A 114856-nucleotide genomic window follows, 5' to 3' on the forward strand; every position below is an offset into this window, starting at 1 on the left:
CCCAACGGCGCTGCCAGGCGTGGATACCCATATCCTCGACCCGCGCAACACCTACGGTTCACCGGAGCAGTGGCAAGAGAAGGCCGAAACGCTGGCGAAGCTGTTTATTGAAAACTTTGAGAAGTATACCGATACGCCAGCGGGTGCGGCGTTGGTGAGTGCGGGACCAAGGTTGTAAGCACAATGTCGGGTGGCGCTTCGCTTACCCGACCTACGGGATGCTTTGTTCCCTACAAAAACGGCAACCGAGGGTTGCCGTTTTGCACTGACTTTGTAGGCCGGGTAAGGCGTAGCCGCCACCCGGCTTGTTTTTAACTCTCTTTCACCTGCCCACGCGTCACCGGAACCGGCAGCCACGCGCGAATACACAACCCGCCCCGCTCGCTGGTTCCGATCTCCAGCAGACCGTTATGGTTATCAACAATACGCTGCACAATCGCCAGCCCTAAACCGGTGCCGCTGGTGCTGCGAGCGCTGTCGCCGCGCACGAACGGCTGGAACAGATGCTTACGCTGCTCAGGCTTGATCCCCGGGCCGTCATCTTCTACCTGGAACCAGGCGCGATTGAGTTCGGAGCCGCTGCTGACCTTAATCCAGCCGTTGCCGTAGCGCGCAGCGTTGACCACCATATTGGCGACCGCGCGTTTGATAGAGAGCGGATGCATGCGGACTTGAATCTCACCCGCCTGCAGCGCCGTATCAATTTCACGTTCGTAGCCGCTTTCCGCTGCCACCACTTCGCCCAGCACGCCGTTCAGATCCGCCATCTCCATTGGCATCTCCTGACCGGTGCGCAGGTAGTCAATGAACTGCTCGATGATGGCGTTACACTCTTCGATGTCTTTGTTGATAGACTCCGCGAGATACCCGTCCTCTTCGCCCATCATCTCTGTCGCCAGACGAATACGCGTCAGCGGTGTACGCAGGTCGTGGCTCACGCCCGCCATCAGCAGCGTACGGTCGTCGGCCAGCTGCTTCACGCCCGCCGCCATATGGTTGAACGCCCGCGTCACCGAACGCACCTCGGACGCGCCATATTCGCGAAGTGGAGGCGGAATAATACCTTTCCCCACCTGTAGGGCCGCATGCTCAAGATCGACTAAGGGTCGGTTTTGTATTCGGATAAACAGCCACGCGCCGCCGATCGCCATCAGCATGATCGCCAGGGTGTAGCGGAATAACGGCGAGAAGTCGCCCTGATGGATTTCCGTCAGCGGAACGCGCACCCAGATGTTGGGTGACAGCCAGGTTTTCAGCCAGACGACCGGCGAGCTTTTGTTGACCTCAACGCGCACTTCCGTTGGGCCGCCGAGCTGCTGCGCCATCTGCTGGCTTAAGAATTCGTAGTGTTGCGCCCAGCGCAGACCGGCATCTTCCGCCGCCTCGTTGGAGTAGAGGGAAATGCCCAGCTCGCGGTAAATCTCACGCCGAAACGCAGGAGGCACCACCAGCTGCGTGCCGTCCTCCAGCTGCAGTTTGTCGGTCATCAGCATACGGACTTCGTAGGCTAAGACTTTATTGAACTGCTGGAGGCTTGGCAGAATCGCAAAGTTCAGCACCACCAGATACGTCGTCACCAGGCTGACGAACAGCAAGGTGACGATCAGTAACAGAGTGCGGGCAAACGAGCTGCGCGGTGAAAAGCGCATTCGCCTCATGCTTTAGAACCGTCCGGCACGAAGACGTAGCCCAGACCCCAGACGGTCTGAATATAGCGAGGATGCGCAGGATCTTCTTCGACCATGCGGCGCAAACGGGAGATCTGGACGTCGATGGAACGCTCCATGGCGGAGTATTCGCGACCACGCGCCAGGTTCATCAGCTTATCGCGCGACAGCGGCTCACGCGGGTGGCTCACCAGCGCTTTCAGAACCGCAAATTCACCGCTGGTCAGCGGCATCGGCTCATCTTCACGGAACATTTCGCGCGTACCCAGGTTCAGCTTGAACTTACCGAAAGCGATAACAGCCTCTTCCTGAGAGGGTGCGCCCGGCAGTTCATTGGCCTGACGGCGAAGGACTGCGCGAATACGCGCCAGCAGTTCACGAGGGTTGAATGGTTTTGGAATGTAGTCGTCGGCGCCAATTTCCAGGCCCACGATACGGTCAACTTCTTCCCCTTTCGCCGTCACCATAATGATCGGCATCGGGTTACTTTGACTGCGCAGACGGCGGCAGATGGAAAGACCGTCTTCGCCAGGAAGCATTAAATCGAGCACCATGAGGTGGAACGATTCACGGGTAAGCAGGCGATCCATTTGCTCGGCGTTCGCCACGCTTCGAACCTGGAAGCCCTGCTCGGTCAGATAACGCTCCAGCAGCGCACGCAGGCGCATGTCGTCATCCACGACCAGAATTTTATAGTTCTCTTGCATTGTATGTACTCCCAAAGGCCCGGATAGTATTTCAGTACGTATTCTAAAAAAGTACGCGTCTGCGACCAGCTAAATCTGGTATAAATTCTAGTCGAAATTGTTACAAAGCATATTTAACAGGAGCTTATCTGCACATTTCATCACATAACTCATTATTAATCCTGTCTGTTAAGCTATGTGGTACGTAATGTGCCTAATGCCAGTCATTGAGTAGAGTCTTAAAGGTCACACCATGAAAACGCCGCTGATCACCCGCGAAGGGTACGAAAAACTCAAAAAAGAGATGGATTACCTCTGGCGCGAAGAACGTCCGGAAGTGACCAAAAAAGTCACCTGGGCGGCCAGCCTCGGCGACCGCAGCGAAAACGCTGACTATCAGTATAATAAAAAACGCCTGCGTGAGATTGACAGGCGCGTCCGTTATCTCACTAAATGCCTTGAAAACCTACGAATCGTTGATTATTCCCCGCAGCAGGAAGGCAAAGTGTTCTTCGGCGCGTGGGTGGAAATCGAGAACGACGACGGCAATACCCGACGTTTTCGCATCGTCGGCTACGATGAAATTTTCGGTCGTAAGGATTACATCTCCATCGACTCGCCGATGGCCCGCGCGCTGCTGAAAAAGGAAGTCGGCGATTTAGCCATCGTCCAGACGCCCGCCGGAGAAGCCAGCTGGTACGTCAACGAAATTGAGTACGTTAAATAGTCCGAGAGCACCCTCCACGGCTGGCATTTTCGCGTGTCAGCCCGTATAACTATCCCCCTGTTTTTCGACAAACCAGATGACAAAGCCATGATGAAAGATTCGCTCTGCCGCATTATTGCGGGTGAACTTCAGGCCAGAGCCGAACAGGTAGAAGCTGCCGTTCGCCTGCTTGATGAAGGGAACACCGTGCCGTTTATTGCACGTTATCGTAAGGAAGTCACCGGCGGTCTGGATGACACGCAGCTGCGCAACCTGGAGACCCGTCTGGGCTACCTGCGCGAGCTGGAAGACCGTCGTCAGGCCATTCTCAAATCCATCGGCGAGCAGGGCAAACTGACCGATGCGCTGGCAGGTGCCATCAACGGTACGATGAGCAAAACCGAGCTCGAAGACCTCTATCTGCCATATAAACCGAAGCGCCGCACCCGCGGGCAGATTGCGATTGAAGCAGGCCTTGAGCCGCTGGCCGATCTGCTGTGGACCACGCCGTCGCACGATCCGGAAACGGAAGCCGCGAAATTTATCGACGCGGACAAAGGCATCGCCGACACCAAAGCGGCCCTCGACGGCGCGCGCTATATCCTGATGGAGCGTTTCGCCGAAGACGCCGCGCTGCTCTCCAAAGTGCGTGATTATCTGTGGAAAAATGCCCACATCGTCTCGACCGTGGTGAGCGGAAAAGAAGAGGAAGGCGCGAAATTCCGCGACTACTTCGACCATCACGAACCGATCTCCACCGCCCCGTCGCACCGCGCGCTGGCGATGTTCCGCGGCCGCAACGAAGGCGTGCTGCAGCTCTCCCTCAATGCCGACCCGCAGTTCGACGAGCCGCCGAAAGAGAGTTACTGCGAGCAGATTATTACCGACCATCTCGGTCTGCGCCTGAACAACGCCCCGGCAGACAGCTGGCGCAAAGGCGTGGTGAGCTGGACCTGGCGCATCAAGGTGCTGATGCACCTCGAAACTGAACTGATGGGCACCGTGCGCGAACGCGCGGAAGACGAAGCGATCAACGTTTTCGCCCGTAACCTGCACGATCTGCTGATGGCCGCCCCGGCGGGACTGCGCGCCACCATGGGTCTCGATCCGGGCCTGCGTACCGGCGTGAAAGTGGCCGTGGTCGACGGCACCGGCAAACTGGTCGCTACCGACACCATCTATCCACACACCGGCCAGGCCGCGAAAGCCGCGGTGGTGGTCGCCGCGTTGTGTGAAAAATACAACGTCGAGCTGGTGGCGATCGGTAACGGTACCGCATCGCGCGAAACCGAACGCTTCTTCCTCGACGTACAAGAGCAGTTCCCGAAAGTCACCGCTCAGAAAGTGATCGTCAGCGAAGCCGGTGCGTCGGTCTATTCCGCGTCCGAACTGGCGGCGCTGGAGTTCCCGGATCTCGACGTTTCCCTGCGCGGTGCGGTCTCTATCGCCCGTCGTCTGCAGGATCCGCTGGCAGAGCTGGTGAAAATCGATCCGAAATCCATCGGTGTGGGCCAGTACCAGCACGACGTCAGCCAGACTCAGCTGGCGCGCCGTCTGGATGCGGTGGTGGAAGACTGCGTAAACGCCGTCGGCGTGGACCTGAATACCGCTTCCGTTGCGCTTTTAACCCGCGTGGCGGGCTTAACCCGCATGATGGCGCAGAACATCGTCGCCTGGCGTGATGAGAACGGTCAGTTCCAGAACCGCCAGCAGCTGCTGAAAGTAAGCCGTCTGGGGCCGAAAGCCTTCGAACAGTGCGCAGGCTTCCTGCGTATCAACCACGGCGATAACCCGCTGGACGCCTCAACCGTCCACCCGGAAGCTTATCCGGTGGTGGAGCGCATTCTGGCCGCCACGCAGCAGGCGCTGAAAGATCTGATGGGCAACAGCACCAACCTACGCGACCTGCGCGCCGTTGACTTCACCGACGATAAATTCGGCGTACCGACCGTCACCGACATCATCAAAGAGCTGGAAAAACCAGGCCGCGACCCGCGCCCTGAGTTTAAAACCGCGAAATTCGCCGAAGGCGTGGAGACGATGAAGGATCTGCAGCCGGGCATGGTGCTGGAAGGCGCGGTCACTAACGTCACTAACTTTGGTGCCTTTGTCGACATCGGCGTGCATCAGGATGGTCTGGTGCATATCTCGTCGCTGGCCGATAAATTCGTGGAAGACCCGCACACGGTGGTCAAAGCGGGCGATATCGTGAAGGTGAAAGTGCTGGAAGTGGATATGCAGCGTAAGCGCATCGCCCTGACCATGCGCCTTGACGAACAGCCGGGCGAAACCAATGCTCGCCGCAGTAACAGCGGTGGTGCACGCGATCAGTCCCGTCCGGCAGCCAAAGCCGCGAAACCCCGCCCTCAGGCCCAGCCTGCCGGTAACAGCGCGATGATGGATGCGCTGGCCGCCGCAATGGGCAAGAAACGCTAATGTCCCGCGCGTTTGCCCGGCCAATTCATAGGCCGGGCAAACGCAGTGCCGCCCGGCAGCCAGACCGCACCCTTCAAAATAAATAAGAACGTACTCACTCATTTAATATGAATCAGGGAACCGATTTCATATCCATATTTAAACCATCGTTTATCACTTAGTTAACAAATTAATTTTTCAAACCTCATTCACCATCTCAATAAATATTGAGCAAGGTCAAACAGTCCTCGAATTAATGTCCATATGAACATCCCGTCACATTTTAAATATTGCTGATAGAAACCATTCTCATTATCATGAATCTGTCGATTATTTAACCTTCGGTCAAAGTGGTCTCTATGCAATTCACACCAGACAGTGCCTGGAAAATTACCGGTTTTGCCCGCGAAATTAGCCCGGCGTATCGTCAGAAGCTGCTGTCACTAGGCATGCTGCCAGGCTCCTCGTTTCAGGTTGTGCGCATCGCGCCGCTGGGCGATCCCATCCATATCGAAACCCGTCGCGTCAATCTGGTATTGCGTAAGAAAGACCTCGCGTTATTAGAAGTCGAAGCTTTAGTCCGATAAACCGCCAGCTGTTAGACCGAGTCTAAAACAATGAAAAAATTAACCATTGGCTTAATTGGTAATCCTAATTCAGGCAAGACAACCTTATTTAATCAGTTAACGGGCGCACGTCAGCGCGTCGGTAACTGGGCCGGTGTGACCGTTGAACGCAAAGAAGGTCAATTCTCCACGACCGACCATCAGGTCACCCTTGTAGATCTTCCCGGCACTTATTCGCTCACAACGATTTCGTCGCAGACCTCTCTCGATGAACAGATTGCCTGTCACTATATTCTGAGCGGCGACGCGGATTTACTGATTAACGTCGTCGACGCTTCCAATCTCGAGCGTAACCTGTACCTGACGCTGCAACTGCTGGAGCTGGGCATTCCGTGCATTGTGGCGCTGAACATGCTCGATATCGCCGAGAAGCAAAAAATCCGCATCGACATCGATGCGCTTTCCGCACGCCTTGGCTGCCCGGTGATCCCGCTGGTCTCCACCCGCGCGCGGGGCATTGATGCGCTGAAACTGGCCGTCGATCGCCATACGGGCAATACGGATCTCGAACTGGTGCATTATCCGCAGCCGTTGGTGCGCGAGGCCGGAATTCTGGCGCAGGAGATGGCCCACGCCATGCCACAGAAACAGCGCAACTGGCTCGGGCTGCAAATGCTGGAAGGCGATATCTACAGCCGCAGCTACGCGGGCGATGCGGCGCAGAAGCTGGATATGTCGCTGGCGCGCCTGAGCGAAGAGCTGGACGATCCGGCGCTGCACATCGCCGACGCGCGTTATCAAAGTATCGCCGCCATCTGTGAAGTGGTCAGTAACACCCTGACCGCTGAGCCGAGCCGTTTCACCGCCGCCGTTGATAAAATTATTCTCAACCGTTTCCTCGGCTTGCCGATCTTCCTGTTGGTGATGTACCTGATGTTCCTCCTCGCCATCAACATCGGTGGCGCGCTGCAGCCGCTGTTTGATGTCGGCTCGGTGGCGATCTTCATTCACGGTCTGCAATGGCTGGGCTACACCCTGCACTTCCCGGAATGGCTGACGATTTTCCTCGCCCAGGGGCTGGGTGGCGGTATCAACACCGTCCTGCCGCTGGTACCGCAGATCGGCATGATGTATCTGTTCCTCTCCTTCCTTGAGGATTCCGGCTATATGGCCCGCGCGGCCTTCGTGATGGACCGCCTGATGCAGGCCCTCGGTCTGCCGGGTAAATCCTTCGTGCCACTGATTGTCGGCTTTGGCTGTAACGTCCCATCGGTTATGGGCGCGCGAACACTCGATGCGCCGCGCGAACGTCTGATGACCATCATGATGGCGCCGTTTATGTCCTGCGGCGCGCGTCTGGCGATCTTCGCGGTCTTCGCAGCGGCGTTCTTCGGCCAGGAGGGCGCGCTGGCGGTCTTCTCCCTGTACCTGCTGGGTATCGTGATGGCGATTTTGACCGGCCTGATGCTCAAACACACCATCATGCGCGGCGAAGCGTCGCCGTTTGTGATGGAGCTGCCGGTCTACCACGTTCCGCACATCAAAAGCCTGCTGATCCAGACCTGGCAGCGCCTGAAAGGCTTCGTTCTGCGCGCCGGTAAGGTGATTGTGATTGTCAGCATTTTCCTGAGCGCTCTGAACAGCTTTACCCTCAGCGGCCAGGCGGCGGATAACATCAACGACTCGGCGCTGGCCTCCGTCAGCCGCGTCATCACCCCGCTGTTCAAGCCGATTGGCGTTCACGAAGATAACTGGCAGGCGACCGTCGGACTGTTCACCGGCGCGATGGCGAAAGAGGTGGTGGTCGGTACGCTGAATACGCTCTATACGGCGGAAAATATTCAGGAAGAGGAGTTTAATCCGGCGGAATTCCACCTCGGTGACGAACTGCTGAGCGCGGTGGATGACACCTGGCAGAGCCTGAAAGACACCATCAGCCTGAGCGTACTGGCCAACCCCATTGAAGCCAGCAAAGGCGATGGGGAAATGGCGACCGGTGCGATGGGCGTGATGAGCCAGAAATTTGGCAGCGCGTCTGCAGCCTATAGCTACCTGATCTTCGTCCTGCTCTACATTCCGTGCATTTCCGTGATGGGGGCGATTGCCCGCGAGTCCAGCCGCGGCTGGATGGGCTTCTCGGTCCTGTGGGGGCTGAACATCGCTTACTCACTGGCGACGGTGTTCTATCAGGCGACCAACTTCAGCGCTCACCCACGCTACAGCCTGGTGTGCATTCTGGCGGTGGTGTTGTTTAACGTTGTACTCATCGGCCTGTTGCGCCGGGCGCGTAGCCGCGTGGACGTTAATCTGCTGGCGACCAATAAAACCGCGGCAAGCTGCTGCAACAGCCCGGCTGGCGACTGCCACTAAGAGGTGAATGCGATGGCATCGATGATTCAGCTTCGTGATTTACTGGCACTGCAGGGACGAATGGAGGCCCGGCAGCTGAGCCAGTCCCTGCACACGCCGCAGCCGATGATCGATGCCATGCTCGAAAGAATGGAAGCCATGGGCAAAGCCGTGCGGATTCAGGAAGAAGCGGAGGGCTGTTTGTCAGGGAGCTGCAAAAGATGCCCGGAAGGGAAAGCGTGTCTGCGGGAGTGGTGGGCACTGCGCTGAGGGATGAGTACCGGGTGAACACAGCATCACCCGGTATTGCTCATTACTTGTATACGTCTGCAGTAGCGTGAACGTTTTTCTCGCCTTTGTTCGCGCTGGTCACTACAAAGTATGTTCCGCCTAACTCATCCGCTTTTTTCGACAATTCTTTGCGCGCATCCATTGGCGCCGTTGTATTTGAAGTGGTGATCTCACCCAGTTTCGTCAGATTCATCTCTTTAACTTTGTCTTTTTCCAGCTCTTTCGCTGCAAACACGCCAAATGACAGAGACCCAATAACCAGTGATGTAACAATTCCTGTAACAAGTTTCATAACCATTACTCTCCATAGGTTTGTTGTTTTGATTATCGTAGGCTCAACCGCCGCAACGACACTTGAAGTATTGTTGCGGCATGAAACTTTTGCCAGTGGATTAGAAAATAATCAGTTTAAACGTTGACTTAACGCAGTCAGCGCCGCGCAAAAGGCCGCCGGATGCGACACTAAAGGCGCGTGCGCGGCCTTCGCAATGACCAGCGATTCGCTCTGCGGCCACAGTTCATCCAGCATCGGCACCACTTTGCGCGGCACCAGCCCATCGAGATACCCGTAGATACGCAGATGCGGCACGGCAAGCGCAGCGAGGGGTTCGCGCAGGTCGATGGTTTTCAGGATCTCCAGCCCGCCGTTGAGCACCTCGACGTCAGGCATCGGAAGCGCCAGCACCGCACTTTTGAGCATCCGCGCATCCTGGCGTGCCGTTTCAGTGCCCATCGTTTGCAGCGCCAGAAAACGCTCGACCGTGCGTTTAAAATCTTCACTCAGCTGTTGCTGGAACCCGGCTAACACTTCCGGCTTGATGCCTGGCCACTCATCCCGCGCCGCAAAGCATGGGGATGACGCCACCGTCACCAGCGCCTGAACGCGCTCCGGGTGCGTGAGGGCAATCTGACTGGCCACCAGCCCGCCGAGACTCCAGCCGAGCCAAATCGCTTTTTGCGGCGCGCGTTCCAGAACCGCCTGCGCCATCTCGTCGAGCGGCATCGCGCCAAAGCCGTGGCTGCGGCCAAATCCAGGCAGATCAACCAGATGCAGCCTAAATTGCGAGGCCAGTTCCTCCTGAATGCAATGCCAGACTTCGGCGTTCAGCCCCCATCCGTGCAGCAGCACAAGATCAACATTTCCCGTGCCCGTGGTCTGCCACCAAAGATTGTTCATCGGTTAGGATTCTCTTTTTTCAACAAGGAAGTTGCCCATGCTATCAGTGCCTGGCTTGTGCTGGCTATGCCGAATGCCGCTCAGAATGAGCCACTGGGGGATCTGCTCCGTTTGCACGCGCGCGTTCGCGCGCCGTTCGCCCTGCTGCCCGCAGTGCGGTTTACCGGCGATAAGCGTCGACCTCCCCTGCGGTCGATGTCTGCAAAAACCGCCGCCATGGAGTGCCCTGGTGGCGGTCGATAATTACGTTCGACCTTTAAGTGGGTTGATTCATAAGTTGAAGTTTTCCCGCCAGTGCCAGCTGGCGGTGCCGCTTGCACGTCTGTTAGTGCTCGCGGTTTTGCAGGCCCGGCGCACGCGAGATTTACCGGCTGTGAATCTGCTGATCGGCGTGCCGCTGCACCGACGTCGACACTGGCGTCGCGGCTACAATCAGAGCGATCTGTTATGCCGTCCGCTGGCCCACTGGCTGCGCTGTAGCTGGCAGCCGGAAGCGCTGAAACGCATCCGAACCACGGCGGTGCAGCATCAGTTGAGCGCCCGATCGCGCAAAAGGAATCTTAAAAACGCCTTTCGCCTTGAATTAGCGGTCAAGGGCCGCCATATCGCGATTGTGGATGATGTCGTCACGACCGGCAGCACCGTGGCAGAGCTTTCCCGACTGCTTTTGCAAAGCGGCGCAGCGACGGTTCAGGTATGGTGTTTGTGTCGCACCTTGTAGCCCTTTTCCGATGGGCGTATTATTATACCCAGGTAATTTAGTCAACTATTAGGCCAAAGCTATGATCCGTATTTCCGATTCTGCACAATCACACTTTGCCAAACTGCTGGCAAATCAGGAAGAAGGGACGCAGATCCGCGTGTTTGTGATTAATCCAGGCACTCCGAATGCAGAATGCGGTGTCTCTTATTGTCCTCCGGACGCTGTGGAAGCATCTGACACTGCCCTGAAATTTGAGCAGCTCACCGCCTATGTCGATGAGTTAAGCGCGCCATATCTTGATGACGCAGAGATCGATTTTGTTACCGATCAGCTGGGTTCTCAGCTGACGCTGAAAGCACCGAACGCGAAAATGCGCAAAGTGTCCGACGATGCGCCGCTGATGGAGCGCGTGGAGTACCTGCTGCAGTCGCAGATCAACCCGCAGCTGGCTGGCCACGGCGGTAAAGTGACGCTGATGGAAATCACCGATGACGGTTTGGCGATCCTGCAGTTTGGCGGCGGCTGTAACGGCTGTTCCATGGTCGACGTAACCCTGAAAGAAGGGATCGAGAAGCAGATGCTGAACGAGTTCCCTGAGCTGAAAGGTGTGCGCGATCTGACCGAACACCAGCGCGGCGAGCACTCTTACTACTGAGTTCCCGTCTGTCTTTGCCGGGTGGCGGCTTCGCCTTACCCGGCCTAAAGTTCGAGGCTTTTGTAGGCCCGGTAAGCGTAGCGCCACCGGGCAAATGACCGCACACAACATCCAGGCCGGGTACGGCGTTACCGCCACCCGGCTTTTGTTTGCCCGCTCCTCCCCTCCCCATATGTTGACCTGCGTCTCATAATTCAAATTTTGCCCGCCCAGGTGATTCTCAATCCGTGTATGTTACCCGTATCATTCTCATGGGCACTAAGCATCCTCATAACAGCCGACTAAACTCAATAGTTTTGCAGGCAATCAGTATTAGTGCCGTTAATTCTCTGTTCCCAGTTGGGACAATCGGAAATTGTCGTCGAAACAATGACGTTACCCATAACAATTGAAAGGCCAGGTCAATCATGCCATTAGTTATCGTCGCTATCGGTGTTGTCTTATTACTGCTCTTGATGATCCGTTTCAAACTGAACGGCTTCATCGCTCTGGTTCTGGTGGCACTTGCAGTCGGTCTGATGCAAGGGATGCCGCTGGTGAAAGTCATCAGCTCCATCAAAGCAGGTGTGGGCGGAACGCTCGGCAGCCTGGCGCTGATTATGGGCTTCGGTGCCATGCTCGGCAAAATGCTGGCAGACTGCGGGGGCGCACAGCGCATCGCGACCACGCTGATTGCCAAATTTGGTAAACAACACATTCAGTGGGCAGTAGTGTTAACCGGTTTTACCGTCGGTTTCGCGCTGTTCTATGAAGTCGGCTTCGTGCTGATGCTGCCGCTGGTCTTCACCATCGCAGCTGCGGCGAATATTCCGTTGCTGTATGTGGGCGTGCCGATGGCCGCTGCGCTGTCCGTGACTCACGGCTTCCTGCCGCCGCACCCGGGCCCGACCGCTATCGCGACTATCTTCCACGCGGATATGGGTAAAACCCTGCTGTTCGGTACCATTCTGGCGATCCCAACGGTTATTCTGGCCGGCCCGGTGTTTGCGCGCTGCCTGAAAGGTATCGACAAGCCAATTCCGGAAGGTCTGTACAGCGCCAAAACCTTCAGCGAAGAGGAGATGCCAAGCTTTGGCGTCAGCGTCTGGACCTCTCTGGTGCCGGTCGTGCTGATGGCGATGCGCGCCGTGGCCGAAATGGTGCTGCCAAAAGGTCACGCGTTCCTGTCTGTCGCGGAGTTCCTCGGTGACCCGGTGATGGCGACGCTGATTGCCGTCCTGATTGCCCTCTTCACCTTCGGTCTGAACCGCGGTCGTAACATGGATCAGATCAACGAAACCCTCGGCTCTGCCATCAAAATTATCGCCATGATGCTGTTGATCATCGGCGGTGGCGGTGCGTTCAAGCAGGTTCTGGTGGACAGCGGCGTGGACAAATACATCGCTTCCATGATGCATGAAACCAACATCTCGCCAATTCTGATGGCCTGGTCGATTGCCGCCGTGCTGCGTATTGCGCTGGGTTCTGCGACCGTTGCGGCGATTACCGCGGGCGGGATCGTGGCACCGCTGATTGCGACCACCGGCGTGAGCCCGGAGCTGATGGTTATCGCGGTGGGTTCCGGTAGCGTGATTTTCTCCCACGTGAACGATCCAGGTTTCTGGCTGTTCAAGGAGTACTTCAACCTGACCATCGGTGAGACCATCAAGTCCTGGTCGATGCTGGAAACGATTATCTCCGTGTGCGGCCTGATTGGGTGTCTGCTGTTGGGGATGGTGGTTTAAGGTAAAAAAGCCGGGTGGCGGCTGCGCCTTACCCGGCCTACAAGGTAAATGCAAAACGGCAACCAAAGGTTGCCGTTTTTAATGTTTTCGCCCTCTCCCAAAGGGTGAGGGCATCAGACCGCACCCGCCGGGCTTGTTCTCACTTCTTCGCTTTTCTGCGCTTATCTAAATCCTTAATCAGCTTGTTCACGCCGTCGTCGGCAAACATCTTCTCAAGGGTGGTAGACAGTTTGCGCCGCCAGTTTTTATACTGATAGCTGGTGCCCGGAATGTTCACCGGCTCCGCCATCCCCAGCCAGTCTTCCGGCTGCAGGCCAAGCAGGGCGCTATTGCTGTCGGCAATATAGCGCTGCATCCCGCGATTCAGGGTCCCCGTCATCGCCATTAGCGAGGCTTTATGTCCGGTGCGTTTTGGCAAGCAGCCGTGCTTGTGCAGCGCGTCCAGCAGACCCTGTTTTGCCAGCTCGCGGTCCTGATACAGCCCGCGCAGCACCACTTCATCGGGATACAAACCTAGCGTTTTGCCAAGCGTGAGATCGCCACTTTCCCAATAGCCTCGCAGCGTAGGAAGATCATGCGTTGTCGCGACAGCCATTGATTGTTCAGGATACGCTTTCGGCGAACGGAACGTCTTCTCATGGTCACTTTCGAAATAGAGTACTTTGTATGAATAAACGCCACTCTCGCGTAATTTGCTGACGATTTCAACCGGCACGGTGCCGAGGTCTTCGCCAATCACCATGCAGCTGTGGCGCTGACTTTCCAGCGCAAGAATCGACAGCAGATCGTCCACCGGGTAATGCACGTAAGCCCCGTGATCCGCCGTTTCACCGTAAGGGATCCACCACAGGCGCAGCACGGACATCACGTGGTCGATACGCAGCGCCCCGCAGTTTTGCATATTGGCGCGCAGCAGATCGATAAAAGGTTCGTACCCACGCGCAGCCATCACGTGCGGGTCCATCGGCGGCAGACCCCAGTTCTGGCCCAGCGGGCCGAGGATATCCGGCGGTGCGCCCACAGAGGCTTTCAGGCAGTACAGCTCGCGGTCACACCAGGTTTCGGCTCCCCCTTCCGCCACGCCCACCGCCAGATCGCGATACAGACCGATCGGCATGTCGTAGCCCTGGCTCTCCTGCCAGCAGGCAGCAAACTGGCTGTAGGCCAGCCACTGCAGCCACAGGAAGAAATCCACTTCGTCGGCGTGTTTTTTGCAGAAGGCTTTCACCTCCGGAGAATCCACCGACTGATACGCTTCCGGCCACACCGGCCAGCCCCAGCGCATTTCGTCCTCTTTCACCTGATACGCATGCAGGGCGTCGAACGCCGCCTGCCAGTAAAGGCTGTCGCCTTCCTGGGCGACGAACTGACGAAACGCGTTCATCTGTTCGTCCGTGCGCTTAGCGAAGCGTTTCCAGGTCATGCGCAGGGCGGCCATTTTCAGGGCGGTAACCGTCGCGTAGTCGACCCAGTCGGCGTCGCGCGCCTGTTTCAGGGTGTGCTGAGTGGTGCTCATCTTCCACCACTCCTGCGCCTCTTTACTGTTTTTGAAATCGTCCAGCGCGTTGACGTCGATATAAATCACGTTCAGCCAGCGGCGGGACGACGGGCTGTACGGGCTGGCGCTTTCCGGGTTAGCCGGATAGAGGGCGTGGATCGGGTTGAGGCCGATAAACGCCCCGCCGCGTTTGCCCACGTCCGCCAGCATTTTTTTCAGATCGCCGAAGTCGCCGATCCCCCAGTTGTCGTCCGAACGCAGCGTATAGAGCTGCACGCAGGCGCCCCACAGCTTTTTGCCTTCGAGCAGCGCCTGCGGCTCGTAGCAGCGTTTCGGCGCGATGATCACCCGGCAATGAAAACGATGGTCGCCCTGATTCAGCGTCAGGGTGTGATAACCCTGCGGCAGTTTCGCAGGAAGGTTGAGCGCTTTCCCACCCGTGGCATGGCCTTTGTGCTGCTGGCCCTCTTCGGTGGTTAACAGCCAGCTGAACTCGCCGCTGCCGTCTACCGGCAGCGACATTTTCTTGCCCGCGGTGAACACTTTCACCCCAGGAACTGGCGCTCCCGCCGCTTTCGCGACGGGCGTGGCCTTGTGCATGGCATCCAGCAAACGTCTTTTGGTTTCAGCGCCAATTGACTGCGGTTTGCCGTGAGCATTGATGTAACTGGGGCTGATCCCCGCCGCCAGCGCGGCATTATCCAGACGTTTGCTCTCCATCGCGCTTCCTTAGCGTTTTGCCTGCCAGATACGGGCCTGATAATCACGAATTGAACGGTCAGAGCTGAACATCCCGCAGCGGGCGGTATTCAGAATGCACGCGCGCGTCCAGGCGTCCTGATCGCGGTAGAGCACGTCGACCTGCTTCTGCGCTTCCACGTAGGCGGTGAAGTCCGCCATCACCAGATACGGGTCGCCGCCCTGTTTGCCGATGCTGTGCAGCATCTGGTCGAAGGCGTGTTTGTCGCCATCGCTGTATTTGCCGCTTTCCAGCTCTTTGAGCACCGCATCGAGCACTTTGTCTTTCTTGCGCCATTTCACCGGGTCGTAGCCTTTGGCTTTCAGGGCTTTCACCTGCTCGACCGTGTGACCGAAGATAAAGATGTTCTCCTCGCCCACCTGCTCGGCGATTTCAACGTTCGCGCCGTCCAGGGTGCCGACGGTTAACGCGCCGTTCAGGGCCAGCTTCATGTTGCCGGTGCCGGACGCCTCTTTGCCCGCCGTCGAAATCTGCTCGGAGATATCCGCCGCCGGGATCAGCATTTCAGCCGCCGACACGCAATAATCCGGCAGGAACACCACTTTCAGCTTATCGCCGACCTTCGGATCGTTGTTCACCGCTTCGGCCACTTTGTTGATGGCGAGGATGATGTTCTTCGCCAGGTAGTAGCCAGGCGCCGCTTTAGCACCGAACAGGAACACGCGCGGCACGCGGTCGGCGTTCGGGTTCTCGCGGATCTCTTTGTACAGCGCCAGAATGTGCAGCAGGTTCAGGTGCTGACGCTTGTACTCGTGCAGGCGTTTGATCTGGATATCAAAAATCGCGTTCGGGCTGATTTCAATCCCGGTACGCACTTTCACGAACGCCGCGAGGCGCACTTTGTTCTCTTGTTTGATGGCCTGATATTTCTGACGGAACTTCGCGTCGTCAGCCTGTTTTTCCAGGTTGATCAGTTGGTCGAGATCGTTGGCCCACTCTTTCTTGAGGGTTTTATCCAGCAGCGCGGCCAGCGCCGGGTTGCACTGTTTGATCCATCGGCGCGGCGTGATGCCGTTGGTGACGTTATGGAACTTGTTCGGCCACAGCTGGTGATATTCCGGGAACAGATCTTTAACCACCAGATCCGAGTGCAGCGCCGCCACACCGTTCACCGCAAAGCCGCTGACCACGCACATGTTCGCCATGCGCACCTGTTTGTCGTGCACAACGGCCAGTTTCGCCCAGACCGCTTTGTCGCCCGGCCAGGTTTTGCTCACCAGCACTTTGAACTGGTCGTTGATCTGATTGATGATCTGCATGTGGCGCGGCAGGAGCGCTTTCACCAGCTTCTCGTCCCAGCACTCCAGCGCTTCAGGCATCAGTGTGTGGTTGGTGTACGCGAAGGTACGGCTGGTGATCGCCCAGGCCGCATCCCAGCTCAGCTGGTGCTCGTCGAGCAGCACGCGCAGCAGTTCCGGAATGGCGATGGTCGGGTGAGTGTCGTTCAGCTGAATCACTTCGTAATCCGCCAGCTCAGAGAGCTTACGGCCCGCCAGATGGTGGCGACGCAGGATATCCGCCACAGAACAGGCGCACTGGAAATACTGCTGCATCAGGCGCAGCTTTTTACCCGCCAGATGGTTGTCGTTCGGGTAGAGAACTTTAGTCAGCTTCTCGGCGTCGATGCCCTGCTGCTCGGCACGCAGGAAATCGCCGTCGTTAAATTTGGTCAGGTTGAACGGATGGGCGTGCTTCGCCTGCCACAGGCGCAGGGGCTGCGCGACGCCGTTACGATAGCCCAGCACCGGCAGATCCCAGGCTTCACCGGTGATGACAAAACCCGGCTCCCAGTGGCCTTGTTTAGACACTTTCCCGCCAATCCCGACGTGGACGTCGAGCTGCGCATTATGGCGGAACCACGGATAGCTGCCGCGATGCCAGTCGTCCGGGGCTTCAATCTGATGCCCGTCGTCAAAGGACTGGCGGAACAGGCCGTACTGATAGTTCAGGCCATAGCCGATGGCGGATTGCCCCACCGTCGCCATCGAATCGAGGAAACAGGCCGCCAGACGCCCCAGCCCGCCGTTGCCCAGGCCTGGGTCAGTCTCTTCCTCCAGCAGATCGGTCAGGTTCACGTTGTGCTCATTCAGCACGTCGCTCACCTCCTGATACCAGCCGAGGTTCAGCAGATTGTTGCCGGTCAGACGACCAATCAGGAATTCCATCGAGATGTAGTTCACATGACGCTGGTTTTTCACCGGCTTCGCCGCCGGCTGCGCGCTGAGCAGTTCGGCCAGCGCACCGCTCACGGCTTGCCACCACTGATGAGGAGTCATCTCCTCTGCGGCGTGCAAACCAAAACGCTGCCACTGACGCGTCAGGGCAGCCTGGAACTGAGCTTTGTTGAAGGTAGGCTGTGACATAGGGAATCGGCATCCTGTAGAGAAAGAAAAAAATATTGGCGCTAGTGTGCCAGGCTCATTCCCCCTCTTCCTCCTCCTGTCGGGGATTAGACAGGGAGGAGTAGCGGGGATGAGCGTAAAAGTGTGATCAAGGCCACTCTTGAGCATAGATCGAGTGTGCCTTTATGGCGCGAGGATAAACGGGAAGAGTGTCAAATAAATGAAATGCAGTTTCGGATGAAATTAACATCAGCAGAAATGATTGCTTACCAGGAATAATATTTCTCTGTTTTAGGCCTTTCTCAGAGGGTTATTTTCCCGGCACAACTATACCGGATATTTATTAACTTTGTGGTGAGAATCGCCTTATGAAACCAGTTTCAGGATAAGCGCACCAAATGCATACAAGCCAGCATCCATGCGGGATATAGGGCATCTCAGAAAGTTCCCGGTCAATGAGAAATAATTTTGTGACAGAGTGCAAATTAAGGGACACAAAAGTCGGACATAACTTGCAATAGTTCCTGTTCTGGCCGACCTTATATCTATTATTACGAAGCGCAAAAAAAATCGTCTTTCCTCGTTTCCCCACAGTGAAGTGAAAAAACTTATGTTGATTCCGTCCAAATTAAGTCGCCCGGTTCGTCTTGACCATACTGTGGTCCGCGAACGTCTGTTGGCGAAACTTTCCGGCGCGAATAATTTCCGACTGGCGCTGGTTACGAGTCCTGCAGGCTATGGCAAAACAACGCTCATCTCACAGTGGGCCGCAGGTAAAAGCGATTTAGGCTGGTACTCCCTCGACGAGGGCGATAACCAGCAGGAGCGCTTTGCCAGCTACCTTATCGCTGCCATTCAGCAGGCGACCAACGGGCATTGCGTCACCAGTGAAGTGATGGTGCAAAAGCGGCAGTACGCGAGCCTCTCCTCCCTGTTCGCCCAGCTGTTCATTGAGCTTGCCGAATGGCATCGCCCGCTGTTCCTGGTGATTGACGATTACCATCTGATTACCAACCCGGTGATCCACGAATCGATGCGCTTCTTCTTGCGCCATCAGCCGGAAAATCTCACCCTGGTGGTGCTCTCGCGTAATCTGCCGCAGCTGGGGATCGCCAATCTGCGCGTGCGCGATCAGCTTCTCGAAGTGGGCAGTCAGCAGCTGGCCTTTAACCATCAGGAGGCGAAACAGTTCTTTGACTGCCGCCTGAGCTCGCCGATTGAAGCCTCCGAAAGTAGCCGCCTGTGCGACGACGTGGCCGGCTGGGCAACTGCGCTACAGCTCATCGCCCTCTCCGCCCGACAAAATAACAGCCCGACGCACCAGTCCGCGCGCCGCCTGGCAGGCATCAACGCCAGCCATCTGTCCGATTATCTGGTCGATGAAGTGCTGGACAGCGTTGACCCGGCGACTCGTCAGTTCCTGCTGAAAAGCTCGCTGCTGCGCTCAATGAACGACGCACTGATTGTGCGCGTGACTGGCGAAGACAACGGCCAGATGCGCCTGGAAGAGATTGAACGCCAGGGATTGTTCCTGCAACGCATGGATGACTCCGGGGAATGGTTCAGCTTCCACCCGCTGTTTGGCAACTTCCTGCGCCAGCGCTGCCAGTGGGAAATGGCCACCGAATTACCCGACGTCCACCGCTCCGCCGCCGAAAGCTGGATGGCGCAAGGTTTCCCGAGCGAAGCGATCCACCACGCGCTGGCCGCCGGTGACGCCAATATGCTGCGCGACATCCTGCTTAACCACGCCTGGGGCCTGTTCAATCACAGTGAACTGACGCTGCTCGAAGAGTCGCTCCGCGCCCTGCCGTGGGAAAGCCTGCTGGAAAATCCGCGTCTGGTGCTGTTGCAGGCGTGGCTGATGCAGAGCCAGCACCGTTACAGTGAAGTGAATACCCTGCTGGCCCGTGCCGAACAAGAGATGAAAGGCGAGATGGACGGCACGCTGCACGGCGAGTTTAACGCCCTGCGCGCGCAGGTGGCGATCAACGACGGCGACCAGGAAGAGGCTGAACGTCTGGCGATGATCGCCCTCGACGAGCTGCCGCTGGCGAACTACTACAGCCGCATTGTGGCCACGTCGGTTCACGGCGAAGTGCTGCACTGCAAAGGCGATCTCACCCGCTCCCTGTCGCTGATGCAGCAGACGGAGCAGATGGCCCGCCGTCATGACGTCTGGCATTACGCCCTGTGGAGCATGATCCAGCAGAGCGAAATATTATTTGCTCAGGGGTTCCTGCAAGCGGCCTGGGAGACTCAGGAAAAAGCGTTCCAGCTGATTCAGGATCAGCACCTCGAACAGCTGCCGATGCACGAATTCCTGCTGCGCATCCGGGCACAGTTGCTGTGGGCCTGGGCGCGTCTGGATGAGGCCGAAGCCTCTGCCCGTCACGGCGTGGACGTGCTATCTACCTTCCAGCCGCAGCAGCAGCTGCAATGCCTGGCTCTGCTGGTGCAGTGCTCGCTGGCGCGCGGCGATCTGGATAACGCCCGGAATCACCTGAACCGCCTCGAAAACCTGCTCGGCAACGGTCAGTACCATAGCGACTGGGTTTCCAACGCCGATAAGGTGCGGGTGATTTACTGGCAAATGATCGGCGATAAAAAGTCCGCCGCCAACTGGCTGCGCCAGACGCCAAAACCGGAATTCGCCAATAACCACTTTCTGCAAAGCCAGTGGCGCAACATCGCCCGCGCGCAGATCCTGCTGGGTGAGTTCGAGCCTGCGGAAATTGTGCTGGAAGAGCTGAACGAGAACGCCCGCAGCCTGCGTCTGATGAGCGATCTGAACCGCAACCTGCTGCTGCTCAATCAGCTTTACTGGCAGGCCGGACGTAAAAACGACGCCCAGCGCGTGCTGCTGGAAGCACTCCAGCTGGCGAACCGCACCGGGTTTATCAGTCATTTTGTGATTGAAGGCGAGACGATGGCGCAGCAGCTGCGCCAGCTGATTCAGCTCAATACGTTACCGGAACTGGATCAGCACCGTGCCCAGCGCATTCTGCGCGAGATTAACCAGCATCATCGCCACAAGTTCGCGCACTTCGATGAGAACTTTGTCGAACGTCTGCTGAACCACCCGGAAGTGCCGGAACTTATTCGCACCAGCCCGCTCACCCAGCGTGAGTGGCAGGTTCTGGGGTTGATTTACTCGGGCTACAGCAACGATCAGATTGCGGGCGAGCTGGCGGTCGCAGCGACCACCATCAAAACGCACATTCGTAATTTGTATCAGAAACTCGGCGTGGCGCATCGTCAGGACGCGGTGCAGCATGCGCAGCAGCTGTTGAAGATGATGGGGTATGGTGTGTAATTCATTGCCCGGTGGCGCTACGCTTACCGGGCCTACGGTTATGTTCGGCCGCTCAACACAACTCTAACTGTAAATTGTTATCCTTAATCACCTGCAACACCCCCGTCGGTGGCATGACGTCGGTGTACACCGCATTCACCATGCTGATGCTGCCCATGTTTACCATCGCGTTACGGCCGAACTTCGAGTGATCCACCACCAGCATCACGTGGCGGGAGTTCTCGATAATCGCCCGCTTGGTGCGCACTTCATGGTAATCAAACTCCAGCAGCGAACCATCGCTGTCGATGCCACTGATCCCGAGGATGCCGAAATCGAGGCGGAACTGAGAGATAAAGTCGAGCGTCGCTTCGCCGATGATCCCCCCGTCACGACTGCGCAGTTCGCCGCCCGCCAGAATGATGCGAAAATCCTCTTTCTGCATCAGGGTATTTGCCACGTTGAGGTTGTTGGTCACCACGCGCAGGTTTTCATGGTTGAGCAACGCATGGGCTACCGCTTCCGGCGTGGTGCCGATATCAATAAACAGCGTCGCGCCGTTGGGGATTTGGCTCGCCACTTTCGCCGCGATACGCTCTTTCTCTGCGGTTTGCGTCGCCTTGCGATCGTGCCAGGAAGTGTTCACAGAGCTCGACGGCAACGCCGCGCCGCCGTGGTGGCGCAGAATGCGGTTCTGATCGGCCAGGTCGTTGAGATCGCGACGAATGGTCTGCGGGCTGACGGCGAACTGCTCGACCAGCTCTTCGGTGCTGACGTATCCCTGCTTTTTAACCAGTTCGATAATGGCGTCATGACGTTGCGTTTGTTTCATGAAATATCCCTGGGAATTATGTTCGTTTTCGCGCATTCAGCGTATCGGCAAACGCCATCGCCAGCCCTACGGCCAGCCCGGCAACGTGCGCGCCGTTGGCGATAGACATACCAAACAGATCAAACCATCCGGCAATTAGCCATATTAACGCAAAGGTTATTAAACCACGTTGCAGATAGATGCCGCTTTCGGGGTCACGTTCGCCACGCAGCCAGACGTAGCCCATTAATGCGTATACCACACCCGACAAACCACCGAACCACGGGCCGCTAAACTTGTGCTGTACATAGCCGCTTAACAGGGCGCTGATTACGGTGATGACAATGAGTTTCCCGGTGCCGAGACGCTTCTCCACCGCCCCGCCGAGATACCACCACCACAGCAGGTTAAAGAGAATATGCAGCACCGAAAAGTGCATCAGGGCGTGGCTGAAATAGCGCCAGACGTCAAACTGCACCGAGGCGTCATACGGCCAGGCGAGAGCGATCATCACCTGCTGGTCGCCGACCACGTTCATGATGATAAACACCAGAATACAGGCCGCCATCAGCAGCAGGGTAAAGGGCCCGGCGCGCTCGCGCACGGTGGCTAAGAAAGGGAAACGCTGATAATGCAGCCCGCTGTCCGTGTGGCCGGAGGTCCAGCTGGCCGCCAGATAGCGCGGGTCGGCAGGGTTTTCCAGAAAACGCGCCAGCTCGGTGTTGACGAAATTCGCCTGGCTCTCATCAGCCAGCCAGACGTCGGTCTGCGTATGCTGTTGAATCGTCAGGATCACACCCTGCGTCGCCATGTAATCGACAAACGCCTGAGCGACGCGCGGGTTGGTAAAAGAGGTAATCATCAGCATGGGCGGCAGTCGCTTATTTCCGTACAAAAGAAAACAGTATAACGATCTCAGCCGCCAAAGGCGTGTTCAACTTCCGCCGGGAAATGCCGATGCCAGGCGTCAAAGCCGCCGTCGACGCTGTAGACCGCGTCATAGCCCTGCTGGAGCAGATACTGCGCGGCACCTTTGCTGCTGTTGCCGTGATAGCACATCACCATCACCGGGGTTTCAAAGTCGTTATCGCGCATAAACGCGCCCAGGGTGTCGTTGGTCAGATGAAACGCGCCCGGCGTGTGGCCCATCGCATAGCTTTGCGGATCGCGAATATCCACCAGGACCGCCTTTCCCTGGTGCATCTTCTGGTGGGCTTCTTCTACATTAATGCATTCAAACTGTTCCATTTTGCTCTCTTTCTTTTCATTTATCTGGTGCGGTCTGGTGCCCTCACCCCGGCCCTCTCCCACAGGGAGAGGGAGCAAACACCAAAAACGGCAACCAGGTTGCCGTTTTGCTTTTACCTCGGCCTCACCCCGGCCCTCTCCCACGGGGAGAGGGGGAAAACTATTTTACCGCGTAGTGTACGTCGTCGCGGCGGCGAAACGCCATTATGTTATCTCTATCACTCAAAATTGTTTTTTTGATGTTACCAAAAGCGCGTTCGTTTGCTATTATGAGCGATATCGAACATTTCTGAGCTTTAACGAAAGTGCGTGAGGGTGACATGGAAACCAAAGATCTGATTGTGATAGGCGGGGGCATTAACGGTGCCGGTATTGCGGCAGATGCCGCAGGACGCGGATTATCTGTACTGATGCTGGAAGCCAACGATCTCGCCTGCGCGACCTCGTCCGCCAGCTCCAAACTGATCCACGGCGGCCTGCGCTACCTGGAACACTACGAATTCCGCCTGGTCAGCGAAGCACTGGCCGAGCGCGAAGTGCTGCTGAAAATGGCCCCTCATCTGGCGATCCCGATGCGTTTTCGTCTGCCTCATCGCCCGCATCTGCGTCCGGCGTGGATGATCCGCATTGGTCTGTTTATGTACGATCACCTGGGGAAACGGACCAGTCTGCCGAGCTCGACTGGTTTGCGTTTTGGCTCAGAATCGGTTCTGAAACCGGAAATCGTGCGCGGTTTCGAATATTCCGACTGCTGGGTGGACGATGCGCGCCTGGTGCTGGCGAATGCCCAGATGGTGGTGCAGAAGGATGGCGAGGTGAAAACCCGCACTCGCGCCACCGCCGCACGCCGTGAAAACGGGCTGTGGATCGTCGAAGCGGAAGATATCGATACCGGCGAGAAGTTTAGCTGGCAGGCGCGCGGTCTGGTCAACGCCACCGGCCCGTGGGTGAAACAGTTCTTTGACGATGGCATGAAACTGCCTTCGCCGTACGGTATCCGCCTGATCAAGGGCAGCCATATCGTGGTGCCGCGCGTGCATACGCAGAAGCAGGCGTACATTCTGCAAAACGAAGATAAGCGCATCGTGTTTGTGATCCCGTGGATGGATGAGTTTTCGATCATCGGCACCACCGACGTGGAGTACAAAGGCGATCCGAAGAACGTCGAAATCGACGAGAGCGAAATCGGCTATCTGCTGAAAGTCTATAACGCGCACTTTAAGAAACAGCTGGGGCGCGATGACGTGGTCTGGACTTATTCCGGCGTGCGTCCGCTGTGCGATGACGAATCCGATTCACCGCAGGCGATCACCCGCGACTATACGCTGGATATTCATGACGTTGACGGTCAGGCACCGCTGCTGTCGGTGTTTGGCGGCAAGCTGACGACCTATCGTAAGCTGGCGGAAAGTGCGATGGAAAAACTGACGCCGTACTACAAAGGCATCGGCCCGGCGTGGACCAAAGGCGCGACGCTGCCTGGCGGCGATATCGGTAGCGATCGCGATGACTTCGCGGCAAAACTGCGCCGTCGTTATCCGTTTATTACCGAATCCATGGCCCGCCATTACGCGCGCACTTACGGCAGCAATACGGACTTAATCCTGGGTGATGCCAAAACGCTGGCCGATCTCGGGGAACATTTTGGTCATGAGCTGTACGAAGCCGAGCTGCGTTACCTGGTGGAGCACGAGTGGGTGCGCCGTCTGGACGATGCGATCTGGCGTCGTACCAAAGAAGGGATGTGGCTGGATGCGGAACAGCAATCGCGCGTGGCGCAATGGCTGGTGCAAAATGCGGGAAAGCGTGAGTTGTCGTTAGCGTCGTGAGTTTAAGTGAGAACACCGAACGGTCCCCTCTCCCTTGAGGGAGAGGGTTAGGGTGAGGGGGAAAAGTGCGCGCTGGTGCCCTCACCCCGGCCCTTATGTCTTGATCTTCTCCGCTTCTGCGGAGAAGATCCCCGACTGATCATCGGGAGGTTACCGGTGAGCATCACCCGGCCCTGGTGCCACTGAGCCCGTGGGAGAGATTATGCCCCGGTAACCTGTTTCCCTGTCGCCTCAAGACCGAACGGTATCCTGTGCCCTGAGCACCCACATATAAGGATGGTCCGGCGATATTATTCATAAGGTTACGGAGTGCCATGATGGAGCTTATTCCTGTCGGCGTTGATATCGCCAAACTCAAATTTGATGTCGCCGTCCTGCTGCCTAATCAGAAATACAAAACCAAAAAATTCCCCAACACCTCTGCCGGATGCCGCGAGTTCCTCAGCTGGCTGGCACGTTTTGGCGACTGCCATGTCTGCATGGAAGCGACGGGCTGCTACAGCACTGAACTTGCCACCCTGCTGGCCGATAACGGCTGCTGTGTCAGCCTCGAAAATCCCGCCCGCATACACGCGTTTGGCAATACGGAGCTGACCCGCAACAAAACGGACAAAAGTGATGCGGCACTGATAGCCCGCTACTGCGCCCTGTATCAACCCGCCCCCTGGTATCCTGCGCCGCTGAGCGAGCGTCAGCTGACGGCGCTGGTACGCCACCTGCGTAATCTGGAAGAGATGCGGCAGATGGAGATGAACCGCCTTGAAGCAGCCGACGAGGTCATTGTTCCCTCACTGCATGAACACGTTGCCATGCTGGATGAACTGATTGACGAAACACGAAAAAAAATCAGCCAGCACATCGATGATAACCCTGACCTGAAGCGGGACAGGGAACTGCTGAAGAGCATCCCCGGGATCGGTGAAATGCTGAGCGTGAGCCTGCTGGCGTTCGCGGGTAATCTGAGACGGTTCAGTGACAGTAAGGCACTGGTGGCTTACGCCGGGCTGAATCCACGGCGCTGTGAGTCGGGGATGTGGAAAGGAAAGAGCAGGCTGTCAAAAGTAGGTCACGCAGAGCTGCGCAGTGCCCTGTATATGCCGGCAGTGGTGGCGGGTAGGTGCAATGAGGTGGTGAAGAATCTGATGGACAGGCTGGCAGCGAGAGGAAAAACAGGGAAGGAACGCGTATGTGCCGGGATGAGAAAACTGCTCCAGCTGGCTTATGGCGTGGTGAAATCCGGACGAGAATTTAATGCTGAAATACCGCTTGCCGGATAACCGACAAGACGGTATCTCTCCCACGGGGAGAGGGAGAAAACACTAAAAAGGCAACCTTACGGTTGCCTTTTGCTTTTACCTTGCAGCCGCCACCCGGCTTTTTTTTACAACCGCACCGGATCAATATGCCAAATCTTCTCGGCATACTCCTTGATGGTTCTGTCTGACGAGAAATAGCCCATGTTGGCGATGTTGTGCATCGCTTTGGCGGCCCACTCCTCCTGATGGCGATACAGCTCGTCCACCTTGTCCTGACAATCCACGTAGCTGCGATAATCCGCCAGCACCTGATAGTGGTCGCCAAAGTTAATCAGGGAATCCACCAGGTCGCGATAGCGGCCAGGCTCATCAGGGTTAAACAGACCGGTGGCGATCTGCGTCAGCACTTCGCGCAGCTCTTCATCCTGCTCGTAATACTCGCGCGGTTTGTAGCCCTGCTTGCGCAGCTCCTCCACCTCTTCCGCCGTATTGCCGAAGATAAAGATATTGTCCGCGCCGACGTGCTCCAGCATCTCGACGTTGGCCCCGTCCAGCGTGCCGATGGTCAGCGCGCCGTTCAAAGCAAACTTCATGTTACTGGTCCCGGACGCCTCGGTCCCCGCAAGCGAAATCTGCTCGGAGAGATCCGCCGCCGGAATGATCAGCTGCGCCAGGCTCACGCTATAGTTCGGAATAAAGACGATCTTCAGTTTGTCACCAATCTGCGGATCGTTGTTGATCACCTTCGCCACGTCGTTGATGAGATGAATGATGTGCTTCGCCATGTAGTACGCCGAGGCGGCCTTACCGGCAAAGATGTTCACGCGCGGCACCCACTCCGCCGTCGGATCGGCTTTGATGCGGTTGTAGCGGGTGATCACGTGCAGGACGTTCATCAGCTGACGTTTGTACTCGTGGATACGTTTGATCTGCACGTCGAACAACGCTTTCGGATTCGCCACCACGTTCAGATGCTGAGCCATATACACCGCGAGGCGTTTTTTGTTCAGCAATTTGGCATCACGCACCGCCTTGTTCACCAGCGGGAAATCGGCGTGCTGTTCCAGCTCGCTTAGCTGACTGAGATCGGTCCGCCAGGTGCGACCAATATTTTCATCCAGCACTTCCGACAGCGGCTGATTCGCCAGCGCCAGCCAGCGACGCGGCGTGACGCCGTTGGTCACGTTGCAGAAGCGCATCGGGAAGATTTTCGCGAAGTCGGCAAACAGGGATTGCACCATCAGGTTCGAGTGCAGCTCGGAAACGCCGTTGACCTTGTGGCTGATGACCACCGCCAGCCACGCCATACGCACGCGACGGCCGTTGGATTCATCGATAATCGAGGTGCGGCTCAGCAGCCCGGTATCGTTCGGATACTGCTCCTGCAGCGTTTTCAGGAAGTAGTCGTTAATTTCAAAGATGATCTGCAGATGGCGCGGCAGGATCTTGCCGAGCATGTCGACCGGCCAGGTCTCCAGCGCTTCGCTCATCAGCGTGTGGTTGGTGTACGAGAAGACCTGACAGGTGACTTCAAACGCCTCATCCCAGCTGAATTTGTGCTCGTCGATCAGCAGGCGCATCAGCTCCGGAATCGACAGCACAGGGTGGGTGTCGTTGAGGTGAATGGCGGTCTTTTCGGCCAGGTTGCTGTAGGTTTTGTGCAGCTGATAGTGGCGGCTCAGAATGTCCTGGATGGTCGAGGAGACGAGGAAGTACTCCTGACGCAGACGCAGTTCGCGCCCGGAGTAGGTTGAGTCATCCGGATAGAGCACGCGCGACACGTTCTCGGAGTGGTTTTTATCTTCCACCGCCGCGAAGTAATCGCCCTGGTTGAATTTCCCGAGGTTGATTTCGCTACTGGCCTGGGCATTCCACAGGCGCAGGGTGTTGGTGGCGTCGGTGTCATAGCCAGGGATAATCTGGTCGTAAGCCACCGCCAGGATCTCTTCGGTCTCCAGCCAGCGGCTTTTCTTGCCTTCGAGCTGCACGCGTCCGCCGAAACGCACTTTGTAGCGCGTATTGTGGCGTTTGAACTCCCACGGGTTACCGTACTCCAGCCAGTAGTCCGGGGACTCTTTCTGCCGTCCGTCGACGATGTTCTGCTTGAACATCCCGTAGTCGTAGCGAATGCCGTACCCGCGGCCCGGCAGAGCCAGCGTCGCCAGGGAATCGAGGAAGCACGCCGCCAGACGGCCCAGACCACCGTTGCCTAAGCCAGGGTCGTTCTCTTCATCGATCAGCTCTTCTAAATCTAACCCCATCTCTTCCAGTGCGTTTTTGACATCGTCGTAAATCCCGAGCGATAACAGCGCGTTGGAAAGGGTGCGGCCAATCAAAAACTCCATCGACAGGTAGTAAACCTGACGCGTTTCCTGCGACAGCTGGGCGCGGTTCGAGCGCAGCCAGCGTTCAACCAGACGGTCACGCACGGCAAACAGCGTGGCGTTCAGCCACTCGTGCTTGTTGGCGATCACCGGATCTTTCCCGATGGTAAACATCAGCTTATAGGCGATGGAGTGCTTTAGCGCCTCTACGCTGAGTGTCGGGGATGCATAACTAAAAGGTGCATTCATATCAGTGACTCCGCCTTATGACATCAAGCGTTGATAAAGATCGCGGTACGACTGCGCCGCAACGTGCCAACTAAAGTCCATCGCCATCGCCTGACGTTGCACGAAACGCCACAAAGAGGGACGCGACCACAGAACAAATGCCCGCCGAATCGCCCGCAGCAGCGACCAGGCATTGCTGTCTTCAAAGGCAAACCCGGTGGCGATACCGTCGGCCAGATTCTCCAGCGACGTATCCGACACCGTATCCGCCAGCCCGCCGGTGCGACGCACCAGCGGCAGCGTGCCGTATTTAAGTCCATACAGCTGGGTTAAGCCGCACGGCTCAAAGCGGCTCGGGACCAGGATGACGTCCGCGCCGCCCATAATTCGGTGCGAGAACGCTTCGTGATACCCAATCTGCACGCCAACCTGGCCTGGATGCTCAGCGGCGGCGGCAAGGAAACCTTCCTGCAACACCGGATCGCCCGCGCCCAACAGCGCCAGCTGGCCGCCCTGCTCGAGCAGGCCCGGCAGCGCTTCCAGCACCAGATCCAGCCCTTTCTGGCTGGTCAGGCGGCTGACCACGGCAAACAGCGGCACTTTGTCGTTCACCTTCAGCCCCATCGCAATCTGCAGCTGACGTTTGTTCTCGGCTTTGTCTTCCACCGAATCACGGCTGTAGCGCGAGGCCAGCAAAAGGTCCGTTTCCGGACTCCAGATTTTTTCGTCCACGCCGTTGAGAATGCCCGACAGGCGTCCTTCCCGATGGCGCTGGCGCAGCAGCCCTTCCATGCCGTAGCCAAACTCCGGCTCGGTGATTTCGCGCGCGTAAGTCGGGCTGACCGCCGTGATGTGATCGGCGTAGTACAGCCCCGCCTTCAGGAACGAAATCTGGCCGTTAAACTCCAGCCCGTGCATGTTATAGAACGACCATGGCAGATCGATGTCATTCATATGATGGGCGTAGTACATGCCCTGATACGCCAGGTTGTGCACCGTAAACACCGACTTTGCCGGGTGGCCGCGCGCCGCCAGATAGGCAGGTGCCAGCCCGGCGTGCCAGTCGTGCGCATGCACGATCTCCGGGCGCCAGAACGGGTCAAGCCCGACCGCCATCTCCGCCCCCACCCAGCCGAGCAGGGCAAAACGCAGCACGTTGTCGGTATAGGCGAATAAGTTCGTATCGTGGTACGGGCTCCCCGGACGATCGTACAGATGCGGGGCATCAATCAGATAGACGCCGACGCCGTTGTAATGGCCAAACAGCAGGGTGATGCGCCCGGCGAACGTGTCGCGACGGGTGACCACCTGCGCGTCAGGGATGCCGCGACGGAGATCGGGAAAAGCCGGCAGCAGCACGCGGGTGTCGATGCCTTCCGCAATTTGTGCCGCCGGTAATGCGCCCAGTACATCCGCCAGCCCGCCCGTTTTCAGCAGCGGGAACATCTCAGAACATACATGTAAAACCTGCATTATCGCTCCTGTTTGACCTGCAGTTTGCGCAGCATTTCACGCGTGACCAGCACGATGCCTTCTTCTGAGCGGTAGAAGCGGCGAGCGTCTTCCTCCGCATTCTCCCCGATGACCATCCCTTCCGGGATCACACAGGCGCGGTCGATAACACAGCGGCGCAGGCGACACGAGCGCCCGACCCACACGTCCGGCAGCAGTACCGACGAGTCGATATTGCAGAAGGAGTTCACCCGCACGCGCGGGAAGAGCACCGACTGCACCACCACCGAGCCCGAAATGATGCACCCGCCCGACACCAGCGAGTTCAGCGTCATGCCGTGGCTACCGGAACGGTCCTGCACGAATTTGGCCGGCGGCAGCGATTCCATGTGGGTGCGAATCGGCCAGTTCTGGTCGTACATATCCAGTTCAGGAGTGACGGAAGCCAAATCGAGGTTAGCCTTCCAGTACGCTTCAAGGGTTCCCACATCGCGCCAGTACGGCTCGGCATCCGGGTCAGACTGAACACAGGACAGCGGGAAAGGATGTGCATAAGCCATGCCAGCTTTGGTGATTTTCGGGATGATATCTTTGCCAAAATCGTGGCTCGAATTTTCGTCCTTGTCGTCCTCTTCCAGCAGCTCATAAAGATAATCAGCATCAAAGATATAGATGCCCATACTGGCGAGGGATTTGGTCGCGTCCGTCGGCATGGTCGGCGGGTTAGCCGGTTTTTCGACGAAATCGATAATCTTGTCGTTCTCGTCCACGTCCATCACGCCAAACGCCGTCGCTTCCGCAACGGGCACCGGCAGACACGCCACGGTGCAACGCGCCCCTTTTTCGACGTGGTCGATGAGCATGTGGGAGTAGTCTTGCTTATAGATATGGTCGCCCGCGAGGATCACGATGTATTCCGCGCCGTAGCGGCGGATGATGTCGAGGTTTTGCGTGACCGCATCGGCGGTGCCACGATACCAGTTTTCACCGTGCACGCGCTGCTGCGCCGGGAGCAGATCGACAAACTCGTTCATCTCTTCGCTGAAGAAGGACCAGCCGCGCTGGATATGCTGCACCAGGGTGTGCGACTGATACTGCGTAATCACGCCGATACGGCGGATACCGGAGTTCAGGCAGTTGGAGAGTGCAAAATCGATAATACGGAACTTACCACCAAAGTGAACGGCAGGCTTGGCGCGCTTGATGGTCAAATCTTTAAGACGGGTACCGCGCCCACCAGCAAGTATCAGCGCAACCGTTTTTAAGGGTAACTGGCGCGCCAACATCAAGGGATCGTTCTTCTCTAATCTCACCATGACTAACTCCTTTTTTATCATCTTTGGAATACGCACACTCCGTGTGCAGGCCCATGCCAGACAGCCATTACCACCGGATTATCCTCTCCGGCAAATGGGGAGATGGCGCGCCATTCTCCTTCAGGTAAAACAATCTCTGCGACGTCTTGCGTCGCGTTTAACGTGATAAGCCAGTTATCCGACAGTAAGATTTGCAGGCACGGGATCCCGTGCTGCCACTCTTGTGGACTGAGCGGTTGTGCCTCTTTATTCAGCCAGCGAACGTTGCCGTCTCCCTCTTCCCACCAGCTGTCCGCCGTGAGCGCCGGGATCTGTTTACGCAGATGGATGAGTGCAGCGGTAAAGTGAGTCAACCCGCTGTTCGCCTGTTCCCAGTCGAGCCAGGTCAGGGCGTTATCCTGGCAATACGCATTGTTATTGCCGTGCTGGCTGTGACCGAGTTCGTCACCCGCCAGCAGCATTGGCGTTCCCTGCGAAAGCAGCAGCGTGGTCAGCAGGGCATGCACGCTGGCGCGCCGCCGCTCGATGACATCCTGACTGCCGCCTAACCCTTCTATACCATGATTAAAGCTATGGTTATTGTTAGTCCCATCGCGGTTTTCTTCCCCGTTTGCCTCATTGTGTTTCTGATTGAAACAAACGCAGTCGCGCAGAGTAAATCCGTCGTGCGCCGTCACCAGATTAACGCTGGCTGACGGTTTTCTGCCGCTGTTCCTGAACACATCGCTGGACGCAGCAAATCGCCCGGCAAATTCGCCAAGTGACAAACCTCGCTCCAGCCAAAAACGACGCGCCCCGTCGCGATAGTGATCGTTCCACTCCGCAAACAGCGGCGGGAAATTCCCCACCTGATAGCCGCCGTCACCGATATCCCAGGGCTCGGCGATCAGCTTGACGCGTGACAGCACCGGACAGTTTTTGATTGCTTCGAACAGCGGAGCCTGCTGGCTGAACATCGGCGTTCGGCCCATCACAGATGCCAGATCGAAGCGGAAACCGTCGATATGGAAAGTCTCAACCCAGGATTTCAGGCACTGGTAGGCAAAGTCCGCCACCGCCGGATGACTGAGATTGAGCGTGTTACCGCAACCGGTCCAGTTGTGGTAATCACCATCCTCCCTGATCCAATAATAGCTACGGTTATCGATTCCGCGCATCGAGAGCGTCGGTCCGTCGAGATCCAGCTCCGCGCTGTGGTTCAGCACCACGTCGAGAATCACCTCGATTCCGGCCTGGTGCAGGGCTTTCACCGCATCGCGAAACTCGTCGCGGGCGCGCTCCGGATGCGAGGCATAGCGCGGATCGAGGGCAAACATCGCCAGCGGGTTATAGCCCCAGTAGTTGGTCAGCCCGAGGCGCATCAGGCGCGGCTCGGAGGCAAAATGGGCCACCGGCAGCAGCTCGAGCGCGGTGATACCCAGATGCTTGAGGTAAGCGATCATCACCGGGTGACCGAGCGCCTTGTAGGTGCCGCGGATCTCCTGTGGGATCGCCGGATGCAGATACGTCAGCCCTTTGACGTGGGCTTCGTAGATAACGGTGCTGCCCCACGGCGTGGCGGGCGGGGCGTCGTCTTCCCAGTCGTAGGTGTCGCTGACGACGATACTTTTCGGCGCAATCCCCGCGCTGTCGCGCGGCTCAGGGTCGTGGTCACCGTCAAAGTACAGCGGATCGTCTCTGACCTCGCCTTCCACGCGCAGGGCGCACGGGTCAACGAGCAGTTTCGCCGGGTTAAAGCGCAGCCCCTGCGACGGCTCCCACGGGCCATGCACGCGAAAACCGTAGCGCAAGCCGGGCCGCCCGTCGGCCAGGAAACCGTGCCAGATATCCCCGCTGCGCTCTGGAAGATCGTAGCGGTATTCATTCCCCTCGCCGTCAAACACACAGAGTTCCACCCGTTCCGCGTGGGCGGAAAAGAGAGTGAAGTTCACCCCTTTGCCGTCAAACGTTGCCCCCAGCGGAGCGGGTTTGCCTGCCGTGAGTTGCGTCATTTGCCCTCCCGAACCAGCCAGATAGTCGAGAGCGGTGGCAGCGTGATGCTCAGAGAGTTTGGACGACCGTGGCTTTCCCACTCGTCGCTATGAACGCTCCCGCCGTTACCCGCGTTGCTGCCGTGATAGTGGCTGGAGTCGGTATTGAGAATTTCGCGCCATCTGCCCGGCTGGTTGATACCGAAGCGATAGTGCTGGCGCGGCACCGGCGTGAAGTTGCTGGCGACGATGATTTCGTTCCCTTCCCGATCGCGGCGCACGAAGATCAGCACCGAGCGTTCGTGGTCATCGACCACCAGCCACTCGAAGCCGTAGGAGTCGAAGTCCAGCTCGTGCAGGGCTTTGTGGTGACGATAGGTCAGGTTGAGGTCGCGCACCAGACGCTGAACGCCGTGGTGCCAGTTATCACCGCCCTCCAGCAGATGCCAGTCGAGGCTCGAATCGTGGTTCCATTCGCGGCCCTGAGCGAATTCGTTGCCCATGAACAGCAGCTTTTTGCCAGGGAAGGCAAACATCCAGCCGTAATAGGCGCGCATGTTGGCAAAGCGCTGCCACGCGTCGCCCGGCATGCGGTCGAGAATCGATTTTTTGCCGTGGACCACTTCGTCGTGGGACAGCGGCAGGACAAAGTTTTCGGTGCTGTTGTAGAGCATCCCGAAGGTCAGTTTGTCGTGGTGATACTGACGATAGACCGGGTCGAGTTTGAAGTAGTCGAGAGTGTCGTGCATCCAGCCAAGGTTCCACTTGTACCAGAAGCCCAGCCCGCCCATCGCAGGCGGACGCGACACGCCGGGGAAGTCGGTCGACTCTTCGGCCATCGTCACCGCGCCTTCGACCTGCTCGCCGAGAATGCGGTTGGTGCTGCGCAGGAACTCAATGGCTTCGAGGTTTTCACGCCCGCCGTATTCGTTCGGGATCCACTCGCCCTCTTTGCGGCTGTAGTCGCGGTAGATCATCGACGCCACGGCATCCACGCGCAGGGCGTCGATACCGAAGCGTTCAATCCAGTACAGGGCGTTGCCCACCAGATAGTTCGCCACTTCGCGGCGGCCGTAGTTGTAGATCAGGGTATTCCAGTCCTGATGGAAGCCTTCGCGCGGGTCGCTGTGCTCGTACAGGTTGGTGCCGTCAAACTGGGACAGACCAAAATCATCCGACGGGAAATGGCCCGGTACCCAGTCGAGGATCACGCTCAGCCCGGCGGCGTGCGCGGCATTGATGAAATAGCGGAAGTCATCGCGTGTGCCGAAGCGGCGCGTCGGCGCGTACAGCCCGGTCGGCTGATAGCCCCAGCTGCCGTCGAACGGGTGTTCGTTGATCGGCAGCAGTTCCAGGTGGGTAAAACCCATCCATTTGGCGTACGGCACCAGCTGATCCGCCAGCTCGCGATAGCTCAACCAGAAGTTGTTGTCCGTGTGGCGACGCCAGGAGCCGAGGTGTACTTCATAGATGGAGATCGGCGCGTCGAAGCGGTTGGCCTGTTTGCGCTCTTCGGTCTGCACGATTTTCTCGGGCAGGCCGCAAATCAGCGAGGCGGTGTCCGGGCGCATTTGCGCTTCGAAGGCGTAAGGGTCGGCTTTCACCCGCAGCTGACCGTGGGCGTCGATCATTTCGAATTTGTAGAGCTGCCCGTTGTGCGCGCCGGGGATGAACAGTTCCCAGATCCCCGATTCACGCCGCAGGCGCATCGGGTGGCGGCGACCGTCCCAGTAGTTGAACTGCCCGACCACCGACACGCGCTGCGCGTTCGGTGCCCAGACGGAGAATCGCGTTCCGGTGATGCCGTCCATCGTATCGGCGTGCGCGCCGAGAGTTTCGTAGGGGCGAAGATGGGTGCCTTCAGAGAGCAGCCAGGCGTCCATCTCCTGCAACAGCGGACCAAAACTATAGGGGTCGTCAATCAGGTTTTCGTGGCCATGCCAGAGCACGGCGAGCTGATAGCGGAACAGGTTCTTGCGACGCGGGATCGCGCCGGAGAAGAAACCGCGCGAATCGAGGCACTCGAGCTTGCCTACCTTGCGGCCGGTTTTCGGTTCAATTACCCACACCTCGGTGGCGTCGGGTAACAGTGCGCGGACTTCCAGTCCGTCTTCCGTACGGTGCATACCTAATACAGAAAAGGGGTCAGCAAAATGACCCGCAATTAGCGCATTTATCACGTCTCTATCAATACGATCGGACATGGTATTCATCCTGTTTTTTCTAATGTCGCCCTATTTAAGCGCTCCGGTGCGACTTTTAATGTGACCTGAACGACGCAGACATTCTTCATCCTCTTCTGCTCCGTCCCACCCTCAGGTAAGAAATGACTCTTCCTTAAAGCATAGCCAACGACGAAATGACTCCTGATAAAAATTGAAAGCTCGGCGCAGAACGCTGGGTTACGCGCAAAAAAAGGGGGTGAAAATCACCCCCGGTATTCGCAAATTGTTAGGCCAGCTGTCGCAACATGCGGCGAAGCGGTTCGGCGGCGCCCCACAGGAGCTGGTCTCCGACGGTGAAGGCCGAGAGATACTCCGGCCCCATGTTCAGCTTACGCAGGCGACCCACCGGCGTGGTCAGCGTGCCGGTGACGGCAGCAGGGGTCAGTTCGCGCATGGTGATATCGCGATCGTTTGGCACCACTTTCGCCCACGGATTGTGTGCAGCCAGCAGCTCTTCGACGGTCGGAATAGACACATCTTTTTTCAGTTTAATGGTGAAAGCCTGGCTGTGGCAGCGCAGCGCGCCGACGCGCACGCACAGACCGTCAACCGGAATCACCGAAGAGGTGCTGAGGATTTTGTTGGTCTCGGCCTGGCCTTTCCACTCTTCGCGGCTCTGGCCGTTCTCGAGCTGTTTGTCGATCCACGGGATCAGGCTGCCCGCCAGCGGAACGCCGAAGTTATCGACCGGCAGTTCACCAGAACGTGAAAGTGCCGTGACTTTGCGTTCGATATCCAGAATCGCCGAGGCCGGGTTCGCCAGCTCGTCAGCGACGTGGCTGTGCAGGTGACCCATCTGGGCCAGCAGTTCGCGCATGTGGCGCGCGCCGCCGCCGGATGCGGCCTGGTAAGTCGCAACGGAGACCCACTCCACCAGATCCTGCGCGAACAGGCCGCCCAGGGACATCAGCATCAGGCTGACGGTGCAGTTACCGCCGACAAAGGTTTTGACGCCGTTGTTCAGTCCGTGGGTGATGACATCCTGGTTCACCGGGTCGAGAATAATGATCGCGTCGTCTTTCATACGCAGAGAGGAAGCGGCGTCAATCCAGTAACCCTGCCAGCCGCTTTCACGAAGCTTTGGATAGATTTCGTTGGTATAATCGCCGCCCTGGCAGGTCACTATAATATCAAGTGCCTTCAGCGCTTCCAGATTAAAGGCGTCCTGAAGCGTGCCCGTAGAGGCACCGCCGAACGCGGGCGCTGCTTGCCCGAACTGGGAAGTGGAGAAGAAGACCGGGCGGATGGCGTCAAAATCGCGCTCTTCGATCATGCGTTGCATGAGGACAGAGCCGACCATACCGCGCCAGCCGATAAAACCAACGTTTTTCATAAAATATGTTCCTGCAGAGGTGTGTGCTGTGTGTGTCAACCCGTATCCAACGGGTATAGCCTTCACATTACAAAATGCAGCCAAAGTCGCAAGTGAAATTAATCAATGATTGCGCTGCGATCAGTAATACCACTAATTACAATAGAAACCACAGGGTTTATCAGGGATACAAATAATGACTGAAATCATTTCCGCGGCGGTGCTTTTGATCCTGATTATGGATCCGCTTGGGAACCTGCCCATCTTTATGTCGGTGCTGAAACACACCGAGCCAAAGCGCCGTCGGGCGATCATGATCCGCGAGCTGCTCATCGCCCTGCTGGTGATGTTTATCTTCCTGTTCGCGGGGGAGAAGATCCTCGCGTTCCTGAATTTGCGCGCCGAGACGGTCTCGATTTCCGGCGGCATTATTCTGTTCCTGATCGCGATTAAGATGATTTTCCCGAGCGCCGAAGGGAGCAGCAGCGGTCTGCCTGCGGGCGAAGAGCCGTTTATCGTACCGCTGGCGATCCCGCTGGTCGCCGGGCCGACGATTCTGGCGACGCTGATGCTGTTGTCACATCAGTATCCGAATCAGATGAGCCATCTGGTGATTGCCCTGCTGATCGCCTGGGGCGGGACTTTTATCATCCTGCTGCAGTCGTCGCTGTTCCTGCGCCTGCTCGGTGAGAAAGGGGTGAACGCGCTGGAGCGTCTGATGGGGTTGATTCTGGTGATGATGGCGACGCAGATGTTCCTGGACGGGATTCGGGCGTGGATGAAAGGCTAGGTAAAAGCAAAATGGTCACGCCAGTGACCATTTTTGGTGTTTGCACCCTCTCCCCGTGGGAGAGGGCCGGGGTGAGGGCATCAGCGTGCGCATTTCCCCCTCACCCTAACCCTCTCCCTCAAGGGAGAGGGAATCGATCGGTGATCAACTCAGCAGCGAAAACGCAATCATCCCGACAATCGCCCCTGTTGTGCCGAGGATGGTTTCCATCAGCGTCCAGGTTTTCAGGGTTTGTGCTTCGGTTGCGCCGGTAAATTTACCGAACAGCCAGAAGCCGGCGTCGTTCACGTGGGAGACCACAATCGAACCGCCCGCGATACAGATAGACAATGCCGCCATCTGCGCGCCAGAGTAGTTCAGCTGTTCAATCACCGGCATCACCAGGCCAACCGCCGTCAGGCAAGCGACCGTCGCAGAACCCTGAATGATACGTACCGCCGCCGCCAGCACGAAGCAGGTCACGGCAATCGGTAAGCCCATCCCGGTCAGCGCTTCGCCCAGCGCCGGACCGACACCAGAATCCACCAGCACTTGCTTGAACACGCCGCCCGCACCGATCACCAGCAGAATAATCCCAGCCGGTTGCAGCGCCGCGCCGCAGATTTCCATCACGCGATCTTTCGGCATGCCCTGACGCATCGCCAGGCCGTAAATCGCCACCAGACAGGCCACCAGAATCGCGGTGAACGGATGGCCGATAAACTCGAACCATTCGTAAGTGCTGGAACCGACCGGCACAAAGCGCGCGGCGATGGTTTTCAGACCCACCAGCACTAAAGGCAGCAGGATCAGCGACAGGCTAAAGCCGAAGGACGGCATTTTGCCCTCGCCCAGGTGCGGCTCGGTGATGTCATCAGGAATGTGCAGCTCAACGTAGCGGCTGATAAAGTTGCCCCACAGCGGCCCGGCAATAATCATCCCCGGGATCGCCGCGCACAGGCCAATCAAAATCATCCAGCCAAAATCGGCGTGCATCTGCGAGGCCAGCAGCATTGGCGCAGGCCCAGGCAGCAGAAACGCTGCGGCCGCCGCCACGCCCGCAAACAGCGGAATCACCAGCTTCACGAGGTTAGTGCCCGTGTGACGCGCCATCGAGAACGCGACGCTAATCAGCAGCACTACGGCCACTTCGAAGAACAGCGGCAGCGCGCAAATCAGACCGGCCAGACCAATCGCATAGTGCGCGCGGCTGTGGCCGAAGGATTTGAGCATCTTGACGGCAATCTGATCGACCGCGCCCGTCTCATGCAAAATCTTGCCAAACATCGCGCCGAGCGCGACCACAATCGCCAGGAAACCCAGCGTGCCTCCCATCCCTTTTTCCATCGTCGCTGCGATTTTATCGAGCGGCATACCGGAAAAGAGACCTGCACCAATAGAAACCACCATCAAAGCGACGAAGGCATGCATACGCGCCTTCATCACTAAAAACAGCAGCAGCAAAACGGAGCCGACTGCTGTCAAAACAAGCGTTAATGTACTCACTGCTTACTGCCTTTTTTTAATGACCTCAATGGTGCTGGCAACAACACCGTCCAGCGGCTGATCGATATCGACGATCAGAACATCGCTTTCGTCTGCACCCGGTTCCTGCAGTGCGTCAAACTGCGTCACCAGCATTTGGGTCTTGAAGAAGTGACCTTTACGGGCTTTCAGACGACTTTCGATCACGTCGAAATCGCCTTTCAGATAGATAAAGGAGAGGTTTGGATTACCGTCACGCAGCAGGTCGCGATAGGTCTTTTTCAGCGCGGAGCAGACAATCAGCGACACTTTGTTGGTGCGCTGCATCGCAAACGCGGCATCGTTCAGCGCCTGTAACCACGGCTTACGATCGTCGTCGTTCAGCGGCTCGCCAGCGGCCATTTTGGTGATGTTGCTGCGCGGGTGGAGGAAGTCGCCATCCAGAAATGCAGCCTGGAGTTGATGCGCCACTTCACTGGCGACGGCAGATTTACCGCTACCGGAAACGCCCATCAGAACGTAAACGTGGTGATCGAGATTTGTCGTGCTCAAAGGGTGCCCCTCAGTCAATTGTTACGGGTAACAGTTATCGGTAACATTGTCCTGCCGGGGCTATGGAGAAGCAATATCCATTCGTGCGCGAAGTGAATAAGTGTGAGCTACTTCAAATTTGTCAGACTAAATTGATCCACCCGGTGACAAGGTGAAACCTAAATCTAACATTTTAGGCGTCACGACTTCACCACGAATGCGCGCCAGCAGGCGTTCCGCACCGATACGGCCCATGCGTTCGCGCGGCGTCAGGACGCTCGCCAGACGGGGTTCCATCACCTGTCCGATATCGTGGCCGTGGAAACCGGCAATCGCCATATCGTCAGGGATTTTCAGCCCCAGGCGCTGACACTCAAAGGCTGCGCCGACCGCAAGGTCATCGTTGGTACAGAAGATACCATCAAGCTGGGGATACTCGCGCCTGGCCTGACGCATCAGCTCAATACCGGACGAGTAGGAAGAGGATTGCTCCACCATCACGCTGTACGGCGTTAAGTTGGCATCGAGCATGGCCTGCTCGTATCCCTTCTGTTTGATGATAGTACGTTCGTCGAGACGTGCGCCCAGATAGGCGACGTGGCGGTGACCGCGCGCGAGGATGGTAGCGGTCATCTGACGCGCGGCTTCGAAGTTATCGAACCCGACGGCGATATCCAGGCACGGGGACTGGCTGTCCATCAGCTCGACCACCGGAATACCGGCGACTTCAATCATCTTCAGGGTACGAGGTGTGTGAGTACGTTCCGTTAAGATCAGGCCGTCGATGTTCCAGGAGAGCATCGATTCAAGACGTTCCTCTTCCAGTTCCGGTTTGTACCCGTAGTGCGCGAGCATGGTCTGATAACCGTAGGCGTCGGTGACGCTTTCGATTCCGCGCAGCACTTCGGCGAAGACCTGGTTGGTTAAGGACGGAAGCAGAACACCGACCGCACGGCTGGTGGCATTGGAGAGAATATCGGGCGCGCGGTTGGGGATATAACCCAGTTCATCGAGAGCAGCGGCAATCTTGCCACGCAACGCCAGGGAAACCTGTTCCGGGTTACGCAAAAAGCGGCTGACCGTCATTTTGGTTACACCGACGCGATCGGCCACATCCTGAAGTACGGGTCGTTTCTTTTTCATCGTCCTGAGAGAAACCTTTAATGAGACATTCTCTCAGTTTATCACGGACAAAGGCCAACCTTCCCCGTCAAATGGGGAAGGTTGGGGATTTATTTATACAGGAGGCAAATCAAACAGCAGAATTTCACTTTCGCTGTCGGCATGAACGGACAACGCCTGCTCATCCCAAATCGCCAGACCGTCGGCGGTGGTGGCTTTGGTGCCGTTAATGGTCACTTCACCTTTTACCACCTGGATCCACACGCGGCGGTTCGCGGCAATCTGATGCACAGACTGTTCGTTTTTCGCCAGCGCCCAGCGGTACAGCTCCATATCCTGATGCACTTTCAGGGAGCCATCGCGCGCATCCGGAGAAAGCACCAGCTGTTTGCCCTGCAGGGCGTCAAAGCGGCGCTGCTCGTAGCGCGGCGTGATGCCGGTTTCTTCTGGAATGATCCAGATTTGATACAGGTGCAGTTTGTCGGTTTTGCTCGGGTTGTACTCCGAGTGACGCACCCCGGTACCGGCGCTCATAATCTGGAACTCACCGGCCGGAACCTGCTCTTCGTTACCCATGCTGTCTTTGTGCGCTACGGCCCCTTCCAGCACATAGGTCAGGATTTCCATGTCTTTGTGCGGATGGGTACCGAAGCCCTGCCCTGCGTCAATCACGTCATCGTTAATCACGCGCAGTGCCGAGAAGCCCATGAAGTTCGGGTCGTAATAGTCCGCGAACGAGAAGGTATGCCATGAGTCCAGCCAGCCATGATTTGCGTGACCACGATCGCCTGCTTTACGTAAAAAGATCATTGTTTTTCACCCCAGTTCGTTTCGATGGAGTAAGTGTGGACGCAAACCGCCTGGGATCATAGAGGGTGAAAATTGACTCCTCTGTTCAAAAATTATGAACAAGCACAGAGGAGTCGATTGGGCTTACTTCGCGAGGGTAATCGTGGCAGGAGTTGCCTGCTCGAACCCGCGTTCGAGGATCTCCAGATTGGTCAGAACTTCAGATTCCTTGACGTAATTCGGGGCGCCGGTCGTTATTGTCGCAAACAAGGCATCGTAGACGCGGCCATAGTCGCCGGTTTCCGGCGTAAGCGCCTCTTTCACCGTCACGCCGTCGCGATTAACGTACTCCAGCTGGCCTACCGATCCATCCGCCGCAAAGCCCGGTTCGCCCGGCATGATATTGGCTTTCAGGCTGGTCTCCTGCTGGTCGATACCGTATTTGATAAACGAGCCGCGGGTGCCGTGAACGATAAATTTCGGGTAGTCGGTTTTCACCAGATGGCTGGTTTTAACGATCGCTTTCAGGTCGCCGTAGAACAGCTGGGCTTCGAAAGTGTCGTCCGGGTTGGCTTTGTTGCGCAGGCTGCGAATGTCGTAGGCGACGTGATCCGGGCGGCCAAACAGGGAGATGATCTGGTCCATGGTGTGTACGCCCAGACCGTAAAACGCGCCGTCCTGCGGCAGACCCGCTTTGGTTTCCGCCACCGGACGATACATGTCGAAATGGCTTTCGATCTCGACGATATCCCCCAGCTTACCGCTCTCAATGGCCTGTTTTGCCAGCAGGAAGCAGGTATCAAAGCGACGGTTCTGGTACGGCGTGACGGTCAGTCCTTTGCTTTTTGCCAGCGCGAACAGTTCTTTCGCTTCCGCCATGGTCGGGGTGAAGGGTTTTTCCACCAGCACGTTTTTACCCGCTTCCAGCGCGCGTTTCGCGTACTCAAAGTGGCTGTCGGCGTGGGTACAGACGATCACCAGTTTGACCTGAGGATCGTTTAAGACCTCATCAAGATCGCTGGTGAAATGAATATGGGAATACTGCGGGGACTGCTCTTCCGGCTTCGCATGGCGGCGGAAGATGTGCGCCACATGCCAGCTGTCTTTACGGTTGAGAACATACGGAAGGTGATAGCGGGTGGTGCTTTTACCAAATCCAATAAATGCGCAATGTAATGTCATGGCTCAGTCCTTGTTAAGGTTGCTGGGACTACCATAGCGCAAGTTTTCTCATCGCCCCAACAAATGCTCGCGCAACAGCCGTCGGCGGCGCAGCCAGTTTGCGCACGGCAAGCGCGCAGCAACCGGAGCGTACTTAATGTACGTGAGGATTGCGAGCACTTCCCGGGGGCAAAATGGCAAGTAAGCCAGGCTGAAACAGGATAAAAAAAAGCCAGCTAGAAGCTGGCTAAAGTAATACTGGAAGCAATGTGAGCAATGTCGTGCTTTCAGGTTTCCGTAGAGGTCTTCCTGAACGCGAGACAATAATAATCATTCTCATTCGCACTTGTCCAATGTTTTTTGCAAAAAAGTGAGTTGACTCACCTTTCAAACTCCATGATGTTAAAGAGGACATTAACCTAACGAGGATGAAGGAATGAGTGAGATAGTGATACGCCACGCTGAACCGAAAGATTACGACGCGATTCGTCAGATCCACGCGCAGCCGGAGGTGTATCACAACACGCTACAGGTTCCTCATCCTTCCGAAGAGATGTGGCATAACCGGCTAGCGGAACGCGTCGGCGTGAAACAGCTGGTGGCCTGCATTGACGGTATCGTGGTCGGCCATCTGAGCATTGAAGTGACACAGCGTCCGCGCCGTAGCCACGTGGCGGATTTTGGTATCTGCGTCGGTGCCCAGTGGCACAACCGCGGCGTCGCCAGCGCGCTGATCCGCACCATGATTGATATGTGCGACAACTGGCTGCGCGTCGACCGTATTGAGCTGACGGTGTTTGTCGACAACGAACCGGCGGTCGCGGTATACCGCAAGTTTGGTTTTGAAATCGAAGGGACCGGGAAGAAATATGCCTTGCGTAACGGCGAGTATGTGGATGCGTATTATATGGCGCGGGTGAAATAGTCCCGCGCCGGGCAATTTTGTAGGCCGGGTAAGGCGAAGCCGCCACCCGGCAACAACCCACTAATACCCTGCCGTCAAATCATCCACCGACCGCGGATCCGATGCCCCGGAAAGCGTACCGTCGGGCGCGACCACAATACTCTGCGTACTGCCCATCGCCTCTTTCACCACCACTTTCTGCCCGCGCTGCTCCAGCAACTTGATGGTATCCGGGCTAAAGCCCTTCTCTACCCGCAGTTCGTCCGGCAGCCACTGATGGTGGAAACGCGGTGCGTTGGTCGCTTCGGCCACGTTCATGCCGAAATCAATGCTGTTGACCACCATCTGCAGCACCGTGGTGATAATGCGGCTCCCGCCTGGGCTACCCGTCACCAGCCAGGTTTTACCGTCTTTCACCACAATGGTTGGTGACATGGACGACAGCGGACGTTTCTTCGGCCCGACGGCATTCGCATCGCCGCCCACCAGACCGTAGACGTTCGGCACGCCCGGTTTAGCGGAGAAATCATCCATCTCGTTATTGAGCAAAATCCCACTGTTCCCCGCCACAATCCCGGCGCCAAACACCGTGTTAAGCGTGTAAGTCACCGCCACCGCGTTCCCGTCTTTATCCACCACCGAGAAGTGAGTGGTCTGGTTGCTCTCGTACGGTGCCAGTTTGCCGGGGCGGATCTGGCTGGACGGCTTGGCTTTGTTGATATCAATCTGATCCGCCAGCGATTTGGCGTAGGCTTTGTTGGTCAGCGCCTGCCACGGCACTTTGACAAAATCCGGATCGCCGAGGTATTCCGAGCGGTCGGCGTAGGCAAATTTTTCCGCCTCAGCCATCACCTGCATCGCATCGGCGCTACCGAAGCCAAATTTGTGCATATCGAAGTTTTCAAGAATATTGAGGATCTGCACGATGTGGATCCCGCCGGAGGACGGCGGCGGCATGGAGAACACCTGATACCCGCGATACTCCCCGCTGATTGGCGTGCGCTCCACCGCTTTGTACTCCGCCAGATCCGCTTTGGTGATAAGCCCGCCGTTCTTCTGCATCTCGTCGGCAATCTGATCGGCAATCGCCCCTTTGTAGAAGGCGTCCGGGCCGTTTTCGGCGATCAGCTCCAGGCTTTTGGCGAGGTTGGCCTGCACCAGTTTATCGCCCTTCTTCAGCGGCTCGCCGTCCTTCCAGAAGATGGCTTTGCTGTTTTCGTGATTCGGGATCACTTCGCTACCGTAAGTTTTGAGATCGTCCGCCAGGGCGTCATTGACCACAAACCCGTCGCGCGCCAGTTTGATGGCAGGTTGAACCACTTTGTTCAGCGGCAGCGTGCCGTATTTTTCCAGCGCCAGCGAGAAGCCAGCGACCGTGCCCGGCGTGCCGCTCGCCAGATGCGACGTCAGGGATTTTTTACTGTCCGGATTGCCCTGCTCGTCGAGGAACATATCCCGCGAGGCCTGATTCGGCGCCATTTCACGGAAGTCGATAGCCGTGGTATTGCCGTCTTTGGTGCGCAGCAGCATAAAGCCCCCGCCGCCAAGATTCCCCGCCTGCGGATGGGTCACCGCCAGCGCATACCCCACCGCCACCGCCGCATCGACCGCATTACCGCCCTGTTTGAGAATATCCACGCCGACCTGCGTGGCCATCGCGTCCACCGACGCCACCATCCCCTGCTTCGCGCGCACGGGATGAAACACATCTTCTTCCACGCCGTAGGAGACCGGCGGTGCGGCAGGCGGGTTCGCCGCCACGGTGAATGTCCCGCCCGCCATCAGCGCAGCGATCGCTACCCAGCGCAAAAACGTTGGTCTTATCATTGTTGTTCTCCAGGTGAAGGGATCCAGATTCCCGTTTAAGCCTGGTTCACAACTCCTAAAAAATCATCGTAGTGGCGGATTCGGGGTAAACTTAAGAGAAGCCTCAGAAGGAGGAGATGAGAATGAAACGTTACTTGATCTTAACGGCACTGCTTCCGTTCGCCGTGCTCGCACAGCCACTCAATACCATGAACAACCCGAACCAGCCGGGGTATGAGATCCCGAGCCAGCAGCGGATGCAGACCCAGATGTTGGGCCAACAGCAGCAGCAAAAAGGGATGTTGAACCAGCAGCTGAAAACCCAGACTCAGCTTCAGCAGCAGAGCCTGCAAAATCAGATGAATAACAATACGCAGATGATTCAGCAGGGCCAGCCGCGCGTGCAGCCGTTGCCGAATACCAACGGTGGGATGTTAAGCGGCGGGACGAGCGACGGTCAGCAGCAACATATGCTGCCGCCGCGCTCGAACGGCGATATGCTCAATAATCCGCAGAATTAAAGTTCGGGCCAATCACGTCAATCGCATCGGTGCAGATGCAGTCCACGCCCCAGCGCAGCAGCTGTGCCGCTCGCTGGGGTTTATTCACCGTATAGACCAGGATGTGCAGTCCGGCGTCTTTGAGCATCTTCACGCGCGCTTCGTCCAGCAGGCGGTGATTCAGGTGGATCGACACACACTCTAAGCGGGTGGTCAGCTCGCGCCAGTCGTCACGCCATTCATCCAGCAGTAATCCGCGCGGCAGTTCCGGCGTGGCGGCTTGTGCTGCTTCCAGAGCGTCGATTTCAAACGACGACAGCAGCGGCGCGGTCATCCCTTCCCACAATTCACGCGCGGCGAGGGCAATCACTTTGCCCGTAAGCGGCCCGGTGCCGGTGGTGGGTTTGATTTCGATATTGGCCATCATCCCGTGCTGACGACAGCGATCCGCCACTTCCGCCAGCAGCGGCAGCGGTTCGCCTTTGAACTCGCCGCTGAACCAGCTTCCGGCGTCCACTTTCAGCAGATCGCGCCACGGCAGATCGCCCGCCACGCCCCAGCCGTTGCTGGTGCGCTCGAGGTTATCGTCGTGCAGCAGGAAAATTTCGCCATCTTTCGATAGCTTGGCGTCGAACTCGATCATCTGATGACCGTAATACGCGCCCTTATCAATTGCTGCCAGAGTGTTTTCCGGTGCTCGTTTCCCGCCGCCACGGTGGGCGACGATGTGAGGGTATGGCCAGTTACTCATACGCGTTGTCCTGTTTCACCATCAAATAAGTGCAGGTGATTTTCCGGCAGATGCAGCCACAGCGTGCTGCCCGCCTTTGGGCGTTCCTGATGCGCCAGACGCACCACCAGCTTTTGATCGCCCCAGCGTCCGTGCGCCAGGTTGTCGGCACCCAGCATCTCCAGCGTGTCCATCACCAGGGGCACGCCGCCTTCCGCCTGCGAGCTTAACGCAATATGTTCCGGGCGGATACCGAGCGTCATTTTACGCCCGGCGTAGCCGCGATAAAACCAGTTCACCGGCAGCGCCATGCCGCTCTCCAGCTCAAAATGGGTGCCCGCGTTGCTGATGCGTCCCTCCAGCAGGTTCATCGCCGGGCTGCCGATAAAGCTGGCGACAAAACGGCTGGCCGGCTTTTCGTAAACTTCCACCGGGGTGCCGATCTGCTCGGCGATGCCTTTGTTCATCACCATCACGCGCTGGGCGAGGGTCATGGCTTCGACCTGATCGTGGGTGACGTACAGGGAGGTGGTTTTCAGGCGACGATGCAGATGTTGCAGTTCAAGACGCATCTGCACGCGCAGTTTGGCGTCGAGGTTAGAGAGCGGTTCGTCGAACAGGAACACCGCCGGATCGCGCACGATCGCCCGGCCCATCGCCACGCGCTGGCGCTGGCCGCCGGAGAGCTCGCGCGGTCTGCGTTTCAGCAGGCCGTCCAGCTCCAGAATGCGCGCTGCCTCTTTCACTTTCTCTTCGATATGCCCCTTGCCCATCCCGCGGATTTTCAGGCCCCAGGCCATGTTTTCTTCCACGCTCATGTGCGGATAGAGGGCGTAGTTCTGGAACACCATTGCGATCCCGCGATCTTTCGGCTCCATTTCGGTGACGCGCTGGCGGTCGATCCAGATATCACCGCTGGTCACGCGCTCAAGCCCGGCGACCATACGCAGCAGCGTCGATTTCCCGCAGCCGGACGGGCCGACCATCACGATAAATTCGCCGTCCGCCACGTCGAGCGTCAGGGGTTGAATCACCTGGTTTTTGCCGTCCCAGCTTTTGGTGACTGCCTGTAGTTTTAATCCTGCCATCTTATTTCTCACTGTCTACTAAACCGCGCACGAACGCGCGCTGCATGGCTAAAACGATAACGACCGGGGGGATCAGCGTGAGCAGCATCGCCGCCATCACCTGGTTCCAGAGAGTGGTGCCTTCGCCGGTGGCGATCATGCCTTTGATGCCCGCCACGGCGGTGCCGAGATTGACGTCCTGCACAATCAGCAGCGGCCACAGATACTGGTTCCAGCCGTAGATAAAGGTGATGACGAACAGCGCCGCGAGGTTGGTTTTGGAAAGCGGCAAAACGATGTCGCGGAAGAAGCGCATCGGCGAAGCACCGTCGATTCGCGCCGCTTCAATCAGTTCGTCCGGCAGAGTCATAAAGAACTGGCGGAACAGGAAAGTCGCTGTCGCCGAGGCCATCAGCGGCAGCGTCAGGCCCGCGTAGCTGTCGAGCATCCCGAGATTGGCGATCACTTCCACGGTCGGGAAAATACGCACTTCGACCGGCAGCATCAGGGTGATAAAAATCATCCAGAAGAAGAGGTTACGCAGGGGAAAGCGGAACCAGACGATGGCAAAGGCCGAGAGCATCGACACCACGATTTTGCCGACGGTAATGCCAAACGCCATGATGAAACTGTTGAGCATCATCAGCCAGAACGGCGCGCTGTTGGCCCCGACGCCCTGGGTCCAGATGGTCGCCATATTCTCGAAAAGATGACCGCCAGGAACCAGCGTCATCGGCGTGTCGAAGACGGCTTTGGTATCAAGCGTAGCGGCGACAAAGGCCACGTACAGCGGGAAGAGGATGACGATGATCCCGAGAATCAACATGGTGTGGCTGAAAATCGTCAGCCCCGGACGGTTCTCAATCATTGGTAACGCACCTTACTTTCGACATAGCGGAACTGAACCACCGTCAGCACAATCACCAGGCCCATCAGCACCACGGACTGCGCGGCAGAGGCCGAGAGATCCAGACCGGCAAAGCCTTCGCGATAGATTTTGTAGATAAGCGTGGTGGTCGCCTGCACCGGTCCACCGGCGGTGGCGGCGTCGATCACCGGGAAGGTGTCGAAGAAGGCATAGACCAGGTTGACCACCAGCAGAAAGAAACTCACGGGTGCAATCAGCGGCAGCGCCAGTTTGAAGAAGCGGCGAATCGGCCCCGCGCCGTCAATCGCGGCGGCTTCGACCAGCGATCGCGGAATGGATTGCAGGGCGGCGAAGAAGAACAGGAAGTTGTAGCTGATCTGCTTCCACACCGAGGCGAAGACCACCAGGAACATCGCCTGGCCGCTGTTCTGGGCGTGGTTCCAGTCGTAGCCAAATTCACCGAGGAAATGGGTGATCAGCCCGCGCCCTGGGTTAAAGAGGAAGATCCACAGCACGGCGGCGACGGCGGGTGCCACGGCGTAGGGCAGCAGCATCAGGGTCTGATACAGGCGGCTGCCGCGCACCACGTAATCCACCAGCGCGGCGAAAAACAGGGAGACCACGAGACCGCTGACGGTGACCAGGGCGCTGAATTTGATCGTCGTCCAGAAGGAGTCGAGGTAATAGCTGTCGTGGAACAGCGCGGTGAAGTTATCCAGGCCGACAAACTGGCTGGAGAGCCCGAACGGATCGACGCTTTGCACCGAGTACCACAGCGCTTCGCCCGCAGGCCAGATGAAAAAGATAACGGTGATAATCAGCTGCGGGGCGACCAGCAAATAGGGCAGCCAGCGCGAACGGAATACCGGACGGGATGATGACATAGCGGGACTCTTTTCCAGAAAACGCCGGGTGGCGGCTTCGCCTTACCCGGCCTACAAGGTGCATTTTCTCCCTCTCCCCGTGGGAGAGGGTTGGGGTGAGGGCATCAGCCCGCACTAAACCTGTAGGCCGGATAAGCGCAACGCCATCCGGCAAAAGCATTAAGACTTCGTCGACTGCTCAAAGCGGCGCAGCAGCTGATTCCCGCGCTCTACCGCGGAATCCAGCGCCTGCTGTGGCGTTTTCTTACCGGTCCAGACGCTTTCCAGCTCTTCATCCACAATGGTACGAATTTGCGGCATGTTGCCCAGACGCAGACCTTTGGTGAACGGTAACGGCGGCTTGTTCAGCATCTGGCGCGTGGCGATATCGGCACCTGGGTTTTTGTCGTAGAAGCCCTGCTCGCGCGTCAGGTCATAAGCGGCTTTGGTGATCGGCAGATAGCCGGTCTTCTGGTGCCACTCGGCGGCGTTTTCAGGTTTCGCGAGGAAGTCGAGGAACTCCGCCACGCCTTTATAGGTGCCATTGTCTTTGCCCTGCATCACCCACAGGCTCGCTCCGCCGATGATGGCGTTCTGCGGCGCGCCTTTGACGTCGGCGTCGTAAGGCATCATGCCCACGCCGTAGTTGAATTTGGCGTAGTGACGGATATCCGCCAGCGACCCGGAAGAGGCGGTAGTGATGGCGCAGTCGCCGTTGTAGAACTTCTCGGTGGATTCGTCTTTACGCCCGAAGTAGCTGAAATCGCCCTTCTTGTTCAGCGCTTCCAGTAGGGCGATGTGTTTCACCTGCTCCGGCTTGTTGAACTCGAGTACCGCGTCGGTGCCGTCAAAGCCGTTGTTTTTGGTGGCGACCGGCAGACCGTGCCAGGCGCTGAAGTTTTCGATCTGGATCCAGCCCTGCCAGCCGCTGGCGTAGCCACACTTCATGCCCGCGGCTTTCAGTTTGGCGGTGTACTCCGCCAGATCCTGCCAGGTTTTCGGCGGCTGATCCGGGTTTAAACCGGCTTTTTTGAAGGCGTCTTTGTTGTAGTACAGCACCGGCGTGGAGCTGTTAAACGGCTGAGACAGCAAATGCCCGGTTTTTGAATCGGTGTAGTAACCGGACACCGTTGGCACGAACTGGGATTCATCGAAGTTAATGCCCGCGTCTTTAAACACTTCGTAGACCGGTTTGATCGCTTTAGAGGCCATCATGGTGGCGGTGCCGACTTCATACACCTGCAGCAGCGCCGGTGCGTTACCGGTACGGAACGCCGCGATACCCGCGCTCAGGCTCTGCTCGTAGTTACCTTTGTACACCGGCACAATTTTGTAATCCGGGTGGGTGTCGTTGAAACGTTGCGCCAGGGAATCAACCTCTTTGCCCAACTCCCCTTCCATGGAATGCCAGAACGGAATCGTGGTGACAGCCATTGCGTTCGTCGCAAAAGCCAGACCGATTGCCAGACCCAAAGCTGTGTGTCGTAACGAAGTCATTGTCATCTCTCTTTATTGTGCCGGATGCGCGATATCACGCGTTTTATGCTCGCGAGGTAACATGACATGCTCGAATGACAGAAAAATAACTGTTTATTTACAGAATGATGACAGGCAGGGGTCAGGGGAATGATGGAATGGTGACGGTTGCATGGCAAAAAAAGCCGGGTGGCGGCTGCGCCTTACCCGGCCTACGATTCAAAATGACGACGGGTAATAGGGTTTGCCTGATTCCAGACTTTTGTGTTGTCGATTGTCTTCCCGCCGCTTCTGCTCTTTCTGGATATCGGTTTTCTGGTCCTGATAACCCGGGCAGACAGACGACTGTAAGATTTCACACGGATCCTGTTTGTTTTCGTCCGGCTTATTGGGCTCCTGCCAGATGGAAGGGTCGCGTGGGTTAATGTTCTCTGCAGCGTTTGCCGTAAGACAGCATGCCGCGAGGGCAAACAGATAGATACGTTTCATCCCGATCTCCTTTCAGGGTTTGTAGGCCCGGTAAGCGCAGCGCCACCGGGCAACAACAGACGGCTCAGCCGCCCAAATACGCACTCCGCACCGCTTCGTTCGCCAGCAGCGCGTCGCCGGTATCGGAAAGCACCACGTGGCCGTTCTCCAGCACGTAGCCGCGATCCGCGAGCTTCAGCGCCTGGTTGGCGTTCTGCTCGACGAGGAAGATGGTCATCCCCTCTTTGCGCAGCTGCTCGATGGTGTCGAAAATCTGCTGAATGATAATTGGCGCGAGGCCGAGCGACGGCTCGTCCAACAGCAGCAGGCGCGGCTGACTCATCAGCGCACGGCCAATCGCCAGCATCTGCTGTTCACCGCCGGACATGGTGCCTGCGCGCTGAATGCGGCGTTCGTACAGACGCGGGAAGAGTTCATACACGCGCTTGATGCGGGTCTGATACTGATCGCGCTCGGCAAAGAAGCCGCCCATCGCCAGGTTCTCTTCCACCGTCATCCGGGAAAACACCCGGCGACCTTCGGGAACAATCGCCACCGCTTCACGCATGATTTTGGCGGTCTGCCAGTCGGTGATGTCTTTCCCGTCAAAGACGATGCGCCCGCTGGTGGCACGCGGATCGCCGCACAGGGTGCCGAGCAGCGTGGTTTTCCCCGCGCCGTTGGCCCCGATGAGCGTCACGATCTCGCCCTGATTGATATGCAGGCTGACGTCGTGCAGCGCCTGAATCTTGCCGTAGTGGGCATTCACATTGTCAAAAGATAACATCGCTTTTTCCATTTTATGCCTCACCCAGATAGGCGCGGATCACGTCTGGGTTATGTCGGATTTCATCAGGCGTGCCGTTCGCCAGCGGCGTGCCCTGGTTGACCACGTAGATACGATCGGAGATGCCCATCACCAGTTTCATATCGTGCTCAATCAGCAGAATGGTGGTGTCGTGATGGTTACGCAGCTCGACGATCAGCTCGTCCAGCTCTTTGGTCTCTTTCGGGTTCAGACCAGCGGCAGGTTCATCGAGCATCAGGATTTCCGGCTGCGTCACCATGCAGCGGACAATCTCCAGACGACGCTGATCGCCATAGGCCAGGTTGCTCGCCTGACGGTTGGCGTGCTGCAGCAGGCCGATACGATCGAGCCAGGTGGCGGCGCGATCCAGGGCTTCGCTCTGCGCGCGGCGGAAGGCCGGGGTTTTCAGCAGGCCGGAGAAGACACCGCTTTTCAGCTGCTGATGTTGCGCCACCAGCAGGTTTTCAATCACCGTCATCTCGCGGAACAGACGCACGTGCTGGAAGGTACGCACCACGCCCATGCGGGCAATTTGCTGGCCCGGCAGTCCTTCAAGATGCTGATCGCGCAGCATGATGGTCCCGCCCGTCGGTTTGTAGAAACCGGTCAGGCAGTTGAACACCGTGGTTTTCCCCGCGCCGTTCGGGCCAATCAGGGAGACAATCTCTTTCGGGAACAGGTCCAGCGAGACGTTATTGACCGCCAGCAGGCCGCCAAAACGCATCATCAGGCCGTTCACGGATAATAATGGCTGACTCATGCCTGCTCTCCTTTCGCTTGCCCGTTCTTCAGCTTCAACTGTGGACGGGTCATCGGCAGCAAGCCCTGCGGACGCCAGATCATCATCAGTACCATCAAACCACCCAGCATTGACATGCTGTATTCGTTAAAGTCACGCATCAGCTCGCGAGAAACCACCAGCAGGATCGCCGCGAGGATCACCGCAAACTGCGAGCCCATCCCGCCGAGCACCACGATAGCGAGCACGAAGGCCGATTCGGCGAAGGTGAAGGATTCCGGGCTGACGAAGCCCTGGCGTGCGGCAAACAGGGTTCCGGCAAAACCGGCGAACGCGGCGCTGATGGTAAAGGCGGTCAGCTTGATGCGCGTCGGGTTCAGGCCCAGGGAGCGGCAGGCGATTTCATCTTCGCGCAGCGCTTCCCACGCGCGGCCCAGCGGCATACGCAGCAGGCGGTTAATCACGAACAGCGTAATCACCACCAGCAGCAGCGCCACCAGATAGAGCCAAATCACACGGTCGGACGGATCGTACTTCACGCCGAAGAAGTTGCTGAAAGTATCCCAGCCCCCTTCGCGTGCGGAACGGCTGAACTCGAGGCCGAAGAAGGTCGGTTTCGGGATCTGGCTGATGCCGTTCGGGCCGCCGGTCACTTCGGTGTTGTTGAGTAGCAGGATACGGACGATTTCGCCGAAGCCTAAGGTCACAATCGCCAGATAGTCGCCGCGCAGGCGCAGCACCGGGAAGCCGAGCAGGAAACCGGCGGCGGCAGAGACCAGGCCCGCCAGCGGCAGACAGGTCCAGAAGCCCAGCCCGTAATAGTGGTTCAGCAGCGCGAAGGTGTAAGCACCGATAGCGTAAAACCCACCGTAGCCCAGCACCAGCAGGCCCGACAGACCGACCACCACGTTCAGACCGAGGCCCAGGATCACGTAGATCATGGTCAGGGTGGCGATATCCACCGTCCCACGCGAGACCACGAACGGCCAGGCAACAGCGGCCACCAGCAGTGCCACGAGGAACAGCTTCTGTTTAACGGTCGAACCATCAATCGCAGGCAGCACAAATTTCGGGCCGGAGACGTTTTTCAACGTCTTCTGGAACACCGGACGCAGCAGCTGGAACAGGAACACCACGGCGGTGCCGACAAACACCCACTGCCAGCGGATATCCGCGGCGGTATCGACCACCAGTTTGGTGCCATCCAGTTCTAACTGCACGCCCATAAAGACGCCCGCAAGGACGAAGAACATGGCGGCAGAGAGGAGCGCCATCGCAAAATGCATCGGTTTCATACTTTCTCTACCTCCGGACGACCCAGGATCCCGGTAGGCATCACCAGCAGCACCAGAATCAGCAGGGCGAACGACACCACGTCTTTATATTCGGTACTCAGGTACGCCGAGGAGAGCGCTTCGGCCACGCCCAGAATCAGGCCGCCGATCATCGCGCCAGGAATACTGCCGATCCCACCCAGAACCGCGGCGGTGAAGGCTTTCATCCCGGCCATAAAGCCGATGTACGGGTTGATCACGCCGTAGAACTGACCGAGCAGCACGCCCGCGACGGCGGCCATCGCTGCTCCAATCACAAAGGTCAGGGCGATCACGCGATCGGTGTTAATCCCGAGCAGGCTGGCCATTTTCAGATCTTCTGCGCAGGCGCGGCAGGCGCGGCCCATGCGGGAGTAGCGGATGAAAATGGTCAGCGCCAGCATCGCCAGGAAGGTCACAATCCAGATAACCAACTGCATGGTGGTGATAGACGCCGAGAAGTTTTCGCTGGCTCCGACAATCCACTGGCCGTTGAACAGGCTTGGCAGCGCCACGTCGCGCGACCCTTCCGTCAGGCTGACGTAGTTTTGCAGGAAGATGGACATCCCGATGGCGGAGATGAGCGCAATCAGACGCTTGGAGCTGCGCACGGGGCGATAGGCCACGCGCTCGATGCTCCAGCCGTAGGCGCTGGCAATCACAATCGCGCCGACAAACCCGGCACCTACCAGCAGCCAGCTGCTGTCGATGCCCATCATCATCAGGGCGGCAATGATCATAAAGGAGACATAGCTGCCGATCATATAGACCTCGCCGTGGGCGAAGTTGATCATGCCGATAATGCCGTAAACCATGGTGTAGCCGATGGCGATCAGCGCGTAGGTGCTTCCCAGCGTGACGCCGTTAAACATCTGCTGCAAGAAATAGAGAAACTGCTCGGACATAAGAAAACCTTTTTATAACCGCCCGTTTTGCGCGGGCGGCGGGATGATTATTTGGCTACCGTGGAAGATCCATCGGCGTGCCATTGGAAGACACCAAATTCAAATCCCTTTAGATCGCCTTTCTCATCCCAGTTCAGCGGCCCAATCACGGTATCAGCACCGTGTGCTTTCAAATCTTTGACTAAATCCAGCGGCTCTTTGCTGCCGGTACGTTCCAGAGCGGTCGCCAGGGACTGCACCGCCGCGTAGGTGATCCAGACGTACGGACCGCTCGGATCTTTCTTCTGCGCTTTGAGCGCCTCTACGATAGCTTTGTTCGCCGGTTCCTGGTCATAGCGTTTTGGCATCGTCACCAGCATGCCTTCGCCCGCATCGCCCGCGATGTTCGACAGGGACGCGTTACCCACGCCTTCCGGGCCCATGAACTGGGTTTTCAGACCGGTCGCGCGCGCCTGGCGCAGCATCTGTCCCATCTCCGGGTAGTAGCCGCCGTAGTAAACGAAATCGATATTCTCTTTTTGCAGACGGGCCAGCAGCGCGGAGAAATCTTTCTCACCGGCGGTGATGCCGTCGAAGAAGACCACGTTCGCGCCGCCTTTTTTCAGGCCGTCCTGGACGGAACGCGCCAGGCCTTCGCCGTACTGCTGTTTATCGTGAATGATCGCGATGCGCTGCGGCTTCACTTTATCGAGGATGTACTTCGCGGCAGTCGGGCCCTGGGAGGAGTCCAGACCGGCGGTACGCATAATGTGCTGGTAGCCACGCTGCGTCAGCTCCGGATTCGTCGCCCCAGGCGTGATCATCAGAATACCTTCGTCTTCGTAGATATCGGAAGCTGGCTGAGTCGAGGACGAGCACAGGTGGCCGATCACGTACTGGATGCCGTCGTTAACGATTTTGTTAGCCACGGCGACGGCTTGTTTTGGATCGCAGGCGTCGTCGTATTCCACGCCAACCAGCTTATCCCCTTTGATGCCGCCTTTGGCGTTGATGTCTTTGATCGCCTGACGTGCGCCGTTGAACTCCATATCGCCCCACTGGGCAACCGGACCGGACATGGCACCGACGACGGCAACTTTAATGTCTTCCGCCATGGCTGCCTGCGAAATCGCTAATGCAACCATTCCCGCGATTAATGCTTTCGCGTTCCTTTTCATCTGTGAATCCCCATTCGTGACGTGATGTATATATTTTGTTTTATTATGGTTAAAAAGCATTCTGTACTTTTAATGAACAACGCTATTTTTACCAGTGCCTTTAATGGTTTAGCGCAGTTTTTTGCTAAAAACCAGACTAAAATCTCTATTTTTCAGGCGATTAAGCAAAGATAATATTCTGAAATCCGACAGAGATAAACAAATAAAAGTGCAGTTTGCAGCATAAAATAACGGTACAAAGCGCCGAATAAAACACTGCCTTTCAGGTTAAAATTCTGCTTAATTTTCGATCCATGCATTTTCGCACTGCACATCGCGCTGCTAAAAAAGTAATCACCTGGAGAATGGTTTAAAAAAGGGGAAGCCGCTGGCGAGATAAATTGAGTACACTGCCTTTATTCTTTCTGATTTGGACAAGCAGCTAATGAAACTGACCATCCTTCGTCTGGTGTCCTTTAGCGACCAGGATCATATCGACCTGGGCAAGATCTGGCCGGAATATTCCCCTTCCTCACTGGCCGTGGATGATATTCACCGTATCTATGCCGCCCGCTTTAACGAGCGTCTGCTGGGCGCGGTGCGCGTGACCCTGAGCGGCAGCGAAGGCGCGCTGGACTCCCTGCGTGTGCGCGAAATCACCCGCCGTCGCGGCGTCGGGCAATATCTGATTGAAGAGGTGATTCGCGACAACCCGGACGTCTCCTCCTGGTGGATGGCGGATGTCGGCGTGGAAGACCGCGCGGTGATGACCGCATTTATGCAGGCGCTGGGGTTTGTGGAGCGGGAGAGCGGCTGGCAGCGGCGTTAAAAAAAGCCGGGTGGCGGCTGCGCCTTACCCGGCCTACAAGTTCAACGCAAAACGGCAACCAAAGGTTGTAATGCTGGTCAGTTAAGCATCTGAGGTTATTCCGTTCACCTTATGTTCAGCAGAATATAATGGCGTCTTAACCTGTGAACGTGACAAGGGGGCTGCGCGGCCCCCTTGTCAATCCCCGCGCCCCGCCATGAAATCGGTGCTTCGCACTGCGCACACCTCCCGGCCCGCTGCCTGCGGGGACCCATACCGGTGCCACATTCAGACGGCTGTAAAGCTGGAGGGAGCGTGAGTCCGGCTGAAAATCGCCGAAGCGTTTCCTGGAGGCCGGGTCGAGGCGCAGGGAAGCGCCGAGAGGGTGCGACCTGCATGGATGCAGGATCGCGCCCGACCCGATAGCCGCAAGGAATAAGCTGAGGGCACCGCGAAGCGGCGATTTTCTTTGCCGGGAGCCGGGGTTGCCAGGGTGGTGGCGATTGAGCCACCCTGGCACGTTCACCGCAGAGTGATAGACCGGAAGCAGAGGAACGAAAGTGAACGGAACAATTCCACTGATGCCATAAAGGTCCTGGAGCAAGCAACATAATAAATTTAAATTCATTATGTTGCTTAACTGACTGGTATTAAAACCAAAGGTTGCCGTTTTTAGGCCCTCTCCCAAAGGGAGAGGGCCAGGGTGAGGGCATCAGACCGCACTTCCCGTAGGCCCGGATCGCTGCGCGCCACCGGGCATTTAATTACTTAGCGTCGGTCGCTGAACCATCCGCATGCCAGGTGAAGACACCGAACTCAAAGCCCTTCAGATCGCCCTTCTCATCCCAGGACAACGGCCCCATCACAGTATCGACAGAGTTCGCTTTCAGCCAGGTGGCAATCTCAGCCGGATCGGCTGACTGGTTCAGGCCCGCCTGCAGAGATTGCAGTGCCGCGTAGGTGGTCCACACGAACGCGCCGCTTGGATCCTGTTTCTTGGCTTTGATCGCATCCACAATCGGTTTGTTCGCCGGAACCTGATCGTAGTTCTTCGGCTTGGTCACCAGCATCCCTTCCGCCGATTCGCCCGCGATGTTAGACAGGGAAACGTTCGCCACGCCTTCCGGGCCCATGAACTGGGTTTTCAGACCGGCCGCGCGCGCCTGGCGCAGGATCTGGCCCATTTCCGGGTGGTAGCCGCCGTAGTAAACGAAATCGATATTCTCTTTCTTCAGACGCGCCACCAGGGTAGAGAAGTCTTTCTCGCCGGCGGTGATCCCGTCAAAGAACACCACTTTAGCATTGGCTTTCTTCAGGCTATCCTGCACGGAGCGCGCCAGGCCTTCGCCGTACTGCTGTTTGTCGTGAACAATCGCGATGCGCTGCGGTTTTACCTTCTCAAGAATGTATTTCGCTGCGGTTGGGCCCTGGTCAGAGTCCAGACCGGTGGTGCGCAGAATCAGTTTATAGCCGCGTGAGGTCAGCTCTGGCGCCGTCGCCGCCGGGGTGATCATCAGGATGCCTTCGTCTTCGTAGATATCAGACGCTGGCTGAGTGGAAGAGGAGCACAGGTGACCGATAACGTATTTGATCCCGTCGTTCACCACTTTGTTCGCCACCGCAACCGCTTGTTTCGGGTCACAGGCATCATCATATTTTACGATCTGCAGTTTTTCGCCTTTGATCCCGCCATTGGCATTAATGTCTGCAACCGCTTGTTCTGCGCCAGTAAATTCCTGGTCGCCGTATTGCGCTACCGGACCGGACATCGCACCGACAACAGCCACTTTGATATCCGCCTGAGCCATAGTGCTGAATGCCAACGCGATACATCCTGCCAGTAACGCTTTACCCTTCATATTCATCCTGAGATTCCCCATTATTATGGTTATTACGATTGTTGTGATGTTGTTGTGTAGCGCTTTATTTCAATTATTGGTCTGCTGCTCGCGCTTTTTCAGCACACTCTGCTAAAACATACCCCATTTTTATGATTTTGGAATAGCTAATTTGAAATGTATATATGCTAAGCCCGGCGCAGATTTGCGACCGGGCCTTGGCTTTATCGAGTCAGCGACGCCGAGATGATATCCAGCGCTTTGCGGAACTGGGCTTCGGGGATGGTGAGCGGATAGAGGAAACGAATCACGTTGCCGTAGACACCGCAGCTGAGCAGCAGTAGCCCTTCGGCCAGCGCGCGTTCCTGCACCTGGCGGGTAAATTCCGGCGAGGGTTGCCCGGTCTCAGGATCGTTGAACTCTACCGCGACCATCGACCCCTGTGCGCGGATATCGGCGATAAACGGGCAGCTGGACTGGGCTTTGCTCAGCACCTCAACCAGATGATGACCCAGGTGTGACGCGCGGGTGCAGAGATCTTCTTCGTCGATCACCTCCAGCACCGCCAACGCCGCCGCAATCGCCAGCGGATTCCCGGCGTAGGTGCCGCCGAGCCCGCCCGGCGCGGGGGCGTCCATCACTTCGGCGCGGCCCGATACCGCCGAGAGCGGCATCCCGCCCGCCAGGCTTTTCGCCATGGTGATCAGATCCGGCTTCACGCAGTGATGCTCCATCGAGAACAGTTTCCCGGTACGGGCAAAGCCGGTCTGCACTTCGTCGGCGATGAGCAAAATACCGTGGGTGTCGCACAGGGCGCGCAGGCCCTGCATAAAATCAGGTGGGGCGACGTTAAAACCGCCCTCGCCCTGAACCGGTTCAAGGATGATGGCCGCCACCTGGTCCGGGGCGATATCGGCTTTAAAGATACGTTCGAGACTTTTCAGCGCGTCTTGAGAGCTCACGCCGTGCAACGTATTGGGATATTGCGCATGATAGACCGAGCCGGGGAACGGGCCGAAGCCGAGTTTGTACGGCGCCACTTTGCCGGTCAGCGCCATGGTCATAAAGGTGCGCCCGTGGAAGGCGCCGCCGAAGGTAATAAGCCCCGGACGTTTGGTGTAAGCGCGGGCAATTTTGACTGCGTTTTCGACGGCTTCTGCGCCCGTCGAGAAGAAGGCCGTTTTGGCTGGTCCCTCAATCGGCACGCGAGCATTGATGCGCTCCGCGAGGGCGATATAGCCTTCGTACGGCACAATCTGGTACGCCGTGTGGGTAAACGACTGAAGCTGTTTTTCGATGGCGGCGATCACTTTGGGATGGCGATGGCCGGTGTTGAGCACCGCGATCCCGGCGGCGAAGTCGATCACCTCGTTGCCTTCCACATCCCACAGCGTGGCGTTTTCCGCTTTATCGGCGTAGAAACCGCACATCACCCCGATGCCGCGCGGCGTGGCCTGCACACGCCGTTCATTTAACTCATTATTTTTCACCCTGTCCCCCTGAGAGATTCGCATGCGTAGCGCATCTGTAAGTGTTTGCCAGGGGGGAAGAATTCGCCAGAGCGGGTGATGAAAAAAGCGAGGTTAGGTGCGTTTTGCCGGATGGCGGCTGCGCCTTATCCGGCCTACAGGTTTTGAGGAGTATAAAAAAACCAGTAGGCCCGATAAGCGAAGCGCCATCGGGCATCTGTACCCACACTTTGCCGGATGGCGGCGGAGCCTTATCCGGCCTACGGTTTTGTGGAGTATAAAAAAACAAGTAGGCCCGATAAGCGAAGCGCCATCGGGCATCTGTACCCGCACTTTGCCGGATGGCGGCTGCGCCTTATCCGGCCTACGAGTTTGGGGAGTATAAAAAACAAAACCCCCAGATTTTCATCCAGGGGTTATCGGGATACTTCGCGGAAATTAGGCTTCGATAGCGGCGCGAAGTTTTTTCATGGCGTTCTTTTCAAGCTGACGCACACGCTCAGCGGAGACGCCGTAGCGGTCGGCCAGTTCCTGCAGCGTGGACTTGTTGTCTTCGTCCAGCCAGCGGGCGCGGATAATCGCCTGACTACGCTCGTCGAGACCTTCCATCGCGTGGGTGAGCTTATTCGCGGCCTGATCTTCCCAGTTATCCTCTTCGATGCCGTCGGCAAAGTTAGAGGTTTTATCCTGCAGATACAGAACCGGTGCCATCGGCTGGCTATCCTGCGCATCGTCGTCAGAAGACATATCAAATGTCATATCCTGAGCGGCCATACGGGATTCCATCTCACGCACGTCTTTGCTGGATACACCCAGCTCACGCGCCACCATTTCGACTTCATCCTGGTTGAACCAGCCCAGACGCTGCTTGGCTTTACGCAGGTTGAAGAACAGTTTGCGCTGTGCTTTGGTCGTGGCGACTTTCACAATACGCCAGTTACGCAGGACGTATTCGTGAATTTCAGCTTTGATCCAATGAACGGCGAAGGAGACCAGTCGCACACCCACTTCCGGGTTGAAGCGACGTACAGCCTTCATCAGACCGATGTTGCCTTCCTGAATCAAGTCCGCCTGCGGCAGGCCGTAGCCCGAGTAATTACGAGCAACGTGAACAACAAAGCGCAGGTGAGACAGGATCAGCGTCTTAGCTGCTTCCAGATCGCCCTGGTAATGCAGCTTTTCAGCAAGCTCCTTTTCTTCCTCAGCCGTCAACATCGGCCAGGTGTTCGCAGCCCGGATATAAGATTCCAGGTTACCAACAGGGGCTAAAGCTAAAGTTTGCATTTCTTTGGTCATTCATTCCTCTCAATTTAGTGTCTTCTGGCGGTGGTTTGTCCCCATCAGGCAACAAGCATGCCAAAGCATTTGAGCAGTGAGACTAACATTCACATTTTTATCAGACCGTGATTTTATCCACAAGTTCCATGTAATGCTGTGAATAAATTACGCACAAATTGTGACATGGACTACTGATTGCGGGGGAGAGTCAACAGGGACTCTTTCCCTGCAGCGTGAAGTACTCAGTGCAGGGAAAGATTATACCAGAGATTTTTTACTGCGGGGTAAAGTGACGTAAATGTTGTACCGTCGCAAGCCAGGCGGCAACCCAGCCGATCATCGAGCAGACCAGCAGGAGCAACAGGCACTCATCGAAGCCTAACCCACTGATATCAAACTTAGTTCCGAAAACCTGTGCCACTTCAGTGACGGCAGACGAGAGCCGCATCACCAAAATTTCTGACAAAATCAGTGAAAGAAATGCGCCGGAAAAACCGAGCAATGCGCCGCCGTAGAGGAACGGTCGCAGGATGAATCCATCCGTCGCACCAATCAGCTTCTGTACGTTAATGCTGTCGCGACGGGCGAAGATACTCAGACGCACGCTGTTACCGATGACGAGGAAGACCGCCGCCACCATCAGCACGCCGATCATCGCCGCTACGCGCCCTACCAGCCCGGTCAGGGAGGCGAGACGAGCAAACCAGCTGTCGTCCATGCGCACTTCATCAATCCCGTTGATGCGGGTGATGCGGTCGCGCAGGGTGTTAAGCGAATCGGTGCCCTGGAAATCCAGCTTCGGGATCACCACCGCCACGGCGGGCAGCGGGTTCTCTTCGAGCATATCCAGCGCGCCGCCAAACCCGGACCAGTTTCTGAACTCGCCCAGCGCTTCATCGCGCGAGAGGTAGTTCACCTTCTCAACGCCCTGCTCCGACTGGAGTTGCCCCACCACCTGCGCGGCGGCGTTATCATCCAGCGCTTTATCCAGATACACCGTAATCTGCGGTGACGGATAGTATTGCGAGGCCGCCTGGTTGACGTTCTTGTAGACCATGTAGCAGACACTCGGCAGCGTCAGGGAAATGGCGATCACCATCACCGTCAGGAACGTCGCCAGCGGTTTGCTTTTCAGGTCCTGCACCGCGCCGTGGAAGGCGTAGCGCACCTGTTCGTTAAAAACATTAGTCTTACGTGAGTTCGGTTTTGGCGCCGCTTTGGCGCGCTTTGGCGCATTGCGGTTGCCATCCCCGCCGCCCTGCGGCTTGCGGAAACGGTCGAATCGGTTTCCGAACTGCCGAATCTGGTTGATTGCGTCGCGCTTATTCACCGTGGCCTCCGTGCAAATGACCGTCGCTCAGGGTCAGCATGCGGTACGAACGACGGGAGATAAGCCCGATGTCGTGCGTCGCCATCAGGACTGTCACCCCCACGCGGTTAAATTCCTCAAACAGACGCAGGATCCCTTCCGACAGCGCATCGTCCAGGTTACCGGTCGGTTCATCCGCCAGCAGAACGGCGGGTTTGTTCACCACCGCGCGAGCAATGCCCACGCGCTGCTGTTCACCGCCGGAGAGCTGGATCGGGAAGTTCTTCGCTTTGTCCAGCAGGCCAACTTTGTCCAGCGCCGCGGAAACGCGACGGCGGATATCATCATAGCTGGCACCCGCAATGATCAGCGGGATCGCCACGTTATCGAAGACGGTGCGATCCATCAGCAGGTGGTGATCCTGGAAAATCATGCCGATCTGGCGACGCAGGAACGGCACCTCACGGTTTTTCAGGCGGCTGATATCGTGGCCGCCAAAAAAGATGTTCCCGGCACTTGGCCGCTCGATCCCACAGATAAGCTTGAGCAGGGTACTTTTCCCCGCGCCGGAGTGGCCGGTCAGGAATGCCATCTCGCCTGGCTGCAGGTGGAATGTGACCCCCTGCAACGCTTGTCTCCCACCGAGATAGGCCTTGCTGACGTGTTCAAAGCGAATCATTGTTAGTCCTCTCGGGCAAATAGTGCCTCAATAAAGTCGTCCGATTTAAACGGACGCAAATCCTCGATACGTTCGCCGACACCGATATAGCGGATTGGGATGCCGAACTGATCCGCCACGGAGAAGATCACTCCACCCTTGGCGGTGCCGTCCAGTTTGGTCAGCGTAATCCCGGTCAGCCCCACCGCCTCATCGAACAGCTTCGCCTGGCTGATGGCGTTCTGTCCGGTGCTGGCGTCGATGGTCAGCATAATCTCATGCGGCGCGTCTTCGTCCAGCTTCTTCATGACGCGAACGATTTTCTTCAGCTCTTCCATCAGGTGCGATTTATTCTGCAAACGCCCTGCGGTATCGGCAATCAGCACGTCGATGTTTCGCGCCTTCGCGGCCTGAATGGCATCGAAGATCACGGACGCGGAATCCGCGCCGGTGTGCTGGGCAATCACCGGAATGTTGTTGCGCTGACCCCAGACCTGCAACTGCTCAACGGCGGCCGCACGGAAGGTGTCCCCCGCCGCCAGCATCACCGATTTGCCCTGCTGCTCGAACTGACGCGCCAGCTTACCGATGGTGGTGGTTTTACCCACGCCGTTGACGCCGACCATCAGAATAACAAATGGCGTTTTGCCTTCAATATTAAGCGGTTCATCAACTTTTGCGAGAATTTCGCCCATCTCGTCTTTCAGCAGGCCGTACAGCGCCTCGGCGTCGCGCAGCTGTTTGCGGCTCGCGCTTTCGGTCAGCTTAGCGATAATTTTACGCGTGGTTTCCACGCCGACGTCCGCAATCAGAAGCTGTTCTTCCAGCTCTTCAAACAGATCATCGTCGATTTTTTTGCCGCGGAACAGACTGATAAATCCGGAACCGAGGTTTTCTTTGGTTCTGACCAGGCTGCGTTTCAGGCGCGCGAAGAAACCTTCTTTGGTCGGTTTTTCCTGCTCCTGAACAATCTCTTCTGCCGGAGCCTCTTCTTCCGGCTCTTCGACCGGAACGACGATCACCGCGTCTTCGGCAGCCTCTGCGGCCAGCGCCTGAGCTTCGAGCTCTTCGTCGGTGATTTCGGGTTCGTTTTCCGCTTCTTCTTCGACGGCTTCCACGATTTCGACGGTTTCAGCTTCCGCCTGCCACTCTTCTGGCGCGATCGCTTCGGCTTTTACCTCAACCGGCTGCGGTTTCTCGCTTTCCTGAACCTGTTCGGTGACTTCCACCACCTCTTCAGCAAAAGCTTCGGTCTCTTCTTTGCTGTGCGCGCGCGCTTCCGCTTCAACTACCGCGGCGGTTTCGACAGGGGTTTCAGGCTGCGACTGTTCTTCAACTGTCTGCTGCTCTTCGATTTTTTGTTCTGTGTCTTGCTCTTTTTCGCCGAAGCCCAGCCAGGAAAAGAAGCCACGTTTTTTTTGTTTTGCCATCTGCGACGACACTCCTCGCGGTGCTATATACATGGAAGCTATAAAAATGATGAAATAGTCTAACACTTTACCTAATTAACATCACCGCCTGGAATCGCAGGCCAATTGTTAGCAGAGCTTTCCTGAAATGAAGAAAACGAACCGCCCGGCCGGACAAATTCGCATTATCGGCGGCCAGTGGCGAGGCCGCAAACTGCCCGTCCCCGACAGCCCTGGGCTGCGCCCGACCACCGATCGCGTCCGGGAGACGCTGTTTAACTGGCTGGCGCCGTCGATGGTTGACTCGCGCTGCCTCGACTGTTTTGCCGGAAGCGGCGCTCTGGGCCTCGAAGCGCTGTCGCGTTACGCCGCGAGCGCCACCCTGCTGGAGATGGATCGCAGCGTTTCCCAGCAGCTACAGCAAAATCTCACTACCCTGAAAGCGATCAATGCCAAAGTGGTGAACACCAACGCGCTGGCGTTTCTGGCGCAAAAAGGCACGCCGCACGACGTGGTGTTTATCGATCCGCCGTTCCGCAAAGGGCTGTTGGAAGAGACGTTAACGCTGCTGGAGAACAACGGCTGGCTGGCGGATGACGCGCTTATCTACGTCGAGAGTGAAGTGGAAAATGGCTTACCGCCGGTTCCCGTTCACTGGGATCTGCACCGCGAACAGGTCGCAGGCCAGGTCGCTTATCGTTTGTATCACCGTGAAGTACGAGGAGAGCCTGATGCCAGTACTGATTAATTTTGGCCGTTTACTGATGCTGGGCGTCTGGGCATTTCTGATCCTGAACCTGGTTCATCCTTTCCCACGCCCGATGAATATTTTCGTCAACGTGGCACTGATTTTCACCGCCTTTATGCACGCCCTGCAGATGGTGATGCTGAAAAACGGCCTGCCGAAAGACGGACCGCCGATGACCGGCTGGCAGCAGCTGCGCGTCTTTATTTTTGGCGTGTTTGAGCTGCTGGTGTGGATGAAGAAGTTTAAGGCGCAGGCGAAGAAGTAAGGTGCGTTTTGTTGCCCGGTGGCGCTGCGCTTACCGGGCCTACGAGCCCTGTAGGCCGGTGCAAGCGCAGCGCCGCCCGGCAAATCACGGCTCCGCCGTAAACCCCTCAAACCGCGATCCCTTATAACTCAACACACCCCGGTCCCCGACCGTCAGCTGATGGTACTGCTTCTCGTCGAGACGAAACGTCATTTCCAGCCCGCCGCTCTGCGGTTTAAAACTTGCCTCGAAGCGCATCTGCGTTCCCGCTGGCGTCACCTGCTGCTGACGTGAGCGGCGCTCATTGAGCGCTTTCTCGCATTTATTACTCACCACCACGCGTTTTTGCAGCAGCGGCGCGGCGTCGTTATCGGCCTTTTCACGGCGCTGCTGCACAAAGCGGAACGAGGCGGCGATGACGATAATCGCCACCACGATCACGAAGAAAAGTGGCATTTTGCTCATTGTTGAATCCCATCAGATTTTGCGGAAATCAGGATACCCCGCCTTATCCGCCATTGCCAAACGCCTGCCCGCGTCACTACACTGAATCAGAGTGTTATTCAAAAATAACAGATACAGGGAGTTAATATGCTTTGGTCATTTATCGCTGTCTGTTTTTCCGCATGGCTTTATGTCGATGCGTCGTATCGCGGCCCTGCGTGGCAGCGCTGGCTGTTTAAACCGGTGACGCTGCTGCTCCTGCTGCTCCTCGGCTGGCAGGCACCGATGTTCAACGCCGTCTGCTATCTGGTGCTCGCGGGTCTGTGCGCCTCGTTGATTGGTGACGCGCTCACGCTACTGCCACGCCAGCGCCTGCTGTATGCCATCGGGGCGTTTTTCCTCTCGCATCTGCTCTACACCATCTACTTCGCAAGCCAGATGACCCTCTCCTTCTTCTGGCCGTTACCGCTGATTTTACTGGTGATGGGCGCGTTGCTGGTGGCGGTGATCTGGACGCGACTGGAAGAGATGCGCTGGCCGGTCTGTACCTTTATCGCCATGACGCTGGTGATGGTTTGGCTGGCGGGTGAGCTGTGGTTCTTCCGCCCAACGTCGCCTGCGATGTCGGCGTTCTTCGGTGCTGCGCTGCTGCTGATTGGCAACATCGTCTGGCTCGGGAGTCACTACCGTCGTCGCTTCCGCGCGGATAACGCCATCGCCTCCGCCTGCTACTTTGCCGGGCATTTCCTGATTGTGCGTTCGCTGTATATTTAATAGTGCTTGACTCTGGAGTCGACTCCAGAGTGTATGCTGCGGTTAATGAGAAAATTATCATTACCGGAGAGTGCCATGTCGACTCCAGAAACACCGAAAAAAGTGCCGCAATTCTCGGGACTCAAACTCAGTCCAGTCCCCGCAAAAGACGACTGCTGCTGCGACAGCGGATGCGAAACCCAGGCTGCGCCCGTGCAGCCTGAAAGCGGCGATCGCTACACCTGGATCGTCAACGGCATGGACTGCGCCGCCTGCGCCCGCAAAGTCGAAAATGCGGTGAAACAAGTGGCGGGCGTCAACCAGGTCCAGGTGCTGTTCGCCACCGAAAAACTGCTGGTCAGCGCCGACGCTGACGTCAGCAAGCAGGTGGAGGCGGCGGTGACCAAAGCCGGTTACTCCCTGCGTAGCGAGCAGGAACCTGCCGAAAAAATCTCTCCCCTGCGGGAAAATCTGCCGCTCATCACCCTGATTATCATGATGGCGCTCAGCTGGGCGCTGGAGCAGGTTAACCACCCGTTTGGCAATCTGGCGTTTATTGCCACCACGCTGGTTGGGCTGTTCCCCATCGCGCGCCAGGCTCTGCGTCTGATCAAAACCGGCAGCTGGTTCGCGATTGAAACCTTAATGAGCGTCGCGGCAATCGGCGCGCTGTTTATTGGCGCGACGGCGGAAGCGGCGATGGTGCTGCTCCTGTTCCTGATCGGCGAACGCCTTGAGGGCTGGGCGGCGAGCCGGGCACGTAAAGGGGTCAGCGCGTTAATGGCGCTGAAACCGGAGACGGCGACGGTGGTGGTGAATGGCGAGCGCCAGACGGTCGCTATCACGGCGCTGCGTCCGGGCGATGTGATGGAGGTGGCCGCCGGGGGGCGTTTGCCTGCGGACGGGACGCTTCTCACCGCGACGGCCAGTTTCGACGAAAGCGCCCTGACCGGCGAATCGATCCCCGTTGAGCGTGAAACCGGCGAGAAAGTCCCTGCCGGGGCCACCAGCGTGGACCGTCTGGTGCAGCTCAAAGTGCTTTCCGAACCCGGCGACAGCGCCATTGACCGCATTCTGAAACTGATCGAAGAGGCCGAGGAGCGCCGCGCGCCCGTCGAGCGCTTTATCGATCGCTTCAGCCGCATCTACACGCCGGTAATTATGCTGGTTGCCCTGCTGGTGGCGGTGGTTCCGCCGCTGCTGTTCAGCGCCCCGTGGGAGGCGTGGATCTATAAAGGGCTGACGCTGCTGCTGATCGGCTGTCCGTGTGCGCTGGTGATTTCAACGCCTGCGGCCATCACCTCGGGTCTGGCCGCCGCCGCACGACGCGGGGCGCTGATTAAAGGCGGTGCGGCGCTGGAACAGCTCAGCCAGGTTCAGCAGATCGCCTTCGATAAAACCGGCACGCTGACCGTCGGCAAACCGCAGGTCACGGGCATTTATCCTGCCGATGACGCCCTGCTGGCGCTGGCCGCCGCCGTCGAGCAGGGTTCGACTCACCCGCTGGCGCAGGCAATTGTGCGTGAAGCGCAGTCGCGCGGGCTGACAATTCCGGCTGCCAGCGCGCAGCGAGCGCTGATGGGCTCAGGCATCGAAGCGGAAGTTGAGGGCAGCAAGGTGCTGATTTGCGCTGCCGATAAATTCCCTGCCGACGAGTTCAGCCCGCAGATCCGCGAGCTGGAGCAGGCCGGGCAGACGGTGGTGATCGTCGTTATCGACGGCGTGGCAAAAGGGGTGTTGGCTCTGCGCGATACTCTGCGTGCAGATGCCAAAGAGGCGGTGGCGGCGCTGCATCAGCTGGGGATTCAGGGCGTGATCCTGACCGGGGATAACCCGCGCGCGGCGGCGGCAATTGCCAGTGAGCTTGGCCTGGAGTTTAAGGCCGGGCTGTTACCAGCGGATAAAGTACAGGCCGTGACTGGGCTGAACGCTCAGGCCCCGCTGGCGATGGTCGGCGACGGCATCAACGACGCTCCGGCGATGAAAGCTGCGACGATTGGGATTGCGATGGGCAGCGGGACCGACGTGGCGCTCGAAACCGCCGATGCGGCGCTGACGCACAACCGCCTGACCGGTCTGGCGCAGATGATTTCGCTGGCACGTGCGACGCGGGCCAATATTCGTCAGAACATCACGATTGCGCTGGGGCTGAAGGGGATTTTCCTGGTCACCACGCTGCTGGGGATAACAGGTCTGTGGCTGGCGGTATTAGCGGATACGGGGGCGACGGTGCTGGTGACGGCGAACGCACTGCGGTTGTTGCGCCGGAGATGATAAACGCCGGGTGGCGGCTTCGCCTTACCCGGCCTACGTTTTCATGATTTCGTAGGCCCGTGCATGCGAAGCGCCGCCGGGCAAAAAGCGATGATGTTGTATGCCGGGTTCACCCGGCAAACCACGACTACCCTTTGCGCACCAGGTACCGATACGGAAGGGAGCCCGTCTCTTGCGCCACCAGCTCATGTTCCATAAAGGTACAAAAACCGGGGATATCGCGGGTGGTCGCAGGATCGTCAGCAATGATCAGCAGCGTCTCGCCGGTCTGCATGTTACGCACGGTTTTGCGCACCATCATCACCGGCTCCGGGCAGCGGAGGCCCTGCGCATCAAGGGTATGGTTGGGGCTGGAAAACAGGTCGGTCATCATCTTCTCGTTCATATCAAAAAACGGCTGTAGTTTACGCCGCGTTTTCGGCAAAGCAAACCAGGTTAACGATTGCGCGAAAATTAGCCATTGCAATACGGACTGAAAGCAGTAATATGCGGCGGCTTAATTGGGTTCCCTCACCCCAAATATTAATCAAAAAGGTCACAATATGACGCAGTTCTCTCAATCGCAGCGCGTAAAAGCGTTGTTCTGGCTATCGCTATTCCATCTGCTGGTGATCACTTCCAGTAACTATCTGGTGCAATTGCCGATCTCCATTTTTGGTTTCCATACCACCTGGGGCGCATTCAGCTTCCCGTTTATCTTCCTCGCGACCGATTTGACCGTGCGTATTTTTGGCGCGCCGTTGGCCCGACGCATTATCTTTGCGGTGATGCTGCCTGCGCTGTTCGTCTCGTACGTCATCTCTTCCCTGTTCTACATGGGAAGCTGGCAGGGCTTTGAGGCGCTGACGCACTTCAACCTGTTTGTCGCCCGCATCGCTGCCGCCAGCTTTATGGCCTACGCTCTGGGACAGATCCTCGACGTTCACGTCTTTAACCGTCTGCGACAGAACCACCGCTGGTGGATGGCACCGACGGCGTCCACGCTGTTCGGCAACGTCAGCGACACCCTGGCCTTCTTCTTCATCGCCTTCTGGCGCAGCCCGGATGCCTTTATGGCCGCCCACTGGATGGAAATCGCGCTGGTGGACTACTGCTTCAAAGTGCTGATCAGCATTGTCTTCTTCCTGCCGATGTACGGCGTGCTGCTGAATATGCTGCTGAAAAGGCTGGCGGATAAATCTGAAATCTCGGCATTGCAGGCAGGTTAAAGGTTCGGTTTATCAGTTGTGATAAGATGGATGAATGAGCCGTTATGGCCGTTTATCGAAAGGAATAAGTTAATGCGCAATCTGGTTAAATATGTCGGGATTGGCCTGCTGGTAGTGGGTCTGGCGGCCTGTGATAACAGCGATACGAAGACCCCTGCTCAGGGCGCGTCCGCGGAAAGTAATGCCACCGGACAGCCGGTTAATCTGATGGATGGCAAACTCAGCTTCTCTCTGCCAGCGGATATGACCGATCAGAGCGGCAAGCTGGGCACCCAGGCGAACAACATGCACGTCTATTCCGATGCCACCGGGCAGAAAGCGGTCATTGTGATTGTCGGTGACGACACCAATGAAGATCTGGCGGTGCTGACCAAGCGTCTGGAAGATCAACAGCGTAGCCGCGATCCGCAGCTGCAGGTGGTAACCAACAAGTCCATCGAACTGAAAGGCCATACCCTGCAACAGCTGGACAGCATTATCTCTGCCAAAGGCCAGACCGCGTACTCTTCCGTGGTGCTCGGCAAAGTGGACGGCAAACTGCTGACCATGCAGATCACCCTGCCAGCTGACGATCAGCAGAAAGCGCAGACCGCCGCAGAAAACATCATCAATACCCTCGTGATTCAGTAATTTTCATCACGATTCAACGGCCTCCGTCGCTTGCGCCGGGGGCCGTTTTTTTAAGCGCCAGGTCAGCAGGAACGCAACGCCAACCAGCCCCGCCGCCGCAAGATAGATAACCGGAACGCCCGCGTAGGCCATCAGCAGCCCGGCCAGTGGCCCGGTCACCCCCAGCGACATATCCATAAACACGGTATAAGTCGCCAGCGCCGAACCCTGATTCTGCTGCGGCACCGCTTTCACCGCCACCACGCCCAGCGCCGGGAAGACCAGCGAGAAACCCGCGCCCGCGAGGAATACGCCGATCTTCGCCACCCACGGCTCACCCGCAATGCCCGTCAGCAGCAGGCCGACAATCTCGACGCTAAAGCAGATCATCGCCACGTTCAGTCCGCCGAGGCGGTTGATACCGTTCGGGAACAGCAGACGCGCACCGACGAAGGCGCAGCTAAACAGCGTCAGGGCGAACGCCGCACCGTCCCAGCCTTTGGCGTCGTAAAACAGGGTGATGAAGGTGGCAATCACACCAAAACCGGCGGACGCCAGGGCCAGCGCCATGCCGTAGGGCCAGACGCGCCCGAGCACCGCGCGAAACGGCAGCGGCTTGCCTTTGCTGGCTTTCACCTTCGGTCGCGGGAGCGCGAGTAAAATCGCCATCAGCGCGACCACCATAATAGTGATCGCCAGCCCGTGCAGACCGCCCCACGCATAGCACACCACGCCCAGCGGCGCGCCGAGGGCCATCGCGCCGTAGGTGACAATCCCGTTCCACGAAATCACGCGCCCGATATGCGGCGTGCCGACCACGCCTACTCCCCACAGCGTCGAGCCGGTCCCCGCCAGACTTTGCCCGATGCCTAAAATCACACGCCCCAGACACAGCAGCGCCAGGCTGAGCAGCGGCCAGCCGCTGGTGGTCGCCGCCAGAAGATAGCTCAGGCCACTGAGGAAACAGCCGCACAACCCCACCACCACGATACTTTTCGGGCCAAACAGATCGGCATACCGCCCCGACTGTGGGCGACTCAGCAGGGTGGCGAAATATTGCAGGCTAATCACCAGCCCCGCCCAGAAGGCGCTGAATCCCATCACGTCATGGACGTAACCGGGCAACACCGCGAGCGGCAGGCCAATGGTGAGATAGCTGGCGAAGTTAAACATCACAACAGAAACAATGCGCAGATTGAGGCGCAATCCGCTCAGTGCCGGTTCGGCGGCAGGGTCGGGCATGAGGTTCTACCTGGTATTTTGCAACAGTGTTTCACTATTACCACGTCATGCGGCGAAAAGCAGCAGCGACTTTCAGATTAACGGCGTCAAACGCAGCGGTCCCTACGCACTACACTTAACGGGCACACAACATAAGGAATCAGCATGACAACCCCCCAGCCCGACAAGACGGGCCTGCACATATTATTAAAACTCGCCTGTCTGGTGGTGATCCTCGCCGGTATTCACGCGGCGGCGGATATTATCGTTCAACTGCTGCTGGCGCTCTTTTTCGCCATTGTTCTTAATCCGTTAGTCACCTGGTTTATCCGTCGCGGCGTGCGTCGCCCTGTCGCCATCACCATTGTGGTGCTGGTGATGCTGGTGGTCCTCACCGCCCTGTTCGGCGTGCTGGCGGCATCGCTGAGCGAATTCTCCACCCTGCTGCCGAAATACAATAAAGAGCTGACGCGCAAGATTGTCGATCTGCAGGAGATGCTGCCGTTCCTCAACCTGCATATCTCGCCTGAACGCATGCTAAAGCGCATGGATTCAGAGAAAGTGATGACCTTCGCCACTACGCTGATGACCGGGCTTTCTGGCGCGATGGCCAGCATTTTGCTGCTGGTGATGACGGTAGTGTTTATGCTGTTCGAGGTGCGCCACGTGCCGTACAAACTGCGCTTCGCCCTGAACAATCCGCAGATTCACATTGCTGGCCTGCACCGGGCGCTGAAGGGCGTTTCCCACTATCTGGCGCTGAAAACCTTACTCAGCCTCTGGACCGGGGCGATTATCTGGCTCGGGCTGTCGCTGATGGGCGTTCAGTTCGCGCTGATGTGGGGCGTACTGGCGTTTCTGCTCAACTACGTGCCCAACATCGGCGCGGTGCTTTCCGCCGTGCCGCCGATGATTCAGGCGTTTCTTTTCAATGGCTTTTATGAATGTATGCTGGTCGGCGCGTTATTCCTGGTCGTTCACATGGTGCTCGGAAATATCGTCGAGCCGCGGATGATGGGCCATCGTCTGGGAATGTCGACCATGGTGGTCTTTTTGTCATTGTTAATATGGGGATGGCTACTGGGACCGGTGGGCATGCTGCTTTCGGTACCGCTGACCAGCGTGTGTAAAATATGGATGGAGACCACCAAAGGCGGCGGAAAACTGGCCATTCTGCTCGGGCCAGGGCGACCGAAAAGTCGGCTTCCGGGGTAACAATTTTCTCGTAAACCTACCCAACGAGGTAGGTTTACGGACTTAATCAGATCTATAAACTCTGTGCCGATTTTTTTAGAATCGGCATAATTGTTGTTTTTAAGTGAATATTTTCTTAGCAAAGCCGATAACAAAAGCGTTGTCTACATTGCCAGCGCGTTAATTAAAGTTAAATTGGCAATGTCACAAAATAAATAATGCAAAAATGTTATTTATCGCAATGGTTAAAATTTGCCTTAAGAATTATATTGCGTAAATATCGTGGACGAGATCACTATTATTGATACGGAGTTGTTGATGAAGAAGATTGTTAAATGGTGTGCGGCTTTTGCCATTATGGGGGCGCTGGCAGGCTGTGCGCGTACTGCCCCGGTGGATCAGGTTCACTCTACCGTTAGCGCGGGCCATTCTGCGGAACAGGTGAAGTCTGCCATTCTGAAAGCGGGCCTTCAGCGCGACTGGATCATGACTGAAGTCAGCCCTGGCGTCATTAAAGGCCGCCTGCAGGCACGCGACCACAGCGCCGAAGTTCGCATTCCTTACACGGCCACAAGCTATTCAATTAATTACGAAAACAGCCTCAACCTGAAAGCCAGCGACGGTAAAATTCACAAAAATTACAACCGTTGGGTTCGTAATCTCGACAAAGATATTCAGCTGAATCTCGCCAGAAGCGCCGCGCAGTAAAATTGCCTAAAGTCGGGCCGCTATCGGCCCGATAATGTATTCCTCAACCCCGCGAAAGGTTACGCAATAATGTACGAAACGGACTCGCTCAGCGCGCTGGATGCCATTACAGAAGCACAACGTATTGCTTTTGCTCCAATGTTGTTTCAAACCGCGCTTTGTTTGCGTAACTCTGGCGTTCTGGCCTGGCTCGATAAACAAGGGAAACAGGGCGCACGCCTTGAAGACATTGTCGAGAACAGTACCCTGAATGAATACGCTGTCAGCGTTTTGCTGGATATGGGATTAAGCGGACGGATCGTTACCCATAAAGAGGGACATTACTATCTGGCAAAAGTGGGACATTTTCTCCTGCACGATGCGATGACCCGCGTAAATATGGATTTTACCCAGGACGTTTGTTATCAGGGATTATTCCACCTCTCCGATTCCCTAAAACTTGAAAAACCCGCGGGATTATCGGTATTTGGCGAATGGCCGACCATCTATCCCGCATTGTCGCAATTACCTGTGCAGGCAAAAGAGAGTTGGTTTGCGTTTGATCATTACTATTCTGACGCTGCTTTTGATGCCGCTTTGCCATATATATTCGCAAGCAAGCCGACAAAATTGTACGATGTAGGCGGTAATACAGGCAAATGGGCTTTACGCTGCTGCCGGTATGATGAAAATGTCGCCGTTACCCTCCTCGACCTCCCGCAGCAAATAGCGTTGGCGCAGGAAAATATCGCAAATGCAGGATTATCTCATCGCATTGGGTTCCATGCTGTCGATATGCTTAGCAACGCGGCGCTGCCGGGCGAAGCAGACGTATGGTGGATGAGTCAGTTCCTCGACTGCTTCTCTCCCGATCAGATTGTCACCATGCTGAGCAACGTGGCGCAGGTCATGAAGCCCGGCGCGCGGTTATGCATTATGGAACTGTTCTGGGATGCCCAGAAATTCGAAGCGGCCTCGTTTAGCCTCAATGCGACCTCGCTCTATTTCACCTGTATGGCGAATGGCAACAGCCGCTTTTATAGCGTCGAGAAATTTTATCACTACCTGGAACAGGCCGGTTTCCACGTAGAGCAACGACTGGACAATTTAGGTCTGGGTCATACCTTACTGATTTGTCAGAAAAAAGAACAATAAATTCGGTGAAATACCTGAGGGTTCACGCCGTTATTTGATGACGATAGATCGCGGACGCGCGTAGATGAAATTTGCAATTAACATTATCGACTGGCAGGCCAGAGCGCCTGGTCTCAGTGATGCCGAACAATGGCAGGCGTGGTCACGCGATTCGCTCACCATTGATCCCACTGCGCCACAGGCAAAACTCACGGATTTGCCGATGATGACTGCGCGCCGCCTCAACTCGGGCAGCAAACTGGCCGTCGATTGCGGCCTGTCCATGCTGCGAAAGCATGACATCGACGCGGTGGTTTACACCAGCCGCCACGGCGAACTGGAGCGCAACTACCGCATTCTGCATGCCCTGGCGACGGATCAGGCCGTGTCACCCACCGATTTTGCCATGTCCGTGCACAACTCGGCGGTGGGGAATCTCACCATCGCCGCGCGTCAGCCGATTGTCTCCTCTTCTCTCTCTGCCGGGCTGGATACTTTCCAGCAAGGCCTGTGCGAAGTGCTGTGCCTGCTGCAGGCGGGCTATTCCCGCGTGCTGCTGGTCGATTTCGACGGGGCGCTGCCGGTGTTTTACCACCCGCATTTACCCGCGCAAATGCCGACCTGGCCCTATGCGCTGGCTGTCGTTATCGAAGCCGGTGATACGCTGCGCTGCGAAACTCGTTCTGGCAGTACCGGCGAAGAGCCGCCGCTGCCGCAAAGCCTGATGTTCCTGCAACGCTATCTTAGCGACGAGCCGCAGTTTGTGGTCTCCGGCGAACGCCTGCTCTGGCAGTGGTCCCGCGCATGAACGCATTAGCCAGCAGTATGAATCGGGTGTGGCGTCTGGTCATGACCGGCTTCTGCTTCGCGCTGTTTGGCGTGGGCGGTCTGCTGCTGTCGCTGGTCTGGTTCAACCTGCTGCTGATGGTTCAGCGCGATCGCGCCAAACGCCGCCGCCTGGCGCGCCGCAGTATTTCCGCCAGCTTCCGTTTCTTTATGAACGTGATGCGTCTGACGGGAGTACTCGATTACCGCATTGATAATCTCGACGCCCTGCGCAGCGAACGCGGCTGTCTGGTGATCGCCAACCATCCCACGCTGATTGATTACGTGATCCTCGCCTCAGTGATGCCGGAAACGGACTGCCTGGTGAAAAGCGCCCTGCTGCGTAATCCCTTCGTCAGCGGCGTGATTCGCGCGGCGGATTATCTGATCAACAGCGAAGCAGACACCCTGCTCGCCGCCAGCCAGCGCCGTCTGGCGCAGGGCGATACCCTGTTAATTTTCCCCGAAGGCACGCGCACCCGCATCGGGGAGGCCATGACGCTGCAACGCGGCGCGGCCAATATCGCCGTGCGCTGCGGTAGCGACCTGCGGGTCGTAGTGATCCACTGCAGCGAACACCTGCTCGATAAAAAAAGCCGCTGGTACGACGTACCGCCGCGCAAACCCTTTTTCACGGTCGACGTCCGTGAGCGGGTCAATATTCACGATTTTTACGATGCGACAGAACAAGAACCGGCCCTGGCCGCGCGCCAGCTAAACCGGCACCTGCAGCATCGCTTAACATCAGGTCTTCAATCTTTGTCAGGAATTAATGATGCAAGCGCTTTATCTTGAAATTAAAAATCTTATTATCTCCACGCTGAATCTGGACGAACTGACCGCCGACGATATCGATACGGAAGCGGCGCTGTTTGGTGATGGTCTGGGCCTCGATTCCATCGACGCGCTGGAGCTTGGCCTGGCCGTGAAAAACCAGTATGGCGTCGTGCTATCCGCGGAAAGCGAAGAGATGCGTCAGCACTTCTATTCCGTCGCCACGCTGGCATCATTTATCCATGCCCAACGCGCCTGAGAACGAATTTGCTATGACAGAACAAAACGCCATTTATCAGGAAGTCTGCGGACTCCTGACCAAACTGTTTGAAATCGAACCGGACGCGATCTCTCCCGAGGCGCGCCTGTACGAAGATCTGGAGCTGGACAGCATCGACGCCGTCGACATGATTGTTCACCTGCAGAAGAAAACAGGTAAAAAAATCAAACCTGAAACCTTCAAATCGGTGCGTACCGTTCAGGACGTGGTGGACGCTGTCGAACAGCTTCTGCGCGAAGAGTAAGACGCCATGCGTGGCGGACGATCTTTCCCGGCCATCCCGCTGCTAACGGGGCTGATGCTGCTCGCCTGGCCATTTCTGATTGGCTTCGGGCTGACGCACAACATTCTGCACTGGCTGCTGCCGCTGATGGCGCTGCTGCTGGTCTGCCGTCTGCGCCAGGCGCGGCATAACGCCGGGCCGATGCGCTTTGTGGTGCAAAGCGTCGCGCTGGCGGGTATTGCGCTGTGCACAGCGAGCTACCTGCTGAAAGCGCACCAGTGGCTGCTGCTCTATCCCGTGGTGGTGAATCTGGTGATGCTGGCTGTGTTCGGTGGATCGCTTTGGACGGCGATGCCGCTGGTCGAGCGCCTGGCGCGCCTGCGCGATCCCCAGTTGCCGCCAGAAGGCGTTCGCTATACCCGCAATGTGACCCGCGTGTGGTGCGGTTTTTTCATCGTTAATGGTTCGGTGGCGCTGTTCACCGTTATCCACGGTGATATGCAGCTTTGGACGCTGTGGAACGGTATGGTCGCATACATCCTGATGGGGACGCTGATGGCGACGGAGTGGCTGGTGCGTCAACGGGTGATGAAAAAAAGTGAAGCACATGAATAAACCCCTGCCGCTAAGCCAGTGGCTGAATGCGCCGCGTCCGGATGAGACGCCGATCGCCTGGCTTGAGGATCACACCTGGACGCTCGGGCAGCTTCGTCACGACGTCTCCACCCTGACAAGCATGCTTATCCAGCAGGAAGGCGAGCGCTGGGCGCTGTGCTTCGAAAACAGCTATCTGTTTATCGTCGCCCTGCTCTCAACGCTGCATGCAGGCAAGACGCCGGTGATCCCCGGCCACTGCCGCGTCTCGCTGCTTGAAGAACAGCGCGCGCTGTTCAGCGGCGTGCTGAGCGATCAAACCCTGAACTATCCGGGCCGCCTGATTGTGGTGAATTCCGCCCGCCGCACGAGTGACGCCTTCACCCCGCTGCCGCCGATTGCCGACGACAGCTTTGTCGAGCTCTTCACCTCCGGCTCAACCGGTGCACCGCGACGTATCGTGAAACCTATCGCTCGCCTCGATCGTGAAGCCACTCTGCTGGCCGAGCGCTTTGGCGCGCGTCTGACGGGCTGCAGTATCGTCGCCTCCGTAGTACCGCAGCATTTGTACGGCCTGACTTTCCGCATCTTTTTACCCATGTCGCAAGGATTGCCGCTCCACGCGGCGATGCTCTATTACGCTGAACAGCTGGCGGCACTGCCCGATGATCGGCGCTACGTATTTATCAGCAGCCCGGCGTTTCTGAAGCGGCTCGATACCCAGCTCGCGCCGCCACCCGTGGTGATGTTGCTCTCCGCCGGTGGCATGCTGCCGTGGGACGAAGTGACCGCCACGCATCGCTGGATGAACGTCTGGCCGGATGAAATCTACGGCAGCACCGAGACCGGCATTCTGGCCTGGCGACATCGTCAGGAGGAGTCGATTCCATGGCTCCCGTTCCCCGGCGTGCATTTCCGCCACGAAGGCGAGATCTGCCACGTAACTTCTCCGCTGATCCATGAGCCGGACGGCTTACCGCTGGACGATATTCTGCACTTCGAGAGCAACGGGATGTTCAGCATCGCCGGACGTCGTGGGCGAGTGGTTAAAATCGAAGAGAAGCGCGTATCGCTCAACGAAATTGAACAGCGCCTGCTGGAGCTGGACGGCATTCGCGAAGTCGCGGCCCTGCCCATCACGCGCGGCGGGCGTCAGGGGATCGGCGTACTGCTGGTTCTGAACGATGACGCGCGTCAGCGACTCAACCAACAGGGCAACAAAGCGCAGGAGTTTGCCTGGCGTCGTGCCCTGCTGCCGTGGCTTGAGCCCGTCGCCGTGCCGCGCTACTGGCGGATTATCGATGAGATGCCCGTCAACAGTATGAACAAGCGTGTCTATGCGCAGTTACAGGAGTTATTTCATGAAAATCCATGAAATCGAGCGCCACCAGCCGCAGCCAGAGGATCTGGAGATTGTCCTGCATCTCGACCCTGCGTTGTTCTGGTTCCAGGGACATTTTGCCGTGCAGCCGCTGCTGCCGGGCGTCGCGCAGCTCGACTGGGTGATGCACTACGCCACCACCCTGCTGGCCCCCGACTACCGTTTTCACAGCATTCAGAACGTGAAGTTCCAGGCACCCCTGCTGCCGGACACCACCGTGACTCTGACGCTCAGCTGGAACGCCGAACGTCAGATCCTCACCTTTAGCTATCAGCGTCACGACGGCGACGCGCGCCACACCGCCAGCAGCGGGAAGATTCGGTTATGTCGCTGACGTTCCGCCCCTGCGTGCTGATCCCCTGCTACAACCACGGCGCGATGATGACGAGCGTGCTGTCGCGGCTGGGATCGTGCGGGCTGCCGTGTCTGATCGTCGATGACGGCAGCGACGAGCCCACCCGGCTGGAGCTGGAACGCCTGGCCGCAGAACATCCGCAGGTGACGCTGATCCGCTTGCCCCAGAATGCCGGAAAAGGCACGGCGGTGATCCGTGGCCTGCAAGCCTCCGCCCGCGCCGGGTTTACTCACGCCGTGCAGGTAGATGCCGACGGCCAGCACGCCATCGAAGATATTCCGCAGCTACTGGCTCTGGCCGAACGCCACCCGGAGGCGCTGATCTCCGGCCAACCTATATATGACGATTCGATCCCCCGCTCGCGCCTCTATGGCCGCTGGGTCACCCACGTCTGGGTGTGGATCGAAACCCTTTCCCTGCAGCTGAAAGACAGCATGTGCGGGTTCCGCGTTTACCCCGTCGCACCGACGCTGAAACTGGCGGAACACGCTACGCTCGGCAAGCGGATGGATTTTGATACGGAAGTCATGGTCCGCCTCTACTGGCAGGGCAACGACAGCTATTTTGTGCCGACGCGGGTGACCTATCCCCACGACGGCCTGTCGCATTTCGACGCCCTGAAAGACAACGTGCGCATCTCCCTGATGCACACCCGCTTGTTCTTCGGCATGCTGCCGCGGATCCCTTCGCTTCTGATGCGTCGTCGTCGCGAGCACTGGGCCGAGCAGCAGGAGGTGAAAGGGCTGTGGGGGATGCGCCTGATGCTGCGCGTCTGGCAGCTCTTCGGACGTCGCGCGTTTAGCCTGCTGCTGTGGCCGGTGATCGGCGTTTACTGGCTCACCGCCCGCCCGGCGCGACAGGCGTCGCAGCAGTGGCTGGCGCGCGTGGCTGATGAGCTTAAGACGCAGCAGCGCCCGCTGCCGCCGCGCTTTAACAGCTTTTTCCACTTCATGCGTTTCGGCTATTCAATGCTGGATAAAGTCGCGGGCTGGCGCGGCGAGCTGAAGATGAACCGGGATGTCGTTTTCGCGCCCGGCGCTCCTGAGGCGCTCAACGTCGACGCCCCTCAGGGCAAGCTGCTGCTGGCCTCGCACCTCGGCGACGTCGAAGCCTGCCGCGCGCTGGCGCAAATCGAAGGCAGCAAGACCATCAACGCGCTGGTGTTTAGCGACAACGCCCAGCGCTTTAAACAGATCATGCAGGAGATGGCCCCGCAGGCCGGGCTGAACCTGATGCCCGTCACCGATATCGGGCCGGACACCGCCATCGCCCTGAAAGAGAAGCTCGATCGCGGCGAATGGGTGGCGATCGTCGGCGATCGTATCGCGGTCAATCCACAGCGCGGCGGCGAATGGCGCGTGGTCTGGAGTGCGTTTCTCGGCAAGCCCGCCCCGTTCCCACAGGGGCCGTTTATCCTCGCCTCCATTTTGCGCTGCCCGGTGGTGCTGATTTTCGCCCTGCGCCAGCAGGACAAGCTGCACATTCACTGTGAGTCCTTTGCCGATCCGCTGCTTCTGCCGCGCGGCGAGCGCCAGCAGGCGCTCCAGCACGCTATCGATCGCTATGCCCAACGCCTCGAGCACTACGCGCTGATGTCGCCGCTCGACTGGTTTAATTTTTTCGATTTCTGGCATCTGCCGGATGCCAAAGAGAAGGAGTAAAGGGTGCTGACCGATCCCCGTTTTACGACCGAAGTTGAGCTGACCGTCCCCTTCCACGACGTGGATATGATGGGCGTCGTCTGGCACGGCAACTATTTCCGCTACTTCGAGATTGCCCGCGAGGCGCTGCTCAATCAGTTCGACTATGGCTATCGCCAGATGAAGGCGTCCGGCTACGTCTGGCCGGTGGTCGATACGCGGGTGAAGTACCGCAGCGCAGTGGTATTCGAGCAACGCATCCGCGTGCGGGCGCAGATCGAAGAGTTTGAAAACCGCCTGCGCATCGCCTACCAGATTTTCGACGCCGAAACCGGGAAGCGCACCACCACCGGGTACACCATCCAGGTGGCCGTCGAAGAGAGCAGCCGCGAAATGTGTTTCGTCAGTCCGGCAATTTTATTTGAACGTATGGGAGTGATGCCATGAAATGGTTGCCCCTGCTGGCCCTGCTGGTCAGCCCGTTAGTCAGCGCGGTCACGCTGGATGAACTCCAGCAGCGCTTTACCGAACAGCCCGTGGTGCGCGCGCACTTCGAGCAGACCCGCACCATCAAAGATCTCCCGCAGCCGCTGCGCTCGCAGGGCGAAATGCTGATCGCCCGCGACGACGGTTTGCTGTGGGATCAGAAAGCGCCGTTCCCGATGACCCTGCTATTGGACGACAAGCGCATGGTTCAGGCGATCAACGGCCAGCCGCCGCAGACCATCACCGCCGACAATAATCCGCAGATGTTCCAGTTTAACCATCTGCTGCGCGCCCTCTTCCAGGCCGACCGCAAAGTGCTGGAAGAGAACTTCCGCATTGATTTTAAAGACCTCGGCGCGGGCCGTTGGTCGCTGGTGCTGACGCCCATCACCACGCCGCTGGACAAGATTTTCGCCACCATGAATCTGGGGGGCGCGACCTATCTGGAGTCGATTCAGCTCAACGACAAACAGGGCGACCGCACGGATATCGCCCTCTCCCATCATCAACTGACGCCCGCCAGCCTGACTCATGACGAACGCCAACGCTTTGCCGCGCCGTAACAGTCTGCGCCCGGCGCTGCTGTGGGGCCTGTTATGCCTGGCGCTGCTGGGCGTACTGCTGTCGCTGTTGCCCGGCGCGCGGCTCAACAGCAGCGTGCTGGCGATGCTGCCCAAGCAGACGCTCGGCGCCATTCCACCTGCGCTCAACGACGGATTTATGCAGCGTCTGGACCGCCAGCTGGTGTGGCTGGTCAGCCCCGGCAAAGAACCGAATCCGCGCGTGGCACAGGAGTGGTTAACTCTGCTGCAAAAATCGGGTTCCCTCCATGAGGTGAAAGGCCCGATGGACGCCAATAGCCAGAAAGCCTGGGGCGAATTTTTCTGGCAGCACCGTAACGGCCTGATCGACACCGCGACCCGCGCCCGTCTGCAAAACGGCGGCGAGGCGCAGGCCCAGTGGATCCTTTCCCAGCTGTATTCAGCCTTCTCCGGCGTCAGCGGCAAAGAGCTGCAAAACGACCCGCTGATGCTGATGCGCGGTTCGCAGCTTTCGCTTGCGCAAAACAGCCAGAAGCTGCGGCTGATGGACGGCTGGCTGGTGACCAAAGACGAGGCCGGAAATTACTGGTATCTGCTGCACGGCGAGCTGGCCGGTGAGTCGTTCGATATGCAGCAAACGCACCGTATGGTGACAACGCTGCACGGTCTTGAAAACCAGCTGAAAACTCATTTCCCGCAGGCGCAGCTGCTCTCGCGCGGGACGGTATTTTATAGCGACTACGCCAGCCAGCAGGCGAAACAGGACATCTCCACCCTCGGCATCGCCACGATTCTGGGGGTGATTTTGCTGATCGTGGCGGTGTTCCGCTCCCTACGCCCGCTGCTGCTGTGCCTGATCTCCATCGGCATCGGCGCGCTGGCCGGGACCGTCGCCACACTAACGATCTTCGGCGAGCTGCACCTGATGACGCTGGTAATGAGCATGAGCATCATCGGGATTTCCGCCGACTACACCCTCTATTACCTGACCGAGCGCATGGTCCACGGCGCGCAGGATTCGCCGTGGCAAAGCCTGGCAAAAGTGCGTAACGCCCTGCTGCTGGCCCTGCTGACCACCGTGGCGGCTTATTTGATCATGATGCTTGCCCCGTTCCCCGGCATTCGTCAGATGGCGGTGTTTGCCGCCGTGGGGCTGAGCGCTTCGTGCCTGACAGTTATCTTCTGGCATCCGTGGCTGTGCCGCGGTTTGCCGGTGCGTCCGGTTCCGGCAATGGTATTGATGCTGCGCTGGCTGGCCGCGTGGCGACGTAACAAGGCGGTCTCCGTCGGGCTGCCGGTGATTCTGGCCGTCGTCTCCGTGGTCGGCATCGCCAGTCTGCGGGTGGATGACGATATCGCCCAGCTCCAGGCGCTGCCGAAGGATATTCTGGCGCAGGAAAAGACCATCACGGCACTGACCGGGCAGAGCGTCGATCAGAAATGGTTCGTGGTCCACGGCGCAACGGCCCAGCAAACGCTGGAGCGGCTGGAAGCCTTTACGCCTGCGCTGGCAGCGTCGCAAAAGGCCGGTGACATTAAAACGTTCCGCACCCTCCCGCTGAACTCGCTGGCGCGACAGAAAAGCGATCTGGCACTCCTGCACAACGCCGCTCCGGCAGTGACAAACGTCCTGCAAAGCGCGGGGCTGACGACCGTAACGCCGGATCTGAACGCCATGCCCGTGAGCACAGAAGACTGGCTCGCCAGCCCGGCAAGTGAAGGCTGGCGTCTGCTGTGGCTGACGCTGCCCGACGGCGAAAGCGGCGTGCTGGTGCCGGTCGACGGCGTGAAAAACAGCGCGGCGCTAAGCCAATTAGCCGCAGCGCATCCGGGCGTAGTGTGGGTGGATCGCAAAGCGAGCTTCGACAGCCTGTTCTCGCTCTATCGCGGCGTGCTGACGGGCCTGCTGTTGGTCGCGCTGGCGGTGATCGCCTGCGGGGCGATGCTGCGTCTCGGCTGGCGTAAAGGGCTGATAAGCCTGGTGCCGTCGGTCCTGTCGCTGGGCTGCGGTCTGGCGGCACTGGCGGCCAGCGGCCATCCGGTGAATCTGTTCTCGCTGCTGGCACTGGTGCTGGTCTTAGGGATTGGCATCAACTACACCCTGTTCTTCAGCAATCCACGCGGAACACCGCTCACCTCCATGCTGGCGATTACGCTGGCGATGATGACCACGTTACTGACCCTCGGCATGCTGGTCTTTAGCGCCACCCAGGCGATCAGCAGCTTCGGCATTGTGCTGGTCAGCGGTATTTTCACCGCCTTCCTGCTGGCTCCGCTGGCGATGCCCGCTAAACGAGAGAGAAAACGATGATGACCCCTTTTGGCCGCGCGCTTACGCTGATGGCCGCCCTGTGGCTGACGGGCTGTAGCCACTCGACGCAAAACAGCGATGGCACCCGTCCGCAGGCCTGGTTACAACCGGGTACCAAAGTGACCCTGCCTGCACCGGGGATCTCTCCGGCGGTGAATTCCCAGCAGCTGCTGACGGGCAGCTTCAACGGCCAGACCCAGTCTCTGCTGGTGATGCTCAACGCCGACGCGGATAAAATTACGCTGGCCGGGCTCTCCTCCGTCGGGATCCGCCTGTTCCTCGCCACCTATGACAAAACCGGTATTCACACCGAGCAGTCGATCATCGTGCCGCAGCTGCCGCCCGCCAGCCAGGTGCTGGCCGACGTGATGCTCAGCCACTGGCCGATCGGCGCCTGGCTGCCGCAGTTGCCGAAAGGCTGGACGCTGACGGATAAAGGCGACCGCCGCGAGCTGCGCAACGCCAACGGCAAGCTGGTGACCGAGATTGTCTATCTGCAGCGCAAAGGCAAACGCGAGCCGATCAGCATCGAACAGCACGTCTTTAACTACCACATCACCATTCAATATCTGGGTGACTAAGATGATCTACATTTCTGCCGTGGGCATGGTGAACGCGCTGGGAAACAGCGCGGAAGAGATTGCCGCGAACCTGTCGCGTGGCGTCGCGCCGGGCATGCACAGCCGCGCGGGCTGGCTACAGGGAGGCGAGGACATTGTGCTCGGCGGCGTTGAAGGCGAACTGCCGTCCATCCCGGATCACCTCGCCGCCCACCGAACCCGAAACAACCAGCTGCTGCTGGCAGCGCTGGCGCAGATCCAGCCAGCCGTCGACGAGGCGATTGCCCGCGTCGGCCATGACCGCGTGGCCGTAGTGCTCGGCACCAGTACCTCGGGGCTGGACGAGGGCGATGAGCATGTGCGCCTGTCGCTGAACGGCGAAGCCAGCACCCGCTGGCAGTACCCGCAGCAGGAGCTGGGCGATCCGTCACGCTTTCTCGCCAACTGGCTGAATCTCGACGGGCCCGCGTTTACCCTCTCGACCGCCTGCTCGTCGAGCGCACGGGCAATTATCAGCGGCCGCCGTCTGATTGACGCCGGGCTGGTGGATATCGCCATCGTCGGCGGTGCTGATACCCTGAGCCGGATGCCGGTCAACGGATTCCATAGCCTCGAATCGCTCTCCACCACCCTGTGCGAACCCTTTGGCCGCGACCGTCGCGGGATCACCATCGGGGAAGGCGCAGCGCTGATGATCCTGACGCGCGAACCGCAGCCCGTCGCCCTGCTGGGCATCGGCGAGTCGAGCGATGCGTACCATATTTCTGCGCCCCATCCACAGGGCGAAGGCGCGATTCGCGCGATTCAACAGGCGCTCAACGAAGCGGGCCTGAAACCGGACGAGATTGGCTATATCAACCTGCACGGCACGGCGACGCCGCTCAACGATCAGATTGAGTCGCAGGTGATCCACGATCTCTTCGGCGATGCCGTGCCGTGCAGCTCCACCAAACATCTGACCGGCCACACGCTGGGCGCGGCGGGCATTACAGAAGCCGCTCTCAGCTGGCTGATTCTGACCCAGCAACTGCCGCTGCCCGCGCAGGATTTCACCCGCTACGTGCCCGACCCGGCGCTTCCCTCCTGCGGCGTATTGCATCAGCCCGCAGCGCTGGAAAAACCGCTTATTTTGTCCAACTCGTTCGCGTTTGGCGGCAACAATGCCAGCATTTTGCTGGGGAGAGTGTCATGAGTTATTTATCGCCTGTGGACTATTTGCCCCACGATGCGCCAATGCTGCTGCTGGAAACGGTGGAAAGCGTCACGGACGAGAGCGCCGTGTGTTGCGTGCGCGTCAGCAGCCAGAGCGTTCTGGCGCCGTTTCTCAATGCCGATGGCAATTTGCCCGGCTGGTACGCCCTTGAGCTGATGGCGCAGACCGTCGGCGTCTGGTCCGGCTGGCATCGCCACCAGCAGGGGCAAAGCAGCATTGCGCTCGGGATGGTGCTGGGCGCGCGCGAACTGGTGTGCGCCGAGGGGCGCTTCGCGGCAGACTCTACCCTGACCGTGACCGTCAAACTGCTGATGCAGGACGAACGCTTCGGCAGCTTCGAGTGCGCGATCGCCGCAAACGGCGCAACGCTGGCGACAGGCCGCGTGAACACCTTCCAGCCGAGCGCGGAAGAGTTAACTTCGCTTTTTAATCAGGGATCTTCCACATGAATCGTTCCGTTCTGGTCACCGGAGCCAGCAAAGGCATCGGACGCGCTATCGCCCGCCAGCTCGCCGCTGACGGCTTTACCGTGGGCGTGCATTATCACCGCGATGCCGACGGCGCGCAGCAGACGCTGGAGGCCATCCAGCAGGCGGGCGGTCAGGGCCGCTTGCTCTCTTTTGACGTCGGCAATCGCGAGCAGTGCCGCGAGGTGCTGGAGCAGGATATCGAGACCCACGGCGCATGGTATGGCCTGGTCAGCAACGCGGGCATCACCCGCGACGGCGCGTTTCCGGCCCTCAGCGAGGATGACTGGGACAGCGTGATCCACACCAATCTCGACAGTTTTTACAACGTCATCCACCCGTGCGTCATGCCGATGATTGGCCTGCGCAAAGGCGGGCGGATTATTACGTTGTCGTCCGTCTCGGGCGTGATGGGCAACCGTGGGCAGGTGAACTACAGCGCCGCCAAAGCCGGGATCATTGGCGCGACCAAAGCGCTGGCGATTGAGCTGGCGAAGCGCAAAATCACCGTCAACTGCATTGCGCCGGGGTTAATCGACACCGGGATGATCGAAATGGAAGAGGCGGCGCTGAAAGAGGCGATGTCCATCATCCCAATGAAACGTATGGGCCAGGCCGATGAAGTGGCCGGTCTAGCCAGTTACCTGATGTCAGATATTGCGGGCTACGTCACCCGCCAGGTCATTTCCATTAATGGAGGAATGCTATGACACGTCGCGTGGTTATCACAGGCATGGGCGGCGTCACCGCCTTTGGCGAGGACTGGCAGTCGGTTTCGGCGGGGCTTCAGGCGGGCGTTAACGCGGTGCGTAAAATGCCGGAGTGGCAGATTTACGACGGCCTGCACACCCTGCTCGGCGCGCCAATTGACGATTTCACCCTGCCGGAGCACTACACCCGCAAGCGTATCCGCGCGATGGGCCGCGTGTCGCTGATGTCGACGCGCGCCACCGAAAAAGCGCTGGAGCAGGCCGGGCTGATCGGCGAAGCGGTGCTGACTAACGGCGAAACCGGGATCGCCTACGGCTCGTCCACCGGCAGCACCGGCCCGGTGAGCGAATTTGCCACCATGCTGACGGAAAAGCACACCAACAACATCACCGGCACGACCTACGTGCAGATGATGCCGCACACCACGGCGGTGAACACCGGCCTGTTCTTCGGCCTGCGCGGACGAGTGATCCCCACCTCCAGCGCCTGTACCTCCGGCAGTCAGGCGATTGGCTATGCATGGGAAGCGATTCGCCACGGTTATCAGACCGTGATGGTGGCAGGCGGCGCGGAAGAGCTGTGTCCGTCCGAAGCAGCGGTGTTTGATACCCTGTTTGCCACCAGCCAGCGCAACGATGCGCCGAAAACCACGCCGTCTCCCTTCGATACCCAGCGCGATGGGCTGGTGATTGGCGAAGGCGCGGGCACGCTGATTCTGGAAGAGCTGGAGCACGCCAAAGCGCGCGGGGCGACCATCTACGGCGAAATCGTCGGCTTCGCCACCAACTGCGACGCCGCGCACATCACCCAGCCGCAGCGCGAAACGATGCAGATTTGCATGGAGCAGTCGCTGAAAATGGCGGGGCTGAGCGCGGCGGATATGGGCTATATCTCGGCGCACGGCACGGCGACAGACCGCGGTGATATCGCCGAAAGTCTGGCCACGGCGGCCATTTACGGCGAGAGCGTGCCGATTTCGTCGTTAAAAAGTTATTTCGGCCACACGTTAGGGGCCTGCGGAGCGCTGGAAGCCTGGATGAGTTTGCAGATGATGCGCGAAGGCTGGTTCGCCCCAACGCTGAATTTAAGACAACCCGACGAGCAATGTGGCGCTTTAGATTATATTATGGGGGAAGCCCGCCGGATTGATTGCGAATACCTGCAAAGCAATAACTTCGCGTTTGGCGGCATAAACACCTCGATAATCATCAAACGCTGGGCGTAACTATGTACCAGTTTGTACTGGGAAAAATTTCGACTCTTACCGCTGATCCTTATGCTTCAGCGCTGGCAGATATGGCGCCGCCGGGCGCCCGACGTGCCCGCTGGCTGGCGGGACGGACGCTGCTCACCCGCGTGTTATCCCCCGCGCCGCTGCCGGAAATCGTCTTTGGTGAACAGGGGAAACCCGCGTTTGTGGACGACCGTCCCCTGTGGTTCAACCTGAGCCATAGCGGGGATGATATTGCGCTGCTGCTGAGCGATGAAGGCGAAGTGGGTTGCGATATCGAAGTGATCCGTCCGCGCGATAACTGGCAGGCGCTGGCCAACGCCGTGTTTAGCGTGGCCGAGCATGATGAGCTGGAGCGTGAGCCACCGGCGGAAAAACTGTCGGCGTTCTGGCGCATCTGGACGCGCAAAGAGGCCATCGTCAAACAGCGCGGCGGCAGTGCCTGGCAGATTGTCAGCATCGACAGCGCGGCAAAGCAGCCGCACTCCGTGAGCCAGCTTCAGTTCGGCTCCCTGAGTCTGGCGGTCTGTACGCCAACGCCTTTTAATCTGACCGCTGAGTCTATTTCGCCTTTTGAACCGCTGGCCGAAAAATCACCAGCACCCCAGCGATAATCAAACCGACGCCCGCCAGCCCGGCCCAGGAAAACGACTCATTCCAGCCGGGTAGCACGATAGCGGCAATCCACACCAGAATGTAACTCAGGCTGAGCAACGCATAAGCCTGGCTCAGCGCCATGCGGTGCAGCGCCAGATACCAGCAGCCCATCGACGCGATATACCCGCTCAGTCCCAGCAGCAAGATGCCGCTGCCAGGTGCGAAATGCAGCAGTGCGGTAAGCAACGTGAGTGGTTCAGCGACCGGCGGCAAAGAGACCATCGCCGAGCGCAGCAGGAGTTGTGCCCCGCTCACCAGCACCACACTGCACAGCGCCCAGAATGTCCCTTTCACAGGCTACCTCCCAGCAGCACAATACCGGCCATGATCAGCCCCACGCCCAGCCAGTGATGAAGCGCGACCTTCTCGCGCCAGAACGCTTTTGCCGCCAGCGTCACCCAGACAAAATTCAGGCTCAGCATCGGATAAGCAATCCCCACCGGCACGCGCTGGAGCACCATCAGCCACAGCACCATGCCGAGGCCCAGCGCCAGCAGCGCCAGGCCGAGCCAGAAGATGATATGCCTGCCGCGCCCGCCGGTTTTTGCCGGGCGCGTGGCCTGTTTCTGGCACAGCTGGCCCGCGCAGCTCAGCAGGCTTGCCAGTCCCAGCCAGATCCAGACCGTCATTGCGGGAGATACTGCAGGTAGGCCAGACGTCCCTGAATGTAGAGACTGTCGGGTTTCGGCAGATCGGCGCGCGCGAGGTCATCGTTCTTCGACAGCAAAATCACCAGCGAGATTTTCCCCTGCGCGCGATGCTCTGCCAGCCAGCTGCGGAACTCGTCTCTGCCCACGTAACGCCCTTGCACATCAGGATAATCCAGGCCGTATTTCAGCTCGCCGCTCTGACCAAACATGATGATATCGCTGCGTTTCAGATCCCACGCCAGCCCGGAGGCAACCCCGACGTTGTTCGCCAGCACGAAGCGGCTCTCCGTCAGCGGCTGTCGCACGGTATCCACCAGCGACTGCGGCTGTTTGGAATCCACCACCCGATTCGGCACGGCGAACCCGAGCAGCAGGCCCAGCCCCAGCGGACAGAGCGCCGCCAGCCACCAGCGCTGCTGCGCCCGGCGTAATGTCCACCAGCCGACCAGCGCCCAGACCAGAAACGCCACCACCGCGCAGAAGACTTTGTACAGCTCGACGGAGGTCCAGACCGGATGTTTGGTCGGCCCCCACGGCGAGACGACAAGCGCCGCGACGACGCCCAGCACGCCAAACGCCAGGTTGATGATCGCGTTGACCCGCAGAACTTTCACGCCGTTCCCGATAAGCCCACAGGCGTAGCGCGCCATCAGCATCGCCAGCGGCGCAAAGCACGGCAGAATGTAGGTCGGCAGTTTGCCTTTCGCGATGCTGAAAAACAGCAGCGGCATCACCACCCAGCCTAGCAAATAGAACCCACCGCGCGCCTCTTTCACATCGCGCCAGCCGAGGCGCAATGCACCAGGCAGCAGCGCCAGCCAGGGTAAACTTCCCGCCATCAGGAACGGAATGTAGTACCAGAACGGGGCTTTGTGCTGGGCATCGCTGCTGGCAAAGCGCTGGACATGCTCAACCCAGAAGAAGTAGCGCCAGAAATCCGGCTCGCGATGGGCAATCGCCAGCGCCCACGGCAGGACGATCAGCACGCAGCTCAGCACCGCCAGCCAGCCGTACAACAGCACCTCTTTCCAGCGTTTCTGCACGATCACCCACGGCAGTACCGCAACGACCGGCACCGCCAGCGCCAGAAAGCCTTTGGTCATGACGCCCATCCCGCAGGTCAGCCCCAGCAGCAGGTAGCCACCGATTTTGCCCGCGCGGGTGTTCGCCTGCGCCGCAATCCAGAAGCTGCACATCGCGGCGACCAGCCAGAGGGTGATCATCGGGTCGAGCACGGCGTAAGTGCCGACGCCGTAGACCAGCAGCAGGGTCAGGAAGATCACGCCCGAGGTCAGCGCCACGCGCTTGTCGCGCCAAATCTGCCAGGCGAGCCAGATAACCAGCAGCGCGGTCAGCCCGGTGGAGAAAATCGCCCCGGCACGCACGGCAAAGTTCGAGTCGCCAAACAGCATCTGGCCGAGACTGTTAATCCAGTACCCGGCAATCGGTTTTTCAAAATATCTCAGCCCAAGGAAATGCGGCACCACCCAGTTTCCTGTGGCCAGCATTTCCCGGCTGATCTCCGCATAGCGCGTTTCATCCGGCTGCCAGAGCAGGCGGATATCAACGGGCAGCAGATAGTAAAGCGCAAACAGAACGAAAAGAGCGACACCAAAACGCGCAGATTTCATGGAGCTGGGCTCACGGTTTGTTGATAGCCAAGCCAGCCTTCACGGCCAGCCATTTCATCACGAACAATTTTCCCGACGGGTAAGGTACTGAGGTCGTCAGGCAACAGCTCGCTTAACGGGCAAAACTGAATGTCTTCCTGCGCGGCCAGCTGCAGCAGCGCGGCGAAGTCCTGCTGATACGCAATCCCCTCCACTTCGGCGTGGATGGTGTAGACCGGCGTACCGGTATCGCGGTGGATGCAGTCGAGAATATAGCGGTTAAAATTCTCCGCCGTCACTTCCCGCCCGACCACTTCATCCCAGGTCGGGAGCGTGACCGGGATTTGCACGGTACCGAACCGCGATTCGCCGAGCTGCGGCAGAAATGGCCCGCTGCCGCGGCAGTCGCTGTTATAGCGAAATTTAAACGGCTCTTTGGCGCGAACGACGCGCTGATCCGCCCGCCAGCCCGCCACCGCCGAGCAGTGGACCGGCTTGCCGAGGATGGCTTCCAGCTCCATCAGACCGCGTTCGACTTCACGGGTCAGACGGGGGATTTTCCACACCCCGCTCCAGGCCTGCCAGGCGTGATGATCCCAGGCGTGCAGCCCGACTTCATGGCTCAGGGCTGCGGCGCGGATCACCTCTTCGTTCCCCGCACCAATGCGTTTTCCGGGCCAGGCGGTGCCTGCCAGCAGGATATCCCAGCCGTAGAGGGAGGCCGCGCGCGAGCGCAGCATTTTCATCAGAAAGGTCGGTTTAAACAGGCGCCACAGGTGGCGCCCCATGTTGTCAGGCCCGACGCTGAAGAAAAAGCTAGCGCGCACCTGGTGCTCGCTCAGCAGTTCCAGCAGGCGTGGCACGCCGTCGCGGGTGCCACGAAAGGTATCGACATCAATGCGTAAACCGACTTTTTTCATGATGCCTGTTCCGTCAGCTCCACGGTGCGCAGGAAGAAATCGAGCGTTTCGTCGATGGTCTGAACCATATCCACCGTCGGCGTCCAGTTCAGGCAGCGTTTCGCATTGCGGATGCTCGGTTTGCGGTGCTCAACGTCCTGATACCCTTTGCCATAATAGCTGCTGCTTTCCACTTCGCGGAAACCGGCGAACGGTGGGAAACGGTCGCGCAGCGGATGGCGCTCGAAGCTTTCAAGCAGCATTTCGGCCAGCTCGCGGATGCTCGCTTCGTTCTCCGGGTTGCCGATGTTGATGATCTCCCCGTCGCAGCGCCCGTCTTTGTTCTCGATGATGCGGAACAGGGCTTCGATGCCGTCGCTGATATCGGTGAAGCAGCGTTTCTGTTTGCCGCCTTCGATCAGCTTAATCGGCGAGCCTTCCACCAGATTGAGGATCAGCTGGGTGATGGCTCGCGAGCTGCCAATGCGCGCCGCGTTCAGGTTATCGAGGCGCGGCCCCATCCAGTTAAACGGACGGAACAGGGTGAAGCGCAGATTCTCTTTTTCGCCGTAGGCCCAGATCACGCGGTCCAGCAGCTGTTTCGATACGGAGTAAATCCAGCGCTGTTTGTTGATCGGCCCGACGACCAGGTTCGAGGTGTCTTCGTCGAACACTTTGTCGGTGCACATGCCGTACACTTCCGAGGTGGACGGGAAGATGATGCGCTTGTTGTACTTCACGCAGTCGCGGATGATTTTCAGGTTCTCTTCAAAATCGAGCTCGAAAACGCGCAGCGGGTTACGGGTGTATTCGATCGGCGTGGCGATGGCCACCAGTGGCAGCACCACGTCGCATTTCTTGATGTGGTATTCGATCCACTCGGAGTGGATGCTGATGTCCCCTTCCACGAAATGGAAGCGCGGGCAGTCGAGGAAACGGCTGATCGCATCCGAACCAATATCAAGGCCATAGATTTCGTAGTTGTCGTCTTTCAGCAAACGTTCGGTCAGGTGGTTACCGATAAAGCCGTTCACGCCGAGGATCAGCACGCGGGTGCGGCGCTTCAGGGCCACAAACGGGGCGCTGGTCACCAGTGCGCCGTTCACCAGGCCTAAGGACTGCGCCAGCTGCGTGCCCGGCATATAGACGCCGTTTTCCGTCTGCCCGGTGACGATCTCCAGCGCCTGTTCGCCGCAGGCGATAATCAGCGGGGAAGCAGAAATAACGGTGCCCGGTTTCGCCGCAGGAATGTCGGCGCGCACGCGGGATTTCCAGACGATAAATTTACTCGCCCCGACGTAAGCCACCGCACCCGGCCACGGATCGGTCACCGCGCGCACCAGGTTGTGGAGTTGTGCCGCCGGTCTGGTCCAGTCGAGACGCCCGTCTTCCGGAGTGCGACGGCCAAAACAGGTGGCTTCGCTGTGATTCTGTTCAATCTCTTTAATCGTGCCCTCACGCAGGGCAGGCAGGGCGTCGCGCAGTAATGTCTGCGCCGCGGCACACAGCTTGTAATGCAGGGTCAGGGCGGTGTCATCCGCTTCAATACCGACCCGCTGCTGGGCGGCAATCGCCCCGGCATCGGCGCTTTTCACCATCCGGTGCAGCGTCACGCCGGTTTCCGTTTCGCCGTTCACCAGCACCCAGTTCAGCGGCGCGCGACCGCGGTATTTCGGCAGCAGGGAACCGTGAAGGTTGTACGCCCCGGCGGTCGCGGCGCTGAGGATCTCATCGCACAGCAGGTTGCGGTAGTAGAACGAGAAAATCACATCGGGCGCGAGTTTCTGGATGCGGTCCACCCACAGCGGATGGTTCACGTCATCGGGCGCGTACACCGGGATTTCACGCTCAGCGGCGATACGCGCCACGGAGCTAAAGAAGTGGTTCTCGCCCGCGGTATCCGGGTGAGTGAAAATAGCGGCGATGTCATAACCCGCTTCCAGAAGGGCTAACGTGCCCGTACATCCCATATCGTGATAGGCAAAAACAACGGCTTTCATGGGTGATTTCCTTCCTGAGAGGATTTGTGTTCCTGACGGACAACACGTTGAATAAAGTAGCGCGGACGTGCGCGGACATCGTTGTAGATACGGCCGATGTACTCACCGAGTAACCCCATGCCGACAAATTGTGCGCCGATAAACATGAACAGCACGGCGAAGAGCATAAAGACCCCCTCCGCCGCCCACTGCGGGCCATAGGCCAGACGCAGAACCACCAGCAGCACAGAGAGCGCAAAGCCCATCAGGGCAATGATGCTGCCGAAGACGCTGAGCAGACGCAGCGGCGTGGTGGTCAGGCAGGTGATCAGGTCGTACATCAGATTGATCAGGCGCATAAAGCTGTATTTGGATTCCCCGTGCTCGCGCTCGGCGTGCAGCACCGGGATCTCCGTGGCCTTACGCGCAAAGGTATTGGCGAGAATCGGAATGAAGGTGCTGCGTTCGTGGCAGTGCAGCATCGCGTCGACGATGTGCCGACGGTAGGCGCGCAGCATGCAGCCGTAATCGCCCATCGCCTTGCCGGTGGTGCGCTGGATCAGGCGGTTGATAGTGCGCGAGGCCAGCTTGCGGAACACGCTGTCCTGGCGGTTCTGACGCACGGTGCCGACCACGTCATAACCTTCGTCGGCGGTCGCGACCAGGCGCGGGATCTCCTCCGGCGGGTTCTGCAGATCGGCGTCTAAGGTAATGATCAGATCGCCCGTCACGTGGCTGAACCCGGCCATGATTGCCGAGTGCTGCCCGTAGTTGCGGTTCAGCAGCACGGCGACGATGTGGCTGCCGTCAAGCTCAGCGGCTTCGGAGAGCATCATCGCGGAGTCGTCGCTGCTGCCGTCGTCCACCAGCAGGATTTCATACTCCTTGCCCATGGTGTCGCAGGCGGCGGTGGTGCGGCGAATCAGCTCCGGTAGGCTCTCCTGCTCGTTATAAACCGGGATCACCACCGAGACTTTTTTCACAGGCGGCAGACTAAACATGTCCATGTCCTGCAAGCTGATGGAGCGCGGTAATGACGCGGGTTGTGTCGTCATGAGTCATATCCGGGAAAAGAGGGAGTGAACAGATGCGTGCGCTGTTCCATTCGGTGTTCGGTAAGGACACGTCCGGGAACCGCTCGCGGTAATATTTTTGCGTGTGGGCCGCGCGGAAATGCAGGCCGGTGCCGATGCCCTGGGCTTTCAGGGCTTCCATCAGCGCGTCGCGGGTGATGCCGCACGCCGCTTCGTCCACGCGAATGATGAACAGATGCCAGGCGTGCAGATGCGGCCAGGCCGGTACGCTCAGGGGCTTGAACGGCGTGTCGGCAAGCTCCAGCAGATAGCGGCTGGCAATCTCCGCGCGGCGGCGGTTGGCATTGCCCAGCTTGCCGAGCTGCACCAGGGCCAGCGCGGCGTTGATATCGGCGAGGTTGTACTTAAAACCGGGGGAGATCACTTCGGCCTGCGGCGCGCGACCGAGCGTCTGGCGGTCGAATGCATCCACGCCGAGACCGTGGAATTTGAGGCTGCGAATGCGCTGCGCCAGCTGTTCGTCATCCGTCACCACGAGCCCGCCTTCTGCGCAGGTCATGTTTTTGATGGCGTGGAAGGAGAAAATCGCCGTTCCCTGCCAGCCGACGTGACGGCCTTTGTAGTACGTCCCGGCGGCGTGGGCGGCGTCTTCGATCACCGGAATGCCGTGGCGTTCACCGATGGCGCGAATAGCGTCGATATCCACCGGGGCTCCGGCGTAATGCACCGGAATAATGGCTTTGGTGCGCGGTGTGATGGCCGCTTCGACAGCCTCCGGCGTGACCATCAGGTTATCGCGATCGACGTCGATCATCACCGGCGTGGCACCCAGCAGCACGATCATATTCAGCGTTGACACCCAGGTCAGAGACGGGGTGATCACTTCATCCCCAGGACCGATGCCCAGCGCCATCAGGGTGACGTGCATTCCGCCCGTGGCTGAACTGACGGCAATCGCGTGGCGGTTTCCCGTCAGGGTACAGAATGCCTCTTCCAGCGCCTGATTCTTCGGCCCGGTGGTGATCCAGCCAGACGCCAGAACGTCCTGCAGAGCGGCAATTTCTTCCGCGCCCATCGACGGGCGTGAAAAAGGCAGAAAATCACTCATTATTAATTTCCTTGCGATATTATTCTTAACGGTCGTCACGGCAGTTCACCGAATAGTGCGGGATGCTTTTTAAATAAAGACGAAATAAAATCTAGTCATAGCGTCATTAATGTCAACAATGCCTCAATAACGCCAAAGTAATCTTCTTTTCTTAGGAAAGAATTAAGAGACGGAGAGTGAAAACATATCGACATGAAACGATAGCGACAAAAAACCTTAATCAACAGTAGCTTAGAAAATGCCTGCGCGTGATAAATTTGTGTGACAATGCTCACGTCATGTTAAGAATATATTTCAGTCGCCCACCGGATAAAAGTAAACGAACGTTTAACAGATCCAAAAAACCTTGTTTTCGTTTAAATAAATGCGAAGTGAGTCGGAACTTTTCATTCTCGACGATTGTCGTTTTTATTTAATATTGCCGGTTAAAAGCAAGAATAGCTGAGGTCATCGAAGGGCCCGTGAACTGCTACGCTTTAGGGTCTGAACTTTACTCATCATAAGGAACAGCCTATGAAAATCGATCTGACGGGAAAAGTCGCACTGGTCACGGCGTCTACCGGCGGCATTGGGCTCGCCATTGCGCGCGGGCTGGCGGAAAGCGGTGCGGAAGTGATCATCAACGGGCGCAGCGCGGAGTCGGTGAATAACGGCATTCAGCAGCTCCAGCAGGCGGTGCCTGGCGCACAGGTGCGGGCGACCATCGCCGATCTCAGCTCGTCCGAAGGCGTGGAGTCGGTGCTGAAGGTGGCATCGAACGTCGACATCCTGGTGAACAACGCCGGAATTTACGGGCCGGAGGATTTCTACGCCACCGACGATGACACCTGGGATCGCTACTGGCAGACCAACGTGATGTCCGGCGTGCGCCTGTCGCGCGCCCTGCTGCCGGGAATGGTGCAAAAAGGCTGGGGTCGGGTGGTGTTTATCTCGTCTGAATCGGCATGCAATATTCCAGCGGACATGATCCACTACGGCGTGACGAAAACGGCCCAGCTGTCGCTGGCGCGCGGTCTGGCGAAATTTGTGGCGGGCAGCGGCGTGACCGTGAACAGCGTCCTGCCGGGGCCGACGATGTCGGACGGATTCGCGGCGATGATGAAAGATGAGATGGAGAAAACGGGCAAGTCGCTCGAACAGCTGGCGAAAGAGTTTGTCATGGCCAACCGCCCGACGTCGGTGATTCAGCGCGCATCGACCGTGGAAGAGGTCGCCAATATGGTGGTGTATGTCTGTTCAACGCAGGCCTCCGCCACCTCCGGCGCGGCATTGCGCGTGGACGGTGGCGTGGTCGACGACATTATTTAGGCATTGCTGCCCGTCACCCGGCGGGCGGTAATGAAGTGCGAGTGCCAGTAGTTGTTCGCCAGCGTCGAGACCGTCACGCCCTGACTGGTTGAGGCGTGAATAAACTGGTCGTGGCCAATATACACGCCGACATGGCGGCGGTGCGGCCCGGTCTGGAAGAAGATCAGATCACCCGCTTTGAGGCGGTATTCCGCCACCTGAACGCCACGGTTGATCTGTTCTCCCGTTGTACGCGGCAGCGACAGATCGGCAGCCTCGCTAAACAGATGTTGCATCAGGGCTGAGCAATCCACGCCGCGGTGCGATGTGCCGCCCCAGACGTAATGCGTCCCTTTCCATTGTTGATACTGCGCCAGGATGCGGCCCCGCAGCTGGCCCGGTTCCTGATGCTCCAGCGACGTTTTTGCCGGAGAGAGCGACAGCTGATGCTGATGCGATAACATGGATGCAGGCAGTTCAAAACTGAATGCGGAAAACGAAGCAAAACTTAACAAGAGGGTTGAAAAAAGCAGTCTAAAGGTCATATCAATTCTAAGCTGTGAGTGAGTTTTTCCTTACCGGTGAGGGGGCAATGGTCCCTCGAATAGGCTTTCGATGCGGTGATAATATAGACAGCTCACTTTTCATCCAATCACTGGTTGGTCCAAAAACGGACATTCCAGCCGGGTCGCAACTTTGTGAAAAAAAAGCACGTGATTGAGGGACTGGAAAGGTAAAGCAGGTAAACTAATGACCAGAATGTGTATTTCAGCTAAGACATCTTTATGACCAATATGATCGCCGATGAGGCAGTGGCAAAATCCCGGGTGCTCTCCGTTTTTGACTTTGACGGGACGTTGACGCACCACGACAGCTTTATCCCCTTTCTGCGATTTGCCTTTGGTAAACGTTATTTTGCCGGACGTCTGGTGCGCATGGCGCTGCCGACCCTCCACTGCGTGCGCCGCAAACTGACGCGCGATGAGCTGAAAGAGGTGCTGGTGAAGACCTTCCTGACCGGCGTAGACGAGCACTGGCTGCGCAAGCAGGCGGAGCTGTTTTGTGAGAAATACTGGAACAAGCTGATGCGCCCGGCGGGCGTGATGGCAGTGGCGGCGGAAGTGAATTCCGGTGCGGAGGTGACGATCTGTTCAGCCTCTCCGGCGCTGGTCCTGCAGCCGTGGGCGGATAAGCTCGGTATTAAGCTGATTGGTACGCAGCTGGAAGTGGTGGACGGTAAACTGACGGGCCGGATCACCGGACATAACTGTCGCTGTGCGCAGAAGGTCGCGAGACTGGAGCGGGTGTATGGTGATTTGAACGATTACCACCTGCGCGCCTGGGGCGATACGCGCGGCGACCATGAGTTGCTGGCCGCAGCGCAGGATCCACACTGGCGGCATTTCCATCCGCCAAGAGCGCGGCGTCATTCGCCGATTAAGTAGTCGGTATCGCCGGGTGGCGGCTTCGCCTTACCCGGCCTACAACACTTTTTCCCTCTCCCTGTGGGAGAGGGCCGGGGTGAGGGCATCAGGCCGCACGTTTCCCAGGGAACACCACACTCGCAATAATCCCCAACGCCAGCACACCCAACACCACAAACAGGCTCATGTTCGCGGAGATGTTATACCCGTGATGCCAGAAGTGGTCGGTGGCATTCAGCCCTAGCTTGAACGCCACGAAGAACAGCAGCAGCACCACGGATTTCTCCAGATGGACCAGATACTGTTTCATCGCTTCCAGCACAAAGTAGAGCGTACGTAAGCCGAGGATCGCGAACATCATCGCGCTGTAAATGATCAGCGGTTCACGGCTGACGGCGATAATCGCCGGTACCGAATCGAAAGCAAACATCACGTCCGACAGCTCCACCACCGCCACGCACAGCAGCAGCGGCGTCGCGTAGCGCTTCGCTTTCTTCACGCGGCCCACCATCACATCCTGGTTTTCCGGTTTTTCCAGCTCAGCATCCACCTCTTTCTGGGTCAGCAAAAACTTGTTGCTGCTGATCTTCGGCCACACCGGATAGAAGCGTTTCACCAGGCGATACGCCAGATGGTGGGAATAGTCTTCCACTTCGTCGCTCTCTTCGTTACGACGGAGCATCATCAGCGCGGTCCAGCCGACCACCAGCGCAAAAACCACTTCCACATACGGGCCCAGACTCAGCAGGCTGGTGCCGATCGCCACGAAAATTCCGCGGAACACAATCGCCCCCAGCACACCCCAGTAGAGCACGCGGTGACGATATTTATCCGGCACGCCGAACCAGGCGAAAATCGCCATCATCACGAACAGGTTATCGACCGACAACACCTCTTCCAGCGCATAGCCGGTGAGGAACAGGCTCGCCATTTCGGCGCCATGGTGAACGTACAGGAACCCGGCAAACGCCATCGCCAGCATGACCCAGAAAATGGACCACATCACGGCGCTTTTCAGCGAGACAGGTTTGTCGTGACGATGCATGAAGAGATCGATAAACATCGCCCCCACCGCCATCACCACAAATACAACGACGGTTTCCGTCGGGAAACCGAGATGAGCAGATGCCATTACACAACCCTTTTGATTACAAAAAACACACCATGCAGAATTGAAAAAAACCAACAAAGTTAAAATGGGCCGTTCCCGGCCCCAATCCAGTTTATCACTGACCTTTCGCTTCATCCTCAACTGTGACGCGGTGCGGCTGTTCCAGCACCATCGTCTGCGTCTGACTCAGGCTAATGCCCGCCGCGCGCAGCATTTTGAGGATCTCATACAGCAGGTCGCTGCGCGTTCCGCTGACCATGCGCGGGCTGTTCACGTACCCGGTGACGCTCAGCACAATCCCGTTCGGCCCCAGCTCTTTAAAACTGACCGACGGCGCGGGCGCTTCCAGAATGGATTCATGCAGGCTATAGGCCTCCAGCAGCAGATTGCGCACCTGCTCCGGGTCAATATCCAGCGGGAAGGTCAGCGCGATAGTCGCCACGCCCTGGGCATTACCCATGGTCGCGTTACGCACGTTCTGGGAAATGAGCTGCGAGTTCGGAACGATAACCGTCGATTTATCACTCAGCTGAATTTCCGTCGCGCGCACGTTGATGCGGCGGATATCGCCCTCGACGCCGCTGATACTCACCAAATCCCCCACTTTCACCGGACGTTCCGTCAGCAGGATCAGGCCGGAGATAAAGTTCTTCACGATCTCCTGCAGACCAAAACCGATACCGACCGACAGGGCGCTGACGATCCACGCCAGACGGTTCCACTCGATGCCGAGCATCGACAGGGTGAGCATGATCAGCAGCACGTAGCCGACGTTGGTGAAGAGCGTCACCAGCGAGGCGCGCAGCCCTCTGTCCATGGTGGTTTTCGGCAGGAACTCGTGATCCAGCCAGCGGCGCGACGAGCGCAAGATATACCATCCGACCACCAGGCACAGCACGGCATTCACCGCATGCGCCGGGATGATGTTCATGCTCTCGAGGCCTTTTCCGCCCCAGATATCGGCGATTTTACTGACCAGCTCCAGCGGTGTGGTGGTGCCGAAAGTGCCGTTGAGCAGCGCCACCAGGGCCATCAACAGCAGCGTGGTTTTGCCCAAGGCAGAGAACAAGGTCGACGCCAGAGACAGGTGGCGCTCGTTGACGCTCAGGGTGCTCTGCAGGATTTTCCCGCTCTGGGTGGTTGGCGAGAACACCGCTTCACAAAGATCCACCACGAAGTGGATCAGCAGGTAGAGGCAGCTGACCACCAGGCCAATCCACAGCAGTTCGAAGGTGACAAAGCGCGCCAGCGGGATATAACCAATTAGTAGCGCGAGCAGAATGACGAACGCCGTCAGGCTGATCACCAGGTGAATCAGCCCCGCCATGGTCGAACGCGCCTCGGTTTGCTCCCCTTCCGCGCGCATTTTACGCCGCATCCGGTTAACGCGGATCGGCGCAATCAGGCAGTTCAGCGCCACCAGCAGCGCCGACAGGCCGTTACCGAACAGGGTCGCATCAATGCTCGACCCGACCAGCCCGTTGAGCTGCTCGATAATACCGAAGATGAAAATAGAGGCTGCGAGCAGAATCGGGAACGAGGCGAGGGTTTTCGCCAGCGGATCGGCGATGCCCGGCAGACGCCACGACGGATGGCTGTTCGAGAGCAGCGCGATACCCAGGCCTGCGATGATCGCCGAGAACCAGGTCAGCTCAACCAGCTGATCGGCAAAATCCATCACCAGGCGGGAGGTGTCCGGCAGACGCGTGAAGATATAGCAGATCAGCTGCATGCTGATCCCGAGTGTCACCGTGGTGCTGAGCGTGGTGAAACAGGCGAGGAAGCTGCGGCGAAAACGTCCCTGCGGCAGCCAGCGCGGCAGGATCCAGTTCATCGGCCTGTCCAGCGCTTTGCGCCCGAAGAGACCCATCGCCAGCGCCAGTAAGAGATAAAAACCGGAGCCGAAGTACCAGTCTTCGTCCCACGCCTGATGCCAGGCGTCGCTCACCTGCGAGCCGAACTCGTCAAACCGCTGCGTGTCTTTTTCGTTAGGTGAGATCAGCGGCGACCAGAATTTCTCTCCCAGAATGCTGCCGGTATTGAGGGCGATCTGGGTTTTCAGCGCATCGCGTCGCAGGCCGTAGATTTGGCTGGAGAGATTCTGGGCGTTAACGGCGATGGCTTTGACCTGCTCAATCTGGGTGGTCAGCAGCGTTTTGCTGTTATTAAGCTGCTTACGCTGGCCGACCACCTGCGCCGTTTCCGTGACCGTGCCAGGCGCGGGAGCCGGGCCGAGTACGTCAAGCTGGGCCTGAATCTGCGTCAGCTGCGGGGCAAGCACCACCGCCAGTTTGTTGGCATCTTCGGCGAGCTTGAGGGCATCGTCATTCAGGGCGGTGAATTTTTTGTCGGTTTTGACCGCAGACACCTGCTGCTTGAGGGTATCCAGGCGTTTTTGCAGGGCCGGCAACGCCGTGCCGACGTTGACCTTGACGGGCTGCTCTGCCTCGGTTTGCGAGGGGGCGTCCTCTGCCTGCGAGAGAAAAGGCATCATCATCAGGCACGACAACAATGCCAGGAGCAGCGGCATTCTGAACATTTTTTGCATAGTTTGGTGAGATCCGCGAATTCGAAACATTAACGACCAACGACTGACCCTAAGGATACCTGCTAATCGCAGGAAGAGTAGAGGGAAAGTCCCATTCTCATAAAGACGCGCTTCTGCCCGGCCTGAAATTAACCGAAGAATATAGCGCCAGAAGGTATATTTTTAGACCTCAGAAGAGCCCGTGATGAATACAGGAATATATCTTTTTACGCTAAGCTGAGCGCGCTCTAGGATTTACCATTAATAGAAAGATATTCAGACGGGAAGGAATTTTAAATAAATAGCAAATCCTATTCATTCCTCATGGATAAGATTTGGTATTTATAAACTCAAAGGAAAAGAGTATGAAAAAATTCAGCACAAATATGGCACTGGCTTCACTGGTCACCCTGATACTGGCGCCAGGAATGGCAAATGCCGCCACCGACAGCTCGTTGTCACTGGATATATCGGGTGCGCTTGTTTCCAGTGAAAAATGCACGGTCAACATCAAACCCTCCCTCGATCTTGGTGAAGTTATCGATACCGATATCAAAACCAGCGATCAGGCACCGCAGGCCATGACGGGCGCGACGACCCTCTCATTTGAAAACTGTGCGTCAGCGGAAAGCGTACTTTCTGTGAGCCTCCAGGGATCGGCGGATGCGACGGATGCCTCTCTGTTAACCAATACCTCGCAATCCGGTGCCGCATCCAATGTCGGCGTTGGCGTCTGGACTTTCCCTGACTTTAAACAACTCACCGTCGGGGGTGAAGCAAGTACGTTCGCGAAACCTGCCGGGGTTACAAACTTGGGCATTAACTTAATTGTCGCGCTGGCGAAAACCGATGGCGCAAAAACAATTGAACCAGGTCTGGTGACCTCTTCTGCACAATTCAAAATCGACTATCTGTAATTTCTATTTAGCGTGAAGAGATCGCCACATTGATCTGTTCGCCTGTATCGATTTCATCAAGGCCATTATTATGAATAAAAAACTTCTCTGTTTTGCGTTGACTGCCGTAGCCCTGGGTTGTGCAGGAACGGTTAATGCGAGTGACACGCTGGGGACATACAATATGGACGTCACCGCAAAGGTGATCTCCGCCAGTGATTGCGTCATTTCGGCCCCGCCAAGCTTATCTTTTGACAACATCTCAGGCCCGGATGAGATCCGCCGCGCGGAAGACGGCCCTCGGCATGCTCAGCTGTATATGATTGATATCGTGGGTTGTCATCAGGGTCTGCATGTTTCCGCCACCGTGCTGGGTGCCGCCGATGCCGTCAATGGCAAACTGCTCAGCACCCAATCGGCCGCTGCGGGTGCCGCGCAAAACGTGGCGATTGGTTTCTACGAGCAAGTGGGAATTGACCAGCATCCGCTGGTACCTATTAACTCCGGGACAACGACCTCACGCAATATTAACGAGATGGGCGAAGCACACATCGCGATTCAGACGGATGTTGTGCTGTCTGATAATACCAAACCTGCAACCGCAGGGACGATTGCAGCGAATGCCAACGTCCAGATTAACTTCCTGTAAGTTGATTCTCACGTTGTGAGTGAAAAGCCCGAAGAGACTTCGGGCTTTATTTCCCGTTTTAAATTCCACAAAACGGGTGGTTGTCGCTATGGATTACAGACGTTCAATCTGGACCGTGAGATCGCCGTTCACATTCCCCTCGGTAGGTCTTTGTTCCGTTCCTTTGAGAGACACGACCTGCAGGGTAATACGTTCTATATCCAGCGCCGATACAGTTTTCCTGATATCCAGGAATTTACCGTGCATATCAAATATGCCAATCCCTACGCCTTGCGCGGCGAGAGATGACGTATCGGTATTGGCTAACACCGACCCTTCACCGGCATCTGGCGTACCCACAAAACGATAAGCCATGCGATTCGCTGCCACTAATGCATAACACTCGCTGCTACCTGAAACATGCAGGTTAATTGGATTCTTCGGAATGGTATTTCCCCCCTGCCATGGCAGCGCATCCAGATCGATAGTATCTAATGCGATGGTCTGTGGGTTCATAATCACTTCGCAACCCGTCGGTCCACTGGTGGCATTCCCGGTAATCGACAGCGTGGCGGAAACATCTTCGGCCTGCGCGGCAAAGCCTGTCATCACTGATGACAGGATTAATGCAGAGTAGATAATTTTCATGGTGTTCTCGGTTATTAATCAACAACGCAGAATAGAATTCCCCCTCGATTTCACGAGGAGGGATTTATTACAGACGTTCGATCTGAATCGTCAGAGAACCCTGTACAGCACCCGCGTTCGCTGCCTGGCCTGCCAGTTTTACCATCCCCAGACCTAAATGAGCGGCACCCGTCGTCGCCGTCATTGTATCTTTGTTGATGAGCAGATTCTGGCCTGCGTTGTCATACAGCGCGATGCCGATACCGCTTGCTGCGCCTTCGCCCGTCGCCGTGTTTGCCAGGACGCTGCCCATTGAGCTGTCTGCCGTGCCGAGGAATTTGTAGGCGATTTTGCCCTGAGAAACCAGGTCTGCGCACTGCTCATCGCCATTGACGGTCAGGTCTACGGTATTCATCGGCGTCGTAGAAGTGCCCTGAGTCACCAGGGTGGAAATGTCTGCTTGCAGGTCCACAGAAGACTGACCGAGGTTAACGGTGCAAGGTGACAGAGTCGGGGTCACCGTACCAGAAATGGTCAGGTTTGCTGAGATGTCATCAGGGTTGGTAGAAGCCTGAGCTGCGCCCATCACAAACAATGCGGAGACGGCCAGTCCTAAAATTGACTTTTTCATAAATAATATCCTTATAGTGTTGTATCTGAATAAAATAGGCGAAGCCTTCTCATTTCAGAATGAAAAAAGAAACCTTCCCTATTTCGTTATAAATAATTAATTCTCAGCGTAATTTGGGCTTTCACTTTTCCTTCACTGACGGGTTGATCCGTTTTTGCATAGCGAACCGACAGCGGGACCGGGATATTCATCTGCTGCACGGGCAATGCCATATCGATGGGCTGGAACGGCGTCATCACGCTGCCGTTATAGAGCATTTCGATGCCCACGCCGGAGGCCGGGTTTTCGGGTGCGACATTTTTAAAGACGGTGACGTTTTGTGGCTCGGTAGCACCTTCGATATTGATGCTGGCCCGGGTGGTGTTCATGCACTGCAGATTCACGCCGACCGGATAATTTTGTTTTGCCGCGCTGCTGGCCAGATCCTTCACATTAATCGGCGGTAATTCGATTTGCGGCTGATCGACCAGAATTTCACAGTGGGCTCTGGCGGCTAGCACCGTCATCGCCAGGTTCACCACCAGAGAATTGTCATTCAGCGAGACCAGGGACGGCAGGCGAATGGTCATCGTGCCGCCCTGAATAATGCCGGTCTTGATCGCTTCAATGCGCAATTTAATATCATCGGTGCTGATCGACTGCGTCGGGACCTCCGAAAAAGGGGTGTTAAAAGGTAATACCCACTCTTTTTTTGCCCTCCCCGGCTGGTCATAGATAACCGTAATTCTTACACCGACGCCCGGCAGCGAAGTGCTGTAAATATGATCCCCGCTTTGCGCCGTGCTCATTCTGCCGTTCAGGATGCGCTGTACCTCACCCTGGCACGCCGGAGCGATCGCATGATGCGACCCGGTCAGCTGCGCGAGAGTTTTCTCGTTCACCGACAAAACTGTGCCCACCGGCGCGGCGCCCGCTTTGTCCGGCAATTGAACGGTTAACGGTATCGTCAGATTTAACGGCGCCTGACGCTCCTGGATCGGGCAGTCATGCGCGCGGGCGGTTAACGCAACGGCGCTTAACATCATGACGGTGGCGATTCGCCAGCAGGAAAAAGGTTTCATCGGGCGCTCCTCAGTGGCATTCGACGTTCAGGATGGCGATAGCCAGCTTCACCGACGCTTTTGTCGGGATGGCGAATGGCGCGGAGCACTGCTGTTTATCGCCCCAGCTGAAATTCACCGTGCCGCTGTCAGGGGCGGAGTTGAGGTAGGCCTGGCCCTGATCCCCGACGTACCAGGTATCGTCATTGCCCTCAATTCTTGCCCGCGCACCGAAGGGCAACGGCTGGCCTTTGTAGCTCACGTTCATCACCACTTTGCGTCCGCCGATCGCTTTGAAGCGGGCCAGCACAATGGCGTCTTTCGTCGGGATCACCTCAGAGGAGGTGCTGACAAAATCGACCTCTTTATTGCTCTGCGGATCGACCGTCATGGTGTTGCGGTGATAGGACTGGAGATCGGGCACGATGGCAAAGCCCCGGGAGTCAGTGCGAATATTCTGGTTGCTGCCCAGCTCGACATTCTCCGCACCAGGGATCGCCACCAGCGCCTGGCTACCGCTGGAGAAACGTCCCAGCGTGATACCGTCTTTGTGCGCGAGTAAGTTCCCGGAGGCGTTCCAGGAAAGGTACTGGTTGCGGTCGGCGTTATAGGTCACGTTGAATTCGCCGCGGTTGCCCTGGTAATCAATTCCTGCGGAGCCGCTTTGAGTGTCGCTTTGCCCGTTCTGCGACGCGTAAGAGACCTGGGTATTCCAGCTCAGATCCTGCCCTTCCCCCATGTGACCCGACACGCCGACCTGGTTTGTCAGATCGCCTTTCAGGCCCGTGGTGGCGCTGTAGTTGACCATCGGCTGCGTGGCCGGGAACAGATTCCCGAGCGGAACAGACAACGTGAGCGCCAGCTGTTTATCCCAGTCGGACATCCCTTCGCTACGGGTCATACTCCACGCGAGTGAAAAACTGACGCGTTGCCACGAGCCGTTCCAGCCGAGCTGCCAGGAGCGCGAGACCGAGCTGTCCTGATTCGCCGTGCGGGACAGGGTGGCAAAGAAGCTGTGTTCGTCCGTCAGGGTCTGATTGAGGGTCAGGTTGTATTCGCGTTTTAACCGCGAGTCTTCGAACAGCGTTTCTGAATCGGCCCAGTCACTGAAAGACAAATAGTTGCGGCGGTAATAGCGGTTATCCAGCTGGATCTGCGTCCCGGTTTCCGGGATGCCGTTGCGGTAGGTCAGACGCAGCATATCGCCTTTATACTCGGGCGAATTGCAGCGCTGCCCCTGGCTTTCAGTGACATCAATGGCGATGCCGCCCGCACGCTTCAGGTCAAAACCTGCGCCCAGGCTCGCCGCCTTATATTTTTCCTGATACTGGATACCGCCGTAGGTGGTGATATCCAGCGGCAGCCCCCAGGAGATCGCCGCCTGCAGTATTTCCGGGGTCTCTTCCACGCTGTTGCTGTTCGTCACATAGCGCCCCGCCGCCAGGCTGTATTTCAACTGATGCGCGCGTAAAAGTTGCGGAACGTTCGAGTAAGAGACGGTGCTGTGCGTTTCTGAACCGTCGGCTTCGGTAACGGTGACATCCAGCTTGCCGCCGTTTGAAACGGAAGACAGATCCTGGATAACGAACGGGCCTGGCGGAACCGAGCGCTGATAAATGATGTAGCCATTGCTGCGTACGGTGACCTGGGCGTTACTCTTCGCAATCCCGCGAATGAGGGGCGCAAATCCCGTTAACTGGTCAGGCTGCATATCGTCATCGGAATTAAGCTGGACCCCGCGCACCACCAGGCTGTCAAAAATATCGCCCGGTGTGCTGGCGTCGCCCAGGGTCAGCTCCCCTTTCAGGGAGCGGACGGCAGTTTCCACATAATTTGAGAGCGTCTTCCAGCCGTCGTCATTGCTGAGCGTGGCGTTATTACGATAGCGCCAGCGGCCAAGGTTAAAGCCGTTGGTCAGATTGGCAAATACCGTGTCCTGAGTGTCGCTGGTGCGATGAAGATATTGCTGCCCGGAAAGCTGGTACATGCTGATGATGGCGGGCACACCGTCGTCCCACTCCTCTTCCGGCACGCCGGTCAGCGATTCATCGCGCATCACGGTTTGCGGGAGAGAAATATCCAGCGTCAGTTTTGAAAAATCAAAATCAGCCTTCGTACCGGGAAGCTGCTCTTGCATGTCAGTGCAGGCATTTTTCACGCTATTATCCTCAGCATTCGAAGCGACCTTTTTCAAATCCACGCCGAGTTTCTGATAGGTCTGAAAAGAGAGACAGGGAACGAGTTCCTTTTTGTCATTCAGTTCAAACCTGACATCTGAAACCAGGGATGGCTTTCCGTTGACCTTAATCCGGACGCGATAAGTCCCCGCCGGCTGAACGCCCTGGCTGAGGAGACTGGTGTCATTAATCACTGTATTGCCGTTTGCCGACTGTAATAAGCCGGGGTCGAAATATTCCCCGGCAAACACTGTTTTCGAAAGCATCACAGAAACAGCCAGGCACAACTTACTGATACAGCGCATGACGTCCTGTTAGTTCATTTTCTGGGTAAAGGTTTTAGACGTTGTGCCGAAATCATTTATGGCTTCCCACTCCACGGCTGAGCCACTGGCAGGGGCATGTTTAAGCTGATAGGTTTTATCCGCAAAAGGGGCAATGACGGTATTATTGTCGACCACCGAAACCGGAATGGTTTCTTTATCGATTGAGATTTTGCTCAACACCAGATTGAACGGGGAGGCATTTTTTACCACCACCGTTTTACCGGATGCGCTCCAGCTCAGGTTTTTCACCGCCTCACCCGGATCGCCTTTTAAACCCGCCGGGCGGAAAAAGAATTTAATCCGGTTATTGATCGCCAGCACCATGCGGTTTTCAACTTTTGATTCTTGTTCATTCAGGCCGGGCACGCCTTTCACGTCAAGCCACAAAAGACTTTCGCGATCGGCAGGCAGGCCGCTGCCTAAATAGACGACACGAATCACGTTGTCGCTTTTCGGGGCCAGCCTGAACAGCGGCGGTGTGACCACGAACGGTAATTTTTTGATCTGAGAACTGTCACCTGCATCAAGCCAGGACTGAACCAGATAGGCCCGATTTTCATTGCTGTGAATAGTGACCGTCGCATCGCCCTCTTTTTCACTGTAAATCAGGCGGTCGGCGTTAAGGGTCAGGGCGCTGTGTGCAGTGCCTGATAATGTTATTAAAGCTAAAAAAGCGGCAATGCCGGACTTATTCATCTGGGTTAATCCAAAAAGAAATGCTCGCTCTGGATAACCTCGCTTGCCGCGGGGTGATGAGTAACGAGCTAATTAAACACTACAGTTGTTTTATTCAAGGTAAACTTCAAAATAATAATCTCCCTCAACGAGCGACGCTTTGGAGTTGCTGATAATAGTGATACTACCGATAGTCGATTGCAATAATCACAATTAGGTTCGAATCCAGTATTGGACAACATTTAAAAATAGAAATAGTTTAATGAAAATATCATTTAGCCGGCGCTGCATCGATATTTCACCAGGTTTTACAGTTAGAAATTATTTAATTTGGCGTTGCATCACCATAGGTCAAAAAGGCTCTAACTCCTCCCTTAGAGCCTTTAAAAATGCGGGGCTGTAAGACTTCGATTTAGTCGCTCGCCAGCGCCTGCGCGCACGCCCAGGCACTTGCCCAGGCCCACTGGAAGTTATATCCGCCCAGCCAGCCCGTCACGTCCATCACTTCACCGATGAAATAGAGCCCCGGAACCTTGCGCGCTTCCATGGTGCGGGACGAGAGTTCATCCGTGTCCACGCCGCCGAGGGTCACTTCCGCCGTGCGATAGCCTTCGGTGCCGTTCGGCTGAACGCGCCAGTTGGTCAGCGTCTCGACCAGCGCCTGCTGATCGCGCACATTGAGCTGCTTGAGCGTGACGTCAGGAATTTGCCCCAGCAGTTGCAGGCACTCGATCAAACGTTTCGGCAGCTGCATCGCCAGGGTGTTTTTCAGGCTTTGATTCGGATGCGCGGCGCGCTGTTCGTCGAGGAACGCCGCCAGATCGCAGTCCGGCACCAGATTGACGGTGACGAATTCGCCTGGCTGCCAGTAGCTGGAGATTTGCAGCACGGCGGGGCCAGAGAGACCGCGATGGGTGAACAGCAGATTTTCGCGGAACAGGGTGCCGTCTTCAGCGGTAATGGTGGACGACACCGAGACGCCGGAGAGGGTCTGGAGCTGCTCCAGCAGCGGTTTGTGCAGAGTGAACGGCACCAGACCGGCGCGGGTCGGCAGCACCTTCAGGCCAAACTGCTCGGCGATTTTATAGCCGAATGGCGTCGCGCCCAGGCCCGGCATCGACAGCCCGCCGCTGGCGATCACCAGTTTGTCGGCGCTGACCGTGTCGCCGTTCAGCTCAAGCCGGTAGCCGCTGTCGTCGCGTGAGACGCTCAGCACTTCGGTGCGCAGGCGCGTGGTGACGCCGCCCTTCTCGCACTCGGCCACCAGCATGTCGACAATCTGCTGCGCGGAGTCATCACAGAAGAGCTGGCCGAGGGTTTTTTCATGCCAGGCGATGCCGTGTTTGCCGACCAGATCGATGAAATCCCACTGGGTGTAACGCGCCAGGGCAGATTTGCAAAAATGACGGTTTTGGCTCAAATAGGCCGCGGGTTCGACATATAAATTAGTAAAGTTGCAGCGACCCCCGCCAGACATCAGGATCTTGCGGCCGGGTTTCTTGCCATTATCCAGCAACAGAACGCGACGACCCGCCTGTCCGGCCATCGCCGCACAGAACATTCCCGCCGCACCGGCGCCAATTATGACGGCATCAAACCTTTCCACATCCAAATCCTCATGTTTAACAGGCGCGAATTGTAAAGTTTCCTCTGTGGTCACACCAGCGCAAAAAACTGATATGTCAGTCATATAATTGAAATATAAAATATATTTCTTTACCAGACGTAAACAATCCAGAAGGTATATCAAAAAAAAGCTATATTTCACTTTGCCCGTTGCGCATTTGTCCTGGATAATGCGCCGCGTTCATGTCCTCCAAAATGGCGTAACGTCCTATGCTACATTTGTTTGCTGGTCTGGATTTACATACCGGGCTTTTACTATTGCTTGCTCTGGCATTTGTGCTGTTTTACGAAGCTATCAATGGCTTCCACGACACTGCGAACGCAGTCGCAACGGTTATCTACACTCGCGCAATGCGATCGCAAGTTGCGGTTGTTATGGCGGCTGTCTTTAACTTCTTTGGTGTTCTACTTGGTGGCCTAAGCGTAGCCTATGCCATCGTTCACATGCTGCCTACAGACCTGCTTCTGAATATGAGTTCAGCGCACGGTCTCGCGATGGTATTTTCCATGCTGCTTGCTGCGATTATCTGGAACCTCGGTACCTGGTATTTCGGCCTGCCTGCATCCAGTTCTCACACGCTGATCGGCGCGATTATCGGTATCGGGTTAACCAACGCCCTGATGACCGGCACGTCTGTCGTTGACGCGCTGAACATCCCTAAAGTGATGGGGATCTTCGGCTCTCTGATTATCTCCCCTATCGTGGGCCTGGTCGTTGCAGGTGGATTGATTTTCATCCTGCGTCGTTACTGGAGCGGAACCAAAAAACGCGCCCGTATTCACCTGACTCCCGCAGAACGTGAAAAGAAAGATGGCAAGAAAAAGCCTCCGTTCTGGACGCGTATCGCTCTGATTCTTTCCGCTATCGGCGTCGCCTTCTCTCACGGCGCAAACGACGGTCAGAAAGGCATTGGCCTGGTCATGCTGGTCCTGATTGGTGTCGCTCCGGCAGGGTTCGTGGTCAACATGAACGCCACCGGATACGAAATCACCCGTACCCGTGATGCAGTAAACAACGTCGAAACGTACTTCCAGCAGCACCCTGAACTGCTGAAACGCGTGACCGGTGTTGATCAGCTGATTCCTTCTCCGGAACCGGGTGCGACCACCGCTCCGGGCGAGTTCCACTGCCACCCGGCAAACGCGATCAACGCGCTGGAACGTGCTAAAGGCATGCTGAGCGATATCGAAAGCTACGACAAACTGTCCGTTGAACAACGTGGTCAGCTGCGTCGCATCATGCTGTGCATCTCTGATGTGACCGATAAAGTCGCGAAGCAGCCAGATGTGAACAACGATGACCAGCGTCTGCTGAAGAAACTGAAAGGCGATATGCTCAATACTATTGAGTACGCGCCAATCTGGATCATCATGGCCGTTGCACTGGCACTGGGTATCGGGACAATGATTGGCTGGCGTCGTGTGGCGACCACCATCGGCGAGAAGATTGGTAAGAAAGGCATGACGTATGCGCAGGGTATGTCCGCGCAGATGACCGCTGCCGTTTCTATCGGTCTGGCGAGTTACACCGGTATGCCGGTTTCAACGACCCACGTTCTGTCATCTTCGGTTGCCGGTACGATGATTGTTGATGGCGGCGGTTTGCAGCGTAAAACCGTGACCAACATCCTGATGGCCTGGGTGTTCACCCTCCCGGCGTCGATTCTGCTTTCGGGCGGCCTGTACTGGCTGTCGCTGAAACTGATTTAATGCAGGATAAGCAATGAAAAAGCGGGTCAGGAAACTGACCCGCTTTTTTTTGGCTCAATGCCAGAGCGCTAACGCCACCATGCTCACCACCACCAGCCCGCACAGGGCGCTGGTCAGAATGAACTGGCGACGCAGACGCTCACAGCGACGGATAAACTCGTCGTCATGGTGATCGCGATAGCGCTGGGCGTAGATGTACCACACCAGACGCATCTGTTTGCTGGGCTGTCCATGCGACGTGAAGAAGCCTCCACCATCCACATACTGATAAAGCAACGGATCGCAACCTCGAAGTACCACTAATAGCGCACGTAACGATGAGAAATAGCGCGCCATATTCACTATGCAAACCACACATAACGCCCAAAACAATGCGACGGTGCTAATCATACTTCCTCCCCGGCGTCCGCCCACGAAGCGAGACTTCTGGACAACCGCACCCCAATGCCCTGACAGACAGATCAGTGAAAGAATGACGAAAGTCGATCGGGTTCACGTTTTAATATCCGAACGGCTCATTAAATAGTGTAGGAGATCCGTTAATTTTTTTGCCACAAGGTTAATCGTTATCAACACCAAAGCTTGAAAAATTTGTTGAACTGGGCCGTAATGAAGGCAGAAAGGCGACGGCTTACCTGATAGTCATCGATAACTTAAGGAAGGAGTAACACTATGGCTTACAAACACATTCTCATCGCGGTAGACCTCTCCCCGGAGAGCAAAGTGCTGGTTGATAAAGCGGTATCCATGGCACGCCCATACAACGCGAAAGTTTCTTTGATTCACGTTGATGTGAATTACTCCGATCTCTACACCGGTCTTATCGACGTTAACCTTGGCGATATGCAAAAACGCATCTCCGAAGAGACGCACCACGCGCTGTCTGAGCTCTCCACCAACGCCGGCTATCCGATTACTGAAACCTTAAGCGGTAGCGGCGACCTGGGCCAGGTACTGGTCGATGCGATTAAGAAATACGATATGGACCTCGTCGTTTGCGGTCATCACCAGGATTTCTGGAGCAAACTGATGTCTTCCGCGCGCCAGCTGATCAACACCGTCCACGTGGATATGTTGATTGTGCCGCTGCGTGATGAAGAAGACGAGTAAG

106 protein-coding genes (1 of these 106 only partly in view) are annotated in these 114856 nt (G+C 57.5%); 48 read left to right on the forward strand and 58 right to left on the reverse strand.

Annotated features, from left to right (window positions below; all coding sequences use genetic code 11):
- Positions 1–178: the 3' portion of a phosphoenolpyruvate carboxykinase (ATP) gene (gene pckA / locus U9O48_RS20995; RefSeq protein ID WP_324723141.1), read on the forward strand. 1442 nt of this gene lie to the left of the window's left edge; only the last 178 of its 1620 coding nucleotides appear in the window; its start codon lies off the left edge, out of view; it ends in the stop codon at positions 176–178.
- 133 nt (positions 179–311) lie between these two features.
- Here the strand turns inward: pckA and envZ are convergent, their stop codons facing one another.
- Together envZ and ompR are read right to left on the reverse strand one after the other, a co-directional pair.
- A complete protein-coding gene (gene envZ / locus U9O48_RS21000; RefSeq protein WP_282493527.1) occupies positions 312–1658 on the reverse strand; it encodes a two-component system sensor histidine kinase EnvZ in 1347 nt (448 codons plus the stop codon).
- Positions 1655–2374, reverse strand: coding sequence for a two-component system response regulator OmpR (gene ompR, locus U9O48_RS21005; protein ID WP_001157751.1), 720 nt, complete (start codon positions 2372–2374; stop codon positions 1655–1657). Before ompR ends, envZ begins: the two co-directional genes overlap by 4 nt.
- 232 nt (positions 2375–2606) lie before the next feature.
- Between ompR and greB the strand changes: the two genes are divergently transcribed.
- From greB to feoC, 5 genes are all read left to right on the forward strand, one after another.
- On the forward strand, positions 2607–3080 hold the full coding sequence (greB, locus tag U9O48_RS21010; RefSeq protein ID WP_282493528.1) for a transcription elongation factor GreB: 474 nt from the start codon (positions 2607–2609) through the stop codon (positions 3078–3080).
- Between the two features lie 87 nt (positions 3081–3167).
- The gene (locus U9O48_RS21015) at positions 3168–5495 is read left to right on the forward strand and encodes a Tex family protein (RefSeq protein WP_285146187.1); all 2328 of its coding nucleotides are present in this window, start codon (positions 3168–3170) and stop codon (positions 5493–5495) included.
- 338 nt (positions 5496–5833) lie between these two features.
- Complete coding sequence (gene feoA, locus U9O48_RS21020; protein ID WP_282493529.1) at positions 5834–6061, forward strand: ferrous iron transporter A; 228 nt, start codon at positions 5834–5836, stop codon at positions 6059–6061.
- 30 nt (positions 6062–6091) lie between these two features.
- Entirely contained in the window at positions 6092–8410 is a 2319-nt protein-coding gene (gene feoB / locus U9O48_RS21025) for a Fe(2+) transporter permease subunit FeoB (protein ID WP_282493530.1), read from the forward strand.
- A 12-nt stretch (positions 8411–8422) separates the two neighbouring features.
- Entirely contained in the window at positions 8423–8659 is a 237-nt protein-coding gene (feoC, locus tag U9O48_RS21030; protein ID WP_285148690.1) for a [Fe-S]-dependent transcriptional repressor FeoC, read from the forward strand.
- 43 nt (positions 8660–8702) lie between these two features.
- On the opposite strand, the gene U9O48_RS21035 is transcribed toward feoC, so the two are convergent.
- Positions 8703–8972 carry a YdgH/BhsA/McbA-like domain containing protein gene (locus U9O48_RS21035; protein WP_285146149.1) on the reverse strand — a complete coding sequence of 90 codons (270 nt, stop codon included), beginning with the start codon at positions 8970–8972 and terminating at the stop codon, positions 8703–8705.
- Positions 8973–9083: 111 nt separating this feature from the next.
- Complete coding sequence (gene bioH, locus U9O48_RS21040; protein ID WP_324723142.1) at positions 9084–9857, reverse strand: pimeloyl-ACP methyl ester esterase BioH; 774 nt, start codon at positions 9855–9857, stop codon at positions 9084–9086.
- Positions 9858–9894: 37 nt separating this feature from the next.
- Here bioH and gntX point away from each other — a divergent pair, with 37 nt between their 5' ends.
- The 3 genes from gntX (at position 9895) to gntT (ending at position 12939) form a co-directional block, all read left to right on the forward strand.
- Entirely contained in the window at positions 9895–10578 is a 684-nt protein-coding gene (gene gntX / locus U9O48_RS21045) for a DNA utilization protein GntX (RefSeq protein ID WP_324723143.1), read from the forward strand.
- A gap of 61 nt (positions 10579–10639) precedes the next feature.
- Positions 10640–11215, forward strand: coding sequence for a Fe-S biogenesis protein NfuA (gene nfuA / locus U9O48_RS21050; RefSeq protein WP_095283731.1), 576 nt, complete (start codon positions 10640–10642; stop codon positions 11213–11215).
- A 407-nt stretch (positions 11216–11622) separates the two neighbouring features.
- Positions 11623–12939 (forward strand): gluconate transporter, encoded by a 1317-nt coding sequence (gene gntT, locus U9O48_RS21055; protein ID WP_282493534.1) that lies wholly within the window; start codon positions 11623–11625, stop codon positions 12937–12939.
- A gap of 139 nt (positions 12940–13078) precedes the next feature.
- Here gntT and malQ read toward each other — a convergent pair whose 3' ends face one another.
- Entirely contained in the window at positions 13079–15157 is a 2079-nt protein-coding gene (gene malQ / locus U9O48_RS21060; protein WP_324723144.1) for a 4-alpha-glucanotransferase, read from the reverse strand.
- 9 nt (positions 15158–15166) lie between these two features.
- Complete coding sequence (gene malP, locus U9O48_RS21065) at positions 15167–17560, reverse strand: maltodextrin phosphorylase (RefSeq protein ID WP_282493536.1); 2394 nt, start codon at positions 17558–17560, stop codon at positions 15167–15169.
- A gap of 589 nt (positions 17561–18149) precedes the next feature.
- On the opposite strand from malP, the gene malT reads away from it, so the two are divergent.
- On the forward strand, positions 18150–20855 hold the full coding sequence (gene malT, locus U9O48_RS21070) for an HTH-type transcriptional regulator MalT (RefSeq protein ID WP_282493537.1): 2706 nt from the start codon (positions 18150–18152) through the stop codon (positions 20853–20855).
- A gap of 52 nt (positions 20856–20907) precedes the next feature.
- Here malT and U9O48_RS21075 read toward each other — a convergent pair whose 3' ends face one another.
- From U9O48_RS21075 to glpE, 3 genes are read right to left on the reverse strand one after another with little or no spacing between them, the layout of a single operon-like run.
- Positions 20908–21666, reverse strand: a complete 759-nt coding sequence (locus U9O48_RS21075) for a DeoR/GlpR family transcriptional regulator (protein ID WP_324723145.1) — start codon at positions 21664–21666, stop codon at positions 20908–20910.
- A 16-nt stretch (positions 21667–21682) separates the two neighbouring features.
- Positions 21683–22513, reverse strand: a complete 831-nt coding sequence (gene glpG, locus U9O48_RS21080) for a rhomboid family intramembrane serine protease GlpG (protein WP_282493539.1) — start codon at positions 22511–22513, stop codon at positions 21683–21685.
- Between the two features lie 47 nt (positions 22514–22560).
- Positions 22561–22893 (reverse strand): thiosulfate sulfurtransferase GlpE, encoded by a 333-nt coding sequence (gene glpE, locus U9O48_RS21085; protein WP_282493540.1) that lies wholly within the window; start codon positions 22891–22893, stop codon positions 22561–22563.
- Between the two features lie 320 nt (positions 22894–23213).
- Here glpE and glpD point away from each other — a divergent pair, with 320 nt between their 5' ends.
- Both glpD and U9O48_RS21095 read left to right on the forward strand, forming a co-directional pair.
- Positions 23214–24722 carry a glycerol-3-phosphate dehydrogenase gene (gene glpD, locus U9O48_RS21090; protein WP_285146143.1) on the forward strand — a complete coding sequence of 503 codons (1509 nt, stop codon included), beginning with the start codon at positions 23214–23216 and terminating at the stop codon, positions 24720–24722.
- A 314-nt stretch (positions 24723–25036) separates the two neighbouring features.
- Positions 25037–25999 (forward strand): IS110 family transposase, encoded by a 963-nt coding sequence (locus U9O48_RS21095; protein ID WP_285143723.1) that lies wholly within the window; start codon positions 25037–25039, stop codon positions 25997–25999.
- Positions 26000–26103: 104 nt separating this feature from the next.
- On the opposite strand, the gene glgP is transcribed toward U9O48_RS21095, so the two are convergent.
- The 6 genes from glgP to asd form a co-directional block, all read right to left on the reverse strand.
- Positions 26104–28551: a glycogen phosphorylase gene (gene glgP / locus U9O48_RS21100; protein ID WP_282493542.1), complete on the reverse strand. Its 2448-nt coding sequence runs from the start codon at positions 28549–28551 to the stop codon at positions 26104–26106.
- Positions 28552–28566: 15 nt separating this feature from the next.
- Entirely contained in the window at positions 28567–30003 is a 1437-nt protein-coding gene (gene glgA / locus U9O48_RS21105) for a glycogen synthase GlgA (RefSeq protein WP_282493543.1), read from the reverse strand.
- On the reverse strand, positions 30003–31298 hold the full coding sequence (gene glgC / locus U9O48_RS21110) for a glucose-1-phosphate adenylyltransferase (RefSeq protein WP_102105323.1): 1296 nt from the start codon (positions 31296–31298) through the stop codon (positions 30003–30005). Before glgC ends, glgA begins: the two co-directional genes overlap by 1 nt.
- A 17-nt stretch (positions 31299–31315) precedes the next feature.
- Complete coding sequence (gene glgX, locus U9O48_RS21115; protein ID WP_324723147.1) at positions 31316–33289, reverse strand: glycogen debranching protein GlgX; 1974 nt, start codon at positions 33287–33289, stop codon at positions 31316–31318.
- The gene (gene glgB, locus U9O48_RS21120; protein ID WP_324723148.1) at positions 33286–35472 is read right to left on the reverse strand and encodes a 1,4-alpha-glucan branching enzyme; all 2187 of its coding nucleotides are present in this window, start codon (positions 35470–35472) and stop codon (positions 33286–33288) included. The genes glgX and glgB overlap by 4 nt, the downstream gene beginning before the upstream one ends.
- A 247-nt stretch (positions 35473–35719) precedes the next feature.
- The gene (gene asd, locus U9O48_RS21125) at positions 35720–36826 is read right to left on the reverse strand and encodes an aspartate-semialdehyde dehydrogenase (RefSeq protein ID WP_285146141.1); all 1107 of its coding nucleotides are present in this window, start codon (positions 36824–36826) and stop codon (positions 35720–35722) included.
- Between the two features lie 175 nt (positions 36827–37001).
- Between asd and yhgN the strand changes: the two genes are divergently transcribed.
- Positions 37002–37595 carry an NAAT family transporter YhgN gene (gene yhgN, locus U9O48_RS21130; protein ID WP_015960802.1) on the forward strand — a complete coding sequence of 198 codons (594 nt, stop codon included), beginning with the start codon at positions 37002–37004 and terminating at the stop codon, positions 37593–37595.
- A 144-nt stretch (positions 37596–37739) separates the two neighbouring features.
- Here the strand turns inward: yhgN and gntU are convergent, their stop codons facing one another.
- The 5 genes from gntU to U9O48_RS21155 form a co-directional block, all read right to left on the reverse strand.
- Complete coding sequence (gene gntU, locus U9O48_RS21135) at positions 37740–39080, reverse strand: gluconate transporter (protein WP_282493547.1); 1341 nt, start codon at positions 39078–39080, stop codon at positions 37740–37742.
- Positions 39081–39083: 3 nt separating this feature from the next.
- Entirely contained in the window at positions 39084–39611 is a 528-nt protein-coding gene (gntK, locus tag U9O48_RS21140) for a gluconokinase (protein ID WP_282493548.1), read from the reverse strand.
- Positions 39612–39737: 126 nt separating this feature from the next.
- Positions 39738–40733: a gluconate operon transcriptional repressor GntR gene (gene gntR / locus U9O48_RS21145; protein ID WP_324723150.1), complete on the reverse strand. Its 996-nt coding sequence runs from the start codon at positions 40731–40733 to the stop codon at positions 39738–39740.
- Between the two features lie 93 nt (positions 40734–40826).
- The gene (locus tag U9O48_RS21150) at positions 40827–41522 is read right to left on the reverse strand and encodes a pirin family protein (RefSeq protein ID WP_282493549.1); all 696 of its coding nucleotides are present in this window, start codon (positions 41520–41522) and stop codon (positions 40827–40829) included.
- A gap of 123 nt (positions 41523–41645) precedes the next feature.
- Positions 41646–42683, reverse strand: a complete 1038-nt coding sequence (locus tag U9O48_RS21155) for an oxidoreductase (protein WP_324723151.1) — start codon at positions 42681–42683, stop codon at positions 41646–41648.
- A gap of 415 nt (positions 42684–43098) precedes the next feature.
- On the opposite strand from U9O48_RS21155, the gene yhhY reads away from it, so the two are divergent.
- Positions 43099–43587: an N-acetyltransferase gene (gene yhhY / locus U9O48_RS21160; RefSeq protein ID WP_282493551.1), complete on the forward strand. Its 489-nt coding sequence runs from the start codon at positions 43099–43101 to the stop codon at positions 43585–43587.
- A 60-nt stretch (positions 43588–43647) separates the two neighbouring features.
- Here the strand turns inward: yhhY and ggt are convergent, their stop codons facing one another.
- Entirely contained in the window at positions 43648–45393 is a 1746-nt protein-coding gene (gene ggt / locus U9O48_RS21165) for a gamma-glutamyltransferase (RefSeq protein WP_324723152.1), read from the reverse strand.
- Positions 45394–45515: 122 nt separating this feature from the next.
- Here ggt and U9O48_RS21170 point away from each other — a divergent pair, with 122 nt between their 5' ends.
- A complete protein-coding gene (locus tag U9O48_RS21170; RefSeq protein WP_285149964.1) occupies positions 45516–45893 on the forward strand; it encodes a DUF2756 family protein in 378 nt (125 codons plus the stop codon).
- Here U9O48_RS21170 and ugpQ read toward each other — a convergent pair.
- The 11 genes from ugpQ to livK all read right to left on the reverse strand — a co-directional run bounded on the left by ugpQ (position 45874) and on the right by livK (position 56266).
- Entirely contained in the window at positions 45874–46623 is a 750-nt protein-coding gene (gene ugpQ, locus U9O48_RS21175) for a glycerophosphodiester phosphodiesterase (protein ID WP_324723153.1), read from the reverse strand. The two genes, U9O48_RS21170 and ugpQ, sit on opposite strands and share 20 nt — an antisense overlap.
- Positions 46620–47690 carry a sn-glycerol-3-phosphate import ATP-binding protein UgpC gene (locus U9O48_RS21180; protein WP_285146135.1) on the reverse strand — a complete coding sequence of 357 codons (1071 nt, stop codon included), beginning with the start codon at positions 47688–47690 and terminating at the stop codon, positions 46620–46622. Before U9O48_RS21180 ends, ugpQ begins: the two co-directional genes overlap by 4 nt.
- A gap of 1 nt (position 47691) precedes the next feature.
- Entirely contained in the window at positions 47692–48537 is an 846-nt protein-coding gene (gene ugpE, locus U9O48_RS21185) for a sn-glycerol-3-phosphate ABC transporter permease UgpE (protein WP_282493556.1), read from the reverse strand.
- On the reverse strand, positions 48534–49421 hold the full coding sequence (gene ugpA / locus U9O48_RS21190) for a sn-glycerol-3-phosphate ABC transporter permease UgpA (RefSeq protein WP_282493557.1): 888 nt from the start codon (positions 49419–49421) through the stop codon (positions 48534–48536). The genes ugpE and ugpA overlap by 4 nt, the downstream gene beginning before the upstream one ends.
- Positions 49422–49580: 159 nt before the next feature.
- The gene (gene ugpB, locus U9O48_RS21195) at positions 49581–50897 is read right to left on the reverse strand and encodes a sn-glycerol-3-phosphate ABC transporter substrate-binding protein UgpB (protein WP_282493558.1); all 1317 of its coding nucleotides are present in this window, start codon (positions 50895–50897) and stop codon (positions 49581–49583) included.
- 198 nt (positions 50898–51095) lie between these two features.
- Entirely contained in the window at positions 51096–51365 is a 270-nt protein-coding gene (locus tag U9O48_RS21200; protein ID WP_282493559.1) for a hypothetical protein, read from the reverse strand.
- A 64-nt stretch (positions 51366–51429) separates the two neighbouring features.
- A complete protein-coding gene (gene livF, locus U9O48_RS21205; protein WP_282493560.1) occupies positions 51430–52143 on the reverse strand; it encodes a high-affinity branched-chain amino acid ABC transporter ATP-binding protein LivF in 714 nt (237 codons plus the stop codon).
- 1 nt (position 52144) lies between these two features.
- The gene (livG, locus tag U9O48_RS21210; RefSeq protein ID WP_324723154.1) at positions 52145–52912 is read right to left on the reverse strand and encodes a high-affinity branched-chain amino acid ABC transporter ATP-binding protein LivG; all 768 of its coding nucleotides are present in this window, start codon (positions 52910–52912) and stop codon (positions 52145–52147) included.
- Positions 52909–54186, reverse strand: a complete 1278-nt coding sequence (locus tag U9O48_RS21215) for a high-affinity branched-chain amino acid ABC transporter permease LivM (RefSeq protein ID WP_324723155.1) — start codon at positions 54184–54186, stop codon at positions 52909–52911. Before U9O48_RS21215 ends, livG begins: the two co-directional genes overlap by 4 nt.
- On the reverse strand, positions 54183–55109 hold the full coding sequence (livH, locus tag U9O48_RS21220; RefSeq protein ID WP_095283762.1) for a high-affinity branched-chain amino acid ABC transporter permease LivH: 927 nt from the start codon (positions 55107–55109) through the stop codon (positions 54183–54185). Before livH ends, U9O48_RS21215 begins: the two co-directional genes overlap by 4 nt.
- Before the next feature lie 47 nt (positions 55110–55156).
- Entirely contained in the window at positions 55157–56266 is a 1110-nt protein-coding gene (gene livK / locus U9O48_RS21225) for a high-affinity branched-chain amino acid ABC transporter substrate-binding protein LivK (RefSeq protein ID WP_285146133.1), read from the reverse strand.
- 424 nt (positions 56267–56690) lie between these two features.
- On the opposite strand from livK, the gene panM reads away from it, so the two are divergent.
- Positions 56691–57074: an aspartate 1-decarboxylase autocleavage activator PanM gene (gene panM, locus U9O48_RS21230; protein WP_285146132.1), complete on the forward strand. Its 384-nt coding sequence runs from the start codon at positions 56691–56693 to the stop codon at positions 57072–57074.
- Positions 57075–57817: 743 nt separating this feature from the next.
- Here panM and livJ read toward each other — a convergent pair.
- The 6 genes from livJ to ftsY form a co-directional block, all read right to left on the reverse strand.
- Entirely contained in the window at positions 57818–58918 is a 1101-nt protein-coding gene (livJ, locus tag U9O48_RS21235; protein ID WP_285149961.1) for a branched chain amino acid ABC transporter substrate-binding protein LivJ, read from the reverse strand.
- Between the two features lie 197 nt (positions 58919–59115).
- Positions 59116–60381, reverse strand: a complete 1266-nt coding sequence (locus tag U9O48_RS21240) for a 4-aminobutyrate--2-oxoglutarate transaminase (RefSeq protein WP_285146130.1) — start codon at positions 60379–60381, stop codon at positions 59116–59118.
- Positions 60382–60798: 417 nt separating this feature from the next.
- A complete protein-coding gene (gene rpoH, locus U9O48_RS21245; protein ID WP_059180334.1) occupies positions 60799–61656 on the reverse strand; it encodes an RNA polymerase sigma factor RpoH in 858 nt (285 codons plus the stop codon).
- Between the two features lie 256 nt (positions 61657–61912).
- A complete protein-coding gene (gene ftsX / locus U9O48_RS21250; protein WP_282493567.1) occupies positions 61913–62968 on the reverse strand; it encodes a permease-like cell division protein FtsX in 1056 nt (351 codons plus the stop codon).
- Positions 62961–63626, reverse strand: a complete 666-nt coding sequence (gene ftsE, locus U9O48_RS21255) for a cell division ATP-binding protein FtsE (protein ID WP_282493568.1) — start codon at positions 63624–63626, stop codon at positions 62961–62963. Before ftsE ends, ftsX begins: the two co-directional genes overlap by 8 nt.
- Before the next feature lie 2 nt (positions 63627–63628).
- A complete protein-coding gene (gene ftsY, locus U9O48_RS21260; protein ID WP_324723156.1) occupies positions 63629–65035 on the reverse strand; it encodes a signal recognition particle-docking protein FtsY in 1407 nt (468 codons plus the stop codon).
- A gap of 127 nt (positions 65036–65162) precedes the next feature.
- Between ftsY and rsmD the strand changes: the two genes are divergently transcribed.
- Both rsmD and U9O48_RS21270 read left to right on the forward strand, forming a co-directional pair.
- Positions 65163–65762 (forward strand): 16S rRNA (guanine(966)-N(2))-methyltransferase, encoded by a 600-nt coding sequence (rsmD, locus tag U9O48_RS21265; protein WP_324723157.1) that lies wholly within the window; start codon positions 65163–65165, stop codon positions 65760–65762.
- A complete protein-coding gene (locus U9O48_RS21270) occupies positions 65746–66027 on the forward strand; it encodes a DUF1145 family protein (RefSeq protein ID WP_282493571.1) in 282 nt (93 codons plus the stop codon). Before rsmD ends, U9O48_RS21270 begins: the two co-directional genes overlap by 17 nt.
- 84 nt (positions 66028–66111) lie before the next feature.
- On the opposite strand, the gene U9O48_RS21275 is transcribed toward U9O48_RS21270, so the two are convergent.
- Positions 66112–66471, reverse strand: a complete 360-nt coding sequence (locus U9O48_RS21275; protein ID WP_324723158.1) for a DUF2500 domain-containing protein — start codon at positions 66469–66471, stop codon at positions 66112–66114.
- A gap of 126 nt (positions 66472–66597) precedes the next feature.
- Here U9O48_RS21275 and U9O48_RS21280 point away from each other — a divergent pair, with 126 nt between their 5' ends.
- Complete coding sequence (locus tag U9O48_RS21280; RefSeq protein ID WP_282493573.1) at positions 66598–67224, forward strand: lysoplasmalogenase; 627 nt, start codon at positions 66598–66600, stop codon at positions 67222–67224.
- A gap of 75 nt (positions 67225–67299) precedes the next feature.
- Positions 67300–69477: a Zn(II)/Cd(II)/Pb(II) translocating P-type ATPase ZntA gene (gene zntA / locus U9O48_RS21285; protein WP_324723159.1), complete on the forward strand. Its 2178-nt coding sequence runs from the start codon at positions 67300–67302 to the stop codon at positions 69475–69477.
- Positions 69478–69604: 127 nt separating this feature from the next.
- Here zntA and tusA read toward each other — a convergent pair whose 3' ends face one another.
- Positions 69605–69847 (reverse strand): sulfurtransferase TusA, encoded by a 243-nt coding sequence (tusA, locus tag U9O48_RS21290; RefSeq protein WP_324724422.1) that lies wholly within the window; start codon positions 69845–69847, stop codon positions 69605–69607.
- A gap of 172 nt (positions 69848–70019) precedes the next feature.
- On the opposite strand from tusA, the gene U9O48_RS21295 reads away from it, so the two are divergent.
- Together U9O48_RS21295 and U9O48_RS21300 are read left to right on the forward strand one after the other, a co-directional pair.
- Positions 70020–70685 carry a 7-cyano-7-deazaguanine/7-aminomethyl-7-deazaguanine transporter gene (locus tag U9O48_RS21295; RefSeq protein ID WP_285146124.1) on the forward strand — a complete coding sequence of 222 codons (666 nt, stop codon included), beginning with the start codon at positions 70020–70022 and terminating at the stop codon, positions 70683–70685.
- A gap of 72 nt (positions 70686–70757) precedes the next feature.
- The gene (locus U9O48_RS21300; RefSeq protein WP_282493576.1) at positions 70758–71315 is read left to right on the forward strand and encodes a DcrB family lipoprotein; all 558 of its coding nucleotides are present in this window, start codon (positions 70758–70760) and stop codon (positions 71313–71315) included.
- Between the two features lie 6 nt (positions 71316–71321).
- Here U9O48_RS21300 and U9O48_RS21305 read toward each other — a convergent pair whose 3' ends face one another.
- Entirely contained in the window at positions 71322–72536 is a 1215-nt protein-coding gene (locus tag U9O48_RS21305) for an MFS transporter (RefSeq protein WP_285146123.1), read from the reverse strand.
- A gap of 144 nt (positions 72537–72680) precedes the next feature.
- Between U9O48_RS21305 and U9O48_RS21310 the strand changes: the two genes are divergently transcribed.
- From U9O48_RS21310 to acpT, 20 genes are all read left to right on the forward strand, one after another.
- Entirely contained in the window at positions 72681–73730 is a 1050-nt protein-coding gene (locus U9O48_RS21310; protein WP_282493578.1) for an AI-2E family transporter, read from the forward strand.
- A 297-nt stretch (positions 73731–74027) separates the two neighbouring features.
- Positions 74028–74417, forward strand: a complete 390-nt coding sequence (locus U9O48_RS21315; protein ID WP_100780797.1) for a hypothetical protein — start codon at positions 74028–74030, stop codon at positions 74415–74417.
- Between the two features lie 69 nt (positions 74418–74486).
- Positions 74487–75551, forward strand: a complete 1065-nt coding sequence (locus U9O48_RS21320) for a class I SAM-dependent methyltransferase (RefSeq protein ID WP_324723160.1) — start codon at positions 74487–74489, stop codon at positions 75549–75551.
- Positions 75552–75615: 64 nt separating this feature from the next.
- Positions 75616–76338, forward strand: a complete 723-nt coding sequence (locus U9O48_RS21325; RefSeq protein WP_324723161.1) for a beta-ketoacyl synthase chain length factor — start codon at positions 75616–75618, stop codon at positions 76336–76338.
- On the forward strand, positions 76335–77150 hold the full coding sequence (locus tag U9O48_RS21330; protein ID WP_282493582.1) for a lysophospholipid acyltransferase family protein: 816 nt from the start codon (positions 76335–76337) through the stop codon (positions 77148–77150). The genes U9O48_RS21325 and U9O48_RS21330 overlap by 4 nt, the downstream gene beginning before the upstream one ends.
- Entirely contained in the window at positions 77131–77388 is a 258-nt protein-coding gene (locus U9O48_RS21335) for a phosphopantetheine-binding protein (protein WP_324724423.1), read from the forward strand. The genes U9O48_RS21330 and U9O48_RS21335 overlap by 20 nt, the downstream gene beginning before the upstream one ends.
- A 13-nt stretch (positions 77389–77401) precedes the next feature.
- A complete protein-coding gene (locus tag U9O48_RS21340; protein ID WP_100780796.1) occupies positions 77402–77653 on the forward strand; it encodes an acyl carrier protein in 252 nt (83 codons plus the stop codon).
- A 6-nt stretch (positions 77654–77659) separates the two neighbouring features.
- Positions 77660–78247 carry a hypothetical protein gene (locus U9O48_RS21345; protein ID WP_324723162.1) on the forward strand — a complete coding sequence of 196 codons (588 nt, stop codon included), beginning with the start codon at positions 77660–77662 and terminating at the stop codon, positions 78245–78247.
- Positions 78240–79601: an AMP-dependent synthetase gene (locus U9O48_RS21350; RefSeq protein WP_324723163.1), complete on the forward strand. Its 1362-nt coding sequence runs from the start codon at positions 78240–78242 to the stop codon at positions 79599–79601. Before U9O48_RS21345 ends, U9O48_RS21350 begins: the two co-directional genes overlap by 8 nt.
- Positions 79588–79941: a hydroxymyristoyl-ACP dehydratase gene (locus U9O48_RS21355; protein WP_282493585.1), complete on the forward strand. Its 354-nt coding sequence runs from the start codon at positions 79588–79590 to the stop codon at positions 79939–79941. Before U9O48_RS21350 ends, U9O48_RS21355 begins: the two co-directional genes overlap by 14 nt.
- Positions 79932–81623 (forward strand): glycosyltransferase family 2 protein, encoded by a 1692-nt coding sequence (locus U9O48_RS21360; protein WP_324723164.1) that lies wholly within the window; start codon positions 79932–79934, stop codon positions 81621–81623. Before U9O48_RS21355 ends, U9O48_RS21360 begins: the two co-directional genes overlap by 10 nt.
- Positions 81624–81626: 3 nt before the next feature.
- Positions 81627–82049 (forward strand): thioesterase family protein, encoded by a 423-nt coding sequence (locus tag U9O48_RS21365; protein ID WP_324723165.1) that lies wholly within the window; start codon positions 81627–81629, stop codon positions 82047–82049.
- Complete coding sequence (locus U9O48_RS21370) at positions 82046–82651, forward strand: outer membrane lipoprotein carrier protein LolA (protein WP_324723166.1); 606 nt, start codon at positions 82046–82048, stop codon at positions 82649–82651. Before U9O48_RS21365 ends, U9O48_RS21370 begins: the two co-directional genes overlap by 4 nt.
- Positions 82620–84941, forward strand: a complete 2322-nt coding sequence (locus U9O48_RS21375; RefSeq protein ID WP_324723167.1) for an MMPL family transporter — start codon at positions 82620–82622, stop codon at positions 84939–84941. The genes U9O48_RS21370 and U9O48_RS21375 overlap by 32 nt, the downstream gene beginning before the upstream one ends.
- Positions 84941–85522 carry a DUF3261 domain-containing protein gene (locus U9O48_RS21380; protein WP_416382230.1) on the forward strand — a complete coding sequence of 194 codons (582 nt, stop codon included), beginning with the start codon at positions 84941–84943 and terminating at the stop codon, positions 85520–85522. Before U9O48_RS21375 ends, U9O48_RS21380 begins: the two co-directional genes overlap by 1 nt.
- Before the next feature lies 1 nt (position 85523).
- Positions 85524–86693, forward strand: coding sequence for a beta-ketoacyl-[acyl-carrier-protein] synthase family protein (locus tag U9O48_RS21385; RefSeq protein WP_324723169.1), 1170 nt, complete (start codon positions 85524–85526; stop codon positions 86691–86693).
- On the forward strand, positions 86690–87163 hold the full coding sequence (locus U9O48_RS21390; protein WP_324723170.1) for a 3-hydroxy-fatty acyl-ACP dehydratase: 474 nt from the start codon (positions 86690–86692) through the stop codon (positions 87161–87163). Before U9O48_RS21385 ends, U9O48_RS21390 begins: the two co-directional genes overlap by 4 nt.
- A complete protein-coding gene (locus U9O48_RS21395) occupies positions 87160–87891 on the forward strand; it encodes a 3-ketoacyl-ACP reductase FabG2 (protein WP_285157452.1) in 732 nt (243 codons plus the stop codon). The genes U9O48_RS21390 and U9O48_RS21395 overlap by 4 nt, the downstream gene beginning before the upstream one ends.
- Complete coding sequence (locus U9O48_RS21400) at positions 87888–89117, forward strand: beta-ketoacyl-ACP synthase (RefSeq protein WP_285149929.1); 1230 nt, start codon at positions 87888–87890, stop codon at positions 89115–89117. Before U9O48_RS21395 ends, U9O48_RS21400 begins: the two co-directional genes overlap by 4 nt.
- Positions 89118–89119: 2 nt before the next feature.
- Complete coding sequence (gene acpT / locus U9O48_RS21405) at positions 89120–89737, forward strand: 4'-phosphopantetheinyl transferase AcpT (RefSeq protein ID WP_324723171.1); 618 nt, start codon at positions 89120–89122, stop codon at positions 89735–89737.
- Here acpT and arnF read toward each other — a convergent pair.
- The 7 genes from arnF to arnB are packed head-to-tail and all read right to left on the reverse strand — an operon-like array spanning position 89685 to position 97060.
- A complete protein-coding gene (gene arnF / locus U9O48_RS21410; RefSeq protein WP_285146106.1) occupies positions 89685–90074 on the reverse strand; it encodes a 4-amino-4-deoxy-L-arabinose-phosphoundecaprenol flippase subunit ArnF in 390 nt (129 codons plus the stop codon). The genes acpT and arnF overlap by 53 nt on opposite strands.
- Positions 90071–90409 carry a 4-amino-4-deoxy-L-arabinose-phosphoundecaprenol flippase subunit ArnE gene (gene arnE / locus U9O48_RS21415; RefSeq protein WP_282493597.1) on the reverse strand — a complete coding sequence of 113 codons (339 nt, stop codon included), beginning with the start codon at positions 90407–90409 and terminating at the stop codon, positions 90071–90073. The genes arnF and arnE overlap by 4 nt, the downstream gene beginning before the upstream one ends.
- On the reverse strand, positions 90406–92061 hold the full coding sequence (gene arnT, locus U9O48_RS21420) for a lipid IV(A) 4-amino-4-deoxy-L-arabinosyltransferase (protein WP_324723172.1): 1656 nt from the start codon (positions 92059–92061) through the stop codon (positions 90406–90408). The genes arnE and arnT overlap by 4 nt, the downstream gene beginning before the upstream one ends.
- Positions 92058–92960 (reverse strand): 4-deoxy-4-formamido-L-arabinose-phosphoundecaprenol deformylase, encoded by a 903-nt coding sequence (gene arnD, locus U9O48_RS21425; protein ID WP_324723173.1) that lies wholly within the window; start codon positions 92958–92960, stop codon positions 92058–92060. Before arnD ends, arnT begins: the two co-directional genes overlap by 4 nt.
- Positions 92957–94939 (reverse strand): bifunctional UDP-4-amino-4-deoxy-L-arabinose formyltransferase/UDP-glucuronic acid oxidase ArnA, encoded by a 1983-nt coding sequence (gene arnA, locus U9O48_RS21430; RefSeq protein WP_324723174.1) that lies wholly within the window; start codon positions 94937–94939, stop codon positions 92957–92959. Before arnA ends, arnD begins: the two co-directional genes overlap by 4 nt.
- Positions 94936–95919 carry an undecaprenyl-phosphate 4-deoxy-4-formamido-L-arabinose transferase gene (gene arnC, locus U9O48_RS21435; RefSeq protein WP_324724424.1) on the reverse strand — a complete coding sequence of 328 codons (984 nt, stop codon included), beginning with the start codon at positions 95917–95919 and terminating at the stop codon, positions 94936–94938. The genes arnA and arnC overlap by 4 nt, the downstream gene beginning before the upstream one ends.
- Positions 95912–97060 (reverse strand): UDP-4-amino-4-deoxy-L-arabinose aminotransferase, encoded by a 1149-nt coding sequence (gene arnB / locus U9O48_RS21440; protein ID WP_285149924.1) that lies wholly within the window; start codon positions 97058–97060, stop codon positions 95912–95914. The genes arnC and arnB overlap by 8 nt, the downstream gene beginning before the upstream one ends.
- 513 nt (positions 97061–97573) lie before the next feature.
- Between arnB and U9O48_RS21445 the strand changes: the two genes are divergently transcribed.
- Positions 97574–98368 carry an SDR family NAD(P)-dependent oxidoreductase gene (locus U9O48_RS21445; protein WP_285157446.1) on the forward strand — a complete coding sequence of 265 codons (795 nt, stop codon included), beginning with the start codon at positions 97574–97576 and terminating at the stop codon, positions 98366–98368.
- On the opposite strand, the gene U9O48_RS21450 is transcribed toward U9O48_RS21445, so the two are convergent.
- Positions 98365–98892, reverse strand: a complete 528-nt coding sequence (locus tag U9O48_RS21450) for an NlpC/P60 family protein (RefSeq protein ID WP_282493603.1) — start codon at positions 98890–98892, stop codon at positions 98365–98367. The two genes, U9O48_RS21445 and U9O48_RS21450, sit on opposite strands and share 4 nt — an antisense overlap.
- A gap of 240 nt (positions 98893–99132) precedes the next feature.
- Here U9O48_RS21450 and U9O48_RS21455 point away from each other — a divergent pair, with 240 nt between their 5' ends.
- Positions 99133–99792 (forward strand): HAD family hydrolase, encoded by a 660-nt coding sequence (locus U9O48_RS21455; protein ID WP_285149922.1) that lies wholly within the window; start codon positions 99133–99135, stop codon positions 99790–99792.
- 85 nt (positions 99793–99877) lie between these two features.
- Here U9O48_RS21455 and U9O48_RS21460 read toward each other — a convergent pair whose 3' ends face one another.
- A complete protein-coding gene (locus tag U9O48_RS21460) occupies positions 99878–100903 on the reverse strand; it encodes a TerC/Alx family metal homeostasis membrane protein (protein ID WP_285149921.1) in 1026 nt (341 codons plus the stop codon).
- Between the two features lie 94 nt (positions 100904–100997).
- Positions 100998–103430: a DUF3772 domain-containing protein gene (locus U9O48_RS21465; RefSeq protein WP_324723175.1), complete on the reverse strand. Its 2433-nt coding sequence runs from the start codon at positions 103428–103430 to the stop codon at positions 100998–101000.
- A gap of 344 nt (positions 103431–103774) precedes the next feature.
- Between U9O48_RS21465 and U9O48_RS21470 the strand changes: the two genes are divergently transcribed.
- Positions 103775–104326: a fimbrial protein gene (locus tag U9O48_RS21470; protein ID WP_324723176.1), complete on the forward strand. Its 552-nt coding sequence runs from the start codon at positions 103775–103777 to the stop codon at positions 104324–104326.
- 70 nt (positions 104327–104396) lie between these two features.
- Complete coding sequence (locus U9O48_RS21475) at positions 104397–104954, forward strand: fimbrial protein (protein WP_324723177.1); 558 nt, start codon at positions 104397–104399, stop codon at positions 104952–104954.
- Positions 104955–105047: 93 nt separating this feature from the next.
- Here the strand turns inward: U9O48_RS21475 and U9O48_RS21480 are convergent, their stop codons facing one another.
- The 6 genes from U9O48_RS21480 to U9O48_RS21505 all read right to left on the reverse strand — a co-directional run bounded on the left by U9O48_RS21480 (position 105048) and on the right by U9O48_RS21505 (position 112015).
- Complete coding sequence (locus tag U9O48_RS21480) at positions 105048–105581, reverse strand: fimbrial protein (RefSeq protein WP_282493609.1); 534 nt, start codon at positions 105579–105581, stop codon at positions 105048–105050.
- A gap of 67 nt (positions 105582–105648) precedes the next feature.
- Complete coding sequence (locus tag U9O48_RS21485) at positions 105649–106191, reverse strand: fimbrial protein (RefSeq protein ID WP_324723178.1); 543 nt, start codon at positions 106189–106191, stop codon at positions 105649–105651.
- 86 nt (positions 106192–106277) lie between these two features.
- Positions 106278–107252: a fimbrial protein gene (locus U9O48_RS21490; protein ID WP_324723179.1), complete on the reverse strand. Its 975-nt coding sequence runs from the start codon at positions 107250–107252 to the stop codon at positions 106278–106280.
- Between the two features lie 10 nt (positions 107253–107262).
- Positions 107263–109713 carry a fimbria/pilus outer membrane usher protein gene (locus U9O48_RS21495; protein WP_324723180.1) on the reverse strand — a complete coding sequence of 817 codons (2451 nt, stop codon included), beginning with the start codon at positions 109711–109713 and terminating at the stop codon, positions 107263–107265.
- A 9-nt stretch (positions 109714–109722) separates the two neighbouring features.
- The gene (locus U9O48_RS21500) at positions 109723–110430 is read right to left on the reverse strand and encodes a molecular chaperone (protein ID WP_324723181.1); all 708 of its coding nucleotides are present in this window, start codon (positions 110428–110430) and stop codon (positions 109723–109725) included.
- A gap of 391 nt (positions 110431–110821) precedes the next feature.
- A complete protein-coding gene (locus tag U9O48_RS21505) occupies positions 110822–112015 on the reverse strand; it encodes an NAD(P)/FAD-dependent oxidoreductase (RefSeq protein ID WP_285146092.1) in 1194 nt (397 codons plus the stop codon).
- A 230-nt stretch (positions 112016–112245) separates the two neighbouring features.
- On the opposite strand from U9O48_RS21505, the gene pitA reads away from it, so the two are divergent.
- Positions 112246–113745, forward strand: coding sequence for an inorganic phosphate transporter PitA (pitA, locus tag U9O48_RS21510; RefSeq protein WP_282492865.1), 1500 nt, complete (start codon positions 112246–112248; stop codon positions 113743–113745).
- Positions 113746–113799: 54 nt separating this feature from the next.
- Here pitA and uspB read toward each other — a convergent pair whose 3' ends face one another.
- Positions 113800–114135, reverse strand: a complete 336-nt coding sequence (uspB, locus tag U9O48_RS21515; RefSeq protein WP_282492864.1) for a universal stress protein UspB — start codon at positions 114133–114135, stop codon at positions 113800–113802.
- 282 nt (positions 114136–114417) lie between these two features.
- Between uspB and uspA the strand changes: the two genes are divergently transcribed.
- Entirely contained in the window at positions 114418–114855 is a 438-nt protein-coding gene (gene uspA, locus U9O48_RS21520; protein ID WP_003861223.1) for a universal stress protein UspA, read from the forward strand.
- Position 114856: the final 1 nt, after the last annotated feature.

It is taken from the genome of Lelliottia sp. JS-SCA-14, from assembly GCF_035593345.1.
Taxonomy (GTDB): domain Bacteria; phylum Pseudomonadota; class Gammaproteobacteria; order Enterobacterales; family Enterobacteriaceae; genus Enterobacter; species Enterobacter wanjuensis.

Coding starts and splice junctions, on each gene's coding strand:
- envZ (WP_282493527.1), bottom strand. CDS start 1,658: ATGAGGCGAATGCGCTTTTCACCGCGCAGCTCGTTTGCCCGCACTCTG.
- ompR (WP_001157751.1), bottom strand. CDS start 2,374: ATGCAAGAGAACTATAAAATTCTGGTCGTGGATGACGACATGCGCCTG.
- greB (WP_282493528.1), top strand. CDS start 2,607: ATGAAAACGCCGCTGATCACCCGCGAAGGGTACGAAAAACTCAAAAAA.
- U9O48_RS21015 (WP_285146187.1), top strand. CDS start 3,168: ATGATGAAAGATTCGCTCTGCCGCATTATTGCGGGTGAACTTCAGGCC.
- feoA (WP_282493529.1), top strand. CDS start 5,834: ATGCAATTCACACCAGACAGTGCCTGGAAAATTACCGGTTTTGCCCGC.
- feoB (WP_282493530.1), top strand. CDS start 6,092: ATGAAAAAATTAACCATTGGCTTAATTGGTAATCCTAATTCAGGCAAG.
- feoC (WP_285148690.1), top strand. CDS start 8,423: ATGGCATCGATGATTCAGCTTCGTGATTTACTGGCACTGCAGGGACGA.
- U9O48_RS21035 (WP_285146149.1), bottom strand. CDS start 8,972: ATGAAACTTGTTACAGGAATTGTTACATCACTGGTTATTGGGTCTCTG.
- bioH (WP_324723142.1), bottom strand. CDS start 9,857: ATGAACAATCTTTGGTGGCAGACCACGGGCACGGGAAATGTTGATCTT.
- gntX (WP_324723143.1), top strand. CDS start 9,895: ATGCTATCAGTGCCTGGCTTGTGCTGGCTATGCCGAATGCCGCTCAGA.
- nfuA (WP_095283731.1), top strand. CDS start 10,640: ATGATCCGTATTTCCGATTCTGCACAATCACACTTTGCCAAACTGCTG.
- gntT (WP_282493534.1), top strand. CDS start 11,623: ATGCCATTAGTTATCGTCGCTATCGGTGTTGTCTTATTACTGCTCTTG.
- malQ (WP_324723144.1), bottom strand. CDS start 15,157: ATGGAGAGCAAACGTCTGGATAATGCCGCGCTGGCGGCGGGGATCAGC.
- malP (WP_282493536.1), bottom strand. CDS start 17,560: ATGTCACAGCCTACCTTCAACAAAGCTCAGTTCCAGGCTGCCCTGACG.
- malT (WP_282493537.1), top strand. CDS start 18,150: ATGTTGATTCCGTCCAAATTAAGTCGCCCGGTTCGTCTTGACCATACT.
- U9O48_RS21075 (WP_324723145.1), bottom strand. CDS start 21,666: ATGAAACAAACGCAACGTCATGACGCCATTATCGAACTGGTTAAAAAG.
- glpG (WP_282493539.1), bottom strand. CDS start 22,513: ATGCTGATGATTACCTCTTTTACCAACCCGCGCGTCGCTCAGGCGTTT.
- glpE (WP_282493540.1), bottom strand. CDS start 22,893: ATGGAACAGTTTGAATGCATTAATGTAGAAGAAGCCCACCAGAAGATG.
- glpD (WP_285146143.1), top strand. CDS start 23,214: ATGGAAACCAAAGATCTGATTGTGATAGGCGGGGGCATTAACGGTGCC.
- U9O48_RS21095 (WP_285143723.1), top strand. CDS start 25,037: ATGATGGAGCTTATTCCTGTCGGCGTTGATATCGCCAAACTCAAATTT.
- glgP (WP_282493542.1), bottom strand. CDS start 28,551: ATGAATGCACCTTTTAGTTATGCATCCCCGACACTCAGCGTAGAGGCG.
- glgA (WP_282493543.1), bottom strand. CDS start 30,003: ATGCAGGTTTTACATGTATGTTCTGAGATGTTCCCGCTGCTGAAAACG.
- glgC (WP_102105323.1), bottom strand. CDS start 31,298: ATGGTGAGATTAGAGAAGAACGATCCCTTGATGTTGGCGCGCCAGTTA.
- glgX (WP_324723147.1), bottom strand. CDS start 33,289: ATGACGCAACTCACGGCAGGCAAACCCGCTCCGCTGGGGGCAACGTTT.
- glgB (WP_324723148.1), bottom strand. CDS start 35,472: ATGTCCGATCGTATTGATAGAGACGTGATAAATGCGCTAATTGCGGGT.
- asd (WP_285146141.1), bottom strand. CDS start 36,826: ATGAAAAACGTTGGTTTTATCGGCTGGCGCGGTATGGTCGGCTCTGTC.
- yhgN (WP_015960802.1), top strand. CDS start 37,002: ATGACTGAAATCATTTCCGCGGCGGTGCTTTTGATCCTGATTATGGAT.
- gntR (WP_324723150.1), bottom strand. CDS start 40,733: ATGAAAAAGAAACGACCCGTACTTCAGGATGTGGCCGATCGCGTCGGT.
- U9O48_RS21150 (WP_282493549.1), bottom strand. CDS start 41,522: ATGATCTTTTTACGTAAAGCAGGCGATCGTGGTCACGCAAATCATGGC.
- U9O48_RS21155 (WP_324723151.1), bottom strand. CDS start 42,683: ATGACATTACATTGCGCATTTATTGGATTTGGTAAAAGCACCACCCGC.
- yhhY (WP_282493551.1), top strand. CDS start 43,099: ATGAGTGAGATAGTGATACGCCACGCTGAACCGAAAGATTACGACGCG.
- ggt (WP_324723152.1), bottom strand. CDS start 45,393: ATGATAAGACCAACGTTTTTGCGCTGGGTAGCGATCGCTGCGCTGATG.
- U9O48_RS21170 (WP_285149964.1), top strand. CDS start 45,516: ATGAAACGTTACTTGATCTTAACGGCACTGCTTCCGTTCGCCGTGCTC.
- ugpQ (WP_324723153.1), bottom strand. CDS start 46,623: ATGAGTAACTGGCCATACCCTCACATCGTCGCCCACCGTGGCGGCGGG.
- U9O48_RS21180 (WP_285146135.1), bottom strand. CDS start 47,690: ATGGCAGGATTAAAACTACAGGCAGTCACCAAAAGCTGGGACGGCAAA.
- ugpE (WP_282493556.1), bottom strand. CDS start 48,537: ATGATTGAGAACCGTCCGGGGCTGACGATTTTCAGCCACACCATGTTG.
- ugpA (WP_282493557.1), bottom strand. CDS start 49,421: ATGTCATCATCCCGTCCGGTATTCCGTTCGCGCTGGCTGCCCTATTTG.
- ugpB (WP_282493558.1), bottom strand. CDS start 50,897: ATGACTTCGTTACGACACACAGCTTTGGGTCTGGCAATCGGTCTGGCT.
- U9O48_RS21200 (WP_282493559.1), bottom strand. CDS start 51,365: ATGAAACGTATCTATCTGTTTGCCCTCGCGGCATGCTGTCTTACGGCA.
- livF (WP_282493560.1), bottom strand. CDS start 52,143: ATGGAAAAAGCGATGTTATCTTTTGACAATGTGAATGCCCACTACGGC.
- livG (WP_324723154.1), bottom strand. CDS start 52,912: ATGAGTCAGCCATTATTATCCGTGAACGGCCTGATGATGCGTTTTGGC.
- U9O48_RS21215 (WP_324723155.1), bottom strand. CDS start 54,186: ATGAAACCGATGCATTTTGCGATGGCGCTCCTCTCTGCCGCCATGTTC.
- livH (WP_095283762.1), bottom strand. CDS start 55,109: ATGTCCGAGCAGTTTCTCTATTTCTTGCAGCAGATGTTTAACGGCGTC.
- livK (WP_285146133.1), bottom strand. CDS start 56,266: ATGAAAAGGAACGCGAAAGCATTAATCGCGGGAATGGTTGCATTAGCG.
- panM (WP_285146132.1), top strand. CDS start 56,691: ATGAAACTGACCATCCTTCGTCTGGTGTCCTTTAGCGACCAGGATCAT.
- livJ (WP_285149961.1), bottom strand. CDS start 58,918: ATGAATATGAAGGGTAAAGCGTTACTGGCAGGATGTATCGCGTTGGCA.
- rpoH (WP_059180334.1), bottom strand. CDS start 61,656: ATGACCAAAGAAATGCAAACTTTAGCTTTAGCCCCTGTTGGTAACCTG.
- ftsE (WP_282493568.1), bottom strand. CDS start 63,626: ATGATTCGCTTTGAACACGTCAGCAAGGCCTATCTCGGTGGGAGACAA.
- ftsY (WP_324723156.1), bottom strand. CDS start 65,035: ATGGCAAAACAAAAAAAACGTGGCTTCTTTTCCTGGCTGGGCTTCGGC.
- rsmD (WP_324723157.1), top strand. CDS start 65,163: ATGAAGAAAACGAACCGCCCGGCCGGACAAATTCGCATTATCGGCGGC.
- U9O48_RS21270 (WP_282493571.1), top strand. CDS start 65,746: ATGCCAGTACTGATTAATTTTGGCCGTTTACTGATGCTGGGCGTCTGG.
- U9O48_RS21275 (WP_324723158.1), bottom strand. CDS start 66,471: ATGAGCAAAATGCCACTTTTCTTCGTGATCGTGGTGGCGATTATCGTC.
- U9O48_RS21280 (WP_282493573.1), top strand. CDS start 66,598: ATGCTTTGGTCATTTATCGCTGTCTGTTTTTCCGCATGGCTTTATGTC.
- zntA (WP_324723159.1), top strand. CDS start 67,300: ATGTCGACTCCAGAAACACCGAAAAAAGTGCCGCAATTCTCGGGACTC.
- tusA (WP_324724422.1), bottom strand. CDS start 69,847: ATGACCGACCTGTTTTCCAGCCCCAACCATACCCTTGATGCGCAGGGC.
- U9O48_RS21295 (WP_285146124.1), top strand. CDS start 70,020: ATGACGCAGTTCTCTCAATCGCAGCGCGTAAAAGCGTTGTTCTGGCTA.
- U9O48_RS21300 (WP_282493576.1), top strand. CDS start 70,758: ATGCGCAATCTGGTTAAATATGTCGGGATTGGCCTGCTGGTAGTGGGT.
- U9O48_RS21305 (WP_285146123.1), bottom strand. CDS start 72,536: ATGCCCGACCCTGCCGCCGAACCGGCACTGAGCGGATTGCGCCTCAAT.
- U9O48_RS21310 (WP_282493578.1), top strand. CDS start 72,681: ATGACAACCCCCCAGCCCGACAAGACGGGCCTGCACATATTATTAAAA.
- U9O48_RS21315 (WP_100780797.1), top strand. CDS start 74,028: ATGAAGAAGATTGTTAAATGGTGTGCGGCTTTTGCCATTATGGGGGCG.
- U9O48_RS21320 (WP_324723160.1), top strand. CDS start 74,487: ATGTACGAAACGGACTCGCTCAGCGCGCTGGATGCCATTACAGAAGCA.
- U9O48_RS21325 (WP_324723161.1), top strand. CDS start 75,616: ATGAAATTTGCAATTAACATTATCGACTGGCAGGCCAGAGCGCCTGGT.
- U9O48_RS21330 (WP_282493582.1), top strand. CDS start 76,335: ATGAACGCATTAGCCAGCAGTATGAATCGGGTGTGGCGTCTGGTCATG.
- U9O48_RS21335 (WP_324724423.1), top strand. CDS start 77,131: ATGCAAGCGCTTTATCTTGAAATTAAAAATCTTATTATCTCCACGCTG.
- U9O48_RS21340 (WP_100780796.1), top strand. CDS start 77,402: ATGACAGAACAAAACGCCATTTATCAGGAAGTCTGCGGACTCCTGACC.
- U9O48_RS21345 (WP_324723162.1), top strand. CDS start 77,660: ATGCGTGGCGGACGATCTTTCCCGGCCATCCCGCTGCTAACGGGGCTG.
- U9O48_RS21350 (WP_324723163.1), top strand. CDS start 78,240: ATGAATAAACCCCTGCCGCTAAGCCAGTGGCTGAATGCGCCGCGTCCG.
- U9O48_RS21355 (WP_282493585.1), top strand. CDS start 79,588: ATGAAAATCCATGAAATCGAGCGCCACCAGCCGCAGCCAGAGGATCTG.
- U9O48_RS21360 (WP_324723164.1), top strand. CDS start 79,932: ATGTCGCTGACGTTCCGCCCCTGCGTGCTGATCCCCTGCTACAACCAC.
- U9O48_RS21370 (WP_324723166.1), top strand. CDS start 82,046: ATGAAATGGTTGCCCCTGCTGGCCCTGCTGGTCAGCCCGTTAGTCAGC.
- U9O48_RS21375 (WP_324723167.1), top strand. CDS start 82,620: ATGACGAACGCCAACGCTTTGCCGCGCCGTAACAGTCTGCGCCCGGCG.
- U9O48_RS21380 (WP_416382230.1), top strand. CDS start 84,941: ATGACCCCTTTTGGCCGCGCGCTTACGCTGATGGCCGCCCTGTGGCTG.
- U9O48_RS21385 (WP_324723169.1), top strand. CDS start 85,524: ATGATCTACATTTCTGCCGTGGGCATGGTGAACGCGCTGGGAAACAGC.
- U9O48_RS21390 (WP_324723170.1), top strand. CDS start 86,690: ATGAGTTATTTATCGCCTGTGGACTATTTGCCCCACGATGCGCCAATG.
- U9O48_RS21395 (WP_285157452.1), top strand. CDS start 87,160: ATGAATCGTTCCGTTCTGGTCACCGGAGCCAGCAAAGGCATCGGACGC.
- U9O48_RS21400 (WP_285149929.1), top strand. CDS start 87,888: ATGACACGTCGCGTGGTTATCACAGGCATGGGCGGCGTCACCGCCTTT.
- acpT (WP_324723171.1), top strand. CDS start 89,120: ATGTACCAGTTTGTACTGGGAAAAATTTCGACTCTTACCGCTGATCCT.
- arnE (WP_282493597.1), bottom strand. CDS start 90,409: ATGACGGTCTGGATCTGGCTGGGACTGGCAAGCCTGCTGAGCTGCGCG.
- arnT (WP_324723172.1), bottom strand. CDS start 92,061: ATGAAATCTGCGCGTTTTGGTGTCGCTCTTTTCGTTCTGTTTGCGCTT.
- arnD (WP_324723173.1), bottom strand. CDS start 92,960: ATGAAAAAAGTCGGTTTACGCATTGATGTCGATACCTTTCGTGGCACC.
- arnA (WP_324723174.1), bottom strand. CDS start 94,939: ATGAAAGCCGTTGTTTTTGCCTATCACGATATGGGATGTACGGGCACG.
- arnC (WP_324724424.1), bottom strand. CDS start 95,919: ATGTTTAGTCTGCCGCCTGTGAAAAAAGTCTCGGTGGTGATCCCGGTT.
- arnB (WP_285149924.1), bottom strand. CDS start 97,060: ATGAGTGATTTTCTGCCTTTTTCACGCCCGTCGATGGGCGCGGAAGAA.
- U9O48_RS21445 (WP_285157446.1), top strand. CDS start 97,574: ATGAAAATCGATCTGACGGGAAAAGTCGCACTGGTCACGGCGTCTACC.
- U9O48_RS21450 (WP_282493603.1), bottom strand. CDS start 98,892: ATGACCTTTAGACTGCTTTTTTCAACCCTCTTGTTAAGTTTTGCTTCG.
- U9O48_RS21455 (WP_285149922.1), top strand. CDS start 99,133: ATGACCAATATGATCGCCGATGAGGCAGTGGCAAAATCCCGGGTGCTC.
- U9O48_RS21460 (WP_285149921.1), bottom strand. CDS start 100,903: ATGGCATCTGCTCATCTCGGTTTCCCGACGGAAACCGTCGTTGTATTT.
- U9O48_RS21465 (WP_324723175.1), bottom strand. CDS start 103,430: ATGCAAAAAATGTTCAGAATGCCGCTGCTCCTGGCATTGTTGTCGTGC.
- U9O48_RS21470 (WP_324723176.1), top strand. CDS start 103,775: ATGAAAAAATTCAGCACAAATATGGCACTGGCTTCACTGGTCACCCTG.
- U9O48_RS21475 (WP_324723177.1), top strand. CDS start 104,397: ATGAATAAAAAACTTCTCTGTTTTGCGTTGACTGCCGTAGCCCTGGGT.
- U9O48_RS21480 (WP_282493609.1), bottom strand. CDS start 105,581: ATGAAAATTATCTACTCTGCATTAATCCTGTCATCAGTGATGACAGGC.
- U9O48_RS21485 (WP_324723178.1), bottom strand. CDS start 106,191: ATGAAAAAGTCAATTTTAGGACTGGCCGTCTCCGCATTGTTTGTGATG.
- U9O48_RS21490 (WP_324723179.1), bottom strand. CDS start 107,252: ATGAAACCTTTTTCCTGCTGGCGAATCGCCACCGTCATGATGTTAAGC.
- U9O48_RS21495 (WP_324723180.1), bottom strand. CDS start 109,713: ATGCGCTGTATCAGTAAGTTGTGCCTGGCTGTTTCTGTGATGCTTTCG.
- U9O48_RS21500 (WP_324723181.1), bottom strand. CDS start 110,430: ATGAATAAGTCCGGCATTGCCGCTTTTTTAGCTTTAATAACATTATCA.
- pitA (WP_282492865.1), top strand. CDS start 112,246: ATGCTACATTTGTTTGCTGGTCTGGATTTACATACCGGGCTTTTACTA.
- uspB (WP_282492864.1), bottom strand. CDS start 114,135: ATGATTAGCACCGTCGCATTGTTTTGGGCGTTATGTGTGGTTTGCATA.
- uspA (WP_003861223.1), top strand. CDS start 114,418: ATGGCTTACAAACACATTCTCATCGCGGTAGACCTCTCCCCGGAGAGC.